Below are 114,191 nucleotides of genomic sequence, written 5' to 3'. Positions count from 1 at the left end.
TGCCCACCACGCCTTCGTGATGTGCATCGCCCTGTCGCCGGATGGGCGCACCTTCGCGTCCGGAGGGATGGATGGCTCCCTGCAGGTCTGGGCCCGGCCCTCCGCGCCCGCCGAGGTGCTGCTCCGAGGACACGAGGCCTGGGTGGAGGCGCTGGCCTTCTCCGAGGAGCAGGAGCTCGTCACCGGGGCGGAGGACGGCATGCGCCGCTGGTGCCTGGGGGACACGAGTGCTCCCGTGGCTCGGACGGAGAGCACGGAGGCGGTCGTGTCGCTCGCGGCGAGCCCCGACCGGCGGTTCATCGCGGCAGGCACATTGAAAGGGAAGGTGCGTCTGCTTGAAGCCGCCACGGGCCAACAGGTGCGCGAGCTGTCCGACGTGAAGGGCTCGGTGCGCGGGCTTGTCTTCAGCCCGGACGGGAAGGTCCTGGCCGCGGGTGGCGACCGGGACGTCTACCTGTGGTCGGTGCCAGACGGCGTGCCGCTCGGGCAGCTGGCGGGGCACACGGGGAAGGTCTGGGCCCTGGCCATCAACGCGGCGGGGACCCGGCTGGCCTCCGGAGGCTCGGACAAGCTCGTGCGGCTCTGGGACCTGGGGCGGCGCCAGCCCCTGCGCCAACTGGACGTCGGCGACCGCGTCCGGGCGTTGGCCTTCACGCCCGGCGACAACCATCTGGTGACGGCGGGCATGAACCAACCCATCCGACTCTGGGATGCCGAGGACGGTCGCCTGCTGAGGAGCATGGACGAGGGCTCCGTGGGCGTGCTGTCGCTGGGTGTGTCACCCGATGGCGGGTTCCTGGCCTCGGGGGGAATGGACATGCGGGTGAAGGTCTGGAGCCTGCCTGGCGGGGACCTGATTGGGCGGGTCCGGGGCCAGCAGGGTTTCCTTTCGGCGGTGGCCTTCTCACCCGACATGTCCGTCCTGGCTTCGGCGGCGTCCGACCGGACCATCCGTCTTCTCCACTTCGACAGCCTGGTGCACCCGCCGCCCTCGGGAGGAAATCTGGAGGAGACCCTGCGCGCCCATGGACTCGTCTGGGACGAGGCGCGGCTCGTCGTCCAGCACCGCTGAGGAGGAGCCACCGGAGCCAGCGGCTGGCGGCGAGCGTCATGGAAGTTGTCGAGTGAGAGGCTCCAGCCCGTTGGGAGGGGCTCCACCGCGCCGACCCGACGTGGGGACGGAGGCTCCGGGATGGACCGGAGCTGTCGGTCTGGATGGCTTTGTCGCCCGAGAGTAGCGGCCCATATGGATTTTCCGCTATTTCCAGTTTGAACCGATCGCGCCATCATTTCCCATGAAACCGCGTGACGGTCATTTCCCGAGGCACGGGTCACGCTCGCGACGTCGCTCCGTTGAAGAGAGGAGATCATCCGTGATGACAGGCAAGGTGATGCTGCGTCTGCTCCTGGTGTTCGCAACGTTCGTCATCGCGCGCCCAGGAACCGCATCGGCGCAGAGATACGAGGATCACACCGTCCTTCTCCTGGACCGAAGCGCGTCCATGGCGCTCCCGACGACCAGCGGTCTCACGCGCTTCCAGTTGGCGGTTCGGCGGGCCCAAGACATCGTCGCGATGGGCGGCAGCACCCCGCAGCATTACGCGGTGGTGTCCTTCAATGGCACCTCATACATCGTGCACCTGGGCTTCACGACGAACACCGCACTCATCCAATTCACCCTGAACAGCCTCAAGGTGGGCATGGAGTCGGCACCGGTGGCACATGCCATCTGCGGATCGGTGGACGAGCTCCTGGCCTACCGTCCCCAGGTGCTGGCATGGAAGCGGATCGCCTTCTTCTCGGCCTCCGACGGGGACACTGGCACTCCCCCGTCCTCACAGTGCTACGGCCCGCCGAACACGACCCCCTCGCCGACGCCCGGCTCCTGGCAGTTCAAGGTCCGCAACAAGCTGGTGTCGGGCGATCCTGACAACGAGGGCGATCCCCGCTCCCCTCTTGTCCAGTTCTCCAATGTCTTGTTGGGCGGTCCTTTTGGATGAGGAGGATCACGCTCGCCGCCTTCGCGCAATACCCCTTGGGAGTGAGGGACAGGTTTTCAGTCCGCGCCTAAAGATGGGCGGATGTCCAACCTCATGACTTTCGATACCCAAGAGCTCATGCTTCGGGACAGGGTGATTTCGACCCTCAATGGCTCGCTGGACCTCACCCAGGTCCTTGAAGCCGCTCGAGCGCCCCTCCTTGAGTTCGCACAGGCTGACTCCGTGGCTTTGTGCCTCATGCGCACCACGCCTTCACTCGACTTCCGATGGCATGTCCCGGGCCACCGACTGCGTGTCCTCGATGAGTATCTCGGCTTGGCTGGCCATGACTTCGTCCGGGCCCCCATCTTCGCCCAGCCGGGTGTGGTCCTCCGCGATCCGGAGATGCTCTCCCGCGAGGAGTATGAACAGAACCTCCTCTACCAGCGCAGCCGGGAGCTGGATCTAGGCCTGGAGCACGTCATGGCCGTCCTCCTCCCCATCCGCCCCGACTTCCTCTGTGCCGTCGCACTCTACCGGACCCAGCGGCGCCCCTTCTCCGCGCAGTGCGCCGCCGCCCTCTCCAGCCTCAACCCGCACCTGGTGAATACGCTGCGCAACTGCAATGACGTCCAGGCGTTCACCACTGGCGGCCACCTCCTCGAAGAGCACTACCGCAACCCCGACACCGCGTTCCTCGTCGTGGAGCTTCCCCACCGGGAGGTCATGCGCTCTCGGCACGCCGCTGTCCTCCTGGAGCGGTGGTTCGCCCCCTCTGAACTCCACTCCTCCGGACTCCCCCTCCCACTCAAGGAGCAGTTGGACGCCCTGGTTCGCATGAACCCGGATTCGCGGGTCGAAAAGGACGTCTGGGTGTCCCTCCGTGACGATGGCTACCGCCGGGTTCGATTCATCGAGCTGCCCGCCTCCGAGGGCCCCCGGCGATGGGCCCTCCTGCTGAACGAGATTCCCACCTCCATCCCGCTTCCCACGGAGATGAGGCGCAAGCTCACCCGCCGCCAGATCACCGTCGCGATGTATCTGCTCCGCAACTGGCCCATTCAGCAGATCGCCGATGAACTCCGAATCTCGATCCTGACCGTAGACACCCACTGGAAAAACATCCGCGACAGGCTGTGCATCGACAGCCGCGCGGACCTCCTCTATCAGGCCGCGCGCCTCAACAAGCCCGTCTGAGGAACAGGAGTTCCCCCGTGTTCCCACAGGGGAGCACCCTGCTTGCGTGCAGCCCCCTACCTCGCGAGGGTGACACCGCCCTCACGGAAGATGCCCGGGTAGATGCTCCGGGTGGCCCGGGCCGAGAGGAGGATCGCCGCCTGATCCTCCCGGTCCGTCAGCCGCCCCAGGATCTCCACCATCTCCGCCACATGGTCTCCGTCCAGCGCCCCATGGCTGCGCAGGAACGTCACCGACTTGTGGATGTTGGGAATGGAAGACACCGCCTGCAGCCGCTCGGCCCACACCCCGGCTCGCGTCTGCGACAGGTACTCCAGCACGAACGCGGTCCCCAGCACCGCCGTCGGCACGCCCGAGCGCGACGTGAAGAAGTTCCACCCCGTATAGGCATCCACCGCCGGGCTCCGCGCCGTTGCCTCCACCTGCCCCTCCGAGCACCCCAGGTTCTTCAAGTCCGACAGCAACCACCGCTCGTGCCCCCGCTCCTCCTCCGACTTCTGGATCAACAACTCCGCCAGCTCCGGGTTCCGGCCCAACCGCTTGAGCCGATGCCCCGCCTCCCCGAGGAGCGGCGTGCTCCAGCGGGCATAGTGATACGTCTGGGTGAGGTAATGGATGTAGCCCACATCATCGAGAGTGCCGTCGAGGAGGCGGCTGGCGTCAGGCTGCGCATCCACCGCCGCCACCAGCCTTCGCGCCTCCTCATCCAGCGCCGCCACCCACTGAGTCCCCGCCTGATAATCCGTCTGTGATTGCACGTACGTCTCCCGTCCGGGGCCGTGGGGCTCCCGACTGCTGCGTGTTGAAGATGGAAGGAAAGGAAGAGCCGCCCCGGGCCTAGCCGGCGGGGCTCACGCCGCGGTCCAGCGCGTGGAAGAGCGCCAGGGTGTCAGCCGGAATCTCATCGAGCGCGATGATGAGCGGCAGCGTGAACCACTGAAAGTACGCGTCGTAGAGCGGCTCCGCGATGAAGCGCGCGCCCAGCTTCCTGGCGAAGAGCAGCGGCGCCTTGGGCAGCCGCAGCCCGTCCAACATCCCCTGCTCCGCCCTCGCCCACTCCTCCGGCGTGTAGAAGGGGCTGCGAGGATGCGCCGGGGCCAGCCACGGGTCGGGGACCTCCACCCGCCAGCGCGGACTCAGCCATCCCCGGTGAGCCGCGACCTGCCACGACAGCAGCGCGTCCTCGCGCGAGTCCGTCTCCAGGTTCGCGGACCCAATCCAGTGCGTCACCCCGCGCCGCCGGCTCTCCGCGTACATGCCGGCCTGCAACCACGTGATGGCCTCCGAGCGCCGCCACCGCTCCAGCACGCAGAAGCGAGAGGGCTCCGCGAACACCCGCTCCGGCCCGGGCAACCCCGAGAGGTCCACCCGCTGCTCCAGCTCAAGGCCCATCCTCCCGCCCAGGCTCGCCGCCAGCTCGGGGTTGGGCAACGACAACCGCAAGGTCGCCACGGGCTCGGTGCCCGCATAGACGAGCAGGTGCAGCGTGGTGTCGAGCGTGTCGAAGCACGTCACCTCCCGCCTCGACGGCGCCCCCCGCCCCGACAGCAATCCCAACTCTCCGCCGAAGACAGCCCAGCGGATGCGGGCCGCGTCATCCATCTCCCGCTGGGTGGTGGCGACACGCCAGCGCCAGTGCCTGCACGTCATGGGTCCTCTCCCGGTAGCGAAACGAGGCGGTGTCTCACCGCCCTCACACGTTCTTTCGCCGCTGGTGACCCGAGTTCGAGCCCGGCCCCACAGGAAGGGCGGTGTCAACGTTCGCGGACCCACATGCCCAGAAATACCGCGTTGACCGCTTTATCAAGAATAGCTAATTTTACTGCCTGTGCGAGGGCTTCCGACCCGGTGCCCGCACGTCCCCGAGAGGCCGAATGAAACTGAAACTGACCCAGGCGGTGAGCGTCATCTCCCTGCTGGCCGCGGCATGCGGCCCGATGCCAGAGGCCCAGGAGTCCGACAGCGAGCAGTTCGGTCACTCGGCGCAGCTGCTCCGCCGCGACCGGGCCATCCCTGGCGAGTACATCGTCGTCCTGCGTGACTCCACGCCGGAGGTCCGGCAGCAGGGGGCGGCGAACATCGCCCAGGACATGGTGTCCCTCGCCGGTGGCAAGGTGCTGCGGACCTACGAGCACTCCATCCACGGTTTCCTGGCGAACATGAGCGAGGCCGAGGCCCGCCGGCTCCTGTCCGACCCTCGCGTGGCGTATGTGCAGGAGAACGGCCTCATCCACGTGTCGGCGACGCAGACCAACGCGACCTGGGGCATTGACCGCATCGACCAGCGGGACCTGCCGCGCGACAGCTCCTACACCTACAACGTCGACGGCACCGGCGTGCATGCGTACATCATCGACACCGGCATCCGGCTGACCCACACCGAGTTCACCGGCCGCACCGGCAACGGCTACGACTTCATCGACAACGACAGCGACCCCACGGACTGCCACGGCCATGGCACGCATGTGTCTGGCACGGTGGGCGGCACGACCTGGGGCGTGGCGAAGAAGGTCACCCTCCACGGCGTGCGGGTGCTCGACTGCACGGGCTATGGAAACGACGCGCAGGTCATCGGCGGTATCGACTGGGTGGCGGCCAACCACATCAAGCCCGCGGTCGCCAACATGAGCCTGGGCGATGTCGGCATCCAGGCCATCGACGATGCGACGGAGCGGTTGATCGCCGCGGGCGTCACCACGGTGGTCGCCGCCGGCAACGACAGCGCCAACGCGTGCAACTACTCGCCGGCCCGTGCGCCCAACGCCATCACCGTGGGCTCCACCACCAGCACCGACGCCCGCTCGTCGTTCTCCAACTACGGGACGTGCGTGGACATCTTCGCGCCGGGCTCGAGCATCACCTCGGCCTCGAACTCCGGCAACAGCTCCAGCACCTCGATGAGCGGCACGTCCATGGCCTCGCCGCACGTGGCCGGCGCCGCGGCGCTCTACCTGAGCGCCAACCCCACCGCGACGCCCGCGCAGGTGCGCGACGCGCTGGTGAACAACGCCACGCCGAACAAGGTCACCAGCCCGGGGACCGGCTCGCCCAACAAGCTGCTCTACACGCTCTTCATCACCGGCGGCGGCGGCGGTGACACCACCCCGCCCACGACGTCCATCACCTCTCCCGCGGGCGGCGCCACGCTGAGCGGCACCGCGAGCCTGAGCGCCAGCGCCACCGACAACGTGGGCGTGTCGCGCGTGGAGTTCTACGCGGGCACCGCGCTGCTGGGCACGGCGACGGCCTCGCCGTACAGCATCTCCTGGAACACGACGACGGTGGCCAACGGCACCTACTCGCTGACCACCAAGGCGTATGACGCGGCGAACAACGTCGGCACGTCGGCCACGGTGTCGGTGACGGTGAACAACGGCACGGGCTCCTGCTCCATCAACGAGCAGCTCCTGCTCAACCCGGGCTTCGAGAGCGGCAACACGGGCTGGACCACCTCGTCGGGCGTCATCGACGGCACCACGTCGGGCAGCGCGCCGCGCACGGGCACCTACAAGGCCTGGATGAACGGCTACGGCAGCACGAGCACGGAGTTCGCCTACCAGGACGTCACCATCCCTTCCACGGCGTGCAGCGCCACGCTCAGCTTCTGGGCGCGCATCACCACGGCGGAGACGACGACCACGACGGCCTACGACAAGCTGGCCGTCCAGATCCGCAACAGCGCGGGTACGGTGCTCGCCACGCTGGCCACGTACAGCAACCTGGACAAGGGCACGACCTACGTGCAGCGGACGTTCGACCTGGCCGCGTACAAGGGCCAGACCATCCGCCTCTACTTCAACGGCACGGAGGACTCGTCCCTGCAGACGAGCTTCTTCCTCGACGACACCGCGTTGAACATCGTCCGGTAGCCCTCACGGACGAGGACAGCCGGGACCTCCGCGCGCGAAGGCCCAGCAACCCCACCGGGTTGCTGGGCCTGTTTTTTCGGCCGGAGCCGGGCCACGCCTTGTCGCTCAGCCGCCCTTGGGCATGTTCAACGCCATCGCCACCAGCGAGAGGGTCAGGTCCTCGGGGTGGTAGGGCTTGAAGGGGTTGAGCGTCGTCCCGGTCGAATCGAGGTGATCCAGCCCTTGCAGGGTCACCGACTTGGAGCCAGGGATGAACGCGTCCTGCGGCAGCACCAGGCCGTCTGACTTCACGCCGTAGCGCTGCTGCATGTACTCCTCGGCGGCGAACAGCGGCGAGGTGGGGTTGGCGGTGGTGGAGGCCATGCACACCGCGGGGATGCCCGCGGGCATCGGGTGCTCCGCCAGGAACTTCTTGCGCGAGTCGTACGTCAGGTCCTCGCCGGCCTGGATGCTGCCCCCCAGCGCCTCGATGGCGCCGCCCACCCCGTAGCGCACCAGCGGGTTGTCCAGCAGGTCCTGCGCCATGGGGGAGCCGCCGTACGGCGACTGGATGGTGACCAGGGCGCGCACGTGGTCCTTGAGCTCCGGGTACATCGCCAGGGCCGCCGCGGAGTCCAGGCCGCCCTTGCTGTGGCCCATCAGCACCACCTGCTTGCCGTTCTTGGCGGCCTCGAGCACCGCCTGACGGACGATGGCCGCGTTGTGCTCCACGCCCATGTCCGTGTCCACGGGCACCCGGCCCACCTGCAGCCCCTGGGCCTTGAGCGCGTCCAGGTTCTTGTCGAAGTACAGCTCCTTGGGCGCCGCCTCCGACAACAGGCCGCCCACCGCCAGGAACACGCAGTCCTTGGCCTCGGGAGGCAGCACGTTCTGGCCCGCGCGCACCGCCTGGTTCAGCTTCTGGAACTCCGGCGTGGCGTCCCTGGCCGGCGGATACGCCTTCTGGATCCAGCCGATCTTGTCCGCCTCCCCCCTCCCCGGCCAGGGGATGGGCAGGCGCAGGCTGTTCACCTGCGAAAGCTCAGGGCCCCGCTGCGCCCCCGCCGGAGCGTCCGCCGTGAAGCCGTCGCTCACCACCAGGGCCTTGGGGCCCTGCGCTGCATTGGGCCGGAGGGAGGCCTCTGGAGCGACCCGCGTCTGGGGCGGCGAGGTGAGGCTGGAAGGACGCGTGATCTGGGCCATGGGCGGACCTCGGATGGGGGAAACGAGAGGAGCAGCGAGGGAGGTGCCTACATTGTCGCAGGAGGGCGTTGTTTGTTGCGTGCTCCGCTCCAAGGGCGTGAGAAGCCGAGAACCCCAGGTGGATGCCGCATTGCGACATCCCCGAAACCGCCTCCCGCCCCCCGGGCGCGGGTGTTTCAAATCACCAATCCAGGCCCGGCTCGGACGCCGGACGCGCCCGGGGCATGTCGGCTGTGGGGAACATCACGGTGGACGTCTGGGATTGCCTCAACAGTGACAATCCAGAGCGCCTGTCCCAGAGGACAACTACCGCCCAATCACATCCAAATTAAATCTTCCACCATGAACAGCATGCAGTGGCGGGATCTGCGAGAGATGTTGGGCGAGCACGAAGCGCCTGGGGGGCATTCCCTCGAACAGTTGTCGAGAGAGGACATCCCCCTCGTGACCGGGCTCTTGCGCGGCTGGTATCCGGACATCCAGGTCGGCACGGAGAGCCGGCACCTGGAGCCCTCGTTCTACGAGCGGGAGTTCTTCCTGCGCGGCGAGTCTCCGGACCGGCCGCTGTGCGCGGTGCTGTGCCGCACCCGGGAGCAGCACGACATCATCGGGCTGCTCACGCTCGAGAAGAACGCGCGGGGGCTGCAGATCTCCGCGCCCATGGGCGTGGTGGAGCCGTCCCGTCGAGGGATGGGGATCGGCCAGTTCGGGGTCAGCCTCCTGGAAGTGGTGGGCCGGAGCATCGGCGCGGAGGTGGCGCTCTACTACTCCACGCTGAAGGTCGCCCAGGCCCAGCTCAACGCCGAACGCCGTGGCTTCAAGCTGGTAGGCATTGTTCCAGCCTTCGACATGGATGCCATTGCTCCCGGGACCGTCAAGCGCGTCTACGAGGCGATCTACGCCAAGGTGCTGGTCAGCCCGGAGCGCATCCACGTTCCGGATTGGGACGCGCTCGTCCCGTCGACCCGCGCGCTCTTCACGCACCTGTTTGGCACGCACCCCGCGCATCCCCACGAGCTCCCGATGAGGAACCAACTCCATGGTTGAGCTGCGCACCTTCGAGGGCGACGCCGAAGAGGCCTCCCACTTCATCAACGGCGTCTGGCAGGACCGCTACGGCAAGAAGCTGCCCCTGGCCGTGTGGGACGCGCGCTTCTTCGACTGGCTGCTCTTCCGCGAGGGCCAGGCCCCCCGCGACTATCTGGTGGCGGCGTACGACGGCGGCCGGCTGGTGGGCACGTTGTTCGCCGAGCCCGCGAGGCTCCGCGTTGGCACGCGGGAGGTGGATGGCACCTACGGGAGCTGGGCCAGCGTGGCCCCGTCGCACCGCGGACAGGGCATTGGTGGAAAGCTGGCGGAGGAGCTGTTCCGGCGCCACCGCGATCGGGGCGCGATGCTGACCCTGGGCTGCGTGGCGGCGGGGACGGACGGGCCGGGCTTCTGGAAGCAGACCGAGCACGCGCGCATCCTCGGCGGGATGGGGCTCTGGGTGCACGTCTTCGACGCCCAGGCGCTGGCCCGCTGGTCGATGAATGCCTCGGAACGCGCCCTGTTCACCATGGCCCGGCCGTTCCTCCGACACCGCTTCCGGCAGGCGAGCGGACAGGACATCCGACCCTACCGGCCCTCGGACCTGCCCCGGTGCATGGCGTTGCTCCAGCGGATGATGGCGCCCGTGACCCTGGGCTACACGTACACGGCGCAGCGGCTGGCGCACCAGCTCCAGTACCGGGACGTGCCGCACACGTTCGTGCTGGAGCAGGCGGGCGAGGTCCAGGGCTTCGTCAACAGCTACCCGATGCGGATGACGGGCCGAGAGACCATGACCGCGGAGGTCGTGGACCTGATGGCCTTCGCGGACTCCGTGTCCCATGACGACCGGCGGCGGCTGCTGCAGGTGGCGATGCAGGACATGGAGCGCCGGGGTGCGAGCTGCGCCGCGATGCTGCGGAGCCCCTGCATCCCGGCTTCGCTGATGTGGCGCTCGGGCTGGGTGCCTTTCCCGGGAGGCGCGAAGGTGACGTGCCTGCTGCCCTCGCCCCAACTGGAGCTGCCAGCGTCCCCCTGTGTGTTCACGCACCTGCGCTGAGCCGGAAAGGGGCTGGTTTGGGGAGGAGCTCACGCATCCCGTGAGGCCCAGCGGATAGATTCGAGTCCGTGAGCCCCTTCCCGACCACCCTCCCCCCAGCCGAAGCCATTCCCTTGCGCGGAGGTCCCGCGCTGCGGTGGGGCGTGCTGGCACCCGGGAGGATCGCGGGGGGCTTCGTCTGGGCCCTGCATCAGCACACGGACCAGCGCGTCCACGCGGTCGCCTCGCGTGCTCCCGAGCGCGCCCAGCGCTTCGCCGCGACCCATGGCATTCCTCGCGTCCACGAGTCCTACGAGCAGCTCGTCGCCGATCCTCACGTCGACATCGTCTACGTGGCGTCTCCCCACAGCGAGCACAAGCGACAGGCCTTGCTCGCCATCGGCGCCGGCAAGCACGTCCTCGTGGAGAAGCCCCTCGCGCTCGATGCCGCCGAGGCCCGGGACATCGCGCGGGCGGCTCGCGCCGCAGGCGTCTTCGCCATGGAGGCCCTGTGGTCGCGCTTCCTCCCCCAGACCCTTCTCATTGAACGACTGCTGCGCGATGGCGTGCTCGGAGACATCCGGCTCGTCATGGCGGACTTCGGTGGCCGCTTTGACTTCGATCCTGAAGGCCGCGTCTTCAACCCCTCGCTCGGCGGCGGCGCGCTGCTCGACATCGGCATCTATCCCATCTGGCTCGCGCACTTCGTGCTCGGCCCGCCCCCGCGGGTGCACGCCACGGGCTCGCTCGCCCCGACGGGTGTGGACGGGCAGGCGGCGCTCGTCCTCACCTACCCCACGGGTGCCCAGGCGCTGCTGCACACCACCCTGTTCGCCGAAACGCCCCAAGAGGCCGTCATCGCGGGCACGCATGCGCGCCTCCAGCTCGATTCGCGCTTCTTCGCTCCCAGCGGCTTCACGGTGAGGGCCGCGAGGTCGGACCAGCGGCTGCGCTGGACCGATCCCTCCGGAATCCACGGCAGCGAGGGCCTTGCCTACCAGGCCGCCGCGGTCGCACGACATATCGCCGAGGGCCTCACGGAGTCGCCGCTGCATCCGCTCGAGCACAGCATCGCCTTGCTCGAAACCATCGACGCGGCGCGCGGACAGCTTGGCGCCGCCGGCCTCTGAATGGCGCCGCGGTCGGACTGCTGGACGCGCGCCTTCTCTCGGAAGCCCTCGCCGACGACTTGCTCCGGCTCCTCATCCATCAAATCTCAAGACCCATTGTCTGCCATTACCGTGCTCGCCTTCGCCTCCCGCGCGATGAGCGCCAACGCGCTGCCAGCGGCTCCATCCCATCCAGGAGGAAGCGCGTGTTCGCAACGAGCGGCCGTTCATCAGACGGCCAGCGCTCAGGTGTCGGACGCGGGAGGACTGTCGAGGCGTCAGCGGATCGCGGGGGGTGAAACACCGCGACGATGGGTTCCGGGCGTCATCCCGACATGGCGCTTGAAGGCCTTGCCGAAGGAGCTCTCCGTCTCGTAGCCCACGTCGCGGGCGACCTCGGCCAGCGACTTGCCGGGGTCGCGCATCAGGACCATGGCCTGATGCATGCGCCAGCGAGCGATATACGCGAGCGGCGCTTCCCCCACGAGCGCCCGGAAACGTTCCGCGAAGAGGGTGCGCGACATGCTGGCGAGCTTCGCGAGGCCCGCCAGCGTCCAGGGAGCCTGTGGCTTCTCATGGATGCGCTGCAACACCTTGCCAATGCGCGGGTCCACCAGGGCCCTCAGCCACCCGTTCGCGTGGGAGGCTGAATCCATGTGCGCCCGGAGCGCCTGCACGAAGAGCACGTCCGCGAGCCTGCTGACGATGGTGTCATAGCCGGGCTGTCTGGCTTCGACTTCGGAGGCCACGAACCGCAGCGTCGGCTCCAGCCAGGGCAACGCCGGGATGCCGTCGCCCTTCACGTGCAGGAGCGTGGGGAGGTGCCGCAAGAGCGGGCTCAGGGCCTCCCCCTCGAACGCGAACGAGCCCACGAGGAGTGTCGCGGCCACGCCTCCGCCCCCGTAATGGAGCAGGCCCCCGCAGCGCATGGGCCCGCGCGTCGCATAGACCTCCTCCACGGGCAGTGCCCGGGTTCCCTTCGCATCCCGCAAGGTGAAGCGCACCCCAGCGGGGATGAACACGAAGTCACCGCCCACGAGCGTCAGGGATTCCTCGTCCGTGGACAGCAGGCAGTTGCCGCGCATCACGGCGTAGAAGAGGGGATTGGGTGAGCCGTCGATGCGCATGCCCCAAGGCGCCGTCAGCTCGTAGCGTCCATGCACCTTGCTGCGCAGCTGGATGCCGCCCAGGACTTCCGTGAGGACGTCGAACCCGGCTGAGTCACCGGACGTTTGGACCATGGAAACGGACTTCTGGCGCATGTTCGTCCTCCAGAGCGGGACTATAGGTCCATCCCGTGAGCGGCAGGGCGAGCGCGTCCACGCGTTCGACGGTCCGCCCCAGAGGAGTCAGTCCCATGAAAGCCATCCTGTTGCGTGCCTTTGGCGCGCCCGAGCAGCTTCGCCTCGAGGACGTGCCGACCCCGGTGCCCGGTGACGGCGAGGTGCGGATCCGCGTGCATGCCGCCGGGCTCAACTTCACTGACCTCGCGCAGCGGGAGGGACGCCTGCCCGGCGTGCCGCCATTGCCATTCATTCCTGGCCTGGAGGCCGCGGGGGTGGTGGATGCGACCGGCGCCTCCGTCCACGGCGTCGCTCCAGGCGCGAGGGTCGTCGCGCTCCTGCCGGGACAGGGAGCCTTCGCGGAGTACGCGCTCGCTCCTGCTTCGGCGCTGATTCCCATCCCGGACGCGGTCTCCTTCGAACAGGCGGTGGGGCTCCCCGCGCACGGGCCCACGGCGCTCCTGGGGCTTCGCGTGGGGGCTCGGCTCCAGGGAGGCGACACGGTGTTCATTCCGTCCGCTGGAGGAGGCGTTGGGACGCTGCTCGTGCAGCTGGCGAAGAAGCTGGGCGCGTCGCGCGTCATCGGAGGCGCGAGCCATGAGGCCCGACGCGCCCTGGCGCACCGGTTGGGCGCGGATGCCACCGTGGATACCTCACGCGCGGACTGGCCCGAACGCGTCCGCGAGGCCACGGGTGGGCGCGGCGCCGATGTCGTCTTCGTCTCGGGTGGCGGCGAGACCGGCGCCCGGAGCCTTCAGGCGCTCGCGCCGCGAGGACGACTGGTCCTGTTCGGCGCGGAGAGCATGTTCGACACGCAGCTCGGCCGGGAGCAGATGGCGGGCCTCATCGCTCGGAACCAGTCGGTCTCGGGCTTCGCGACCTTCACCCTGCCCCAAGAGGAACTGCGGGCGGCGCTCCTGGAAGTCCTCGCGCTCGTCCAGCGCGGCGAGCTCTCGGTCGTCATGGGTGCGCCGCGTCCCCTTGAAGCCGTGGCTCAGGCACACCGGGACATGGCCGCACGGAAGACGGAAGGGAAGGTCGTCTTCCGCGTTGCTTGAGGTTCACCCTCGCAGATAGCCCCCCAGCACGCCGGAGCCGCCGCAGAGCGCGAAGGACAGGACCAGGAGTATCACCAGGACGACCTGCGGCCGCTCGAACCCCACGTCCTCGCGCAGGTGCTGTCTGGGATTTTCGGGCAGGTAGGCGATGTCGAGGGGGCTGCCTGGGGCCCGTTTGGAGGCCGCCTCTTCCGCGGACTCGGTGAACTGGTCTTCGACCTCAGGCCCCTCCACCGGGCGGAAGGAGTAGTAGACGGTGCTCGTCGACCGGGTCTTGGAGTTCTGGACACGGAGCACCTTGCCGCGCGTGTGCAGACCTCGCTGCCGCACCTGAAGGGTGAGGGTGCGAAACGTAAGGAAGTGCCGCAGAAGCAGAAGCGGCGCTCCCACGAAGAGTGCCAGGAGGATGACCAGAAGCGGGAATGGCATGGCGGTGCGCAGGATCGCGCGCTGGAGCGCGCGGTGGCAACCGGCGCCAGAACGGCCCGGCCCGTGAGAAGGGACGTATCCTTTCGGTGCCCTCGGCCGTTCTCCCTGCATGACGCCTCCTCCAGACCCACTCCCGTCGACGCTGCGCGGTTCATGGCAGCGCTTCCTCGATGTCTATGAGCCGCACCGCTCCGAGCTCTACCGCTATAGCCGGTACCTCACCCGCAGCCCGTGGGACGCCGAGGACCTGACCCAGGACACCCTCGCGCGCGCCTTCGTCACGCTCGGACAGCTGGGCGCCGCGCCGCCCAACCCCCGCGCGTGGTTGCTGCGCGTCGCCACGAACCTGTGGATCGACCGGACGCGCCGGGCACGACCGGAAGATGTCCCCATGGAGGCGCCCCCGGTTCAGGCCGACCCGCGCCCGACCCGCGAGGCGGCTGGGACGCTGCTCGTGAGGCTCCCTCCGCAGGAGCGCGCGGCGGTGGTGCTCAAGGACGTCTTCGAACTCTCGATCGAGGACATCGCGGAGACGTTGTCCACGACGGCGGGCGCGGTGAAGGCGGCGCTGCACCGCGGGCGCGGCAAGCTCGCGGACTCCGACGCGGCGTTGACGCGCGCCCCTGCCCCAGGCGCCCTCGACGCCTTCTGCGCCGCCTTCAACGCGGGCGATCTCGACGCGCTCACGGCGCTCCTGCTCGACAGCGCCATCGTCGAGGTGGTGGGGGCGACGACGCAGTACGGCCCGGAAGCGGCGCGGCGCACCGTGCTGTACGGCATGCTCTTCGGCGTCGAGCGAATGGTGGACGCCGAGCGGCGCGGCGGCATCGAGCCGCGCTTCATCCAGGGCGTGCGCGCCGTCGCGCCGCGAGTGGAGGCCCGCGAGCACCGCGGCAACTGGGTCCTGCTGCACTGGTACTCGCACGACGACGGAGAGGCGGTGCGCGCGCTCACCCTCTTGCGCGGCGAGGAGGGTCGCGTCGCGCACCTCGCCAACTATTTCTTCAGCCCGGACCTCCTCGCGGAGGTGTGCGCGGAGCTCGGCGTGCCGTTCCGCGCCAACGGCCACCGCTTCTGGATCGAGGGATGCTGATGCGCACGCTCTACTTCCACCCGCTCTCGTCGTTCTGTCAGAAGGTCCTCATCGCGCTCTACGAGCTCGAACTGCCGTTCGAACGGCGCTTCGTGGACCTCGGGGCTCCCGCCGACCGCGAAGCGCTCGCGCGACGCTGGCCGTACTGCCGCTTCCCGGTGCTCGAGGACGACGGCCACGTCGTGGCGGAGTCGAGCATCATCGTCGAGCACCTGGGCCCTGGACTCATCCCCTCCGGCCGGGAGGCGGCCCTGGAGTGCAGGCTCCTCGACCGGGTGTTCGACCTGCACGTGAACGAGCAGGTGGGCAAGGTCGTCGCCGACCGGCTGCGGCCCGCCGACGCGCGCGACCCGATCGGCGTCGGACGCGCGCGCAACACACTGCGCACCTCGTACGACGTCCTCGAAGCGCGTCTGCCAGGACGAACCTGGGCGGCCGGCGACACGTTCACGCTCGCTGACTGCGCCGCGGCGCCCGCGCTCTTCTACGCGGCTCGCGTCGAGCCGTTCCAACACCCGCACCTCACCGCGTACTTCGAACGCATCCTCGCAAGACCGACGGTCGCGCGCGTCTTCGAGGAGGCGCGGCCATACCTGCACCTCTTCCCCGTGAAGTAGGCGCCCCCCGGACCAGAGGTCAGGCGGCGCCCTTTCGGCCCGCACGCGGGTTCCCTTCAGCACAGGGAGCCCGCGTGCTCGAGCAGTGGCGCCGAGACGAGCCTCCCGCCCAACGCTCAGGGCGCCGGGCGAACTGGCGGGGCGGGCGTCACCACCATCCCGTCCAACACGCCATACGCGTAGGCCACCGCGAAGGCGTAGGCCCCCACCAGGTACGTCACGTTGAGCGTCCGCGCCGTCCCCGCGTCGCTCGCGCTGTAGCGGCCGTCCGGCCCGCGCAGCGAGAGCGCGGTCCCCAGCGAGACTCCCGCGGCCGCGAGTCCCAACCCCTGCGTCACCGCCAGCACCGTGCCCATCCCCGAGCGCTTGTGTTTGAAGTGCCCCACGCCAAAGGGCGCCAGATACCAGGCACGGGTCAGCGCTGGCGCGGTAGGCAGCTCGTCCTTGCGCAGGAGCGGGTCGACAATGGGGGTTGGCGGTGGCAACAGCCGGGGACGCCGCTCGGCGCGCAGCTCCGCGATGCGGGCCTGGTGCTGAGTACGCGCGCGCTCGACGAACGCGAGGAAGTCCGGCGGATACAACAGCGGGTCCAGCACCGAGTCGCCGTGAACGGCCAGCCCTCGCACCACCTCGTCCTCCGCGCGAGCCAGCTCTTCCTGCGCGTGGTAGGTGGCCGCGAGCAGCAGGTGCGCTTCCGCCTCCAGCACATCTCCGTCGAGCCGCAGCGGATAGAGCAGGGACTCCAGCTCGGCGCGGGCGTGGGACAGCTCTCCGGACTGGTAGGCACCGCGCGCGCCGTCGAGCGGGGACGCCGCGAGCACCACCATCATCAAGGCCGCGCACATCACGGCGTCACCTCCAGCGCCACTTCGAGACGACGACCAGCCACCACGTCCACCTCTCGCTGCAAGGGAGGCGCACCCGCGCGGCGTGCCGTCACCGTGTGACGCCCATGCTCGACCCGCACCGGAGCAGCGAGAGGCGCGAGGCCCACCTCTCGGCCGTCCACGAAGAGCCGCGCGCCCGCCGGAGCGAGGATGAGCACCTCCGCCTTGCGCAGCGACAACACCACGTCGCGCGTCACGGTCTCCCCCGGAGCGAGCGTCACCTCCTGGTCGACCTCGTCACACAGCGGATTGACGAAGCGCAGTCGGTAGGTCCCCGCGGGCAGCGAGAGTTCACGCACGCGGGGCGTGTATCCCTGGCTCTCACCGTTCACGAAGACCTCTGCCCATGGGCGTGCCGTCACCTTCACCACGGCGGGCCGCTCGGGGACGGGGGTTCCCACTTCCGGAGCCGGGGGCGGTGCCGAGGGACTTGTCGGCAGGGAGGGCACGGCTGGCTTCGCCGACTCCACTCCGTCCGGACGCCCTCTTGAAACGGAGGGCCGAGCGGGCTTCTCCACCACGGCACCGTCCTTCGTGCGGCTGCCGGAGGAGCCGACAACGGGCGCCGTTTCCAGGGACGACTTCCGCGGCGCGACCTCCGCGGCGGGGCCCTGACCAGCCCCCCGAGGAGACTCCACCGGCTCCCCCGCGAGGTCTTCGTTCGAACGCGCGGTGACGCTCGCCACTTCCACTCCAGATGTCACGGCGCCACCCGCTGTCCCCTCGCTCCTTCGAGTGAGCGTCCATCCACCCCACCCCACCACCGCGCAGAGCACGAGCCCCGCGCCCACGGCGCCAGCCCTCCCCCCAGCGCGCCTCGGCCGCTCGCGCAACAACGCCGCCACCTCGGCGGACGTCGGCTCCAGCGCCAGCGCGGCGTTGAGGACCTTCGCGGCCCGGGCACCCTCTCCGCGCGCCAGCAGTCCGCGCCCCTCCTCCAGCAACCGCTCGAAGCGAGCCCGGCGCCATCGAATGGCACCTGCCACCGGGTTCGCCAGGAACTCCCGAGCCACGTCGGCGGGCGGCCCCACCTCTCGCTGGAGCAGTTCCTCCAACGCCAATGCCAACACGGCCCCGTCGTGCGGTCGGTCCCGTGCATCCTTCGCCAGGCACCGCGCGACCAGGGCCGCCAGCGGCTCGGGCGTGCCCGGCACCACCTCCGTCAGCGACGGCGCATCCTTCGTCATCACCGATGCGGCCAGGTGCGCCGCGCCCTTGCCCGCGTGCGGCGTGCTGCCCGAGCACAGCTCGAACAGGATGACCCCCACCGCGTACACATCCGACGCGGGCGAGTACGCGCCCGTGTCGATGCGCTCGGGCGCCATGTACGGCAACGAGCCCGTCACCGCTCCCGTGCTCGTGAGGCGTTCCTGATCCTCCAGCGCGGCGAGGCCAAAGTCCGCCAGCTTCAGCGGGCCTCCTTCCGCCACCAGCACGTTGTCAGGCTTCACGTCGCGGTGGACGATGCCGCGCGCGTGCGCCGCCGCCAGCGCCCGGGCGAGCTCCCAGCCCAGCACCATCACCGCCTCGGGCGGCACCGGCGCGAGCCTCGCCGCCAGCGCGCGCAGGTCCTCGCCCCGCACCCACTCGCAGACGAGAAACGGGCCTTGGTCCCCATCCTCGCCGTAGTCGTGGACCCCCAGGACGTTGGGGTGATGGAGCGACGCGGCCAGCTCGGCCTCCCGGCGGAAGCGCTCCGCGCGGCCCGCGCCGCCCCCCGGGTGCATCCGCTTCACCGCCACCGGGCGCGACAGCCGCAGGTCCGTGGCCAGGAAGACCGTGGCCATTCCCCCACGCCCCAACTCCCGCTCGAGTCGGTAGCGGCCCGCAAGCACCTCACCCGTCATCACCCGGGCATTCTCCGGGAGCGCGCTCCCGCGAGCAACCCGAACAGATTACAGCGACAGCCGACAGGCCTTCGTGTCCCCCACCTGCTCGCAGGCGCCCGTCGCCCCTCCGGGGCAGTCCCGGTCCAGCCGGCAGGGTTGCCGACACCGCAATGCCGTCCCCGACGACAGACACACGCTACAGGGCGCGCAGTCCAAGGAGTTCTCGCAGACCTCTCCCACCGACGACGGAGTCCCCGAACACTCCCGCACGCACAGTCCGTCCGGAGCACATTGGTAACCCGGCTCGCAGAGGCCCGCACCCGCGGGATTGCACTTCTCCTCGCACCGCAGTCGCTCCCTGGGACACGTGGCGATGCCGGGACAGTCGAAGGAGTCCCTGCACGCCCCTCCCAGTCGAGGCCCCACCACACAGTGCGTATTCGTGCACCGCCGCTCATCGCGACACGTGAAGTCCAACGAGCACTTCAGCGTGCACGCTCCGCCTTCACAGGCCGCCGCGGGATCCGCGCACTCGCACGCCCGCGAGCACGTCCCCCCCAGCTCCACCGTGCTCGAACATCCCGCGTCCGGCGGCGAGCACCCCGCCCCCGTGCAACCTCCATCCGGCTTCACGCAGCCGGCGTCGGGACAACCGCCATCCGGGACCTCGCACCCCGCCCCCGTGCAACCTCCGTCCGTCGGCGGCGTGACCGGCACGCAGGCGTTCAGGGTGCCAGACGGATCCGGCACGACCCCGCAGCCATATCCCGGCCGGACACAGTCCTCGCCGCAGGTCCGCAGGCACTGCCCCAGCTCCGTCGCGCACACGCTGCCTCGCGGACAGGACCGCTTCGCGGAGCACGCCAGCAGGCAATACCCGCCCGGAAACCCCATGCCGCAGGTGAGCCCCGGACCGCAGTCAGCATCCGCGCCACAGGCCTCCCCCAGCCGGTCCGCGTCCACGGGCTCGCACTCCCCTCCCACACAGACCTGCCCCTGGGAACAGCCCTGGGACTCGTCGCAGCGGACGCGGATGTCGAGCGGACAGCCCGTCGCGGCGAACAGCACCAGCGCGGGCACCAACGAGAGCAGGAGGAAGCGGCGCATCACCAAGGCCCGGGCGACTCTACGCGGAGGGACGCGCGAAGAGCAGCCCCCCAACACGAGGGGCCTCATGTTCCCCGACGGGGGAACACGAGGCCCCCCTCACCCGCTACATGCAGGCGCCCATGACGCCGGGCGCGGAGAAGCACTGGCCGCTCTTGCACTGAGCGTTCTCCGTGCAGGGGAAGCCGAAGTCACCCGGGCTGCAGAACCCGAGGACCGAGCCGGTGAAGGGCTTCACGCAGCTCCACGCCGAGGGGCAGTTCGAGCCGTCGCGGCAGAGCCCCTGCATGCAGAAGCGGCCCTTGTTGGCCAGGATTCCGTCGTTGCACACCGCGCCGCCCAGGCCCGTCGGGCACACGCCGTCCTCGGGGCACGGCGGGAAGCTGGCGCAGTACGGCTGCTTCGAGCCCTGGTCATCTGGATCCAGGCACACCGAGTAGGTGTCGCAGCCGTCCTTGAAGTCGGAGGTGTTCGGGTTGCACGAGGGCGGGTTGGGCGGGGGCGTCAGGCTGCACAGGCCCTCGATGCACTGCTGGTTGCTCTGGCACTGGCTGTTGGAGGTGCAGGTCGCCACCTTCTTGTTCTTGCAATACGAGGCGAGCGTGCCGGTGTCCTCGGCGTCGCAGTACTGGTCCGCCGCGCAGTTGGCGTTCGTCTGGCAGCCCAGGGCACACAGGCCGTTGAAGCAGAACTGCCCGGAGGGACACGCCTTGCTCGAGCCGCACAGCTCCGCGCTCTGCTCGCTGGGCTTCCCGTCGGGCCCCTCGCTGTCATCGTCCTTCGTGCTGCCACAGCCCACCACCGCCAACGCCAGGAACAGGCTCATCACCACATGCTTCATGTTCGTCTCCAGGATGTTCGTTCGTGCCGCGGCGACCCTCCGCCAGCGGGTGATGGGCACCCCCATCGCAACGGGCGTGCCGCGGCCTCGCGAGGTATCGGATCGCCACGATTCCAGGGGGTTGCATGACGCCTCGGGCCCGCCGAGAGCCCGCCGCCAGGGGAAACGTGCCAGGACTGGCACGCGGACAGCCCCTCCCGAGGAGGCGGCCTGTCAGTCCTCCTCGCCCAGGTAGCGAAACAGCGAGCGCAGCCCGATGCCCAGCGCCGCCGCGGCGTCCTTCTTGCTGCCGCCGCAGCGGGCGATCGCCTCGCGCACGTAGCGCTGGACGAACGCCTCCCGCGCGTCCTCCAACGGAATCATGGGCGCTGCGTCGCCGCCCAGCTCCAGGTCCTCGGGTCTGAGCAGCTCGTCCTTCGCCAGCACCGCCGCGCGCCGCACGCGCGACGTCAGCTCCCGCACGTTGCCGGGGAAGGGGTGCCCACGCAGCGCCTCCGTGGCCTTCTGCGTGAAGCCTCGCGCCTTGCGCGCCTCCTGCGTCAACACGTGGTGGGCGATGAGCAGCACGTCGTCCCCCCGCTCTCGCAGCGGCGGCACGTCCACGCGCACCTCCTCCAGCCGGAAGCGCAGGTCCGCGCGGAAGGTGCCCCGCCGCACCGCCTCCGACAGGGCCACGTGGGTCGCGGACACCACGCGCACGTCCACCTTGCGCGGCTGGTGTTCGCCCAGCCGGGTCACTTCGCGCTCCTGCACGACGCGCAGCAAGCGCGTCTGGAGCGACAGCGGCATGTCGCCAATCTCATCCAGGAAGAGGGTGCCCCCGTCCGCCGCTTCCACCAGCCCCGCCCGCGCCGCGCCCGCGCCGGTGAACGCGCCACGCGCGTGGCCGAACAGCTCACGCTCGATGAGGCTCTCCGGCAGCGCCGCGCAGTTGATGGCCACCAGCCGTCCGCGCCGACCGCTGCGCCGGTGGAGCGCCCTGGCCACCAGCTCCTTGCCTGTTCCCGTCTCGCCTTCGATGAGGACGTTGAGCGGCGTGGGCCCCAGTCGCTCCACCTGCTGGTACAGGGCACGCATCGACGGGGACTCTCCGATGAGCCCCTCGAACGTCGCAGCCTCGATGCGGCGGGTGAGGCCCTCCACCTGCGCGCGCAGCTCCGTCAGCTCGCGCCGGGTCGACAGGAGCAGCGCTGTCAGCGCGGAGAGCGCCATGGCCTCCTCCAGATCCGCGGCGGAGAAGGCCGCCGCGCCCAACCTCCTCCCCAGGTACACCACGGACAGCGGCACCGGCTCCACGCGCAGCGGCACCACCAGCGCGGAGCCCAGCCGCAGGGCCTCCATGCTGGGCGCCCTGGCCAGCGCCGCGTCCGCCTCCACGTCGGCCACCCGCACCGGAGCGCCCGACGTCAGCACCCGGTCCACGAGGCTGTCCGCCACCGCCGCGTCGGGCATCGCCCCCGTGGAGCACAGCACGCGCCGAGGTCCCTCCCGCGAGTCCGCGGCGACGAGGAAGCCCACGTCCGCGCCCACCACGTCGGCGAGCCCCCGCATCGCCACCTCCAGCAGTTCCAGCGGGGGACGCTGCACCAGCAGCCGCGAGGACAGCTCCGCCAGCACCGCCACCAGCCGGCCCTCCTGTCGCCGGGGGGCCACCTCCGTCGCCTCCCCCGCGACGGCCTCCACCGCTTCGACGAGCTCCAGTTCCACCGTGCCCACGCGGAAGCGGTCGCCGGGAACCAGCGGCGCCAGGTCCACGCGCCGCCCTCGAACCTTGAGGTCACAGCCCTTCCCCGCAGGGGACACGCTCCAGCCTCGCGCATCGCGGAACAAAAGCGCGTGGCTCGGCTTCACGCCGGGCGCGACAATCACGGCGTCGCAGGTGGCGTCGGAGCCCACGGAGACGACGGGCTTGTCCAAGGGGAGACGACGGCCGTCGGGGAGGACCAGAAGCTGGGGCATGGCGGAGCGCGGGCGCCGCTGTCGCATATCAGGAACGCGGGAGGCGGGCACGTGCCTCCACGTCGGCCCCGGGGCCTCGGGCAGCGGCACGAACCCTGCGTCGTCGCACCACGGTCCGACGAACCGGAATCGCTGACGCGTCAGGGCTGACATTGACACGTCAGAACACGTCTCTGACGTGTCAGTTTCAAGCGACAGCGATTGATAAGAATCCCTTGCACATCGACTTGCCTAATTTTCATGCGTGCGATTGAGGTCCGTCTGTGTACGGTGATTCATCCCCTACAGGAGCTCCATGAACCGTTACCCTCGCAGAGAGTCCGCGGGCCACTGGCCTGCCCTTCCACGTCCCCTTGTGTTCTGCGCGGCGCTCGCCCTCCTGTCGTCCTGCACGACGAAGGGAGGGGTCGGCACGCCCGCGTCTGGCACCACCGTCTTTGTCGGCAAGGTCGTCACCATGGATGACCTTGGGACGATCGCGGAGGCGGTCTCCGTGGACAGCCGTGGCCACATCGTGAAGGTGGGCACCGAAAAGGAAGTGATGAAGGACCTTGGCCCAGGGGTGGGCGTCGTCCGTCTGGCGTCAGGGCAGGTGCTGATGCCGGGGTTCATCGACCCCCACCTGCACCTGTTGCCGACGCTGGCCCAGAGCCTGCTGGGGTCACACAACCTGGCGCCCTGCCTGCCCCCGCCCTACAAGGAGGCCTCCGCCCCGGGCTGCGAGAGCCACGCGGATCTGCTCAGCGCGCTCAAGTCGATGCGGATCGCCGCCGAGACCCAGGTCAACAGCAAGGAGTTCATCCTTGGGATGAACCTGGATCCGTCGCGGCAGCAGTTCGTCGCCGGAAACTGCGGCGTGAGCGGGAATGTGTCCTTCATGGCGCAGCCGAAGCTCTATCTCGATAACTGTGTGAGCAAGGACCGTCCGGTGCTCATCCTGGATCAGTCCGGCCACCTGGCCTACGTGAACCAGAAGGCCTTCGATGTCGTCTGCAAGGGGGCGAAGAACTGCACGACCCCGGCGTCGGTCACGGACAACGGCGGAAGGTGGCGGTCGGACGCGAACGGATTCACCGGGTTGATCGAAGAGTCCGCCGGGTACGCGCCGTTCATGGCGGCGATGGAGAAGAGCCTGCCGCTGGGGCTGGTGCAGACGAATCCAATCCAACTCGTCGAAGCCTACGAGAAGGACATCCAGAAGACCGTCCAGGAGCTGCGCAAGGCAGGGCTCACGACCCTCGCGGATGGAGGCCTGTCGAGCGCGTCCCAGATCCAGGCCGTGAAGTTTCTCGCGGAGCGGCGCGACTTCCCGATGCGGATCACGGGCCTCGTGACCTACGACGCCGCGACCCAGGGCGTCGTGGCCGCCCCCGGTGTGTCTCCCGCCGGAATGCCCGCGCAGGGGATCCAGCCGACGGGCCCCGCCTGCGATCCGAGCCAGGATCCCCAGTGCCAGCTGCCCCGGTGGCTGGGCGTTGGCGGCATCAAGCTCTGGGTGGACGGTTCGACGCAGGGCTGCACCGCTTGGCTCGAGTCTCCCTACCAGTACCTGAGCTCCGGGCACTGCCCGGACAAGAAGGAGGGCGAGGCCGACTTCCAGAGCGTGCAGGCCATCGTCGACAGCTTGAGCCCGCTCTGGAAGCAGGGGTCCTGGCGGTTCCAGCTGCACGCCAACGGCAACCTGGCGAACCAGTGGGCCGTGGATGCGTTCTCGAAGCTCCAGCTCCAGAACGTCAATCCGCACCGGGCGCTGCTCATCCACAACACGTTGGGGCAGGAGCAGGTCACCCAGAACATCAGCGACCTGCGCAAGGGCACCTATGTGTCGGGCGGGAAGAAGGTGCCGGCGCTGGATGTGCGCGTGACGCACCTCATCGGCCATGTGGCGTATTGGGGAGACGCCTTCAATCAGATGTTGGGCAAGGAGAGCGCGCGCAACATCGACCCGGTCCTCTTCGACCGCCGCCATGGCGTCCCCTTCTCGTTCCACAGCGACTCCATGGTGACACCGGCTCGCCCTCTCTGGTTCGTGGAGCAGGCCGTCACGCGGCGCACGTGGGCCTATCCTGATTTCAAGACGACCACGGTGCTCGGGCCCGAGCACGCGGCGACCGTCGAGGAGGCGCTGCGCGCGATCACCGTGGAGCCCGCCCGTCAGCACGAGCTCGACGCGTGGCTGGGCAGCATCGAGCCAGGCAAGGTGGCGGACTTCGTCGTGCTGGGGGCCAATCCCCTGGATTACGACCCGGCCAAGGGTGGAGACCCCACGAAGATCAGCCAGATTCCGGTGATTCAGACCTACCTGAATGGTCAGCCCACCGGGAACGCCAACGACTGACCGGGGCCGTTGTCACTCCATCGTGCGGCAGCGCTCGCAGCCCTCGCGCTGCCGCACCCTTCCTGCCTCCTTCGGACCGGTAGGCGTCCGCCAGTGGTCACGTCGCGGGCCTCCTCCCTCGCATCGTCCTTCTGAGAACCCGGAACACAGACCATCCTGAACAGAGCGATTCCCAGACCAACGGGACAATGGCTGTCATGGCCAGGCAAGCACACTTTGCGATACCAGGCAGGCACAGCATCCAGTGTCTGCCCGCCCGAGCGCCCGCAGGTGCGCCGGGCTTCCTGTCATTCGCGGTGCTGAACCAGGGTGGACCATGACGAACCTCGGCAGATGGCTGGTCGGTGTGACGTGTTCGCTGTTCCTCGGTGCTTGCGGACCGCTCCCCGAAGGCGAAGGGGAGCAGGCCGCCAATCCCTCTGACGTCACCGACGACGCGGAGATTGGGACGGTGCATCAGGAGACGCTCGGGGGCGACCTGGGCAGCAACATGGGCCAGCCGGTGGTCATCTACCCCACCACCTGCACGGCGACGAACCAATGGCACACCACCTGCGGCTCCGGTTCGTCCCGGGACATCGCCTACGTGTGGAAGGTCCCTGAGACAGGCACCTATTCGTTCTCCACGCGGAACTCGAACTACGACACCGTCATGGAGATCCGGAACTACAAGGCCACGTCCGAGGTCCTGAAGTGCAATGACGACACCGGAAGCCTCTACACGTCCGCCATCAGCCTCAGTGGCCTGATCAAGGGCACCCAGTTGCTGATCATCATCGAAGGCTACGAAGGCGACTGCGGAAACACCCACCTGAACATCGTCAAACGGTAGCGGTCTCCTCGGGAAGGGAGGATCCGCTCGGGGGCCGGGGGACGTCCGCACCCGCGGAGGGGGGGGCGGGCTTCCTCGGGTCGCGGGAGGACCGGGGTCGAAGGCGAGCTGCTCCAGGCGGTCGCGCCGCGCATGCTGATACGCTCGGAGGCGCCCTCCCTTGGAGCCCTGAGTTGATGAAGCGTGCCCTTCTCGCCGTGCTGGCCCTCCTGCTCCTCCTCGTGGGCATCCTCGTCGTCCGGACGCTCCACTTCGGCTCGCGGCAGGCCCCCGCCGAACCCGCCGAGCCCTTCTCGGTGGATGTCCCCGCGGCCGCGGGCCGCCTCGCCCAGGCGCTGCGTCACCGCACCGTCGCCGCCTCGGACGGGACGAGCGGAGAGGACGCCGCGTTCCAGGCGCTCCATGCCCAGCTTGTCGCTCAGTTCCCCCTCGTGCATGCGCAGCTGGGGCATGAGGCCGTGGGCGCGCATTCGCACCTGTATACGTGGGAGGGGTCGGAGCCCGGCCTGAAGCCAGTGCTCTTGATGGGCCACCTGGACGTGGTGCCCGCGGAGGCGGAGGCCACCTGGAGCCACCCGCCCTTTGGAGGTGAGGTGGCGGACGGCTACGTCCACGGCCGCGGGGCGCTCGACGACAAGGGGAGCGTGCTCGCCATCCTGGAGGCCGTGGAAGGCTTGCTCGCCCAGGGCCACCGCCCACGCCGCACGGTGCTGCTCGCCTTCGGCGCGGACGAAGAAGTGGGTGGGCGCGACGGCGCCGCGCAAGTGGCCAGGCTGCTGCTCGAGCGGGGCACGCGTCTCGAGTCCGTGCTGGACGAAGGGGGCCCCATCGGAGTGGGGCTCGTGCCCGGCGTGGCGGCGCCGGTGGCGCTGGTGGGTGTGGCGGAGAAGGGCTCGGCGCGCCTCGAGTTGAGGGTGCGGAGCGCGGGTGGTCACGCGTCCATGCCGCCCCCGCAGACGGCCGCGGGGATCCTCGCCCGCGCCCTGGTGCGCATCGAGGAGCACCCCTTCGAGGCCGGGCTGCGCGGCGCGACCCGGGGGTTGTTCGAGTACGTGGCGCCGGAGATGGAGTTCGGCATGCGCCTGCTCTTCGCCAACACCTGGCTCTTCGCCCCCCTCATCGAGCGGAAGATGGCCGCGACGCCCTCCACGAACGCCAGCATCCGCACCACCACCGCGGCCACCATGCTCGAAGGCAGCCCCAAGCCCAACGTGCTGCCGTCGCAGGCGCGCGCGGTGCTCAACGTCCGCCCCCTGCCCGGCGACAGCCTGGAGGCGGTGCGAGACCGCGTGCGGGAGGCGGTGGACGATGCGCGGGTGGAGCTGTCCATCGAGGGCGACGAAGCCTCCCCGGTGTCACGCCTGGACACGGAAGGCTGGCGGCAGTTGCAGCGAAGCATCCGCCAGGTGTTCCCGGAGGCGCTGGTCGCGCCCTTCCTCACCGTGGCGGCCACCGACGCCCGGCACTTCTACCCCTTGAGTGACAGCGTGTACCGCTTCATGCCCGTGCGCATGACCCGCGACGACCTCGCACGCATGCATGGCCGCGACGAGCGGCTCTCCGTCGAGGGGTACGCGGCCGCCATCCGCTTCTACGCGCAGTACCTGCGCAACACCACGCGCTAGCAGGGGCGGCCTCATCCGCGCGGGCCCTGCCCTCTTGTGGGAGGGCAGGGCCTGGAGCGCCTTCCATGACGGCCCGGAGGCCGTCCTCCCGCGGTCGCGACCTACGGGGTGTAGACGACGGTGAGCGTGGCGTTCGCGCCGTCCTTCACGAACAGGTAGGCCGTCGCCGCTGGGTCCTGGGCGAAGCGCAGACGCAGCTGCGTCCGCCCGACCTTGTTGACCGCGGAGGCCCCCGTGCCCGTGAAGTCCGTGGAGCGGGCGGTGCCGGACGTGAACTTCGCCACGCTCGCCACGGCGCTCGCGGTCGCGGGGGCGGCCCAGTCGGCCGTCTCCGTCGGGGCGGCGTTGAAGGTGCCCGTGGCCACGTCGATGACGAGCGTGTTGCCCGCGGGGCTCGCCCAGGGGTCGCCGGAGCCGGATGAGTAGGCGATGGTGAGGAACGCCCGGGTGATGCTGGCGGTGTCCGGCAGGCTGGCCGTGTCGAACGACAGCAGGGAGCGGTTCTGCTTGCCGTCCGTCCCGCGGCCGAGCGCGAGCCCCGTGAGGGTGCCAATCGCCGCCGCGCTGCCATCCGCGTTCGCCTTCACGTAGCCATCCTCCTCGGGGATGCTGGTGAAGCTCACCATCGTCGGCGTCGTCTCGCTGTTGTTCACCGTCACGGAGGTGTCCGCGTCCAGCGCCGAGTTCCCCGCCGCATCGAAGGCCCGGGCGCTCAGCGCATGCGAACCGTTGGCGACCGTCGTGGTGTTCCAGGCGAACTCATAGGGTGCCGTGGTGTCCGTGCCCACGAGGCCGCCGTCCACGTAGAACTCCACCCGCGTGACGCCGACCGCGTCGGAGGCGCTCGCGGTCACGGTCACGGTGCCGCTCACCGTGGCGCCGGTCGCCGGCGCCGTCACGTTCACCGTGGGTGGGACGGTGTCATCCGGCGGGGTGCTGGCGTCGGTGAGCCCGAAGAAGCGCGCCTGGTAGTACACGCCGCAGAGGTTCACGTCCGTCTGATACGCGCCCGTCGCGCCGCAGACCGTGCTGCTTCCAGGAAAGCTGTGCTGCGGATCCACTGGAACAGCGTGGCCCATGCCGGTGATTTCGTAGGTCTCCACGAGCGCCGTGCCCGCGCTGTCGCGGTACACCTTGTGAGGAAAGCCCGCCACCGTCTCCGTCGTATCCGGCGTCTGGTCAATGCCGAGCACCTGGGTCCACTGCTCCATGGACTCGGTGAGGTTGGATGACTTCACCGTGAAGTCATTGGTGCCGTGCCAGATGGAGACGCGCGGGCGAGGGCCCGCGTAGCCGGGGTACGCATTGCGCACGAGGTCCGCCCAGGCCGCGGGCGTCTTGTTGACGCCCGGGCTCATGCAGCTGAAGCCCTCCGTCATGGAGCTCGCGCACCGATAGGGCCCGCCCGAATTGATGGCGCCCGCCGCGAAGACGTCCGGGTAGGTGGCCAGCATGGCGGGCACCATGTAGCCACCGGCGGAGAAGCCGGTGATGAACACCCTCGCCGGGTCGATGGAATAGGCGGCCTTCATGGCGTCCACCATCTGCTTGATGGACAGCGCCTCCCCACTGCCGCGCGTGGTGTCCCCCGGCTCGAACCAGTTGAAGCAGCTGGTGGCGTTGTTGCTGCTCGGCTGCTGCGCGTAGACGACGTAGAACTTGTAGACGTTCGACGCGGCGGTCCAGCCCCCGGGCTCCGCGGCCGCGGCGGACTGCGTGCAGCCATGCAACACCACCACGAGCGGTGCATTGGCCGGCATGCTGGCAGGCACCTGCCGGAACATCTGCAGGTTGCCTGGGTTGGACCCAAAGCCTGTCACCTGCGTCAGCTCCTGCGCCACCTGCTCGACCCGGGAGCCCGGAGTGTCCGGGGCTTCAGCGCCGAGCGGACCGCAACCGATGGCGGCCGCGACGGCGAGCGCCGTGAAGCCAACCCAGGGGACGTGCGCGAACCACCGAAGACGACGGATGCCTCGAACGTGCATGGTGCCTCCCGGGCCGCCAGGGGGGAGGTTGGCGGCCGAGGGTCGAGACCTGACTGTCTTCAGGTGGCGCGGTGCAAGGCGCGTCGCGTCGCAACCGCATGAAACCTGAACCACCCTTCATCTAGGGCGCGGCGGACCCGGAGGCCGGCACGCTCCCAAGAAACGCCTCCAGCGCGGCGTTGAAGGGCGCCGGACAGTCGAGCTGCACGGTGTGGCCACACCCCTTCAGCTCCACGAGCTTCGAGCCCGCGATGCGCGAGTGGCCGTACTCGAAGATGTCCCGGGGGAAGCCGCCGTGCATGAACGGGTTGGGAATCAAGCGGTCCGCCTCCCCGAAGATGATGACCGTGGGCGCCGTGATGCGGTGGAGGTTGTCGCGCACGAAGTCATCGTTCGCGAGCCCCCTCACCGAGCGCACGTTGGCATAGGCATACGCGTCGAACTCGGGCGACTTCGCCAGCCGCACGCGCTCCTCGATGAGCCACTCCAGCTCCGGCCGCCAGTTCTGGAAGTTGGCCTGCCGCACGCTGCCCCAGATGCCGTATTCGGGCGCGGACTTGATGAACTCCGTGCTCATCACCCGCGAGAACCACGCCTTCTCCTTCGGGGAGAACTGCTCGAAGCCCGCGGGCGACACCAGCACCAGGGCCTCGGGCTCGTCCGGGTAGCGGATGGCGTACGACAGCGCCGTCTGCCCGCCCATGGAGTGGCCCACCAGGATGGGGTGCTCGACGCCCAGGCCCTGCGTCAGCTCGCGCACCGCGTCCGCCATGGCCTCCATGGTGTACGGGAAGGAGCCGGGCTTGTCGGACTTGCCGTACCCCGGCAGGTCCACCGCGACGACGTGGTAGCCAGCGCGGCTGAGCGTGTCGAGCTGCGAGCGCCAGAACTTCAGGTAGCTGCCCAGCCCGTGGATGAGCACCACCGTGCGCGCACCCGGCGCGGCGGGCAGCTCCACGTAGGCCATCTCCGGCACGCGCGTCATGCCGTAGGTGGCGGCCGTGTTCGGCAGGGCCATGCGCTTCACCGGCCAGGGCGTCGTCGCCCCGGGCGAGGCGTAGTCCAGGTCCTGGAACGCCAGCGGCGGCGCGCTGGCGTACGAGCGGACACAGCCAGAGGAGGAGGCGAGCCCCGCCGCGAGCAGCAGGGCCTTGAGGGCGCGGAAGGTGCTCATGGTCAGAACGCGTACCAGGTGAAGGTGGTGAAGGCGGCGAAGGGGTTGGTCTTCACCGTCGTGGAGCCGTCGTAGAAGTCGCCGCGGAACAGGTAACCGGCGTGCACGCCCACCGTCATGAGGTAGCGGATCGTGTAGCGCACCTCCGCGTTCACCTCGGCGCCAATGAAGCGCCCCCGCCGCACGGCCGCGTCCCAGCGCGGCGGCGTCACGCCCGAGTTGGCCAGGCCGGTGGCCAGCTTGAGGTTGAGCTTGTTGGGGATGACGTCCCACGCCGCGCTCGCGATGCCGGTGCGCAGGCCGTAGCCCTGGTTGGAGATGTCCGTCACCGCGCCCGTGTAGTTGTTCACGGTGCTGGTGAAGGGGAACAGCAGCAACATCTTGTGGTTGAACCACACCGAGCCGGGCAGGCCGTACTGGTTGAGCGTGAAGGCGCCCGTGTAGCGCCCGTCATCCAGGTTGCTGTCGCCGGTGGTGAACATGCCCTCCAGCGTCACCAGGTCCGCCGGGCCCCGGCCCCACTGGTAGAGCACCTCCAGGTTCGCGGACAGGCCGGAGATGTCCACCTTCTTGTTGAACGTGGTGTCCGCGCGGTCGCTCGTGTAGCTGCCGCCGTTGTACATGACGAAGCCGGAGGCGGCGAGGCGCCCGGTGCGGAAGTCGATGTTGTGGTTGAAGTTCGCGCCCAGCCAGAAGACGTTGCCGGTGGGCCGCTCGATGTTGAAGCGGGGGGTGCCCACGAACGGGCTGAGGCCCGTGGACGACGGCCCGCTCTTCACGATGCCTTCGAAGGCATAAGCGTCCCCCTTGGTGTCATCGCGCAGGTACCACGCGGACAGGCCGATGTTCGTCCCGGGCCGCACGGGGTAGGCGTAGTCGGCGGTGAGCAGGTAGATGAACTTCAGGCGGGGATCGTCCCGCGTCGCCTTGTCCGACTGGGCGCTGCCCAGCGGCAGGAGGCTCAGCTTGGACAGGCCCTTGTAGTTGCTGAAGATCGACAGGCCGGTGGCGTCGCTGCCCAGGAACGCCAGCTTGTAGCCCGTGCGGATGATGTCGTTGAGCGGCGTGCGCGTCGGGTCGAAGATGGAGTCGTAGACCGGCTGCGTACCGATGAGCAGCGTGAGCTGGGCGGGCTTGCGCGTGGGGTAGATCGCGACGTTGACGTTCTTCGTCTGGATGTTGACCTGATCCGCGTTGAAGCCGCCGCCCTCGTTCTGCTGCGAGGCATTGGCGGCGCGGCCCCAGAGGTAGTCCACCTCGAACTGGGCGCGGAAGGACGCCAGCCCGTCCACGAAGGAGGGGCTGTACTCCAGGACGGGGATCCAGCGCTGCTCGACGTAGAACGCCGAGCGCCCCCGCTCCACCCGGACGGCGCTGCCGGACAGCGAGCCGATGGGGCCCAGCGCCACGCCCTTGAGGCCGGCGGGATCCCCCACGCTGTTGGTCAGCGACAGCCGGGTGAAGAAGTAGTTGATGAGGATGAACTCGCGAGGCTTCGCGTCCTCCTCCCGGTCCTTCTCGTCGAACCAGTCGCCGTAATAGAGCCCGGGGACCGTGGCGGTCTGCCCCGCCGCTGGCAGCGCCAGCCCGAGCGCGAGCATCGCGGCGCCCCAGCGCATCACCCTGCGTGCCTCACCCAACCACCCTCCCGACATACACACCTCGACCCTGCTGGATTGCCGGAAGAGCCGAGGGGGCATGCCCCACCCGGCTCGATGGAAGCGCGGCGGGGGCGGCCAAGTCGCCCACCGCCGCCGTGCGACTAGCCGTTGATGACGTAGACCTGCACCGCGTTGCCGGTGAAGGGCTGACCGGAAGCACTGACCGTCTTGGCTCCCACCGCACCGTCGGCGCAGTGCCACCCCGTGGCCTTGGCCTCGAAGTACAGCTCCATGGAGAGCTTCTTCGTGTCCGAGGAGAACTTCGCGCGGCCCTCCTGCTTGAAGCTGCCGTAGTCCACGAGGACCTCGAAGCAGCTGCCGTCCGCCGCGATGTTGGAGAGGGTGACGGCCTTGGAGTCGAACACCAGCGCGTTCTGCGCGACGGTGTGGTCGCAGGTGCTGCCGGGCTGGCCGACCCCGGCGGAGTCACGGATGGTGCCGGGGATGCTGCTGACGTGGAAGTTGTTGCCCCCCACACCGATGGTGACCTTCTGGAAGCACTGGCTGGCCGAGCCCCAGTTGATGTCCTCGTCCAGCGACAGCGGGTGGCTGGGGATGTTGTCCCCCTCCATCACCAGGGTCTTGCCCTCCAGGAACGCCAGGATGTTCGACTGGGTGTCCAGCTTGGGCGTGTTGTCCACCGGCGGATCCGTCGTGTCATCCCCACACCCGGAGAGCCCCAACGTGCACAGCATCATCGCGGACGACAGCATCTTCTTCATGTGAGTGTTCCTCTTCCCATCCGGCGACAGCGCCGGGACGACGACACGACAACGCCTGGGACCCCGCCAGCGGCGGCTCGGGGCACGGAAACGGGAACATGAGCAGCCGGGCGGCAGGCATCCTGTCCGCCTTCGCTCTTCCCCACCCGCGGGGCTCGCGGAGCGAACGGGATCCGCGCCGGGGAAGATGAAGGCCGATTCATGTTTCAGCTACCGGTAGCACCCGCCAGACAACCTTGTCAAAAGACAGACGATGGCCTCGCGCGTCAAAGCGCAGCACCAACGCAGGGCGTCAGACTTCACGGAGGCGACGCGGAGGGGCCGAGCCGAACGAACCTGAGCGCGGGTTCCCGGGCGCGTATCAGGCCAGCACGGGAAACACCGGATCAGGAGCGACGGGGCCGCGCTCCCGGTGACGGCTGCGCGTGGCGCTGCGTGACCGCGCGTGCGGGGCCGTGCGCCAGTCATCCACCGGTTCGTGCCCCCCAGCCCCAGGTCCGCCGTAGCAGCAGTGGCGCGCCCTTGTCGGTGCGCTCGCCGCCCCCACCCGGCGCGGGGTCTCGTGAAACACATCCACGTGCAGCGGGATGCACACGTGCGCAGCGCGCGTGTACGGCACATTGCGCACCAGCTCCGCCGCCGCTCTCGACTGGGGCGGCGGCGGGTGCTGGCACATGGCTTGCTCAGTGCGTACGCGGTTCTTGAACGGCAGCTGGCGAGCGCTGGCTCCACTCACTTTCGAAAGGGATGCGCATGACCGAGGGGCTCGGGCAGGTCCTCCTGGTGATCATCCTCTTGGGGCCCGGGCTCTTCCTGTGGGGAGTCCTCGTCGCCGCGAGGAAGCCGCGCGATGGGGGCTCCAAGTGGATCGGGGGCGTGATGATGTTCCTGAGCGCCTCGTTCATGGGGTTCTTGTACTGGGCGTACAACCTGCTCTTCAGCTCAAGCTATGCGAAGGGACGGGTGCTGCGGCTGAGGGGGCGGGCTCGCGTGGCCCGTCGCGCCCTGGGGGAAGGCTGGGTGGACGGCGTGGTTCCGGAGGTCGCGGGGCTCACGCCCTGGCAGCGGACGGTGCTGGGCGAGGCGTGGAGGTACTCCGCGAGCCTGGAGCACGCGTCGGTTCCGGCCTTCGCGAAGCTGTCGCTCAAGCTCACCGCGCTGGGCGCCCCCTCGGAGCTGATCGAGGCGTGTCACCTGGCGGCCCTGGACGAGGTCCGCCACGCCAGGAGGTGCTTCGCGCTGGCCCGGGCCTACGCGGGGCTGCCCTGGACCGCGGGGGCGATTCCAGAGCTGGGCCAGCAGCGCCCCCAGCCACCGAGCCCCGAGGCCGGTGACGACTGGGCCCGGCTGGTGCGCGGCTCGTTGCTGGATGGGTGCCTGGGGGAAGGGGTGGCCTCCAGGGTCGCGAGTGAAGGGGCGAGCCGGGCCAGCGACCCTGTCGTGCGCGAGACCCTGTCGGTCATCGCCGAGGACGAGGCACGGCACGCGGAGCTGGCCTGGGACGTCATCGCCTTCGCCCTGGAACGGGGCGGGGGCAAGGCGAAGCAGGCCCTGCGTCAGTCCTTGGAAGCGCTGGAGGCGCAGCGGACGCCCGCGCTCCCACGCATCCCAGGAGTCGACGAGGACTTCCTCGCGCGAAACGGCGTGCTGCCCCAGGCGGAGCTGGGGCAGCTGATGGAGGAGTGCATCCAGCGGACGCGGACCCGGGCAGCGGCGTTGGTGGGAACGTCCGTCCGCCTGGCGAGCTGAAGCGTCCCGGGCTCACTTCCCCGTGGGCACTCCGAGCTTCTCGAGGACCTTCACGGCATTGGTATTCCCCGCGTTGAGCGCGAGCGACTTCTTGTAGTTCGCGATGGCCGCTTCCTTCAGGCCAGCCTGGAGCTGAGCCTCCCCCAGGCTGTCGTAGACGTTCGCGTCCGTCGGGAAGAGCTTCACGTTCGCTTCGAACACCCGCACCGCGTCCGCGCCCTGTCCGCCCCTCATCAACTGATAGCCGAGTTGGTTCAGCTGCCCCGACTCCAGGCCCGTCAGGCCCTCACCGTGCTTCGCGGTGTACCAGGCAAGCGCGGCGTCGACGCCCTTGACCCGCGTGAGCATGTCCACATGGGCGACCGGCGACTCGGGCGTGGGCTTGAACGTGGCCCAGGCATATTCAGAGGCCACGCTGGCGATGATGCGGTCGAAGAGCAGGAACCCGTTGTCGGAGTTGGCCATGACGACCACTCCGGCCCCCGTGTCACTGAAGGACGTCAGCGAGGCCTGGAAGCCCTCGTCCGCGCCTCCGTGACCGAAGCCGTCGGCGCCGGGGATGAGCTGGAAGCCCAGCCCGAACCGCTCCGACTGCTGCGAGAGCATCTGCTTCGCCATCGACTGGGACAGCACGCGCGTGGACTTCCCTGCCTTCGCCTTGGCCACCTCGATGGCGACCCGCGCCAGGTCGGACGGCGTGGTCCACAGTCCGGCTGCGGCCATCTCCGGGTACACGTGCCAGCGGCCCGCGACGCTCTTCCCGTTGGAGTACGTCCCGCTCGCCGTCCGGGCGGCACGGTCCGGAGCCGGGGGCTGCTCGAAGGAGCTCTGCGTCATGCCGAGCGGCTTCAGCACCGCCTCGCTCATGATCTGGGGGAACGGCTTCTGGAGCTGATCCACCATCATCAACTGGACGATGGACGTGCCGCCGCCGCTGTAACGCGTCTGCGTGCCGGGGACGATGTCGACGCGCACCGGGGAGGTGTTCGCGGGTGCCACGCCATCCAACACCTGCACCAGCGTGGGCATGGGCGCGTCCACCGCGTACCCGGGGAAGCCGTGCACCGTCGTCCCCCCGCTGTGACTGAGCAGCTTGCGAAGGGTGACCTTCTGCTCCTTCGTGAAGTCGTTCTCCGGGAGCTTCCACGAGCGCAACTTGTCGTTGATGTTCTCGTCGAGCGACCACTTGCCTGCCTCGACGAAGTGCAGCGCCGCCATGGCCGTCACCGGCTTGCTGATGGAGCCCGCCTGGAAGAGCGTCTCCAGGGTGACGGGCTCCGAGCCGCCAGCGTCCTTCACGCCATAGGTCTTGGCCCAGACGATGGCGTTCTTGTCGAAGACGGCGATGCTCAGCCCGGGGATCTGGTACAGCGCCATCCACTGTTGGATCGTCAGGCGCTGGGGTTTCTCGCCTTCGATGACCACGGGGGCCAATCCCGCCTCGACTCGCGCCACACGGGCCGTCTGGGCGGGGCTGGACACCCACTGCGTGGCGGGCTTCTTCGCCCCCTCCGCGGCGAGGGCAGTCCCTTCCGAGCCGAACAGGACGGCCGCGAGGGCGATGTGGGACACAGGACGACGCATGCTTTCACCGGAGGAAGGAGGTGGAACCTCCGGTGTACTGCATTGGCTCCGGATCGATTGCCAGCCCGAGCTCCACTTTTCGCGACCTTGGCCCCGGGCGGACCTGCCGGTGGGGAGGGGGACCGGTCAGCGCACCTCGAATTCGTAGATGCGCGTCGCCGGGTCGGTGGTCTGGGTCGGGGTGGCCACGTTGAGCTTGATGTAGCGCGCGGAGGTGGCGCTGATCGAATGGGTCGAGCTGTCGGCGGTGTTGTTCGTCACCGTCACCGGCGTGCTCCAGGTCGTGCCGTTGCTGGAGGTCTGGATGGTGAATGCCCGGGTGTTCCAGGTGCTCGATTCGCCCCCCGCGCCGGCATGCTTGACGACGAAGCTGCTGACGGTCTGCGCCGACCCGAGATCCACCTGCAGCCAGGAAGGAGAGGTCAACGAGCAGAACTTGTCGGTGGTGCCACCGGAGACGCTCCCGTTGACCGCCTTTGCCGGTGTCTCGCTGCTGTTGCAGGCGCTGGAGCCGGTCGCCGGCTTGTTGAGCGCCAGGTTGATATTGCCGACGCCAACCGAGACGACCTGGGTCTTGGTGTTGTTGGCGCCGCCGTTGTCGGTCACGGTCAGGCTGACGCTGTAGTCGCCGGCGCTGGCATAGACATGGCTGGGGTTGGTCGCGGTCGAGCCACCGCCGTCTCCGAAGGTCCAGCTTCGGGAGGCGATGCTTCCGTCGCTGTCGCTGGAGGCGTCGCTGAAGATCGCGGTCAGTCCGCTCACGGTGACGCCGAAGTTGGCCACCGGCGGGGTATTGCCGCTGACCGCGGTGTTGATCGCCGCCGCGTACTGCGCGGCCGTGCCCTGCGCCCCGCACTTCTGGATGTCGTCATACAGCCAGATGAAGCCGCCGCCGATGCCGGCGGTGCTCTTCCAGTTGCTCATCTTGCTCTGCACGGTGGCCGGGCTGTCGCCGCTGCCGCAGCCGGTGCCATGGCGCGACCAGAGGCCCGGGGCGACGGTCATGCCCATCGCGGTGTTCCAGGTCGCCGGATTGTTTCCGGCGCCGCCGTCGTACACCTGAAGGTAGATGCCATCGACCGCGCTGCCGAGGTTGTCCTTGAGAGACCGCCAGAAGCCCTGGTTGGTGTAGGGCGCGAAGGTGATCTTGAAGCCCAGGCCGCTCAGCATCTGCCCGAACTGGGTGGTCGGCGCGAGGTCGTAGGCGCTCTCGTCGTCGAAGTTGACCGCGGCGGCGCCCGTGGCGGTCTTCAGCGCCTGGAAGTTGCGGTACAGGATGCTGGTGCTGCCGGTGCCACAGACGAGCGTGCTGCCGCAGCCAGCGGCGGTGCCGTTGACCAGCCTGGCCATGCGCTCGAAATCCGGGACGCTCCAGGCGCCAATCGACACTTCGATGCGATTGACCGAGGTCGGCGCGGTCTTGAGCGTGGCCAGCCGCGCCGGCCAGGCCGAGTCACCGATATAGGCGCCGTTCTTGACCACCGGGATGTCGTTGTAGACGAGGTCGCCGTTGTCCTCGATGTGGAAGCTCCAGAGGATCACGGTGGTGAAGCCCGAGCCGCGCAGGTCGTCCATCACCGCGGTGCCGCCGGAATAGAACGGGCCGCCGCCGTAGATCGCCGAAGCGGCTTGGGCCGTCGGCGCGAAAGCGGCCAGGGCGAGAGCAACGAGCGCCGGCCAGACGTGGCGGGCGGGAAGGAGGCAGGACGAGAGTTCGTTCGACTTCGGCATGGTGCGATCCCCTATCGCCAGCCTCGGCGATGGGCAGACATTGCGGACAACGAAACCAGCATGTCAATATTACCAAGTCAAAATTGAATAGAACGCAATTCTAACGAACACGTCACGTTTTGGAGTCCTGCCCGGCCCGCCAATCCCACACATGTCGTCCATTTCAATCCGGGTCGGCATGGGCTGAGTCGTGGCGGCGCGGGTGCGGCTGTGGAGACGCCGCGCAGCGACCTGGCGTAGAACGGGGCATGACCAACGCCTCCGATAGCGTCCTGCTCGCCGCCGCCACGGTGGAGGGCGGCGAAGGACTCACCCAGCACGTCCGCACCGGACGCCACCAGTTCATCGCGGATGAGCCCGTGGCACGCGGTGGCGCGGACCTTGGCCCCGCGCCGTATCAGCTCCTGATGGGCTCGCTCGGCTCCTGCACGGCCATCACGCTCAAGATGTACGCGGAGAAGAAGAAGTGGGACCTGGGCAGGCTCGTCGTGCGCCTCAAGCTGATGCGCGAGCCCGCGGGTGAGCGCGTCGAGCGGGTCCTCGACTGCGCGGACACGGTGACACCGGAGCAGCGGGCGCGGCTGCTCGAAATCGCCGCGAAGACGCCCGTCACGCTGACGCTGTCCCGCGCGCTGCATATCGACACGCGCTTCGCGTCCACGGAGCCGCCGGACTCCACCGGCCCCACCCAGGGGTAGCCCCATTGAACCTGGCACCCCCAGCACAAGCATGAGGCAGGGGATGCCAGGGCTCCCGATAGCTGGCACGTGAAGTGCTTTTCAGGGTACGAGAGGCTTTGTCCTTTACCTCCCGGACTCCCACGTGAATGCACTTCCCCTGCCGAAAGAGCGCCATCTCAGGCCCCTCTCCTTTTTCTCCTTGCGCAGAGGCATCACGGGACTGGCGCTCATCGCCGTCTACCTCATCTCCTATCAATATTTCGCCCGAGGGGGCGCGAATCCCAGGGTGAGCATGTCCCCGCAGGTCGTGATCCCGCTCCTGGTCGCGGTGTTCCTGACGCTGTTCGCCTTCTTTTTCTGGCGGATCCGCAGATGGGGGGCCGCCTATCATCAGGGGGTTTCCTTCTTCGGAGCAGGTGACGAACGAGAAGCGGCGCACCGCTTCGAGGAAGCCGCACGCCGCAGCACGCAGGGGACGCAGCGAGCCGTGTCGGTCGCCTTGCTCGGCCAGTGCATGCTGGCGCTGGGGGATGCTCCGCGAGCGCTCGAGCTCTTCGGTTCGGCGGAGCGCTCCCGCCAGGTGCGCAGGTCCGTGCCGGCGTTGTACCGGTGGATGCCCAACTTGATCGCCATGGCCTACTTCGTCCAAGGAGACGGCGGCGCCGCGCGCGCATGGCTGGAGGAGGGGCGCAAGCGGGCCAACGGCCTCCCTCCCACGTATGCGTTGCTCCCGGAAGTCGGGCTCCTCTGCCGCGAGGGCCGCCACGCAGCCGCGGTGGCGGAGTTGGAGTCTCGCACGGCGGAAGCGGACATGCTGGTGGGGCGGGATGCCCGCCGACTCAAGCTCCTCCGGGCCTTCGCCCTGGACTCCCTGGATCCGGCCACCCATGCGGCCGCCATTGATGTCGCGCTGAGCACGACACAGCCCACGCGCCCCGACGATTTCGACATGCTCTCGGCCCATTGGCCGGAGCTGCGGGCCTTCATGGAGCGCAAGGGTATCCCCGGCACGCGCGCCGCGTAGGTTTCGCGTCGAAGCAGCCCACGGGAGGCCAGGGGCGCCGCTACTTCCGGCGATAGACGTCCGGGTCGTGGCGCTCCATGAAGCGCTCGGGGCTCTTCAGCGGGGTGAAGCCATGCCGCGCGTACAGGCTGTGCGCATCCCGCGTCGCCAGGAGGAAGCGCCGCAGTCCCTGGAGGTCGGGGTGCGCCATGACGGCCTCCATCAACCGCTTGCCCAAGCCCTGGCCCTGGTGTGACTCCAGGATGAACACGTCGCAGAGGTAGGCGAACGTCGCGCGGTCCGTGACGACGCGCGCGAAGCCCACCTGGATACCGTCCGCACCATACAAGCCGAAGACAAGAGAGTTTCGCAGGGCCTGCTCGACCATCGACCGGGAGATGCCCGGGCTCCAATAGGAGCGCGTCAGGTATCCGTGAACGACGTCCAGGTCGATCCGGGCCGCGTCGTCCGAAACGAAGAAACCGCCCTCACCCTGGACCTCCATGGCGTGAGGAAGCGGTGCTGCATCACCACGGGTGCTCATCCGGTCCTGTTCTCCCCGCGGAGGCCAGACCTGGAAGAGGACGGCTCGCCGCGCCGCCGACGGTATCGAAGAAAGAGGGGTCGGTGCTGTCCGTCGAGGTCAGCGGCCTTGCGACCGTGCCGGCCTTCGGGCGCTCGGGTTGGACAGCGCCCCGTTCGTTTGACACCCTCCTGGGCACATGCCCCCCACCCCCTCGACTCCACCCGCCTCCCCCTGGTGGGTCGAGCGCGCCGAGACCCTTCTCCTGGCGCCCTGGGATTCACGAACGTTGGGCCTGGGCGCACGGTGGGAGCTCTTCGAGCGGTTCTCCTTCGTGCAGGAGAACGTGGAGCCCGAGCTGCTCCTTCTCGACGTCCGAGCGCGTCCGGAGCTCCAGGTGCTCTGGGCGGCGCTGATGGCACGCGCGCACGCGGTCACCGAGGCGCTGGATGCGGCAGGCGCGGACGTCGCGCAGCAGCTCCGCTCGGGAGGCCTCTCTCCGGCGCGCTTCAGGGAACAGTGGGAGGGGCTTGGCTTCACCGAGGCCACGGGCCGCGCGAGCACGGCGGCGGATGACTGGCTTGAGGGCCTGCTGCGCATTTCACGTATCACCACGGGCCAGGACCGCCCCCCCTTCGGGCAAGTGAACATGGCCTCGCGGGCCCAGCGCATCTCCGACTTCCTGTCCACCACGAGCCCTGGGCAGCGCGACACCGTCTACGACCTCGGCTGCGGCAACGGGAAGTTCGCCATCACCGTGGCCGCGAGCACCTTCGCCCAGGTCAAGGGCGTGGAGTACGGACAGACGTACGTCGAGTCCGCGCGCCGCAATGGCGAGCGCTTCGGGCTGCCGAACCTGGAGTTCATCCACGCGGATGTCCGTGACGTGGACCTGTCGGATGGCACCGCGTTCTATCTGTACTTCCCCTTCTGGGGAGAGGTGGCGCACGCGGTCGCACGGATGCTGGGGGAGGTCGCGCGGGCTCGGGACATCACCGTGTACGCCTCGGGCCCGCGCCACGACTACGGCGAGCACTTCCTCGAGCAGGTGTCACAAGGAGCCCTGTGTCTGGCGCCGCAGCGCCAGGATTTCGCCGACGTGATGGTCCTGCGCAGCGCAGCCTTCGCCTGAGCAGCCGCACCCGTTCGCGCGGGGAGGCCCCGCCATCGGGAGCCCCCTGCCCTACCGTGCGCGCGACGGTGGGGCTCGGACGTGCTAGCCCAGGCCCATGCACCGCCCACGCCGCCCCACCGCCGCCCAGAAGGGGCCGTCGTCCACCGCCACGCCCTTCGAGTTTCCCCCCGACGCCGCGTTCACCTGGCACTCGGAGAGTGATGAGCCCGCTCCCACGCGCCTGTCGGCCGTGGATGATGGGCTCAGCGCCGACACCGCGCTCAAGCGCGTCCGGCGGGGCGAGTTCCTGCGCTACACCGGAGACTTCCACAACGCGAAGCAGCTCCTCGGCGCGCTGGGTCGGCGCCTCGAGCGGCCGTCGCAAGCCCGCTCGCCGCTGGAGGCGTTCCGGGCCGAGCGCCGCGCGCGGCAGCTGGAACATGCGACGCTGTCGCGAGTCGTCGTCGCGCTCGACAAGAGCTACCGCCTGGGCCTCGCGAGAGCACCGGAGGTCTCCGAAGCGTGTCGACAGGTGTGGGGCGAGCCCACCGCGGACTTCACCGTCGTGCCGCTCAAGCAGTTGCTTGGCATGCTCGGGGCCACGGAGTGGCGGCGCAAGGGCCTGGCCGTCCCGGGGCTGAAGGGCCAGCTCCATCCGCACTACGGCGTCTACCTGCCCACGCGCACCGACTACGTGGAGCTGCTGGCCGCCGTGGCGGACGTGAAGGACAAGCGCGTGTTCGACGTGGGCACCGGCACCGGAGTGCTCTCCTTTCTCCTCCTGCAGCGAGGCGCGGCGTCCGCGCAGGCCACGGATTGCGACTCCCGCGCGGTGGCGTGCGCCCGGGAGAACGCGGAGCGACTCGGCCTCTCGCAGCGCTTCCAGGTCACGGAGTCGGACCTGTTTCCGGACGGAAAGGCGGACCTCGTCGTCTGCAACCCACCGTGGATTCCGGAGCCGCCCAAGAACCGGGTGGACCGAGCGGTGTTCGACGAGGACAGCCAGTTCCTGCGGCGCTTCCTCGAAGGACTCCCCGCCGCGCTCACCCCGGGGGGAGAGGGGCTGCTGATCCTGTCGGACCTCGCTGTGTTGCTGGGCTTGCGTCCGCCCGGGTGGCTGGAGGAGCAGTTCGCGCGCTGCGGCCTGACGGTGTCCTGGCGAAAGTCCACCCCGGCGCGGCACTCCAAGGCCAAGGACACGACGGACCCACTGCACGCCGCGCGCTCCCGGGAGATCACCACCCTCTACGGCCTCGTGCCCGCCGCCAGGTAGCACCGGGAGGCTCGAGCACGGCGACCGCCGCGGGCGACGGGATGCGGCGCCTCGCTCCGGGGTCAGGTGCCGGCACGCCGGAGCAGCACGGCGCGAGCATCGACGTTGAGGACCTGCGTGCCTCCCGCGAGCGTGGCCAGCGGGACGTCCCAATGGCAGTGACCGCAGATGACGAGGAGCCTGCTCCAGGGCTCCACGGCCTCCCGGATGACGGCGTTGCCGCGCAGGTTCGTCCCAGGCACGTCCGGGCCCTCGTGGAGGAGGAGCACCTCGGGCTCCTGGAGGAGGACGCTTTCGATTCGCTCCAGTTGGGCGGACTGCTCGCGCCGGTTCAGCTTGTCGGGCCGGCCGATGATGTAGCTCACCCCGCCCAATGACAGCCCATCCGGCGCGACGACCTCGCCATCCAACAGGGTGCGCCCCGGTTGGTGGAAGAAGCGCGCTTGCTCCTGGCCACGCCCGAAGGTGTCGTGGTTCCCCGCGACGCCGACGACCCAGCGAAAGGACGCGGAGAAGGCGCTCCAGACGCTCCGCACATCTCCCGAAGCCCCCCGCACCTCCGCGCCGGGGCTGGAGAAGAGGTCGCCCGCGAGGAGGATGCCAGTGCGGCTCGCGAGAGGGATGTCACCCGCCTCGCCCATCATCGCCAGCTCATCCGCCAGGACCTCGCCCAGCAGCGCCGCGGCCCCGTCGCGCAGGGCATGGGGTGCCATGCCCTGGAGGTCCGACAGCGCGATGACCGCGTCCACGTCCGGGGGAAGGCTGTCCACCCAACCGCACAGCAGCGGCAGTCTTTCAGCGCGCGTCCCCCCTCGCGGCGCGGCGTTCAGGTACCACCATTCATGAAGGGGCTTCTCATCAACGGTCAGGATTCGCATGCCCCGTCGACGAGGTCCGCTCCCGAGGCTGACAGCGCGTGGCGGGCCCTCTTCCCTGGGGAAACCGCGCTCGCCGCCGCGTCAGTCTTGTTCAACGGCATGCTAGTGTCGCAGGCACCTGCTTGGCCGGAGCCGGGTTCTGAGGTCGCGAGCAATGTCGACGTTTCGAGGAACGGTTCTGGCCCTCGTCCTGGGATTGAGCGTGGGAGTGGCCGCTTCGTGCCAGTCTCCAACCGGGTGCGAGGGATGCATCAACAAGCAGGGCGTCTGCCTCCGAGGCACCCTGGATTCAGCCTGCGGCTCGTTTGGCGCGGCATGCGTCGCCTGTGGGTCGGGCGCCCTGTGTCAGCAAGGCGTCTGCGCCCCGGAGCTGCCTGACGCGGGGCAGAACGACGCGGGGCAGAACGACGCGGGGCAGGACGACGCGGGCCTCGGGGTTGACGCTGGACCGGCGGACGGCGGCATGGCGGATGGAGGAGGCGATGGGGATGGTGGCTCGACGCCCAGCTTCCAGCTCATGCCGAGCACGACCACGGCGACCCTGCGGGATGTGGCCGTCGTGTCCCCCACGGAGGCGTACGTCGTGGGACTCCGCGGCACCGTGCTGCGTTGGGACGGCAGCCAGTGGAGCGCCGCCGGTTCGCCGACGTCCCTGGATCTCTACGCGTTGACGCTCGCCGAGGGTGGAGGCTGGGCGGTGGGTGAAGGCGGGACCCTCCTGTCCCTGGCGAGTGGCACGTGGTCTGGGTACAGCCCCCCGCTGACGGCGGCCCCGCTCACGGGCATCGCCGCGGCGTCATCGCGGAGCGCCATGGCAGCCGGCAAGGAGGGGGATCAGCACTACACGTTCGTCTGGGACGGCGCGCAGTGGACGAAGCTCGCCACGGGCACCCCCCACCCCTACACCCAGATGCCAGACATCTTCATGGTCGCGGACGGCACGGCCTTCGCCGCCAAGGACAGCTCGATCATGCGGTGGACGGGCACCGACTGGGAGTCGCTGACGACGCCCACCACGACGAGCCTCCAGGCTGTCTGGGCCGCTTCCGCCAACGAGGCCTTCGCCGTCGGCTCGTCGGGAGTGGTGATGCGGTGGAGGTCCACCGCCGGCCTCGTCATGGATCAGCTCTCGCCCTACCCCTTCCTCCACGGCGTCTGGGGGAGCGGCTCGAGCGACGTCTGGGCCGTCGGCTCGGGCGGGACGATCCTGCACTGGAACGGCGATGACTGGACGCAGGTGGACTCGCCTACGACGAAGGACCTGTACGGTGTTTCGGGCTCGGGCCCCGACGACGTCTGGATCGTCGGAGCCGGGGGCACCATCCTCCACGGTCCTTGAGGAGAACGCGCGGGGGGCCGGCGCCGTCGGCCCTCCTCGCGGCAAGCCCTGCTCGCCGCCGCGTCAGGCCTTGGCGCCCTTCGCCACGGCGTCGTGCTCGTCACGGCCGTGCACGGAGGACACGGGGCTGGTCGCCTCCACGGCGGAGAAGGTCTCCAGGACCTTGTACGTGTGACTGGAGCCGCGCGGCACGAGCCAGGAGTCACCGGGGTTCAGCAGGATGACCTGCCCCTCCAGGTGCAGCTCCGCGCGGCCCTTGAGCACGTAGCCCACGGTCTCGTAGTCGCGGGTGCTGGCGGGCTTGGCCTCGGCGGGCGGCTCGTCCTCCCACAGCCGCATGGCCACGCGGACGCCGGACGCGAGGTACTTCTGGCCCATCTCCCCCTTGGGGGAATGGCGGCTTTCGACCTTCTTCACGCTGGTGTCGCCCATGGTCGCTTCTCCTCGGGGGGCGGCGTGCGACGCCGCGCTCCACCTGGGAAGAAGGTAGGGAAGGCCCCGGGCGCTGGCGGACCGCGCGTCGCGGATCGCCTGCCTGCCCTGCGTCCAGAAAGACGAAAGCCCAGTCTCCGCAAGGGAAGACTGGGCTTCGGTGACTCACCGCTCGCGGAGAGTCGGGATTCGTTCAACTCAGGCGGCGCGGACGTTCTGCGCCTGCAGGCCCTTGGGGCCCTTGGTGACTTCGAACTCCACCTTCTGGCCCTCGGCCAGGGTGCGGAAGCCATCCATGTTGATGGCAGTGTGATGGCAGAAAACGTCTTCGCCATTGTCCTGCGCGATGAAACCGAAGCCCTTCGCGTCGTTGAACCACTTCACGGTACCAGTTGCCATTGTGAGTCTCTTCTCTTTCTCTGCTCTGAACCGGTGACCGGCTCTCGCCTGCCACCGGTGCCGAAACGAACACCGCCCCGGCACGCCGGGCACTCTACCCACTTCCTGCGGGAACTCCACTCCTGAGAGTGGAATCCAGCAGGCAGCCGTCCGTCATCCGACACAGCGGACTCCGTCGAGGCCCGGCGATTGAACACCCCGGGCCCCGCCGCGATTCCGGACGAGCGCGTCCCGGCCTTCATACTTCTTCACCCCAGCCGGGCGTGGGCTTCACACCCGGCTTCTACCTTGAGCTCCGTCAGAAACGACACGGGCCCGCCTGGTCGGTGCCCGGCCTGCTTTCAGGAGCCACACATGTTCGGATTCGTTTTCGGTACCGCCTGCCTCGCCGGTCTCTTCGCCACCCTGCACCGGGGGCGGTACGGCCACTACCACCACCACGCGGGCCATGGGGGCCGCTGGAGCGCGCGCCCCCGGCTCCGCTGGCTCTTCGAGCGGCTGGAGACGTCGCCCGGCCAGGAGAAGGTCATCGTGAAGGCGGTGGAGGACGTGCGCGAGGCCTTCGCCAAGGTGAAGGACCAGTGGGGCCCCAGCCGCACGGCGCTCGCGGGGTCGATGCGCGGGGAGCACTTCGACGGCGCCATGCTGCGGGAGCTGTTCAGCCGCCACGACGTGGCGCTGGAGACGCTGCGCAACGCGGTGCAGGACGGGCTGTCCCGGATGCACGAGGCGCTGGAGCCCAACCAGCGCCGCGAGCTCGCGGACATCATCGAGCACGGCTGGGGCTACGGCTGGCGCGGGGGCCGGGGCTGGCACGGGCGAGGCTGCGGTGGACGCGGCCGTTGGGGAGGCCGTCCCCACAACGATGACGGCCCGGCGTCCTTCGTCTGAGCCCCCTGCCCTTCGTCTGGAGACCGCCACATGAGACACCGTCTGCTCGTCGTCCTGCTCGCCGCGGGTGCCATCGGAGGCTACGCCTCCGGCTTCGCGAACCTCGCCCGCCACCACCGCTCGGCCTGCCACCGGGGCGACTGGGGAGGCCCCGCCTACCGCAACGGGATGCCTCCGTACTGGGACTGGCACGCGCAACCGCCTCCAGGCGCCGCGGGCCCCGCCGACGCGCCGGGAGCGCGTTAGGATTCCGCCCCGCCCATGCCCACCCGCGTCCTGCTCATCGATGACGACACCCGGATGTTCGAGCTGCTCGCGGAGTACCTCGGGCAGAACGGCATCACCGTCAGCCACGCGCCCGACGGCGGCCGGGGGCTGGCGGCGCTGGAGGCGAACGCCTTCGACGCCGTGCTCCTGGACGTGATGATGCCGGGCATGGACGGCCTGGAGGTGTGCAAGCGCATCCGGGCCAAGAGCCGCATCCCGGTGCTGATGCTCACCGCGAAGGGCGACGAGACGGACCGGGTGGTGGGCCTGGAGCTGGGCGCGGACGACTACCTGCCCAAGCCCTTTGGCCCGCGCGAGCTGCTCGCCCGCCTGCGCGCGGTGTTGCGGCGAGCGCAGCCGTCGGCCGTGGCGGACCGGCTCGAGTCGAGCGGGGTCTCCATCGACGTGTCCGGGCGCGAGGTGCGGGTGGAGGGACGCGCGGTGGATTTGACGGGGCTGGAGTTCGACCTGCTGCTCGCGCTGGTGCGGCGGGCGGGCCGGGTGATTCCCCGCGACGCGCTCCTGGGCGAGGCGGGGCGAAATGACACCGTGGTGAGCGAGCGCACAGTGGACGTGCACATCTCCCACCTGCGCCAGAAGCTGGGGGACGTGGGCACGCGCCTCATCAAGACGGTGCGCGGCGTGGGGTACGTCTTTGCGAAGGAAGGCACCTGATGGGCTGGGGCCACCGGCATCCCCACGGGGGGCCCTGGGGACGGAGGCCCCCTCCGGGTTTCCGCCACCATCACCCTGAACATCCCCACCACCGGCGCAAGTTCCACCTGGGCCGGCTCGGGTCCTTCGTGCAGGCGCGGCTGCGGCGGCGGCTGTTCGTCATGTTCGGGCTCACCATCCTGGTGACGGTGTTCGTGGTGTCGTGGGTGATGAACCTGACGGGCGGCAACTCCTGGAGGCAGGAGACGGAGCGCGTGCGCTCGTTCGTGGGCCACCGCTTCGCGGAGGTGTGGGACGCGCCCGCGGCACGCGACTCCCTGGTGCGGAGCATCTCCGACGACCTGGACGTGGAGGTCGAGCTGAAGGACCTGTCCGGCGCGGTGGTGGCCCAAGGAGGCGCCCCGTGCCCGAAGCCGGACGCCTCCATCCCCGTGATGCGGGAGGACGCGCAGCTGGGGACGCTGCAGGTGTGCTACCTGCGCACCCGCACGCGAAGCCCCTGGCAGGCTGTCTTGCCGCTGGGCATCGCGGTGCTGGTGCTGTGGACGGCGGCGGGCGGCATCTCGTACCGGATGGCGCGCCCGGTGGACACGCTGGTGCGAGCCACGCAGGAGCTGGGCGAGGGCCGGTTGGGCACGCGGGCGAGCCTCCACCACCACGCCACCGGTGAGTTCGCGGTGCTCGCCGAGTCGTTCAACGACATGGCGGCGCGCATCGAGAAGCAGATGGCGGATCAACGCGAGCTGCTGGCCGCGGTGTCGCATGAGCTGCGCACCCCCCTGGCGCGGCTGCGGGTGCTGACGGAGCTCTTGCGCGACGGAGGAGGCAACCCGCGCACGTTGGATCAGGTGGACCGCGAGGTGGTGGAGCTGGACGCGCTGGTGGGCGAGCTGCTGGCGAGCTCGCGCCTGGACTTCGGACAGCTCACGCCCAAGGCGCTGGAGGCGGGCGTGCTCGCGGCCCAGGCGCTGGAGCGCACCGGCCTGTCCGCCACGCTGTTGCAGCCGGAGACGGATGACGTGACGTTGCTGGCGGACGCGACGCTGCTGGGCCGCGCGCTGGTGAACCTGCTCGACAACGCCCGCAAGCACGGCGCGGGGGTGGAAGCGCTCCGGTTGCAGGAGCACGGCACGGAGCACCTGGCCTTCAGCGTGGAGGACCGGGGCCCGGGGCTCCTGCCTGGCGAGGAGACGCGCATCTTCCAGCCGTTCTACCGCAAGGACCGGGGCGGCGAGGCGCGCGAGGCGGGTTCGCTGGGGTTGGGGCTCGCGCTGGTGCAGCGCATCGCCCGGGCCCACGGCGGCGAGGTCTTCGCGGAGAACCGGCCCGACGGAGGCGCGCGGGTGGGCTTCACCGTCCGCAAAGCGGGCCCACCGACCCTCCCCGTGACCCCGCAGGCCTAGCGGCCTCGAACCGCCGGGGGAGCAGGCGCCGCCCTACCGAAGCGCGCCGCCGAGAATGTCGCGACCGCCGCGAAGGCGCAGCGCCCGCGAACCGCCGGGCGACTCCACGCACGACGCGGCCTGGAAGGGGGCCGGGTGAACCGTCCCCCCGGTCCAGGCGGACGCGCTACTGCTTCGCCTGGGCGTCGGTCACGGCGAAGGTGAAGGACGCCTCCGTGGGAGCGCCCTCCTTCACGGTGACCTCCGCCGTCTTCGTGCCCAGCGTCTCGTGCCACGCCTCCAGCGTGTACGTGCCCGCGGGCAGGCCCGTCAGGGTGAACGTGCCGTCAGCGCCGGTGGTGGTGAAGTACGGGTTGGGGTTGCTCACCACGTAGGCCGTCATCCACGGGTGCACGTCGCACTTCAGCCGCAGCACCTCCGCGTCCGAAGGCAGGGGCTTCTGCACGGGCGCACCCGAGGGCGGCTGGGCCACGTTGAACACCGGCCGGGTGCCCACCACGCCGCGCACGTTGTGCAGCGTGCCGTCGCTGTTCTTGAACACCACCTGCTGGCCCGCCACCGCGCCCTGCACGCGCGGCACATAGGCGCACTTGGACTGGTCCACCTCCACCGGCGTGGACGGCGCCGCGGGCGCGCCAGCCACCGGGCCCTTCACGCGCACCAGCACGTTCTGGAGCTTGCCGTCCTTCACCAGCACGGACTGCTCCTTCTCCGGCCGGCCGTCGCACGCGGGATCCGCGCTGGGCGCCAGCTCCGCCATCGCCGGAGGCGTGCCGGTGAACGACACCGTGCCCTTCACCACGCCATTGCCCGCGGGCGCCGGAGCCGCCGCCTCGCCCGCGCCCGCAGTGGGGGTGGGGGGGACGGCTTCCTGCGTGGGCGCCGACGGACGCGTGGCGGGCGCCGAGGGGGGGGCTTCGTCCTTCTTGCACGCGGGCAGGGCCATGAGCCCCGCCACACCGACCATCGACAAGCCAAGCGTACGCAGCTTCATGAGGCGGCCTCCTCTGGAAGTCTTCCGTGTTGCGATGCCCGCCGTCGTAGTGGAAGGCACCGGTCAAGTCCAACGCCCCGCGGGGGGCTACTCGCGGCGGCTCACGCTGAATGCGGCCAGCCCCACGAACACCGCCGCGAACGCCAGCAGCGCGGGCACCTCCCACCCCACCGCGACCCCACCCTCCGAGCCCACCGCCAGCGACGCCTGCGCCCCGTACAGCGCGCGGCGCACGCCCTCCACCGAGAAGCGCATCGGGTTCAGGCGCATCACCCACGACAGCACCGGCCCCGCGCCCTTCACCGGGAACATCGCGCCGGACAGCACCCACATGGGCAGCATCACCAGGCTCATCACCGCGTGGTAGCCCGCGCTGGAGCGCACCCACCACGCCAGCGCCATCCCCATGCCGGTGAGCGCCAGCGCCGACAACACCATCACCGCGGCGAGCAGCGGATAGTCCACCGCCTTCACGTCCACGCCCGCGAGCGGCGCGAAGAGCAGGAACAGCGACGCCTGCATCAGCGCGATGGTGGACGACCCCAGCGCCTTGCCCAGCACCACCGCCAGCCGCGACCCCGGCCCCGCCAGCACCGCCTGGAGGAAGCCCTCCTTGCGGTCCTCGATGACGGTGATGGTCGCGAAGATGGCGCTGAAGAGCACCACCATGGTGACGACGCCCGGGAAGAAGAACTGCTGGTAGCCCAGCCCCTGCGCGCCCTCCACGCGGAACGAACCCGCGAAGCCTGAACCAATCACGAACCAGAACAGGATGGGCTGCGCCAGCGCGCCAATCACCCGGCTGGGCTGGCGGAAGAAGCGGACCACGTCGCGCGAGAGCAGCACCCGCACGGTGGCCCACTGCAGCGCGAGCGCGCCCGGCTCCCGCCGGGGCACCGGGGCGCTGGGCGCCTCGACGGACGACGGAACAGGCACGGGGATGTCGGCGCTCATCGGCGTTTCCTCGGCGCGGGCGTGGGTGCGGGAGCATCCGCTCCCAGGGCCTTCCCGGTGAGCTGGAGGAACACGTCCGCCAGCGTGGGCCGGCGCAGCGACACGGAGGCGAACCGCCCCGGAGGGAAGGCCTCCACCAGCCGCGGCACCAGCGCATGTCCCTGCGAAGCCTCCACCTGCACCCGCCCCTCCACCACCTTCGCCTCCAGCCCCAGCCGCTCCGTCACCTGGGCGGCCAGCGCCTCCGGCTCCGGCCCCTCCAGCGTGAGGATGTCCCCGCCCATGCGCGAGGCCAGCGCGCGGGGCGTGTCACACGCCACCAGCTTCCCGGCGTCCAGCACCGCCAGCCGGTCGCACCCCTCCGCCTCGTCCGCCCGGTGCGTGGTGAGCAGCACGGTGACCCCCTGCGCGTCGCGCAGCCGCTTGAGGTGCGTCCAGAACGTGCGGAAGGCGGCCTCGTCCAGGCCCTGCGTGGGTTCGTCCATCAGCACCACGCGCGGCTGGTGCACCAGTGCCCGCGCCAGCTCCAGGCGCCGGCGCATGCCGCCCGACCAGGTGCCGACCTTCTCGTCGCCCCGGTCCGACAAGCCGATGAGCGACAGCATCGTCTCCCCGCGCGCCTTCGCCTCCGCGCCGGTGAGCCCGTACAGCCGCGCACCCAGCAGCAGGTTCTCCCGCGCGGTCAGCAGGTCGTCCAGGCTGCCGCGCTGGAAGATGACGCCCATCTGGCGCCGGAGCGCGGGATCGCTCAGCGAGAGCACCCGGCCGGCGAAGTGCACCTGCCCCGCGTCTGGCGCGAGCAGGCCCGCGAGCAGCTGGAACGTGGTGGACTTGCCGGCGCCGTTGGGCCCCAGGAGGCCCAGGATTTCGCCCGGCTGCACGGACAGCGACAGCCCGTCCACGGCGGTGCGCCCACCGAAGCGGCGCGTGAGCCCCTCGATGCGGAGCAGCGGTGGCGGCGGGTTGGGAACGGAGGTGTCAGGCATGCAGGGCGTCCGGGCGCAGGGACGCCGCGCGAGGGGGCACTAGCCGCGGGGAACGCGGTCCAGCGCCAGCGCGGCGAACAGGCCGGTGAGGTACACGAGCGAAAAGAAGAACGTCCGGCGCGCCCAGGGCTTCCCCAGGTGCTTGAAGAAGCCCCACGCTCCCAGGCCGAGGAAGCTCAGCCCGAGCACCACCGCCGCCGCCAGGTACCACGCGCCGACGATGTGCAGCTGGAAGGGCAGGAGCGTCATGGGCACCAGCGCCACCAGGTAGAGCACCACCTGCGCGCGGCTGGATTCATCCCCGCGCTCCAGCGGCACCGACTTGAGGCCCGCCGCCGCGTATTCGTCCTTGCGGAACAGCGCGATGGCGAGGAAGTGCGGCATCTGCCAGAGGAACATGATGGCGAACAGCGCGAAGCCGCCCGCGTCCACCGAGTTCGTCACCGCGGTCCAGCCCATCAGGGGCGGCAGCGCGCCCGGCACGGCGCCCACCAGCATGGCCGCGGACGTGCGCGCCTTGAGCGGCGTGTAGGCCAGCACGTAGGAGAGCAGCGCGACGAGCCCCAGCACGCCGGTGAGCAGGTTGGCCCCCAGCACCAGCGCCGGCAGCGACACCGCCGCCAGCGACAGGCCGAACCACAGCGCCGTCGCGGGGTCCATGCGCCCGGCGGGCAGCGGCCGGTTGCGCGTGCGCGACATGAACTGGTCGCTGTGGCGCTCCATGTAGCAGTTGAACGCGTTGGCCGCGCCCACGGTGCCCGCCGTCGCCAGCAGCGTCACCAGCGCCCGCACCGGGCCCAACGGCCCCGGCGCCAGGAACATGCCTCCCGCCGCGGTGATGAGCACCAGCGAGGACAGCCCCGGCTTCGTGAGGGAGATCAGGTCGGACGCGGTGGACGACAGGGACAAAGCACGCGTGCTCAAGCGGACTCCAGCAGGTGGCCCCGGACCGAGGTCGCTTCCGGACAGGGGGGCGTGGGGTGGACCCTCCCATACCGTCACCCGGCAGGGGTGGCAAGGCGCGGACGCCCCGCCACATCAGCCTGCCTTGTCGCCCCCCTTCAAAAACGAAGCGCCGCGAGCCCTGAAAAAGGGGCTTCGCGGCGCGGGAGGAAGCCAGCGGAAGGACGGGGCCTAGTTGCCCGCGAGCCGCTGCGCGTCGGCGAGGTACTCGCCCTTGGGCTCGCGCTTCACGTACTCCTGCGCCAGCGTGCGGACCTTGGCCGACTGCTTGGGGTCCTTGGAGAGCAGCGACGCGTAGAAGTAGTAGACCGGCGTGTAGTTCTCGTCGGAGGTGAGCGCGCGCTGGTAGGTCTCATCCGCCTTCGCCGCGTCACCCTTGCCCTGATAGACGCGGCCCAGCTCCGTGAGCGCCATGGCGGACCGGTCCGGCTGGCCGACGAACTCCTGGTTGGCCTTCTCCAACTGCTCCTTCGCCTTGTCCCAATCCGAACGCTCCCGGTAGATGGCGCCCATGGCGAGGCGGGCCTCGGGGTTCTTCGCCTTCGGGTCCTTCACCGCGCGCTGGTACTGCGCCAGCGCGTCGTCCAGCTTGCCCTGGCGGCGGTAGGCGTTGCCCAGCATCACCACCAGCTTGGGGCTCTCCCCCATCGTCTTGAGCGCGGTCACGAGCGCCTCGGAGGCCTCCTTCTCGCCGCCCGGCTTGCCCATGAGCGCCTTGGCCAGCTCCACATGGAACTGCGCGCGGCTGCCGTCCACGCGGATGGCCTTGCGGATCTCCTCCGCGGCCGCGTCGAAGTTGCCTTCGGCCAGCAGGCGCCGGCCCTTGATGAGGTTCAGCTCCGGGTTCTGCTTGTCGAGCGTGAAGCCGGTGTCTTCCGCCTTGGCCACCTCGGCCTTCGCCTTGGCTGGATCCACCGGCACGCCCGTCGATTCGGACAGCTTCTGCTGCATGTCCGGCTTCAGGGCGGGCATGGCCAGCGCCACGCGCGCGATGAGCAGCGAGCGCGCCAGCTGGGCGGCGGCGAGCTGGCGGGGGCTGGGCGGCGGCTCGGCCTCCAGCAGCTTCTTGATGTCGCGGCTGGCCACCGCGTAGATCGGCTCGTCCTGCTCCAGCATCAGCAGCGAGCGGCCCAGCAGCGACTCCGGGTGGTCCTTCTCGTAGCGGAGCGCGAAGTCGTAGTCCTTCCAGGCGGTGTTGTCCTGGCCCAGCCGGCGGTACACCGCGCCCAGGCCCGCGTAGACGCGCGGGTCGTCCGGCGCCAGCGCCTGCGCGCGCTCCAGGCTGTCCCTCGCGCGCTCCAGGTCGCCCGCGTTCATCTGGATGAGGCCCAGCGTGAGGTACAGGAGCGAGGACGCCTTGCCCTTGTCGTTGAGGTCCTTGACCTGCGCCTCCAGCGACGCCAGCGCGCCCTTGCCGTCACCGCTGTAGGTCTTGATCAGCGCCTGCGCCGCGATGAGGTGGCTGGACAGCTCCTTGCCCTTCTGGGCCGCCGCCAGGTGCTCCTCGGCCTTGCGCCGGGCGTCGTCACCGCCGCCGTGCTCACCCCAACGGATGGCGTACGCGTACGCCAGGTAACCGTGGGCCGCCGTGGAGTCCGGGTCCACCTCCAGCGCCAGGTCCGCCGCCTCGCACGCCTTCTTGTAGCTGGCGAACGAGTCGTGCTTGAGCTGATCAGTGGCGACATCCAGGTTCTTCTTGAGTTCGCGGCCGCGCTTCTTCGCCTGCGCCGAGTACCAGCCGTAGCCACCCGCGAACAGCGGGATGAGGACGAGCAGGACCAGCGACAGCACCTTGCTGCCCTTGCCCTTGGGCGCGCTCTTGCGGCGCGACGCCGGCTCGTCGTCGTCCTCGTCCACCTCTTCCACCACCACCTGCGGGCGGCGCGGACCGGTGGGGCGAGCGCCCGCGTCCGCGGTCCTCGCGGGACCCGCCGTGCGGGCCGCCTGCTGCGTGGGGGCGTTGATGCGGCCCACGGCGGCGGGCGCGGCCACGGGAGGGCTCGCCACGGGCACGCTCGCCGCGGCGGGGGCCTCGGGAGCGGCCGGGGGCGGCGGGGCCACCGGCGCGAGCACCGGGGTGGGCGCCGCCGGGCGGGGAATCTCCACCTTGTACTGCTGGAGGAGCGTGACGGTCTCCGGGTCACCCGGGTCCGCCTGGTAGGCCTTGAGCAGGTTGCCGCGGCCGACGTCCGCTTCGCCGCCCTTGATCTGCAGGACGCCCGCCATGCGCAGGGCTGCCTTGTCCTCGGGCTGGACCTGGAGCGCGCCCATGACCTCCTCGAGCGCCTTCTTGTCCTTGTTCTGCGCGGCGTAGACGCGCGCGAGCAGGAGGCGGGGATCGGCCGCGGTCGGGTGTGCCTTCACGCCCTTCTTGCAGACGACCATCGCCTCCATGAAGCGACCCAGGTCGAGGTACGCCTCCGCCAGGGGCTTGTACGCATCCGACGAGGGATCGGAAGCGAACGAATGCTCAAGCTTCGCGAGCTCGGTGGGGCTCAACGTCTTCGAAGGGGAGGTGGACATGAACCAGAAGGGGGCCCGGAATGGCCGGGAAGGATGCGGTACCGAAGAACGGTTTTTATGGCATCCGCTGCGCGGCACGTCAATCGCAGGGTTGTTGGCGAAAACGAGCTGCTTGACAGCGCGGTGGGGCTCCGGTACTAGCCCCATCACTTCGCCGGTCCCAACACCGGCGCGGCGGCAGCAGGCAGTCCCTTATGGGGGTGTAGCTCAGTTGGGAGAGCGTCGCGTTCGCAATGCGAAGGTCGTCGGTTCGATCCCGTCCACCTCCACCATGAAGAACCGAAGGGCCTCACGGGAAACCGTGAGGCCCTTTGCATTTCGGGCCATTGGTGAATTGCAAAGGCTTCCGGCTTTGTTATCCGGGGCCGATGACCGACCCGTCCGCCTCCCTGTCGTTCTTCGCCCGCTTCTGGCTCGCCTGGCTGTGCTTCTGGCGCTGCCTCGTGTCCCGCGAATTCGCGCAGGCCGTGCTGCCGGCCAGCCGCGCCTACGATTCGGGGCAGCTCAAGGAGCTCCCGTCCGGGGACACGGCCGCCCCAGCGCTTCCGAGGGCGCCCGCCATCCCGCCCCCGGTGGCGGCGGCGCCCCTTTCGCCCGAGCGCGAGCACGCGAGCGCGCTGGCCCTGCTCTCCATGCTCCAGCGCGAGGGTCGCTTCGTGGACTTCGTGCAGGAGAACGTGGCGGCCTTCCCGGACGCGGACGTGGGCGCGGCGGCCCGCATCGTCCACGAGGGCTGCCGCAAGGTGGTCCACCAGTACCTGACGCTCCAGCCGGTGCTCCCGCAGGGCGAGGGCGACGCGGTGACGGTGCCGGACGGGTTCGACGCGCAGCGCATCCGGCTGACGGGCAACGTCGCCGGCCAGCCCCCCTACGGGGGCACGCTCCGGCACCACGGCTGGGTGACCACGGAGGTGAAGTTCCCGTCCGTCAGCCCGGCCATGGAGCCGCGCGTGCTGGCGCCGGCGGAAGTCGAGCTCGCCTGAAGCTCGCTTGAGCCCCAGGCGGCGCTGCCCTGAAGTCCCCTTCCCTTCGAGGAACCACAAGGCCCCCTTCGGGGGTTCCTGACCGATATGGCGCGATACTCCATCGGCATCGACCTGGGCACCACGCACTCCGCGGTGTCCTACTTCAACCTCGAGGACGGCAAGCCCCGAGGCCCCTCGCAGTCCATGCTGCCCGTGCCGCAGGTGACGGCGCCCGGAACGGTGGAAGCGCGTCCGCTGCTGCCTTCCTTCCTGTACCTCCCCAGCGCGCAGGAGTTCCCCGAAGGCAGCCTGGGCCTGCCGTGGAACCCGGAGTCGAGCGTCATCGTCGGTGACTTCGCCCGCTCGCACGGCGCCAAGGTGCCCACGCGGCTCGTGTCCTCCGCGAAGAGCTGGCTGTCGCACCCCGGCGTGGACCGCCGCTCCGCGCTCTTGCCCTGGCAGGCGCCCCCGGAGGTGCAGCGCGTGTCTCCGCTGGACGCGTCCGCTCGCTACCTGCGCCACCTGAAGGAGGCGTGGGACCACACCTTCGCCCGCGCGCAGGAGGAGTCCGGCAACGCGCTGTCCCGGCAGGAGGTCATCGTCACCGTCCCCGCGTCCTTCGACGCGGCGGCGCGCGAGCTGACGCTGGAGGCGGCGAAGGCGGCGGGCATCGAGCACCCCACCCTGCTGGAGGAACCGCAGGCCGCGCTCTACGCGTGGCTGGAGGCGATGGGGGAGAACTTCCGGCGGCTCGTGAAGCCCGGCGAGGTCATCCTGGTGGTGGACGTGGGCGGCGGCACGTCCGACTTCTCCGTCATCACCGTGAAGGACCGCGAGGGCGACCTGGAGCTGCTGCGCGTGGCGGTGGGCGACCACATCCTCCTGGGCGGCGACAACATGGACCTCGCGCTGGCGCACACGCTCAACCAGCGGATGGCGGCGGAGGGGCGCAAGCTGGACGCGTGGCAGTTCAACGGCCTCACCCACGGGTGCCGGCAGGCGAAGGAGACGCTGTACGCGGACGCCTCCCTGGACCGGGTGCCCATCGCCATTCCGGGCCGGGGCTCGTCGCTGATTGGTGGCACGCTGCGCACGGAGCTGACGCGCGAGGAGCTGGACCGCGTCCTCACGGACGGCTTCTTCCCCGTGACCGAGGTGGGCGACCTGCCCCGCACCGCGCGGCGCACGGGCCTGGCGCAGATGGCGCTGCCATACGCGCAGGACGCTGGGGTGACGCGCCACCTGGCGTCGTTCCTCACCCGGCAGGCGCAGGCCCTGGCCGCCAGCGAGGACTCCCCGGTGGACGTGACGGGCAAGGGCTTCCTGCACCCCACCGCGGTGCTCTTCAACGGCGGCGTCTTCAAGGCGGGGCCCCTCAAGGGCCGCGTGATGGAGGTCCTCAACCAGTGGCTGGCCGCGGAAGGCGCGCCGCCGGCCCAGGAGCTGGAGGGCGCGGACCTGGACCTCGCGGTGGCGCGGGGCGCGGCGTACTACGGCTGGGTGCGCCAGGGCCACGGGCTGCGGATCCGCGGCGGGACGGCGCGCGCCTACTACGTGGGCGTGGAGACGGCGATGCCCGCGGTGCCGGGCATGGAGCCGCCGGTGAAGGCGCTCTGCGTGGCCCCCTTCGGCATGGAGGAAGGGACGCAGGCGGACGTGCCCCCGCAGGAGTTCGGGCTCGTCACCGGCGAGCCCACGAGCTTCCGCTTCTTCGCGTCGTCCCTGCGGCGCGACGACAAGGTGGGCGTGCTCCTGGACGACGTGGAGTCGGAACTGGCGTCGGGGGAGCTGGAGGAGGTGGCGCCCATTGAAACGACGCTGCCCGGACAGCCCACGCCGTACGGGGACCTGACGCCGGTGAACCTCCAGGCGGTGGTGACGGAGGTGGGCACGCTGGAGCTGCGGTGCCTGGAGAAGAACGGCTCCGGGCGCTGGAAGCTGGAGCTCAACGTGCGCATGAGGGAGTAGAAGGGGCCCCGCACACCGGAGGCGTATGCGAATCGTTGGCATCGACCTGGGCACCACCCATTGCGCGGTGGCATCCGTGGATCCAGGCAAGGGCGCGGGGGCGCCCGTCGAGGACTTCCCCCTGCCCCAGCTGGTCCGCCAGGGCGAGGTGGCCCCGCGCGCGCTCCTGCCGTCCACCGTCTACATCCCCGAGGGCCACGAGCTGGCGCCGGAGGTGCTGCGCCTGCCCTGGGGCGATGACGGCGGCCCCTGGGTGGTGGGCGAACTGGCCCGCTGGCAGGGCGCGCGCGTGCCCGGACGGCTCGTGGCCAGCGCCAAGAGCTGGCTGTGCCACCCGGGCGTGGATCGCTCCGCTCCCATCCTCCCGTGGGGCGCGCCCGCCGACGTCCAGAAGCTGTCCCCGGTGGACGCGTCCGCCCTGCTCCTCACGCACATGGCCCGCGCGTGGGACTTCGCCCACCCGGATGAGCCGCTGTCCAGGCAGGAGGTGGTCATCACCGTCCCGGCCTCCTTCGACGAGGCGGCGCGCGCCCTCACCGTGAGCGCGGCGCGCAAGGCGGGGCTGGAGAAGTTCACGCTGCTGGAGGAGCCGCAGGCGGCGTTCTACGACTACACCGCGCGCCACCGCTCGGGCCTGGAGCAGACGCTGTCCCAGGTGCGGCTGGTGCTGGTGGTGGACGTGGGCGGCGGCACCACCGACTTCACGCTGGTGCACGCGGGCGTGTCGCCGGAGGGCCCCATGCTGCGGCGGCTCGCGGTGGGCGACCACCTGATGCTGGGCGGCGACAACATGGACGCGGCGCTCGCCCGGCGCATGGAGGAGAAGCTCTCCCAGGGAGGCCGGCGCCTGTCCGCGACGCAGTGGACGCAGGCCATCCAGGCCGCGCGCACCGCGAAGGAAGCGCTGCTGGGGCGCGAGCCGCCGGAGAAGTACGGCCTGTCCCTCATCGGCGAGGGCAGCCGGCTGCTGGGCGGCACGCTCTCCACGGAGCTGGGCCGCGACGAGGCACAGGCGCTGGTGCTGGACGGCTTCTTCCCCGTGTCTCCCGCGGAGGACAGGCCCCGGCGCACGGCGCGCATGGCGCTCCAGGAGCTGGGCCTGCCGTACGTGCAGGACCCCGCCGTCACCCGACACCTGGCGGCCTTCCTCGCGCAGCACGCGGCGGCGGGCTTCGCGGCGCTGGGGGAGACGCCGTCGCACGAAGGCGCCCTGCCCCGCCCGGACGCCATCCTGCTCAACGGCGGCGTGTTCAACTCGCCCCAGATTTCAGCGCGGTTGGTGGACGCGCTGTCCGCCTGGTGGCCGCGCGCACCGCGGATCCCGCTGCTCAAGCACGAGTCGCTGGAGCTGGCCGTGGCCCGGGGCGCCGCCTACTACGGCCTGGTGCGGCGCGGGCACGGCCTGCGGATTGGCGGCGGCGCGGCGCGCGCGTACTACGTGGGCCTGCAGCGCGGTCCAGAGAGCGCGGAGCAGCCCACGCTGTGTCTCATCCCGCGCGGCTTCGAGGAGGGCCAGAAGGTGGACCTGGGTGAGCGCCCCTTCACGCTTGCCTTGGGCCGTCCGGTGCAGTTCGCGCTCTACTCCACGACGAGCGACCGCATCGACAAACCGGGGGACCTGGTGCCCCTGGCGGAGGACCTGAAGCCGCTGCCGCCCATCCACACGCTGCTCAAGGGCGCGTCGGGCAAGGTCTCCGAGGTGCCGGTGCACCTGCAGGCCGCGCTCACGGAGATCGGCACGCTGGAGCTGTTCTGCGTGTCGGACGTCGCGGACGAGCGCTGGCGCCTGGAGTTCGAGCTGCGCGGCACCGGCGGCTCGCACGAGCTGACCGTCACCGAGTCCATGCCCGCGCGCTTCGCCGAGGCGAAGGACAACGTGGAGCGCGTCTACGGCAACAAGCCGCTGCCGCTGGGGCCCAAGGACGTGAAGCAGCTGTCGCGCACGCTGGAGAAGGTGCTGGGCCCGCGCGAGACGTGGCGCGTGCCGGTGATCCGCGAGCTGTGGAGCACGCTGTACGCGGGGGCCAGCAAGCGCCGCCGCTCGGATGATCACGAGCGCGTCTTCTACAGCCTCACTGGCTTCTGCCTGCGCCCCGGCTTCGGCTACCCGTTGGACGGCTGGCGCGCGGAGCAGACGTTCAGCCTCTTCGACGCGCTGGTGCAGCACCACACGGACAAGGCCGTGTGGACGGAGTTCTGGGTGATGTGGCGCCGCATCGCGGGCGGCCTCACCGAGGCCCACCAGCAGAAGCTGTACGCCTACCTCCAGCCGCACCTGTCCCGGCGCGTGCCCCCCGACGCGCCCCCGCAGGCAGGCAAGCTCAAGGGCATCCAGCCCGAGGGCCTGGACGAGATGGTCCGCACCGTCGCCTCGCTGGAGCACCTGTCGCCGGGCGACAAGGCGGAGGTGGGCCGGTGGATCGCCGCGCGGCTGAAGCCGGATCCCCGCGCCGGCGGCCCCTGGGCCTGGGCCCTGGGCCGGCTGGGAGCCCGCGTGCCCCTGTATGGCAGCGGCCACAAGGTCGTGGACGTGGAGACGGCGGAGGCCTGGCTGGAGCTGCTGCTGTCGCTCGACCTGCGCAAGGTGGACGGAGCGCCGTTCGCCGCCGCCCAGCTCGCGCGCCTCACCGGGGACCGCACGCGGGACCTGGAGCCAGAGCTGCGCGAGCGCACGGCCCAGGCCCTGGTCGCGTCGAAGGCCTCGGACACCTGGGTGCGGATGGTCCGCGAGGTGGTGGCCCTGGAGGCCGCGGACGAGGCCCGGGCGCTCGGAGACACGCTGCCGGCGGGCCTGCGGCTGTCGTAAGCCGAAGCGCGGCCTCCCGACCTCACACGGCGGGTCAACCCATGACATGTGCTTGGGACGCCGTGCGTCGGCGGCCCGGTGCATCGACGCAGCGGCGGCCTTGCTTCGGGGGCTCCGCGGTCCGTGCGGCTCAGCGCCGAGCGGCGGGACGAAGCTGCGGGTGGAGCTCCATCCCGCGAGGATCAGCACCGAGCAGAGGGACCGAGCTCCGGGCGGATCTCCATCCCGCGCGGATCACCGCCAAGCGGCGGGACCGAGTTACGGGTGAATCTCCATCTCGCGCGGATCACCGCCAAGCGGCGGGACCGAGTTACGGGTGAATCTCCATCCCGCGCGGATCACCGCCGAGCGGCGGGACGGAACTCCGGGCGGATCTCCATCCCGCGCGAATCAGCGCCGAGCGGCGGGACGGAACTCCGGGCGGATCCCTCCCGTGCGGGGCGTGAGCAAACTGCGCACTCCCCAGCAGGGCGGATCCGCCGTCGGGTGGATCAGACCTGGGCGGTGACTGACACGTCGCCCGCGGCCTCGCCCGCTGGAGCGCGATCGACGAGCGTGGGTTCCACCGGGGCGGCGTCGAGGGACATGGCCTCCACGACCTCCAGCACGGGCTCCACGACCGAGACGGCGGGCACCTGGACGGTGGCGGCCTGCGTCTCGTCCTTCTTCGGCTTCTTCGTGCCCGCGCCCGAGCGACAGCCCCGGCACCAGGGCTGGTTGCGGATGGCGCCATCCGCCATCTTCCGCAGCCCGAACTGCGCCAGCGGCTTGAGCGTCTTGCACTTCAGGCACATCAGCGAGATCAGCACCTCGTGGCCGTCGGCGTCGTAGACGGAGGACTTGCGCCGCTTGCGCGGTTGCCCCGGCTCACGTGCCTTGTCCTTCTCGGGCGCCGCCGGGACCATCATCGGGGTTACTTTGTAGAGCATCTCTCTGTCCCTCCCACGCACGGGCTCCGGCTTGCGCTCGCGGGCTCAGGGCCACACCGGCAAGGGATCTCGCGTGCCTTAGAGTAGGGAGGTTTCCCGCCGTTGGAAACTGATCCCAGGCCGAAAATTCGGCCTGGACTCGATGTGTCGATCTTTCGCTGGGTTGCGGCCAGATCCAGCCGCAGCGGATCAGCGCGGAGAGAAAATTTCCAACGGCGGGCACACCCTTTTTTCAGGGCTTCGCGTCCGCGCAGGGCTTCCCGCCCCGCACCAGGTGCACGCGCCCGAGCGCCGGAGGCTTCAGGGCATTGCCGTTCGCGCGCCCATAGGCCGTCAGCACCTCGCGCAGGTCCTCTCCCTGCAACAGGTGGATACGGGCCGGTGGCAGCGTGGTCGTCAGCGGTCCCACCCCGTCGCCTCCGCGCAAGAGGAAGTCCGGCACGGCGACCCGGTAGGTTCCCCGCGCCTTCAGCGGCCGGCCGCCCGGCAGCGTCACGCCCTGGAGGCGCTCCGGCCCCGGACACACGCTCAGCGTCACCTCCAGCCCGGACACCGCGAAGACGCCCTTGCGACCGCCGTAGGCCAGCGTGAGGAAGCGGCGCAGCTCGTCCGCGGACAGCTCCAACACCGCGAGCGTGTTGTCGAAGGGCAGCACCTCGTAGAGCTTCCCGAAGGTGAGCGGCCCCTGGGGCAGGTCGGTCCGGATGCCGCCGGCGTTCATCACCGCCGCGTCGGAGCGGGCCGCCTGCCGCATCGCGTCCGCGATGAGGTTGCCCAGCGCGCTCTCGCCCTCGTACACCTGGGGCATGCGGGCCTGGACCTCCACGCCCACGGTGCGGCGCTGCTCCTCCTCCACGCGCGCCTCCGCGGGGGCCACCAGCGCCTCCACCCGGGCATCCGGCGTCACCGGCTTGCCCAGGAAGGTGGCCGGCACCAGGCGCACGTCTTTCGCCTCGCGCAGGCGCTGCGCATCACAGGTGCCGAGCGTGGCGTCCACGGCCCCACACACGGGGATGGCGGCCTGGATGCGCGTGCGGTCGGGCAGCACGCGGTGGCTCACCGGATCCACGAAGAGCTCCACCACCCCGAACGAGCGCGCCATGCCCGTCGTCTCGATGACCGGCACGTCGCCGAAGAAGTGCCCCATGGTCTGGTGCGTGTGGCCCGCCACCACCGCGTCCACCGCGCCCTTCGGCAGCGCGTCCAGCACCGCGTAGATTTCACCGTCGTCCCGCACGCAGCTGGAGGTGTCGCGCGGGTGCGCCAGGTCCGTGCACTTGCCGCCCGCGTGGGCGATGGCGACGACGACCTCCGCGCCCTGCTCGCGCAGCGAGCGCGTGGCCTCCAGGGCGGAGTCCGCCAGCGACTCGAACTTCAGGCCCGCGACGTTCGCGGGGTTGGTCGTCTGCGGCGTCTGCGACGTGGACAGGCCCAGCAGCCCCACCTTCACGCCCTTCACGGTGACGACCGTGGTGCCGTCATTGCCCAGCCACGCCGGATGGCGGCCATCGCCCTCGCGCACGTTGGTGGACAAGAAGGGGAACCTCGCCTGGGCCATGCGGGCCTTCAGCGCGCCCAGCGGATCCTCGTCCGGACGGGTGGCCACCGGCCCCGGTCCCACGGGCCCGTAGTCGAACTCGTGGTTGCCGATGGCGACCGCCGAGTAGCCCAGCAGGTTGTAGACGTCCACGACGATGGCGCCCTCGACCAGGTTGGATGCCAGCGTCCCCTGGAACAGGTCGCCCGCGTCCACCAGCAGCACCCCGCCCGGGTTGTCCTCGCGCAGCCGCTCCACGTAGGACGCGAAGAGCGCCGCGCCGCCCTCCTCCACCTTCTGCCCGTCCGGCAGCGTGGCGCGGTGGGGCATCACCCAGCCGTGGAAGTCGTTGGTGCCCACCAGCGTGAGCCGCACGGGGGCCGTGGCGGCTGGCGTGGGGGGCGTGGCGGGAGCAGCGGGAGCGGGCGTCGGGCCGCCCTTGCAGGCGGCGGCGAGCACCGCGAGCGCCAGGGCGGTGGAGCGGAAGGAGCGCATGGGGCGCGCACTTCATCCCGGCCCCACCTCCCTTTCAACCCGCTTCGCGCCTCAGCCGCGGCGGCGCCGGCCTCGCAGCGCCATCCCCAGCAGGCCCAGCATCGCGACGGAGGACACCGGCGCGCTCGTGCAGCCGCAGCCGCCGTGGTCGGAAACCGCCCCGCCGCCGCCAATCGGGTTGTCGTCCCCCGGCAGGACGACGACGCCGCCACCGCCATCACGCGTGCCACCATCCGTGCCGCCATCTCCAGCGCCACCATCCGACTGCTGCGCGATGGCCAGGGGCGGAGTGAACGCCCGGGCCACGTTGCCCCAGGAGGTGAGCTTCAGGTTGTCGCCCTGCGTGCTGCTGCTCATGCCGTCGATCGCGGCGAAGAGGCCCTCCGGGAAGGCCGTCCCCAGCGAACCCGAATACGCCACCAGGCCGCGCGACTGCTCCACCGCGTCGGTGCCCCCGTCCTGCGGCACCACCTGGAAGGCCCCCACCCGGCCGAGCGTGCGCCGGTCGAAGACGACGAAGGTGTTCGCGTTCGGATCCGACGCCACGATGTAGCCGTCCGTCGAAGACGTCTCGTACAGCGCGAGCCGACCCACCGAAGTCAGGCCGCCATCCGTGATCGCCACCACCTGCGTTCCCGCGATGCCGGCGTCCGCGTTCGCGCCATAGCGGTAGAGGCCCTGCCCCTGCTGCGCCACGTAGACGGCGCCCTGGGCGCGGTCCACCACGAGCCCCATCACCAGGCCGGCCGGGATGTCCCGCAGGGGGGTCGCCGTGACGCCCCCGTCGGTGGGCGTGAGCGCGAACTGCCGCAGTCCTCCCGACGCGAGCCCCCCGAAGGCCTGGAACGACCCGTCCGCGCCGCGAGTGATGCGCACCGTGCCATAGCTCACCCCCACGTCCAGCGGCGCCGTCGTGGGTGACAGGCGGGTGAGCCCCGCATCCGGCGTGGCATCCATCACGTAGGGAACGAGCCCCGTCAGCGTGGGGTTCGCGCTCAGCACCAGCGACTGCGACGTGCCGGCCACGCCGGGGAACCCGGACACCACGTCCACGCTCGCCGACGTGCCCTCGGTGACGGATTGCAGCTCGCCTCCGTCCAGTGCGTAGGTGAACAGGCCGTTGTTCACGTCCGCCGTGATGAGTCGGCTCGCGCCAGGATTGACCGGGTTCACCCACAGGGCCACGTCGTACACGGTGCCGCCACTGGAGCGGGCCCCCGGCTGCGTCTGCCCGGTGTAGGGCACCTGCACAGGAGTCGTCTGGGCCCCAGCGGCCGCGCTCACGAAGAGGGCGGTCAGCGCGGGGAGAGAAGGGTTGCGCATGGGTGGCTCCTGGGCAGGTCGCTCCCTACCTAGGCATGGGCGCACGTCACATCAAGTTCTCTGGAACCGGTGAACGGTTGGCAGACGGCGAAAGCCTCGGGTACAACGAACACCGTCTCCCAGCGAACAGACAAGGGCCATGGCCAAGCGCGCACTCATTACGGGCATCACAGGGCAAGACGGCAGCTATCTCGCGGAGCTGCTCCTGAAGAAGGGCTACGAGGTGCACGGCATGGTGCGCCGCTCTTCCGAGGAGAAGTTCGAGCGCATCGCGCACCTCCAGGGGAAGGTGCAGCTGCACCAGGGCGACCTGCTGGATCAGTTCTCGCTGGCGGCCCTGTTGAACCTCACCCAGCCGGACGAGGTCTACAACCTGGCGGCGCAGTCCTTCGTGCCCACCAGCTGGAACCAGCCGGTGCTCACCGGTGAGTTCACGGCGCTGGGCGTGACGAAGATGCTGGAGGCCATCCGGCACACCCGTCCGCAGGTGCGCTTCTACCAGGCGTCCTCCAGCGAGATGTTCGGCAAGGTGCTGGAAGTGCCCCAGACGGAGGACACGCCCTTCTACCCGCGCAGCCCGTACGGCGTGGCGAAGGCGTACGGCCACCACATCACGGTGAACTACCGCGAGTCCTTCAAGCTCTTCGCGGTGAGCGGCATCCTCTTCAACCACGAGTCGCCCCGCCGCGGCCTGGAGTTCGTCACGCGCAAGGTCACGTACAACGTGGCGCGCATCAAGCTGGGCCTCCAGGAGACGCTGCCCATGGGCAACCTGGACGCCAAGCGCGACTGGGGCTTCGCGGGCGACTACGTGGACGCCATGTGGCGCATGCTCCAGCAGGACACGCCGGAGGACTTCGTCGTCGCCACCAACGAGACGCACACCGTGCGGGAGCTGGTGGAGATCGCCTTCGGCCGCGTGGGCCTGGACTGGCAGAAGCACGTGAAGATCGACCCCGCGTTCGTGCGCCCCGCGGAGGTGGACCTGCTCATCGGCGACTACAAGAAGGCGAAGGAGAAGCTGGGCTGGGAGCCCACGGTGCGCTTCAAGCAGCTGGTGGAGATGATGGTCGACGCCGACCTGGAACGCGTCAAGGCAGGGCAGCGGTAAGATGCGCGTCCTCGTCACGGGAGCGGACGGATTCGTCGGTCGGCATGCCTGCGCGGCCCTTCGGGCAGCCGGCGACGAAGTGGTGGAGGTGCATGGACCCCGGGGCGAGGGCATCAGCAGCACCGCCCTGCATTTCGACATCGCCGACGAGGCGAAGGTCAAGGCGGCGGTCGCCGAGGTGAAGCCGGAGGCGGTGCTGCACCTGGCCGGCTTCAGCTCCGTGGCCAAGAGTCACCAGAACCCCGCGCGCGTCTTCGCGGTGAACACCATGGGCGTGGTGCACCTGCTCACCGCGCTGCGCGAGAGCGCCCCGAAGGCCCGCGTGCTGGTGGTGGGCTCCGGCGAGGTCTACGGCCCCGTCGCCGAAGGCACCCGCGCCCTGGAGACCCACCCGCACGTGCCGCTGAGCCCCTACGCCGCGTCGAAGTCCGCGGCGGAGCTGGCCGGGGAGCAGTTCTTCCGCAGCTACGGCATGGAGATCATCCTCGCGCGGCCCTTCAACCACCTGGGCGCGGGCCAGGACCCCACCTTCGTGGTGCCGTCGTTCGCGGCCCAGATTCGCGCCATCGCGCTGGGCACGGTGGATCCGCTGCTGCGCACCGGCAACCTGGACGCCATCCGCGACTTCTCGCACGTGAAGGACGTGGTGGACGCGTACCGGCTGCTGCTCCAGCGCGGCGAGGCGGGGCAGGCCTACAACGTCTGCAGCGGCGACGGCCGCACCATCCGGAGCTTGCTGGAGGAGATGCTCCAGCTGTCCGGCGTGCAGGCGCGCATCGAGCTGGATCCCGCGCGGCTGCGCCCCTCGGACATCCCCAGCCTCGTGGGCTCGCCGGACAAGCTGCGCGCGCTGGGCTGGGCCCCGAAGCTCACCGTCGCGGACGCGCTGCGCGACGTGCTGGGCCCCCGGGTGACGTCGCACTGAGCGCCCCCCGGCCGCGCCTCACGCGGGGCGCGCCAGGGACGCCCACGCCTCCAGGCGCCGGTCCAACGCGGTGAGGGCCCACAGGTCCGCCGCGTTGCCCGGCGTCACGGAGGCCAGGTCCCGCTGGACGAACTCGCGGGCCTTCACCTCGCCCCACTCGGACAGGATGCGCAGGGCCATCAGCGACGGCTTGCGCGCCACCAACCGCAGCAGCACGTCCGCCACGCGCGGGCTGCGCTCCGCGTCCGCCAGCCGCTGCACCGCTTCGTGACGGGCCTCCGGCGTGGAGTCCTCCGCCTCCAGGGGCGCGGCCAGCTCCTCGAAGCGCGCCGCGTCCAGCAACGCCACGGGGCCCCTGCTCTCCCAGTGCTCCACCGTCACCGTGGTGCGCCCCTTCGCCACGCACTCGCGGCGGATGCCGTCCCCCCGGAGCACGTCCAGCACGCGCTCTGGCGCGGGCGTTCCCCCCTCCACCGTGCGCAGCGCGCGCTGCGCCAGCATGGGGGACTGGCCCAGCAGGTGCGTGCGCAGCACCGTGGCCTCCACCGCGCTGGGGCTGGCCCCGGCCGGCACCCGGTCCCACTTGAGGAACACCTCCGCCATGCCCCGCTCGCGCACGTACCAGCGGTACTCCAGCCACACCGCCCCACCCCGCCCCGCGAAGCGCGCATCCGAAGGCTCATGGAGGCGGGGCGCGCCCTCCCGCGTGCCGGAGAAACAACGGTCCAACAGCTTCTGGGCGTCTTGAAGTCGCATGGTCGGCGGGCGGCCATTGTAGGAGGCCCCGTCAGGTTCCTCCATCGCCGCACGTTCGTGTTATCAACACACTAAGACACAAGGAGGCACGGGATGGGGACGCGGTCTCGGCGGTTCACGTTCTTCTGGCGCGAAGACTCACCGTTCTCGCAGTGGCACCCCACCCTGTTCGAGGTGGAGGGCGTCCGCTACACGTGCGCGGAGCAGTACATGATGGCGGGCAAGGCGCGCCTGTTCGGGGACACGCGCGTGCTGGAGCAGGTGCTGCGCGCCGCCACGCCGAAGCAACACAAGGCGCTGGGCCGCAAGGTGAGCCCGTTCGACGCGGGGCTCTGGGAGCGCGAGCGCGAGCGCATCGTCTACGAGGGCAACCACGCGAAGTTCACCCAGCACCGCGACCTGCTGGACGCGCTGCTCGCCACGGCGGGGACGGAGCTGGTGGAGGCCAGTCCGCTGGACCGCATCTGGGGCGTGGGCCTGGGCGTGGAGGATCCACGCATCCAGGACCCCACCCGCTGGCGGGGGTTGAACCTGCTGGGCCAGGTGCTCACCCGGCTGCGCGAGGACCTGCTCGCGCGGGGGCACGGGCCCGTCAGAACTTGAAGTTCGCGGACTGGTCCGGCACGCCGTTGAAGTCCAGGTGGAGCGTGGCGTGGTCGCCATGGCCCTTCTCGCTCCACTCCTGTCGCAACGTGGACAGGTCGAACGCCAGGACCTTGTAGACCAGCGCCTTGCACCGGTCGTTGTTCGCGTCATGCAGCAGGGTCAGCTCCGCGCGCGGCTCGCCCGCCGCTGTCTGGGTGAAGCGCCCGTCCCACGCGAGGCCGTAGCGGTGCTCCTTGCAGCCGCCGCCGTGGCGGACGTGGAGCGTCAGGACGTGGCCCTTCACGCTCTGGGACTCGACGACGAGCCGGTCGCGGGGCGCGGGCGTCTCCGTGATTTCCAGCGGCAGCACGACGTCCGCCTCCTGGCGCTCCGCCTCCCCGGCGGGCGAGGAGGCCTGCTGCTCCGGGGGCGTCACGGGGGTGGGCGGTGCCTCCTGCTCCGCGCTCGCGGCCGGCTCCTGCGCTTCATCCTTGCGCGCCGCGTTCGAGCCCGCGCACCCGAGCAGCAGCCCGCAGATGATTCCACTCCAGACGAGCAGTCGCATGTTCCTCCAGGGGCCCTCGCGGGCCGGTTGGCGTCACGCTCCGTCCACCGGAAGGCTACCGGTGGTGCAGCGCCGCATCGTACGCGGCCCGCGTCAACTCCGCGGTGCGGGCCCAGGTGAACCTCGCGGCCTGGCGCAGGCCCGCTTCGCTCAGCGCCCGGCGCTCGCCCGGCGACCGCAGCAGCCGGTCGATGACCGCCGCCAGCCCCTCCGCGTCGTCCGGGTCCACCGCGGGCGCGGCCTCACCGCACACCTCCGGCAGCGAGCCCGCGGTGGAGACCACCGTGGGCGTGCCCAGGCGCATCGCCTCCAGGGGCGGCAGGCCGAAGCCCTCGTAGCGTGAGGGGAAGACGAACAGCGCCGCGCGGCGCATCAGCGCGTAGAAGATGGCGGGGGTCTGGTAGCCCAGGGTCCGCACGTCCAGCCCCTCCGAGCGCAGCCGCGCGATGCGCGTCTCCACCGTGCCGGAGCCGTACCAGCTCTGCCCCGCGAGCACGAGCGTGAAGGGCCGGCCGCGCGCGCGCAGCCGCTCCTGCGCGTCCAGCACCAGGGACACGTTCTTGCGCACGTCGAGCGAGCCCGCGTACAGCACGTAGTCCTTGGGCAGGCTCAACGCGGTGAGGAAGTCCTCGCCCGCGGCGTCCAGCGCGCCCGCGTTCACGTGGTCCACGCCATTGGGCACCACCACGGCGCGCGGCTCCACCTGGGGGAAGCGGCGCAGCAGGTCCTGGCGCGTGCGTTCGCTGACGCACAACAGGCGGTCCGCGAGCATCAGGCTGCGCGCGAGCCACAGACGGAACTGCCAGCGGAACGCGGTGGACACCGTGTCCGGCATGTCCAGGGGCACCAGGTCGTGCACGGTGAGCACGTACGCGGTGCCGGGCGTCCTGCGCAGGGGCAGGTTGAAGTTGCCGAGCGCGTGGTAGACGGCCGGCGGCGAGTCCTTCAGCCGCTTCGGCAGCGTGGCCAGCGTCCACGCCGTCCGCTTCTGGACGCCCCGCGGGTGTTCGCCGGAGCTGCGCGCGCCCATCCGGTCCAGGCGGACGCCCTGGGCCTCAAGGGCCTCCGCGAGGCAGCGGGTATACAGGCCGATGCCGGTGGTGGGCTCGTCCCAGAGGGTGGCGTCGAGGGCGATGGGTCCAGGGGTCGACACGGGCCGCCTCATACCATGCCCCTGTGGTACACACGGCCCCGCATGGCGGTCCACCAGTTGATCCCGAGCTTCGGCCCCGGTGATGCCTCCGGTCAGGCCGCGCTGCACCTGCAACTCCTGCTGCGCCGCATGGGGCACGCGGGGGACATCTACGCCGAGGAGGTCGGCGGAGGACTGGAGGGCCTTGCCCGCCACGTCTTCACGCTGCGTCCCAAGCCAGACGACCTGGTCCTGTACCACCACGGCATCGCGTCCCCGCTGAGCGGGCGGCTGATGCACCTGGAGTGCAAGAAGGGCGTGGTGTTCCACAACATCAGCCCCGCGCGCTTCTACCGGGGCACGCCGCTGGAGCACGCGCTGGTGGCGGGCCGCGCGCAGGTCGCGGCGATGGCGCCCTTCCTGGACGTGTCCATCGGGGACTCGGACTTCAACTGCGCGGAGCTGCGCGTCGCGGGCCACCGCAACGTGCACACCGTGCAGCTCTTCATCGAACCGGAGCGCTTCGCCGCGTCGGGCGCGGATCCGAAGAAGCTCGCGGAGCTGTCCGGGCCCGGCCCCACCCTGGTGTCGGTGAGCCGGGTGATGCCGCACAAGCGCTTCGAGGACCTGCTCGCGCTGCACCGGGAGCTCCTGCGGATCCGCCCCCAGGCGCGGCTGCTGCTCGTGGGCGGCTACGAGCCGGGCAGCCGCTACTTCAAGCTCCTCCAGCGCGAGATGAAGGACCTGCGCGGGGTGCACTTCCTGGGGCGCCTGTCGCACCCGGAGCTGGTGGCCGTGTACCGCTCCGCGTCCGTGTTCGTCTCCATGAGCGAACACGAGGGCTTCAGCGTCCCCATCATCGAGGCCATGGCGTCGCAGGTGCCGGTGCTCGCGTACGCGGCGGCGGCGGTGCCGGAGACGATGGGCGGCGCGGGCATCGGGTTCGACCAGAAGCGCTACGCGTTCCTCGCGGAGCTGGCGGTGGACCTGACCGAGGACCGGGAGCTGCGCCGCTCCGTGCTCGAAGGACAGGCGCGGCGGCTCCAGCACTTCTCCCCCACCGCCGCGCAGGTGTCGCTGGCGCGCGCGCTCCAGGGCGTGGTGGCCCCGCCGCCCCGTCCTCGCAAGGCCCCGGCGAAGCGGCCGCGCGTGGCGCTGGTGGTGCAGCGCTACGGAGAGGTGACGGGCGGTGCGGAGAGCCACGCCGCGCAGGTGGCCGAACACCTGGCGCCCCACTGGGACGTCACGGTGCTGACGACCTGCGCGAAGAACCACCTGACGTGGGAGAACGCCTTCCCTCCCGGCGAGGACCGGGTGGGCCGGGCGAAGGTGCTGCGCTTCCCGGTGACGCGCACGCGCAACATCCACGCCTTCAACGGCCTGTCACGGCAGGTGTTCGACCGGGCCAACGAACGGCTGCGCGAGGAGCAGTGGGTGGCCGAGCAAGGTCCGCTGAGCCCCGGGCTCATCGAGCATCTGGCCTCCACGCAAGACGCGTACGACGGGTATCTCTTCTTCACGTACCTCTACGCGCCCACGGTGTGGGGACTGCCGCTGGTGGCGGACCGCGCGATGCTGGTGCCCACCGCGCATGACGAGCCGCCCATCCGCTTCGGCGTCTACGGGGACGTGTTCAACCGCCCCCGCGTGTTGATGTGCAACACGCCGGAGGAGATCACCATGATGGAGCGCTTCCACCCGGAGCACGCGCGGGCGCGGGTGGTGGGCGTGGGCGTGGAGGCGCTGCCAGCGGTGCCGGACCGCTTCCGGGCGAAGTACGGCGTGCACGGCCGCTACCTGCTCTACGTGGGCCGGCTGGAGCCGGGCAAGGGCGTGCCGGACCTGCTGACGTTCCACCGCAAGCTGCGCGCGGGCTACCAGGATGCTCCGGAGCTGGTGCTCGCGGGCGAAGCACACATGGACGTGAGCGGCGAGGGCGTGCGGCACGTGGGGCGCATCTCCGAACAGGACAAGCACGACGCGCTGGCCGGAGCGCTGGCGGTGGTGGTGCCGTCGAAGTTCGAGAGCCTGTCGCTCCTGACGCTGGAGGCGTTCGCGCAGGGGACGCCGGTGTTGGTGAACGGGCACTCGGACGTGCTGGTGGGACAGGTGGAGCGCAGCGGCGCGGGCCGGGTGTACCGGGGGCTGGCGTCGTTCATCGAAGGGCTGCGCGAGGTGGGCGAGGCCCGGGACGCGATGGGCCAGCGGGCCCGCATCTACGCGCAGCGGCACACGTGGCCCCAGGTGGTCGCGGCGTACCGGGAAGAAATGGCGCGCATCGTCGAGGAGACACACCGATGAAGCTGCTCGGACGGGACATTCCCACGGGGGCCCTGGTGGCCCGCATCGAGGAGCGGCTGCGCGTGCGCGGCCTGCCCACGTCGGAGGCGGCGCAGGTGCCGGACGACGGCGTGGAGCCGCGCGTGGATCCGCTGTCGTTCAACATGCACGCGCTGGAGGACAATGCGGACACGACGCGCGCCCTGCCGCTGCACACGCACCGAGGGGGGGCGGGCCGGGTGGTGCTGCTGGCCAAGTGGGCCTTCCGCAAGTCGTGCCAGGTGTTGATCAACGAGACCCTGGGCAGGCAGCGTGTGTTCAACGGGCTGGTGCGCGACTCGTACGCCCAGCTCTCCGCGGAGGTCCTGAGGCTGCGCCGAGAGGTCGACATGCTGAGGGCCCAGGCCGCGCGCACACCGCAGGTCGAAGCCCCCCGGCCGCCCAAGCTCGCCCCAGACACCGGCTCCGAGCGTCCGCCGAAGCCGCCGCCGCACGGGGAGCACGCCCGTCCTCCCAAGCCGCCCCCCGATATCGATTACGGACGGCCTCTGAAGCCGCCGCACGGGGAGCACGCCCGTCCTCTCAAGCCGCCCCCCGATATCGATTACGGACGGCCTCTGAAGCCGCCGCACGGGGAGCACGCCCGTCCGCCCAAGCCACCCCCCGCTATCGACTCCGGACGTCCTCCGAAGCCGCCGCACGGGGAGCACGCCCGTCCTCCCGAGGCCGGACCGGGTCGCTCCCGCCCAGGAGACAAGGCCCGAAAGCAGGCCCGCGCCTCCGCTGCCGAGCAGGAGCCACAGGCTGCCTCGCGAAGCCCCGCGCCCCCCACGCCTCCGGGAGCCCTTGCTCCTCGCGGAAGCGCCGCGAACGCCGCCCGTCCGTCAGGGCGAGCCCCGCGTGAGCCCACCGCATCCGCGCCCCGCCCGTCGAAGCCTCCTCGCGCGCCCCTGGAGCAGACGCCTCGCCCGGAGGGGGGCGCCCCCCCAGCCGCTTCGCGCCGCTCCCGTGCGAAGCGGGGCGGCGCGAAGAAGCCCTGACGACGAAGCGCGCCCCCGTCAGGGGAAGCGATAGACCGTCACGTAGCCGTCCTGGTGCACCAACACGCCCCCCAGCTCGTCCTCGATGAACCGGTGACGGATGGGGTGGAAGAGGTGCGTCACGTACCACTTGAAGTGGTGCTCCTTCAGGTAGCGCCGCATCTCCTCGCGCTCCTGCGGAGAGACGGTGCCGAACGCGTTGCGCATCCCTTCCGCCGCGCGAATCAGCCGCGAGTCCACCATCGCTGACTCGCGCACCGGCAGCCGGGACAGCCGCGCGAAGGACACCGGCTTGCCGTGGTAGATCTGCTCCCACTGCCCCTGGACGTTGTCCGTCAGCACCGCCGCGGGCATCGGCGCGTCGCGAATCTCGTCGAACACCTGCGGCAACCGAGGCACCGGGGGGACCGGCATCAGGAGGCCCCGGTACTCCACGTTCGGCACCAGCGCCACCGCGAGCGCCACCGCCATGCCCAGCCGCGCATCCCGCCGGGACGCCCACGCGCCCGCATGCGCCGCCGCGAACGCCACCAGCACCGCCAACGCCAGGAACGTGAGCAGCACGAAGCGCATCGGCATGCCGCCCCGTGAGAACAGCGGCACCACCTGCTTGAACACCACGTACGGCATCGGGATCTGGACCTTGAGGGGCACGTTGAACGCCGTCAGCGGCTCCGACAGCGCCAGCCAGATCGACACCGCCATCAGCAGCAACACGTCCCGCCGCCACACCCGCTCACGCCAGGCCGGCATCAGCGCCACGGCCACGAAGAGGGCGATGAGCAGCACCACCGGCGACACCCGGTCCTCCATGCCGATGTTGAGCACCGTGCCCATCGACAGCACGGCGAACCCCAGCCCCAGCCCCAACCACCGGCGCCCGTCCGGGACTCCGCGCCACAGCGCGAAGACGGCCAGCAGCGGCGTCACCCACCCCACGAAGGTCCCGGACTCCTCCGCGTTGCCAGACATCTTCGCGCGCAGGAGATCCTGGGCGAAGGCGCGGGCCTTCTCGGGCACCTCCGTCATCCACGCCGAGCGCGTATCCGGAATGAAGAACGCATACAGGTCCGTGAAGTAGTCGGAGTCGCCGTGGTGGATCTGCAGCGGGGCGGGAAAGGCATGGAGCAGCAGCGGCACCATGGGCGGCACGCACGCGAGCCCCGCGGCCACCCCCGCCACCACCGCGCGCCGCACGACCGGATCCTTCCACATGTCCACGGAGAACAGCGGCCCCCGCTTCCACCGCTCCGCCACCACCCACAGCAGCGAGAAGAGCGCGATGTAGACGAGGTAGTAGTAGTCACACAGCAGCACGTACAGCGCGCACAGCGCCAGCCCCACCAGCCACTTGCGCTTGCCCTCGTCCAGCCAGCGGAAGAAGCAGAGCAGGTACAGCGGCAGCCCCTCCAGCGCGGAGAGGTTCAGGTGCGCGATGGCGTGGTCCAGGTGGTATCGCGAGAAGTTGAACACGCACGCGCCCGCCAGCGCCGCCGCCGCCGAAAGCCACGGCCCGTGGCCCGCGCGCTCCAGCAGGTAGCGCAGCAGCAGCCACGACGTGTACCCCGTCAGCACGAACGAGCCGAACAGCACGACGTTGTACGCCGTCTCCACCGGCATCCACGGCAGCAGCACGACGCCCCAGAGCGTCTTCGCGGGCGCGAGCGTGTGCCAGTACAGCTCCGCCCCCAGCGGCCAGTGCAGCAGCGGCGCGAAGAACGGATTCTGCGGCTGCACCCAGAGCGCCTGGCGCATCCACCACAGGTGCCACATGTTCATGTAGACGTCTTCGCGCCCGCCCAGGACGAAGCCCTTCAGGTGCGACAGCAAGGGCCAGGTGTGGAACACCGACAGCGCGAAGAACGCGAGCAGCACCAGCGGGTGGAGCACCCGCCGCATCAAGGGGGACATAGGGCGCGGAGGGGACTCAGAGGGGCCGTTCGGCGGCCATCAGCATGTTGTCGCCCAGGTTGAACGGGATGGACCAACTGGACGGCACGCCCCGCCGCATCAACTCCAGCACCGGCGCCGCGGGCGTGAAGCTCGCGCCCACCTTCCGCAGCAGGTAGTCCGCGGAGATGATGTGCGTGTACGTCCGGACGTCCGAGACGTGAAAGCCCACCTCCTCCAGCAGCATCGCCAGGGTGCGGCGGCCGAAATAGAACAGGTGCATGTCCATCAGCCACGGCCACTGCCCGCCCAGCACGCGCGCCAACAGGCTGCCCGCGTCGATGGTGGACAGGTAGATGCGGCCACCGGGGCGCACCAGCTTCAGCGCCGCCTTCAGCTCCTCGCGCGGATCCGCGAAGTGCTCCACCACGTCCCACAGCGTCACCACGTCGTACTGGAGCCCCCTCGCCGCCAGCTCCTTCAGGGGCACCCCATGCACGGTGAAGCCCAGGCTCCGCGCGTTGCCGGCCGCCCAGCGCGACAGCTCCAGCCCCTCCGGGCGGAAGCCCGCCTCGCGCGCCACATCCAGGAAGTAGCCACAGTAGGCGCCCACATCCAGCAGCGTGCGCCCCTGGGCGGGCCCCAGCTCGCGCAGCACGCGGCGGAAGGTGTGGTAGCGGTTGTCCTTCTCCGCGACGTAGAGCGGATCCTCCACGTCCTGGTACGCTTGGAGCAGCGCGTCCGGGGCCTGGATGGGCCACTGGAACATCATCCCGCAGTCCTCGCAGCCCCAGATGGGCGGGTGGCTCCGGTGGCCAAAGGACGTGCAGTTGTAGGCCGCCGCCCCCTCGGGTTGGGCGCCGCCCCGCGCCCGGTGCCGCAGCCGCAGGCGCCCTCCCTTGCACAGATAGCAGGCGTCCGGCACGGGGGTGAGGTGGGGTTCGGCGGCGCGCCGGGCTGCGTTGTCCATCATGGCGGCGCACCGTAGCCCCAAGGGCCCACCGCCTCAACACGTCGGAAGGGACAAGCCCGGCCAATGGCGTCCATCGCGCCATGGCCCTGCCGGACCGTCTGCCCCCTTGCTTTCCGGGCGGCACGCCGCGAAATAGGCCCCCCTTTGGAATCGTTGCTCCAGGTTCACTTCCCCTGAAGTCCTGTCACATGCGCGCACTGAACGACCCCGCCTCCGCCCCTCCCCCCACCCTGCACCTGGGCCTGCCGGGATTCTCCTTCGAAGACCTGTACCGCCCCAGCGGCCTGCGCCGGCTGGCGGAGCGCTTCGACGCGCAGCTCCAGAGCGACGCCCCCGACCTGTTCCAGGCCTTCGACGCCTATCGCAAGTCCGGCGGCACCGCGCCGTCCGGACCGGCGGAGTCCGACCTGCTCATCCAGGTGGCCCGCCACGTCTCGCGCTTCGTCGCCACCCTGTTCGGCGTCGGCACGGAGTCCGAGCGGCTGGCCCGCCACCTGCGCGGCGAGCTGCCCCTCTTCGACTTCAAGCGTGAGTTCATCACGCGCCGCGTCTTCAAGAAGGGCGCGCAGGACCGTCCCGCGCTGGCCGAGTTCCCGTCGCTGGACGGGCGCATGCGCCTGCTGATGCAGCTGGGCTTCCCGGACGCGCTCACCCACGGCGACCTGGAGCGGGGGCTGGCGGAGTCCATCCTGACGCTGCTCGACATCGAGCGGCTCTACTCCGGCAACCTGCCCCCCGCGCACCAGGACCGCGCCCCCGCCCTGCGCGAGCGCTGGGCCGCCCTGCGCGCCGCGCTGACCGCGGCCCCCGAAGGCGCGGACGCGTTCGGCTCCAGCCTGGTGACGAAGGGCGACGACGCGGCCGAGCTCCAGGCCGTGCGCGCGCTCATCTCCCTGGCGGACCGGTGGACGTACGCCCGGGCCCTGCACCCGGAGACCAAGGCGCTCTTCCACACCTGGCCCACGCTGCGGCTGCCCAAGCCCCTGGTGTTCGACCAGCTGGTGCAGCTGCAGCGCCCGGACGCGCAGCTGGAGGAGAAGACGGAGGGCCTGGAGCACCACCTGCGCCACCGCGACGGCTTCAAGCTGACCGACCGCCGGGGCACGCCTCGCGACGTGATGAACGAGGTGGACTACTGCGTCATCTGCCACGAGCGGCAGAAGGACTCCTGCAGCAAGGGCTTCCCCGCGAAAGACCCGGTGGCGGAGGGGCACTCGTTCAAGAAGAACCCCCTGGGCATCCCGCTCACCGGCTGCCCGCTGGACGAGCGCATCTCGGAGGCGCACGCGCTCAAGCGCGAAGGGGACTCCGTGGCGGCGCTGGCCATGGTGACGCTGGACAACCCCATGTGCCCGGGCACCGGCCACCGCATCTGCAACGACTGCATGAAGGCCTGCATCTTCCAGAAGCAGGAGCCGGTGAACATCCCGCTGGCGGAGACGGCCACCCTCACCGACGTGCTGGAGCTGCCCTGGGGCTTTGAAATCTACGGCCTGCTCACCCGCTGGAACCCGCTCAACATCCGCCGCCCGTACGCCCTGCCCTACGTGGGCCGCAACGTGATGGTGGTGGGCCTGGGCCCCGCCGGCTACACGCTGTCGCACTACCTGCTCAACGAAGGCTTCGCCGTCACCGGCGTGGACGGCCTCAAGATCGAGCCCTTCCCCGACGAGCTGGTGGGCCGCAACGGCCACGCGCTTTCGCCCATCCGCGACTGGCGCGCGCTCACGCGGGAGCTGGACGAGCGCGTGCTGGAGGGCTTCGGCGGCGTGTCCGAGTACGGAATCACCGTGCGCTGGGACAAGAACTTCCTCACGCTCATCCACCTGACGCTCGCGCGCCGCGAGGGCCTGCGCATCTACGGCGGCATCCGCTTCGGCGGCACGCTGACCCTCGACGACGCCTGGGCCCTGGGCTTCGACCACGTGGCCATCGCCGCGGGCGCGGGCCGCCCCACCATCATCGGGATGAAGAACAACCTCATCCGGGGCATCCGCAAGGCGTCCGACTTCCTGATGGCGCTCCAGCTCACGGGCGCATTCAAGCGCGACTCGCTGGCGAACCTCCAGGTGCAGCTGCCCGCCATCGTCATCGGCGGTGGCCTCACCGGCATCGACACCGCCACGGAGCTGATGGCGTACTACCCGGTGCAGGTGGAGAAGACGCTGGAGCGCCACGAGAAGCTGGCGGCGGACCTGGGCGAGGCGGCCGTCGTCGCGCGCCTGGACGCCGAGGAGCGCGCCACCTATCAGACCTTCCTGGAGCACGGCCGCGCCGTCCGCGAGGAGCGCCAGAAGGCCCAGGCGGAGGGCCGCTCGCCGGACTTCATCCACCTGGTGCGCGCCTGGGGCGGCGTGAGCCTGGTGTACCGCCGCGGCCTCACCGAGTCCCCCGCCTACCGCCTCAACCACGAGGAGGTCTCCAAGGCGCTGGAGGAGGGCATCCGCTTCATTGAACGGATGAGCCCCACGGAGGCGCTGCCGGACGACACCGGCGCGGTGCGCGCCATCCGCTTCGAGCGCATGGTGACGGTGGACGGCAAGCTCAAGGGCAGCGGCCAGTTCTTCGAGCTGCCGGCGAAGACGGTGTGCGTGGCCGCGGGCACGTCCCCCAACGTCACGTACGAGAAGGAGTACCCGGGCACCTTCCAGCTCGACGAGGCGAAGGAGTACTTCCAGGGCCACGCCCTGGTGGAGGGCGACGCGGGCTTCACGCTCCAGCCGGTGGAGGCGCAGGAGGACCCCGAGGCGAAGGTGGGCTTCTTCACGTCCTATCAGCAGGACGGCCGCTTCGTGTCCTTCTACGGCGACAACCACCCGACCTACGCGGGCAACGTGGTGAAGGCCATGGCCAGCGCGAAGGACGGCCACCCGGAGGTGGCGCGCCTGTTCGCGAAGGAGGTGGCCGCCATGGACTTCCTGGACACGGCCGCCCAGGCGTCACGCGAGGCCGGGCGCGCCTCCCACTTCGCGAAGCTGGACGAGGCCTTCCTCGCCACGGTCGTCGCGGTGAACCGGCTGACGCCGACCATCGTGGAGGTGGTGGTGCGCGCGCCCTTCGCCGCGAGCCACTTCTCCCCCGGCCAGTTCTACCGGCTCCAGAACTTCGAGCGGAACGCGCCCGTCGTGGACGGCGTGCGCCTGACCATGGAGGGCCTGGCCCTCACCGGCGCGTGGGTGGATAAGGAGAAGGGCCTCATGGGCACCATCGTGCTGGAGATGGGCTCCTCCTCCCGCCTGTGCGCCGCGCTCAAGCCCGGCGAGCCGGTGGTGCTGATGGGCCCCACGGGCGCGCCCACGGAGATCGGCCACAACGAGACGGTGGTGCTGGTGGGCGGAGGCCTGGGCAACGCGGTGCTCTTCTCCATCGCGCGCTCGCTCAAGGCCGCGGGCTGCCGCGTCGTGTACTTCGCCGGCTACCGGCTGAAGTCGGACTCGTTCAAGCAGGACGAGATTGAGGCCGGCACCGACCAGGTCATCTGGTCCGTGGACTCCGGGGAGCTGTTGGACGTGCGCCGTCCGCAGGACACGGCGTTCCGGGGCAACGTGGTGCAGGCGATGGTGGCCTACGCGGAGGGCAAGCTGGGCGTCGCGCCGGTCATCTCCCTGAGCGAGGTGGACCGCATCATCGCCATCGGCTCGGACCGGATGATGCGCGCGGTGGCCGAGGCGCGGCACGGCGTGCTCCAGCCGTTCCTCAAGCCCGGACACGAGGCCATCGGGTCCATCAACTCGCCCATGCAGTGCATGATGAAGGAGATCTGCGCCCAGTGCCTCCAGCGGCACGTGGACCCGGTCACCGGCAAGGAGACCTGGGTCTTCTCCTGCTACAACCAGGACCAGCGGCTGGACCACGTGGACTTCGTCAACTTGAACCAGCGCCTGCGCGGCAACACGGTGCTGGAGAAGGTGGGCGACACCTTCCTCGCGCAGCTGCTGAAGAAGGCCCCGCAGCTCAAGCGCGTCTAGGTCAGCGCCGCACGCCCGCGAAGGCCTTGAGCATGTCCTGGTAGTTCTTCGTCAGGTCGGCTTCGCGGGTGAGCACCACGTCCACGTTGGCGTCGCCGAAGTCACGGCGCGCCTCCGGGAGCTTCTGGAAGGCCTCCACCTGGCGCCGCATGGACTCCACCTGCGGCGCCAGCTCCTGCTGCTGCTCCACGGGCATGCGCGACTGGAGCGCCTCCAGCTTCTTGAGCTCCTCCTCGTACTGGAGCGTGCGCCCCATCTGTCGCTGGCTGATGACGGCGGTGACGACCTCCGCGATGCGGTTGACCTCCTCCGTGGACAGCCCCGCCGCCTTGCGCGCGTCCGCCTCCGCCTGGGCCTTGCGCTCAATCAGCTTGAGGCCCGAGCGCGCCGCCTCCAGCGCCTGGGGCGTGCCCGCGTCCATCAGCGGCCCCATGTCCTGCAGGCCCCGCATCAGCGACCCGTAGACCTCCAGCATCTTGCGCTGGTAGCCCACGTACGCATCCAGCTTGGCCTTCGTCACGGAGAAGGGTCCGGCCGCGTCGCCGTCTCCCGCCGCCCCACCCTCCAGGCGGGCGACCGTCTCCCCTACCTCGCTGCCCTCCTCCGGGGTGCCCTCCGTCGGTTCCTTGCGACACGAGGAGAGGGCCAGGACGACGGCCAGACACCACCACGGCTTGCGCATGCCACCTCCACTGAACGCCACCGGCATGAGGGCAGTGTATGCTCCAGCAGGCCCCCGCGAGCGGCGGTTCCCGAACGCCTCCCATGGGCAGGCTGTTCCGGGCACTGAACATTCGCCTCATTACCTTTGACCAACCGGGCCACGGTCATGTACGAACCGCGGTCTTGTCGCGACCGGTGGAGGGACTTTGAGGATTTTCCTGGTAAGGCACGGCGATGCGGACGCGGAGATCCCTGACGGTCTCGGCGACGAGGCGCGCGCGCTGACCGCGAAGGCCCGCGCGAACGTCGCCCTGCACTTCGCGGCGCTGTCGGAGCGCATGGGGCCCATCAGCCTCATCCTCACCAGCCCGCTGGTGCGCACGGTGCAAACCGCGCAGATCCTCTCCTACTCCACGAAGCATGAAGGCCTCCTGCGCGTTCACCGCTGCCTGCTGCCGGACATGCCGGTGGGCGCGGTGGAGCCCGTGCTCAAGGAGTACTCCGACGAGAACCTCGTCCTGGTCGGCCACCAGCCCTCCATGGGCGCGCTGGCGGCGCACCTCTTGGGGATGCAGTCGTTCCCCAAGCCGGTGAACCCGGGCACGGTCATCGCCATGGAGTGGCCGGACACGCCCACCAGCACGGCGGACCAGGTGCCCGGCGAGAAGGGGGAGAATCCCCCGGCCCAGCACCTGAAGTTCCTGTTCTACGCCGCCCCGGGCCAGCAGGTCCTCGACGTCATCCAGTGACGTCCCCGGGAGCGCGGCCATGATGGATGAAGCCCGCTACAACCCGCTCGTCGCCGCCGCCTTCAAGCGCATCCTGGCGGCGGCGGACGCCTTCGACCCGGACGTGATGGAGGCCGACGCCACCGGCGACATGGTGACGCTCACGGCCCAGTCCCGGGAGAAGTGCATCATCAACACCCAGCGCGCCGTGCGGCAGCTCTGGGTGGCCGGCCAGGGCCAGGGCATCCACTTCGACTACGACGAAGCCACGCGCACCTGGAAGGACGACAAGGGGCGCGGGCTGGAGCTGTTCGCCTTCGTCGCGGGCGTGGTGAAGCACCTCACCGGCCAGGACCTCGTCTACCCGTCCTGAAGCCGCGCCCCGCGCACGGCAAGGAGGCCCGTGGAAGTCCCACGAGCCCCCCGGCTCGGAGCGGGAAGCCGCTCAGACCTTCATCACTTCCTGTTCCTTGGCGGCGAGCAGCGTGTCCACCTGCTTGATGCCGGCGTCCGTCTTGTCCTGGACGTCCTTGGTGAGGCGCTTGAGGTCGTCCTCGGTGATCTTCTTGTCCTTCTGCTGAGTCTTGAGGGCCTCGTTCGCGTCGCGGCGGATGTTGCGGATGGCGACCTTGTGCTCCTCGCCCTTCGCCTTCACCTGCTTCACGATGTCCTTGCGGCGCTCCTCCGTGAGCGGCGGGAAGGGCAGGCGGATCATCTCGCCGTCGTTCATCGGGTTGATGCCCAGGTTGGCTTCACGCAGGGCCTTCTCGATGTCCTTCAGCACGCCCTTGTCCCAGGGCTTGATGGTGATGAGGCGGGGCTCCGGCGCGTTGATGCTGGCCACGCCCGCCAGCGGCGTCGGCGTTCCGTACTGGTCCACCTTGATGCCGTCCAGGATGGCGGTGCTCGCACGGCCGGTGCGCACCTTGGCCAGCTCCCGCTTGAGGTCGTCCAGTGACTTGTCGATACGGCTCTTCAGTTCCGCGGCGGCGTCAGCCATTGCAGTCTCCTCCAGAAAGGGGGGTTGTCGCAGTCCTGCTCGGGGTTCAGGCCCAGACGGTCTCGGAGGCACCCACGACGGTGCCGAACTCGCCCTGGCCCATGACGGCGCGCTGGATGTTCCCGCGCGTTCCCAGGTCGAACACGATGATGGGCAGCTTGTTGTCCATGCACAGCGAGATGGCCGTGGAGTCCATCACGTTGAGGTTCTGCTTGAGGACGTCCATGTACGTGAGCGTCCGGTAGCGCCTCGCGGCCGGGTCCTTCTTCGGGTCCGCGTTGTAGACGCCGTCCACCTTGGTCGCCTTGAGGATGACCTGCGCGTTGATCTCCATCGCGCGCAGCGACGCGGCCGTGTCGGTGGTGAAGTACGGGTTGCCCGTGCCCGCCGCGAAGATGACCACGCGGCCCTTCTCCAGGTGGCGCACCGCGCGCCGGCGGATGTAGGGCTCGGCGATCTGCTCCATCTTGATGGCGGACTGCACGCGCGTCTTCAGGCCCTGCTTCTCCAGCGAGTCCTGCAACGCCATGGAGTTGATGCAGGTGGCCAGCATGCCCATGTAGTCCGCGCTCGCGCGGTCCATGCCTTCGGTGGCGCCGGCCACGCCGCGGAAGATGTTGCCTCCGCCAATGACGACGGCCAGCTCGATGCCCGCCCGCGACAGCTCCGCGATTTCTTCCGCGATGCGCGTGAGGGTGGGCGGGTGGATGCCGTACTTCCCCTCGCCCATCAGGGCTTCGCCCGACAGTTTGAGGAGGATGCGCTTGTAGGGAGAGGTGGATTCGGACATACGCGTCCGCTTCTATCCCCCGCCCCGCGCCCAAGCAACGACGGAAGTCGTGACGCGCGCCGCACCGTCAGGTGCAGGGCGTCCGGGGGGCGCGGAGGGTCCTGGAATACCAAGGGCCGCGCTCCCAGCGCCCTTCCCCGTGAGGAAGGGCTCCAGGCACGCGGCCCCAGGTGACGGCGCGAAGCCGTGCGACGCGCGGGTGGCTTACGCCTGGCCCAGCGTCTTGGCGACCTCGGCGGCCAGGTCGTCCTTCTTCTTCTCGATGCCCTCGCCCACTTCGTAGCGGACGAAGCGGCGCACGGAGATCTTCTCGCCAATCTTGGCGGCGCGCTCGTTGATCATCTCGCCGACCTTCTTCTTGTCGTCCTTCACCCAGAGCTGATCCACCAGGCAGACGCCCTCGTAGTACTTCTCCATCTTGCCCACGAGGATCTTCTCCAGCATCGCCTCCGGCTTGCCCTGCTGCTTGAGCAGCTCGCGCTGGATCTCCTTCTCCTTGTCCATCGCGTCGGAGGGGACCTCCTCACGGCGGACGAACTTGGGGTTGGCCGCGGCGACCTGCATGGCCACGTCCTTCACCAGCTCCTGGAAGTCCGGGTTGCGGGCGACGAAGTCCGTCTCGCAGTTGACCTCCACGATGACACCGATGCGGCCACCGTGGACGTAGGTGCCGACGATGCCCTCGGCGGCGACGCGGCCCGCCTTGCCCTCGGCCTTGGAGATGCCCTTCTTGCGCAGCCACTCCTCGGCCTTGGCGAAGTCGCCGCCGGACTCGGCCAGCGCCTTCTTGCAGTCCATCATGCCGGCGTTGGTCCGCTCGCGGAGGTCCTTCACCATCTGGGCAGTGATTTCAGCCATGTCGTGTCTCTTTCTTCGTCTGCTCCGAGCCCGGCGGCGTGCGCAGGGGGCGGAGGCCTGAGTTCAAAGGGGGGAAACGCTGGAACGAAAAAACGGAGACGGCCGGACAGCGGGCCTTGGAAGGTGCCGCCCGGCCGACTCCGGAAGCTGCTGGGGAACGCGAAGGGACGGGCGGTTACTCCGCCGACGTGCCCTCGCCACCCTCGGGCGCCTGCTCGGTGGCGACGGGGGCGGCGGAGGCGCCCTTCATCTCCACGAGGGGCCCACGGCGCTCGCCGCCGCGGTCACCACCGCCCCGGCGGTCATCGCGGTCGCGGCGGTCATTGCGGCGCGGCCCACGGCGGTCGTCGCGGTCGCGGCGGTCGTCACGGCCCTCGCGCTCCTCCTGCTCGTCGCGCTCGGCGGCGCCGGACGCACGGTAGCGCGCCGCGCCCTCGAGGCACGCGTCCGCGATCTTCGACGTGAAGAGCTTGATGGAGCGGATGGCGTCGTCGTTGCCCGGGATGACGAAGTCGATGCCGTCCGGATCGCAGTTCGTGTCCACCAGGCCAATCACCGGGATGCCCAGGCGGGTGGCCTCGTGGATGGCGATGTGCTCCTTCTTCGGGTCGATGACGAAGACGCAGCGGGGCAGCTTCGCCATGTCCTTCACGCCGCCCAGGTTCTTCTCCAGCTTCTCGCGCTCGCGGTCGAGCTGGGCGACTTCCTTCTTGGGCAGGCGCTCGAAGGTGCCGTCCTCGGCCATCTTCTCCAGCGTCTTGAGGCGGTCGATGCCCTGCTTGATGGTCTTGAAGTTCGTCAGCGTGCCACCCAGCCAGCGGCTGGTGACGTAGAACTGACCGGCGCGGGCGGCCTCCTCGTGGATGACGTCCTGCGCCTGCTTCTTGGTGCCGACGAAGAGCACCGACCCGCCGCGGGCCGTGATGTCCGCCACGAAGCGGAAGGCCGCGCGGGCCATCGCCACGGTCTTCTGCAGGTCGATGATGTAGATGCCGTTGCGGGCGCCGAAGATGTACGGCTTCATCTTCGGGTTCCAGCGCTTGGTCTGGTGGCCGAAGTGAACGCCGGCCTCGAGGAGCTGGCGCATCGTGATGCCGCTGGCGGCGGCCATCGCCTGGGCCTGGGTCTGCGTATCCTGCTGGCTATCCATGGTGCGTGTACCTTCCGGTTGTTCCGCCACGCCCGTCGGACAACTTCCGGCCCTTGCCCTTCCACCCTGGAGGGGCACCGGGGACCGGTGACGTGCGTGTGAGTAGTGGGTGCTTCGACTGCGTCCGGGCGTACGGCCCGACCCCTTCCATAACGGGGCGCGGCGTCCTTAGCAGAACGCTCGAGAGGGGCGCAAGCTTCGGCACACCGCCCGTCCGGCCCGCTGGCGCCGGGCCTGCTCCCCTGCCCTCCAGGAAGACGACCGGCGCGGCCCCGCTCCCCGTTCCAGGGGAGGGCGACCGCGCCGGAGGGTCCACGGGGAGCCCGCGAAGACGCCCTTAGGCGTTGGCCTCGCTGGCGCCGTGGCACTTCTTGTACTTGCGACCGCTGCCGCAGGGGCAGGGGTCGTTGCGCCCGACGGTGCGGGCAGGGGCGGCGGCGGCCTCGCGCTGGGCGACCGGCGTGGCGGTGGACTCCTCGATCTTCCCCTCGGCGTCCGCGCGGCCCTCGACGGCCCGCTTCTGCTGCTGCGCGAGCTGCCGCTGGATGCGGGCCGTCTCCTCCGCCGCGTTGGACGCGGAGCGGGCCTGGACGCGCATCATCTGGCTGACGAACTGCGTCTTGATGGCGCCGAGCATCTGCATGAAGCCCTCGTAGCCCTCCTTCTTGTACTCCTGCTTCGGGTCCTTCTGGCCGTAGCCGCGCAGGCCGATGCCCTGGCGCAGGTGGTCCATGGCCAGCAGGTGGTCCTTCCACAGCTGGTCGATGGTGGCCAGGTACCGGTACTGCAGGAAGCGCATGAAGTCTTCGCTGAACTCCTGCTCGCGGGCGGTGAAGACCTTCTCCGCCGCCGCGTAGATCTGCTCCTGCAGCTCGTCGCGGCTGCCCGTGCCCTCGAAGCTCATCTCGAGGTTGAGCGACTCCTTCACCGCGTTGGACAGCGAGGCGATGTCCCAGGTGTCGGAGCTGCGCGTGGGGGCGTAGGTGTCCGTCATGGACACGACGACGTCCTCCACCGCGTCCAACACCATCTCCCGGAAGTCCGCCCAGGAGATGACGCGCTCGGAGCGCGTCTTCACCCGCGTCTTCACATCCTCCTCGTACTCCACGAGGGGGATGCCCGCGCCCGACGCGAGCACCTGGCGGCGCAGCTTGTAGATGGTGCGCCGCTGCTGGTTCATCACGTCGTCGTACTCGAGCAGGTTCTTGCGGATGTCGAAGTTGTGGCCTTCGACCCGCTTCTGCGCGCTCTCGATGGCGCGGGAGAGCCACACGTGCTCGATGACCTCGCCCTCCTCCATGCCCAGGCGCTCCATCAGCATCTGGATGCGCTCGGACCCGAAGATGCGCATCAGGTCGTCTTCCAGCGACAGGAAGAAGCGGCTGGCGCCCGGGTCACCCTGGCGGCCGGCGCGGCCGCGCAGCTGGTTGTCCACGCGGCGGGACTCGTGGCGCTCGGTGCCGATGATGAAGAGGCCGCCAGCGGCCATGACCTCCTGGCGCTCCTGCTTCGTCAGCTCCTCGTTCTGCGTCTTCGTCTGGGCGAAGCGCGCCTCGTAGTCCGCCAGCGCCTGCTGGTAGCCGGTGAGGTCCAGCGGCTGTCCGTCCACGGCCTCCGGCGGCTCCGGCGGCGCGCCCATGGCGCTCTTGGTCATGGCCTCCGCGTTGCCGCCCAGGAGGATGTCCGTGCCGCGGCCGGCCATGTTGGTGGAGATGGTGACCGCGCCCTTGCGGCCCGCCTGCGCGACGATGTCCGCCTCGCGCTGGTGCGCCTTGGCGTTGAGGACGTTGTGCGGCACGCCCCGCTTCTTGAGGAAGTTGGACACCACTTCGCTCTTGGCGATGGACACCGTGCCCACGAGCACCGGCTGACCGGCCTTGTGCAGCTCTTCAATCTGGCCGGCGACGGCCTCGAACTTCTCGCGCTCCGTCTTGTAGACCACGTCCTGGTCGTCGCGGCGGACCGCGGGACGGTTGGTCGGGATGACGCGCACGTCCAGGTTGTAGATCTTCGCGAACTCCTCGGCCTCCGTGTCCGCGGTGCCCGTCATGCCGGACAGCTTGGAGTACATGCGGAAGTAGTTCTGGAACGAGACCGTGGCGAGCGTCTGGTTCTCGTTCTCGATCTTCACGCCCTCCTTGGCCTCGATGGCCTGGTGGAGGCCGTCCGACCAGCGCCGGCCCTCCATGAGGCGGCCGGTGAACTCGTCGACGATCTGCACCTCGCCGTCCTTCACCACGTAGTCCTTGTCGCGCTTGTAGAGCGTGTGCGCGCGCAGGGCCTGCTCGACGTGGTGGAGGGTCTCGATTTCGCCCGGGTCGTAGAGGTTGCCGACGTTCAGGCGCTTCTGGAGCTTGTCGATGCCGTCGTCGGTGAGGGCCACGGCGCGGTGCTTCTCATCCAGGGTGTAGTCCTGGTCCGGCACGAGGCCCGGGATGACCTGATCCACCCGGTAGTACTTGTCGGTGCTGTCCTCGGTGGGGCCGGAGATGATGAGCGGCGTGCGGGCCTCGTCGATGAGGATGGAGTCCACCTCGTCGACGATGGCGTAGTTGAGCTCGCGCTGGACGTAGTCCTGCAGACGGAACTTCATGTTGTCGCGCAGGTAGTCGAAGCCGAACTCGTTGTTCTGCCCGTACGTGATGTCCGAGCGGTACGCCTCCTGGCGCTGCTTGTCGGACAGCTCGTGGAGCACGCACCCCGTCGTCATGCCCAGGAACTTGTAGACGCGGCCCATCCACTCCGCGTCGCGGCGGGCCAGGTAGTCGTTCACGGTGACGACGTGCACGCCCCGGCCCGACAGCGCGTTGAGGTAGGAGGGCAGCGTCGCGGTGAGCGTCTTGCCTTCACCGGTGCGCATCTCCGCGATGCAGCCCTCGTGCAGGAACATGCCGCCCACGAGCTGCACGTCGTAGTGCCGCTGGCCGATGACGCGGCGCGCCGCCTCACGGGTGAGGGCAAAGGCCTCGAACAGCAGGTCGTCCAGCGGACGGCCGTTCGCGATCTCCTGCTTCATCCGGGCGGTTTCACGCGCGAAATCATCGTCCTGGAGGGCCTTCATGCGGCCTTCCAGTTCGTTGATGCGGGCGACCTTCACGCGGGCTTTCTTGAGCTCGCGCTCATTCTTCGTCCCGATGAGCTTCTTTAGCGTCCATTCAATCATGTTGGCTCTCTCGCCGGAGGATCCACGAAGGAGCGCGGCGAGTGAAGGGAATTCCCAGGAGATGTAAGGGAGAACCAGACCAAAACCACGCGCGCCCCCCGAAACTTCCTCTCGGCTGGCCGCCCGGCGCGCGGTGGCCCAGAGTAAAGCGGAACCGAGTCCACGCAATGTCCCCTAAGCAGATTCACCGTCCCCGCGCCGCGAAGACTTCTTCCGGCCGCTCCTCCCCGGGCCCCCGCCGACCAGGCGCCCCCTCCCGGCCCGGCAAGCCTGCCCGCTCCGGTTCTCCCTCTCATCCCAAGGCCGGCCCGAAGCCCGGCCCCCGTCCAGGAGGCAAGGCCGGGGCCAAGGCGGCCCCCCCACCCCGCCCCGGGGCCTCCGGGCGCTCGGCGCCAGCCCCCATCGCCTCGCCCGCGCCGCGCATCCCACCTCGGGCGCGGGTGCCGTCCATGCCCTCACAGACCCTGGCCGCCCAGCCGGGCCGCTGGCTGTGGACCTGCCGGGAGGGCTTCGAAGCGCACCTGTTCGAGGAGCTGTCCTGGGCCGACGCGGGCCCCCGGCTGCTGGGCCCCGCCCTGGTGGAGTCCGAGCGGCGGCCGGACGTGCCCCCCGCCTTCGGCCGGGCGGCGGAGAAGGTCCTCGCCACCTGGGCGCCCCCGGGTGGGGCCCAGGTTCCCGTGGAGGACATCGTGGCCGCGTTGTCCGGGCTGCCTTCGCGGGTGCCCTGGCTCGTGCGCGCCTTCACCCCGGACAGCGCGCGCGGCAACACCCAGGCGGGCCGTGCGGAAGCGCTGGAGGCGGCGGTGCGCTCGGCGCTGCCGGCCGGGCGCGTGCTGGAGGACGACGCCCGGGCGCGCGAGGCGGGGGCCCTGCTGGTGGGCCTGTGCGTCGCGCCGGACGGGGTGCTGATGGCGGGCGCGGTGAGCGCTCGCGAGGCCCTGTCGCTGGCGCCGGGCGGGCGGCGGCGGATGAAGCGCGCGGGCGAGTCCCCCTCCCGCGCGGCGATGAAGCTGGAGGAGGCGCTGGACGGGCTGGCGCATGAGCCGGGGCGCGGCGACGTCTGCGTGGACCTGGGCGCGGCACCGGGCGGCTGGACCCAGCGGCTGGTGGCGCGCGGCGCGCGGGTGGTGGCGGTGGACCCGGCGAAGCTGATGCCGGAGCTGGCGAAGAACCCCCGCGCCCAGCACGTGCAGGAGAGCGCCTTCGCCTATGCCCCGGAGGAGCCCGCGGACTGGCTCTTCTGCGACATGGCCTGGCGGCCCCTGGAGGTGGCGCAGCTGCTGGCCAAGTGGGGCCGGCGCCGCTGGGCGCGCAACCTGGTGGCCAACATCAAGCTGCCCATGAAGGACAAGAACCCGCTCCTCGTGCGGGTGCGCCAGACGCTCGTGGACGACGGGGGCTGGGAGGGCCTCACCGTCCGCCAGCTGTACCACGACCGGGACGAGGTGACGGTGACGGCGCACCGCATGCGCTGAGAGGACATCCCGCCGCGCGGGAGCCCTCGGAGGCACGGGGGCTTCCCGCGTCGCTGGCGGCGCTGGTCGCGGGGAAAAGCCCCCTGCGCCCAGCGGCGGTCCGCGCTACACACGCGGGGACCATGCCCTATTCGCTCGACGACGCCACCGCCACCGCCCTCGTCGCCCTCCACCCCCGGGCCGCCCGGCCCGGGCATGCGCAGGAGGCGCCCCAGGCGGCCGCCCAGGAACTCATCGCCTCCGAGCAGCGCCGGCGCGGCCAGCCGGACGCCACCGGGGCCATGCACGTGCTGGCGCTGACGCAAGGCACGCTCCTCAAGGAGGAGTTCGACCTGTCCACGCACGCGCACCACGACGGCTGGCGGGTGGGCGCGGTGATGGTGGACGTGAAGGAGATGATCCACTTCAACGCGCGCTTCGGCTTCCCCGCCGGGGACGCACTGCTCAAGGCCACCGTCGCTTCGCTCGCGGCGCAGTACCCGGGAGCGCGCATCGTGCGCTTCCAGCCGGATGGCTTCGCGGTGCTGCTGGTGCCCACCTCCCAGCTCACCGTGCGCGAGGACGGGGCGGACACGACTCGCGCGAAGCTGGCGGAGGCCCTGCGCCCCACGCTGCCCCCGGGAGCCGCGGACACCGACGTGCCGGACTTCACCGTGGCGCTGCTGGAGCTGACGGTGCACCAGCCGTCACACTGGCAGGTGCTGGGGCCGCTCCTCTGGGCGGAGGTGGAGCGGGCCTACATCATGGAGCGCACCGGGCGGACCCACGGGCTGCAGCGCCGCCGCCTGCGCCTGGATGCGTTCCTCCCGGAGCCGGAAGGAACCTGAGGCGTCCTCGGAAGCCTACTCCTCGAGGATGAACTTGCGCGGGTTCTGCGGCACGCCGTTCACGCGCACCTCGTAGTGCAGGTGCGGGCCGGTGGAGCGGCCCGTGTTGCCCACCGCCGCGATGGGCGAGCCGCGCTTGATGCGGTCGCCGGCCTTCACCAGGATCTTGGACAGGTGGCCGTAGCGCGTCTTGATGCCGTAGCCATGGTCGATGACGAGCACGTTGCCGTACCCGCCCTCCAGGCCCGCGAACACCACCGTGCCGTCCGACGGCGCGGTGACTTCCTTGCCGTGCGGCGCCGCGATGTCCAGGCCCGCGTGCGTCACCCGGTCCGCGGTGTACGGGTCCAGGCGCTGGCCGAAATCGCTGGTCACCCAGCCGCGCGCCGGCCACACCGACGGCGTGGAGGCCAGCAGCGACTTCTGGTCCTGGAAGTAGGCCTGCAGGTCCTGGAGGCTCAGCTCCTGACGGGTGGCCTCCGCGGAGAGCCGGTCCAGGCGGCCCAGCAGCACCTTGGGCGTGTCCGTGGTCGTCAGCTGGGTGAACTGCGTGTCCGTCGCGGGCGCGGACGTGCCGGTCTCCGGCTCCGTGGGGCCCATGGCCAGGTTGCGCTGCGGATCCGACAGCAGCGTCACCGCGCGCAGCTTCTGGTCGAAGCGCTCCACGCGGTCCAGCGTGGACCCGATGTGCTCGATGCGCTCACGCACCGACTTCAGCTGGGAGCGCAGCGTGAGGTTCTCCTCACGCAGGATGCGGTTCTCCGACGCGTCCGCGGCCACCTGGAGGTAGTGGATGCTCGCACCGGCGCCCAGGCCCGCCATCAGCATCAGGCCCATGCCCACCTGCACCAACCAGGAGCGCTGGATGGTGTAGCGCTTCACCGGAGCGTCGTGGTCCGGGATGACCATCAGCGTGAAGGACTTTTTGGCCACGGACCACTCCTGGGGAAACCCTTGCCGCTACGTGGGACTTCCGGCGCCAGAAGCTAAGTCGCTCCCCGCGCGCGCAACACCTCCCCCACCGCCCGCCCCTCCCGCACCGTCACCCATTGGCGTTTCTCAATGGGTGGAAAGGTTGGGGCAGCTATCATCCGCCTTTGAAGAGTGTCAAGGTCAACAGACTCGGGGGCACGCCCCATCGCGCCCCGGAGCCGGACCTCACCCGCCCTGCATGCGCACGACGATGACGCTGATGTTGTCGTCGCCGCCGCGCTCGTTGGCCAGGTCGATGAGGTGCTTGGGCACCTCGTCGAGGCTCGCGTGGCGCGCCACGGCGTCGTGGATCTCCCGGTCCTCGAGCATGTTCGCGAGGCCGTCCGAGCAGAGCAGGAACACGTCGCCGGGCTCGGACACGAGCCCCATGACGTCCACCTGCACCTCCTCCTCGAAGCCGACGGAGCGGGTGATGATGTTCTTGTACCGGGAGTGCTTGGCCTCCTCCGGTGTGATCATCCCCGCCTTGATCTGCTCGTTGACCAGGGAGTGGTCCTCGCTGATCTGCTGGATGAGGTCGCCGCGGATGAGGTACGCGCGGCTGTCACCCACGTGGGCGAAGAACGCGTGCTCGTCACGGACCACCAGGGAGATGACCGTCGTGCCCATGCCGGACAGGCGCGCATCATCCTGGGCGGTGAGGTAGATGGCCTGACAGGCCTTCTCCACCGCGCCCCGGAGCGCTTCCGGAATGGGCGAATCCTGGAGGTTGGGAACGCTGACGAAGGGGTTGTCTCGCCCTTCTCGCGCGCGCCTCAGCTCCTTGTCGATGGTCTCGACGGCGATGCGCGACGCGGTACCGCCACCCGCGTGCCCACCCATGCCGTCCGCCACGACGTAGAGCTGGAGCTCATCGTCAATGAGGAAGCTGTCCTCGTTGTGATTGCGCTTGCGCCCGACGTCCGTCAGGCCAGCGGAGATGACTTTATGGCGGGGGGCCGCGGTCTGCCCTGCGGTGCTGGACACGCGCCGGATGCTATGTGAGCCCCAAGGAGGGGGCAAGGACGCGCACGAAAACTCGCAGTGCGTCATACCCCTCCCCCTGGGTCACCCCCACCTTCCGGCCCCGATTCAGGCCGTCCGGCGCAGCCGGCCCCGGGGGCTGGTGCCCTCCGGCCCCGACTCCCGGCGCGCCCGCGGGGAGCGGTGGGCCGAGCGCATCAGGGCCTCCGCCGCGCCCAGCGCCTCGCGCGTGACCTCCACGCCGGACATCATCCGCGCCAGCTCCTGGGTGCGCTCGGGGCCCGCCGCCAGAGGGAGAACCTGGGACACGGTGCGCTCCCCCTTCACGCTCTTGCGGATGAGCAGGTGCGCGTCCGCGTAGGCCGCCACCTGCGGAAGATGCGTGATGCACAGCACCTGCCGGTGGGAGCTGACCTCGCGAATCATCCGACCCACCACGTCCGCGATGGCGCCGCTCACGCCCGCGTCCGCTTCGTCCAGCACGTAACAGCCGCACGCGTCACTGTCCGCCAGTGCACGCTTGAGCGCGAGCAGCAGCCGGCTCGCCTCGCCGCCGGAGGCCACCTTCGCCAGGGGCCGCGCCGGTTCGCCCGGGTTCGCGCTGAAGAAGAACTCCACTTCGTCCAGGCCGTCCGGACGCAGCGCCTCTCCAGGCGTGACGCGCACCTCGAAGGCGGCCTTGCCCATGGCCAGCCCCCCCAGCCCGTCGCGCACCTGCTGGGAGAAGGCCCCGGCGCTCGCCTTGCGCGCGCGGGACAGCGCCTGCGCCGCCTTGCGCGCCCGCTCCTCCACCCGGCGGCGCTCCTGGTTCAGCTCCTCCAGGATTTCGCGCCGGTTCTCCAGCGTGCCCAGCTCCGTCTCCAGCTCGCCGCGCTTCTGGAGGACGCCGTCCAGCGTCACGCCGTGCTTGCGGCACAGCCGCTTGAGCGCGTCCAGCCGCTCCTCCACCTCGCCCAGCCGCCCGGGGTCGGACTCCAGCCCCTCCACGTAGCGGTTGAGCCGGCGCGCCGCCTCCTCCAGTTCGGACAGCGCCGTGCTGAGCGACTGCGCCACCGGCGCGAGCGTCGCGTCGCACTTGACGCCCTCGTGCACGAGCCCCAGCGCGCGCCCGACGATCTCCACCGCGGAGGGCGCCTCGCCCGCCACCAGCAGCTCCGCCTCCGCCCCCTGGCGCTTGAGCTTCTGCGCGCTGCCCAGCCGCCGACGCTCCGCGTCCAGCTTCACGTCCTCGCCGGACTCCGGCTCCAGGCGCGTGATTTCGTCCAGCTGGAAGCGCAGGAACTCCGCGCGCTCGCGCACCTTGGCGTCGTCACCGCCCAGGGCGTCCATGCGCGCGTCCACCTCCCGCAGGTTCGCCCACTCGCGGCCGTACGCGGCCAGCGCTTCGTCCAGGCCCCCGTACTTGTCGAGCAGCACCCGGTGCAGCCCGGAGTCGAAGAGGCTCACGTGCTCGTGCTGGCCGGCGATGTCCACCGCGCCCCGGGTGAGCTTCCCCAGCACGCCCAGCGTCACCAGCGCGCCGTTGACGTAGACCTTTCCGCGCCCGGTGCGCCCGAGCACGCGGCGCACGAGCACCTCTTCTCCCAGGTCCGGCAGGCCCAGTTCCTCCAGGCGCGCGCCGAGCACGGGCGTCCGGGCGAACACGCCCTCCACCGCCGCGTCCTCGCAGCCCGCGCGGATGACGTCCGCGTCCGCCCTGCCCCCGAGCAGCAGGCCCAGCGCGTCCACGAGAATGGACTTGCCGGCCCCTGTCTCACCCGTGAGGACGGTGAGGCCGGCGCCAAACGCCACCTCCACCTCCTCAATCACCGCAACGTTCGAAATCCGAAGACCCAGCAGCACGCGCGCCCTCCGCGGTCCGTACGACGGCCCCAACACCTGAACACCCTAGCAGGTCCTGATGACACTGCACAGGTGTTCGGGTCGTGCGCACGGCGGGAGAGCGGGTGGGAGGGCGGCGCCGTTGGGGCTACACCCCTTCCCACGCTCCTGGGTCGCATCAGATTTCGGTGAACAGCTCCTGGATGTCCTGTTCCGTGAGGTTGCGGCCCATGTCGTCCCCGTCCGTGCCGAGCACGCCGGCGGCCAGGTCGCGCTTGCGGCGCTGGAGGCTGAGGATCTTCTCCTCCACCGTGCCGCGCGTAATCAGCTTGTAGCTGATGACCGCGCGCGTCTGGCCGATGCGGTGCGTGCGGTCCGTGGCCTGGTCCTCCACGGCGGGGTTCCACCACGGGTCGAAGTGGATGACGTAGTCCGCGGCGGTGAGGTTCAAGCCGGTGCCGCCCGCCTTGAGGCTGATGAAGAACAGCGGCGGGCCGTCAGGGCGGTTGTACTCGTCCACCTTGCCCATGCGGTCCTTGGTGCGGCCGTCCAGGTAGAGGTAGCGCAGGCCCTTCTTGTCCGCCTCCTGCTTGAGCAGCTCCAGCATCTCCGTGAACTGGCTGAAGACGAGGGCGCGGTGGCCCTCCGCCACCAGGTCCTCCACCAGCTGCATGAAGCGCTCGAGCTTCGCGCTGGACGGCAGGAGCGTGCCGGGCGGCATCTTGAGCAGGCGCGGATCGCAGCACACCTGCCGCAGGCGCATCAGCGCGGCGAGGATGGACACGCGGCTCCTCTTGAAGCCCACCTTCTCGATGGACTCGTGCACCTTGCGGCGGCTCTCCTCCAGCACCTCGCGGTAGAGCGCGGCCTGGCCGGGCTCCATCTCGCACCACGCGACGCTCTCCGTCTTCGGCGGCAGGTCCTTGGCCACCTCCGTCTTGAGCCGGCGCATGATGAAGGGCTGGATGCGGCGGCGCAGCCGGTCCTTCGCGGTGGCGTCGTTGGCCACCTGGATGGGCTGCTCGTACCGGTCGCTGAAGCCCTCCGCGCTGCCCAGGAAGCCGGGCATCAGGAAGTCGAAGATGCTCCAGAGCTCCGACAGCCGGTTCTCCAGCGGCGTACCGGTGAGCGCGAGCCGCGTCTCGCTGGGCAGCGACTTGCAGGCCTGCGCGGTGGCGCTGTCCGCGTTCTTGATGTTCTGCGCCTCGTCCAGGATGACGTACCGGAAGCCCACCTGGGACAGCTGCTCCAGGTCGCGGCGCACCAGCGCGTAGGACGTCAGCACCAGGTCCATGCCCTTCAGGTCCTCGGCGCGCTCGCGGCGGTCCTGCCCGTGCCACACCATGGCCTTGAGGCCCGGGGTGAAGCGCTCCGCCTCGCGCTCCCAGTTGGCGAGCACGCTCGTGGGCGCGACCACCAGCGACGGCTTGCGCCCCTCGTCGTTGGCCACCTTCTGCATCAGGCTCAGCGACTGGATGGTCTTCCCCAAGCCCATGTCGTCCGCGAGGATGCCGGACAGCCCGTGGCGGCGGAGGAACCAGAGCCAGGACAGGCCCGCCTCCTGGTAGTGGCGCAGCGTGGCCTGGAGCCCCTCCGGCACGGCCACCTTGGGCACGCCCGCGGACTCGCGCAGGGCGAGCATGGCCTGACGGGCCTTGGCCTCCACTTCGGTGAACTCGCTCAGGTCCGCGAGCAGGTCCAGCGCCACCGCCTGGTGCAGGGGCAACCGGGTGCGGGTGCGGCCGGGCATGGCGCCCGCCTCCTCCAGGAGGTCCGCGACGCGCTTGAGCTCCTCGACGTCCGCCTCCGCGAAGGAGCCGTCCTTGAGGGGCACGAACTTGCGCCCCGAGTCCAGCCACATGCGCACGGCGCCCAGGTCCACGGCCTGGTCGTCGGTCACGAACTCCGCGTCCAGGTCGAACCACTGCACGCCGCTCATGCCCACGCGGATGCGCGGCTTGAGCTTCGGACGCAGCCGCACCTTGAGCGCCTGCACGCCGTAGCGCTCCCACTCCGCGGGCAGGCTCGCCAGGCCTCGCGCCCAGAACTCCAAGGCCACGTCACCCGTCGCGTCGAACGCCTGCGCGCCCGGGTCGAAGCGCAGCCCCTGGTCCAGGAGCAGCTTGCCCGCGGAGCGCTCCACCTCGTCTCGGCGGCGGTACAGCTTGCGGGCCTCCTCGCCCACGCCGCTCGCGTAGCCCAGGTGCGTCGCCGTGGGGGACACCGCCACGGTCGTCTGTCCGTAGCGCGCGGCCAGCTGCACCTTCACGCGCTCGGCGGCGCCCTCCAGGGTGAGCACGAAGCGCGGCTCCACCGACTCGTCGACTTCGATGTCGTCCGCCTTCAGCGACATGCGGAAGCGCGGCAGGTGCGCGGCGAAGAACGTCAGCACCCGGTCCAGCTGTCCGGCCGGGAAGGCCATGGACGGCTCCAGCAGCCACTTGCGCAACAGGCGCGGCGGGAAGTCCGGCTCCACCGGGTGGAGGTTCTGCGCCTGGATGACCCAGGTGCGCCGGCCCGCCAGCACGATGACGTCCTTGAGCGGGTAGCCCACGCCGTCCGGGAACAGCAGCTCGATCTGCGCGGTGGCGCCGTCCGGACGCGACTCCAGGTGGATCTGCGGCCGCACCGGCGCGTCCATGTAGACGAGCGGCGTGCCCCGGTAGATGACCCGGCGCTGGCGCAGCAGCTCCAGCACCTCGCACAGGTCCTCGTCGGACAGCACGATGCGCGAGTCGTAGCGGTGCTCATGGCGCGACAGCACCATGAAGATGCGCTCGTCCGCGGGCGCGATGCGGCTGCCCGCCTGGAGCAGCCGCTTCACGTGCACGGGGCCCTTGGTCTGCGCGTCCTGACGGCGCACATCCACGACCCAGTGGCGGCCGTTGGAGCCCCCCGTGCTCGTGTTGGCGGGGGTGAGCCGGTAGAGGAACTCGTAGTCTGGCAGCGACGACAGGCCCAGCCAGCTCTCCACCTTCGCGAGCGCGGGGAGGACGACGCCGTCCACCCCCGGCACTCCGCCGGGGAGCTCCGCCTCGTCGTCCATGGGCGCTTCCTCCACCACGTCAGGCGGCGGTGGCGGAGGGGCGACCTTCTGCGGCGGGGGCGGCGGCCGGAACCGGGCCGCGTAGATGAGTGCCACGGCGACCACGTGCTCGCAATGCGGGCCCATGGTGTTCCACACCGGGCAGGTGCAGGAGGAAACAACCTTCCCCTCTCCTGGGACCAGGGCGACGTCGTAGCGTTCCCCGGACGGTCCCGCGACCTGCGCGCGGATGCGTTCGGGTTCACGTGTCAGGCCGAAGACGCGGCGGCCCTCGGCCACCTCACGGCCTTTCTTGAACGTGGCGGGCTGGACCTCGGCCTTGAGGGCGCGAAGCCAGAGTCCGTCCTGGGGGGAGAGAGGGTCTCGGGTGTCAGCGGTGGTTTGCACGGCTTGCAAGGCCCCAGACTCCTTGGTCGGGGGGAACCGCCTCGCTTAACACAGCGACGGCTTCCCCGCGCGCGGGAAAAAATACGGCGTCGGCCAGCGGATGCGGTCCGCCAGCGCGAAGCTGTGAGATCATCAACGTCCGCCATGTCCTGGTCCCGTCCCAGCCCGCCCGTTCCGCGGCCGTCGCCCCTCCGGCCTCCCACCCGGGGGCCCGACGGGCCGGACGCCCTCCGGGACAGGTGCCCGGGGCACCGGGGCCCCCGCCAGCAGCGTCCGCCGCCCTGACCGCCGTCCCCCTTCCGGAGCCCCCATGTCCCTCGACCCCACGCTCGTCTCCGACCTCCAGGCCGTCCTGCGCGACGTGCCGGACTTCCCCAAGCCCGGCATCGTCTTCAAGGACATCACCCCCATGCTGGCCGACCCCCGCCTCTTCGGCCGCGTGGTCAACGCCATGTCCGCCCCCTTCCGGGGCCAGCACATCACCAAGGTCGTGGGCGTGGAGTCGCGAGGCTTCCTCCTGGGCGCCCCCATCGCGCTGGCCCTGGACGCCGGCTTCGTCCCCGCGCGCAAGCCCGGCAAGCTCCCCCACAAGCGCATCGTGGAGCGCTACTCGCTGGAGTACGGCGCGGACGGCGTGGAGATGCACGAGGACGCCATCCTCCAGAACGAGCGCGTCCTCGTGGTGGATGACGTGCTCGCCACGGGCGGCACCGCCGACGCCACGGGCCGGCTCATCGGACGGCTGGGCGGGCAGATTGTCGGCTACAGCTTCCTCATCACCCTCGACTTCCTCGAGGGCGCGAAGCGGCTGGGCCCGGACAAGGTCACCTCCCTCCTCACCTTCTAGGCCACCCTCCTCCCCAGGCACGCCGTCCCGGCCCCGGCGGCACGCGGGTCCGGTTGACGGCCGCGCCGGGCGTGTTTATAAGTTGGTCACACAACCTAGAAACAAATCGGACCATGCCTCGACCCTCCAACACCGAAGCGCGCCGGGAGCAGATTGTCGCCGGGCTGCTCAAGGCCATGGCCGAGCGCGGCTACGAGGGCGCGTCGGTGGCGGAGATCGCCCGCGCGGCCGGGCTGAGCGCGGGGCTGGTGCACTACCACTTCGAGGACAAGCAGGAGATCCTCCTGACCCTGGTGCGCTCGCTGGCGTCTCGCGCGCGGCAGCGCTTCGCCAGCCGGCTGTCGAAGCTTCCGGCGGACGACGCGCGCGGGCGGGTGGAGGCGTTCGTGGAGGCGTTCCTCGCCACCGGGCCGGACGCGGACGTGGCGGCGGTGGCGGGCTGGGTGACCATCAGCGCGGAGGCCATCCGGCAGCCGGAGGTCCGCGTCGCCTACGAGGAGGTCGTCCGCGCGGACCTGGAGCAGTTGGAGTCACTGGTCGCGGCGGTGGTGGGCAAGCGCCGCGCGCGTCCGCTGGCCGCGGGCCTCTTCGCCGCCATCCAGGGCTACTTCGTGCTCTCCGCGAGCGCGCCCGGGCTCGTGCCTCCGGGGTCCGCGGCGGGCACCGTGAAGCGCATGGCGGCGGGGCTCCTGGACGCGGCCAGCGCGAAGGACGACGAATGAGGCCCCCTTCCCCCCCGCCGCGCGGGGCCGGTCTGTCTTCTTCCCCCGGACCTTCAAGGGCCGGGAGGACTCGTGAGGTGTCGTGATGACCATCGCGATCTACGCAGGCAGCTTCGACCCCGTCACGGCGGGACACCTGTCGGTGGTGCGCCAGGCGGCCCGCCTCTTCAGCCACGTGGTGGTGGTGGTGGCCGTCAACCCGAACAAGCGCACGCTGCTCACGGCGGACGAGCGCATCGCGCTCATCCGTGAGGCCGTGGCGCGGCACCCCAACGTCACCGTCACGTTCACCGAAGGGCTCATCGTGGAGCTGGCGCGGGAGATTGGCGCGAGCGTGCTCCTGCGCGGGGTCCGCGGCGCCACGGATGCGCAGTTCGAGACGGAGCTGGCGCAGATGAACCGGGCGCTCGCGCCTGAACTGTCCACCCTCTTCCTCCCCGCGGAGGCGCACCTCGCCGAGGTGTCCAGCAGCGCGCTCAAGGAGCGCATCACGCGCGGCGAGGACGTGTCCGCCTACTGCCCTCCCGCCGTCGTCGCGAAGCTGCGCGAGCGGCTGTCCCCTTCCGTCCGGAGCCACCCATGAGCCTGTCCTTCATTCCCCTCGGCGTCGGTGATGCCTTCTCCGCGCTCCACTACTCGTCGTGCCTCGCGGTGGAGGCGGAGGACCAGGTGCTGCTCATCGACTGTCCGCACCCCATCCGCAAGATGATGCGCGAGGCCTCCGAGTCCTCCGGCGTGCCGCTGGACGTGGAGCGCGTCAGCGCCGTGGCCCTCACGCACCTGCACGCGGACCACGCTTCCGGGCTGGAGAGCCTGGCCTACTTCTCGTTCTTCGTGCTGCAGCGGAAGATGGAGCTGCTCGCGCACCCGAGCATCACCCGGCGCCTCTGGGAGGGCCACCTGGCCGCGGGCATGGAGTGCCTCATCGAGGAGCACGGCGCGGGGCCCAGCGACAAGCACTTCGAGGACTACTTCACGCACACGCCGCTGCACCTGGAGCGCGCGGTGCGCCACGGCCCGTTCGAGATCGAGTGCCGCTTCACCTACCACCACGTGCCCACCACCGCGTTCCGCATCCGCGCCGGAGGCCGGTGCCTGGGCTACAGCGCGGACACCGCGTTCGACGAAGGCCTCATCGCGTGGCTGTCGGAAGCGGACCTCGTCATCCACGAGACGAACTACGGGGTGCACACGCCCTACGAGAAGCTCGCCGCCCTGCCGGAGGCCACGCGCGCGAAGATGCGCCTCATCCACTACCCGGACCTGTTCGACGCGAGCGGCAGCGTCATCGAACCGCTGGCGCAGGGGCGGCGCTACACCGTCTGAGGGAGGACCGCGCGGCTGGCCGGATGCCCTTCATCCTCCGGGAAGAAGGGCTGCGAGCTTGCGCGTTGCGCCATGTCCAGTCCGCTCGCCTTCATGCGCCGAGTGCGCTAGGCCGAGTGGGATTGGCGCTCCCCCGTCCCCCTGCCAGAGAACGACTTGCCGATGATGAAGAAGACCGTGAGCACCTGGGCGGTGCTGCTGCCGCTCGCGCTGGTGCTGGCCACCCGGGCCTCCGGGGCCGACTCGCCGACACCGCCCGCCGACACGGTCCGGCTCACGATCCTCCACCTCAATGACGTCTACCAGTTCCAGCCCACCGCCCAGAACCGGGGCGGGCTGTCGCGCGTGGCCACGCTGCGCCAGCAGGCGCTGAAGGAGTCGCCGCACGTCCTCACGCTGCTGGCGGGCGACACCCTCTCCCCGTCGGTGGAGTCGTCCGCGGAGGTGGCGGGCGAGGCGCTCAAGGGCAAGCAGATGATCGACGCGTGGAACGCGCTCGGCCTGGACTACTCCACGGTGGGCAACCACGAGTTCGACTTCGGGGACGACGTGCTGCGCGCGCGCATCCACCAGTCCCGCTTCCCGTGGCTGGGCGCCAACGTGCTGAGCAAGAAGTCGGGGCAGGTGTTCGACGGGCTCAAGGCGTGGGACCTGCGCGACGTCGGCGGCGTGAAGGTGGGCCTCTTCGGCGTGGTGCTGCCGGAGACGCAGAACTCGTCCAAGCCGGGCAAGGACACGCGCATCACGCCGTTCTGCGAGGCGGCGAAGCGCTCCGTGGACGAGCTGCGGGCCGCGGGCGCGCAGCTCGTGGTGGGGCTCACGCACCTCTCGGTGGAGCAGGACCGCGAGCTGGCCAAGTGCGTGCGCGTGGACCTCATCATCGGCGGGCACGACCACGACCGCGTGGAGGAGACGGTCGCGGGCACGCCCATCTTCAAGCTGGACGAGGACGCCATCGACCTGGGCCGGCTCACGCTGGACCTGGACGCGAAGACGGGCGCGGTGAAGAAGCTGGCGTGGAAGGTGATTCCCATCACCTCCAAGGTCCCCAACGACGCGGCGTTCGATGAGCAGATGAAGCCCTACGCGCCGCTGCTGGCCACGCTGGCGGAGGGGATTGGCCGCTCGCCCGTGGCGCTGGATGCGCGCAGCGCGCAGAACCGGCTGGGGGAGACGAACCTGGGCTCGTTCCTGGCGGATGCGTTCCGCGAGGCCACGGGCGCGGAGGTGGCGCTCGTCAACGGAGGCGCCGTCCGCGCGGACCGGGTGCTGCCCGCCGGGAGGATGACCCGGCGCGAGCTGTACTCGCTCATGCCCTACCGCAACGAGCTGGTCGTGCTGGATGTGAAGGGCGCCACGCTGCGCGCGGCGCTGGAGAATGGCGTCAGCCTGAACAGCGTGGATGGCAAGCCTCCGGGCCGCTTCCCGCAGGTGTCCGGCCTGCGCTTCACCTACGACCTGCGCAAGGCGCCGGGCGAGCGCGTGACGAAGGTGGAGGTGAAGGGACGGCCGTTGGACGACGCGGCGGTGTACCGGCTGGCCACGTTGAGCTTCGTGGCCGCGGGCAACGACGGCTACACGATGCTCAAGGACGTGCCCCTGCTCCCCATGAGCAAGGACATCCCCTCACCGTGGGACGTGCTCAGTCGAGCCTTCAGCACGGGCAAGCCCGCGCCCCGCGCGAAGCCCCAGGGGCGCATCGCGCTGGTGGGGGCGCCTCCGGGCGGAGTCCACGTGACGCCGTCCATGAAGTAGCGGGCCACGCGCCCGCGCCGATGCGCGGGCGGACCGCTTCGAGCCCCCCGTGCCTACCGCCAGGGCGTGGTCCAGCCACGCAGCCGGTACACGACCCTCCCCGCCAGCTCGCGCAGCATGTCCGTGCTCTGGCTGAGGCCTCCGGCCCGCGGCAACCAGCTCATGCTCCCCAGGGGCAGGGACGAGGAGCGGATGTCCACCGCGAGCGTGTCCGCCCGCAGCCCCACCGCCGCGTAGCAGCCGGCCGCGCGCGGCAGGTGCGCGGCGCTCGTCACCAGCAGGAGCGACTTCCAGCCGTGCTCGCGCACCAGCGGCGCCGACTCCAGCGCGTTCTCACGGGTGTTGCGGCTGCGCCCCTCCTTCACGATGCGCTCGGGCGCGATGCCCCAGTGCTCCAACTGCGCGGCCAGCACGTCCGCCTCCACCAGCGCCTCGGGCCTCGTGTCCAGGGTGCCGGCCGAGATCAGCACCTGCTTCGCGCGGCCGTCATGCAGCAGCTCGAACGTCCGCATCATCCGCTCCGGCGCGGCGTTGTACTCCGGCTGGCCTGAGCGCTCGGTGGCCGCCGCATCCAACCCGCCGCCCAGCAGGATGACCGCGTCGTACACGGTGTCCGGCCGCCAGGTGCTCACCGCGGCCGCCTCCGTCGCGCGCGTCAGCACCGCCACCGTGGGCTCGATGGAGAACGCATACAGCACGACCCCCGCCGCCACCTGACAGCCCACCGACAGGCGCTTCCACCGGCGCAGCAGCAGGCCCGCGACGCCCAGGAGCAGCCCCCAGGTGAGCGGCGAGAGCAGCAGATCCAAGAGCTTGGACAGGACGAGGAACATCGCCGCTCGCCGCGCTACCGGGCCGACCGGGAGTTGAGATACCGGCGCGCCTCGTCCGCCCCCGCGCCTCGCGGACGCAGGTCCAGATAGCGCTCGTAGCCCTCCCGGGCCATGGCGTCCCGGTCCGTCCGCGCCCCCACGCGCCCCAGGCCCAGGTGGCACTCCGCGGCCGTCGCCTTCAGCTCCAGGCAGCGCCAGAACTCCTCACCCGCCTGGGATGTCTTGCCGGCCACGAGCAGCTCCTGGCCCAGCGTGTACGCCGCGCCCGCCGCGGGGGACTGCGCCATCCAATCCATCGCGTCGCGGCTCTCCTTCCGGAGGCTCACCGGACTCCGCTTGCGCTCCGGCACGTCCGGCGGCGAGTCCTTCACCCGCGGCTCCACCACCGGCTCGGGCGGAGGCGGCGGGGGCGGCAGCCGCTCCAGCGCCACCTGCACCCGCTCGGGGACCGCCGCCTCCGACACGGAGGTCGTCCACGGCCGATACCCCACGAACCGCAACTCCAACTGATGGGACGCCTGCCCCGGGGCGACGCGGACGGTCATCGGCGTCATCCCGACCTGCGTGCCGTCCCAGTGCACCGCCGCGCCGGGCGGATTCGTCACCACCTGGAGCTTGTGCACCGACGGCGCGGACACCTGCGGCAGCACCGCCTGCCCCACGAAGAACAGCACCGCGACGGCGACGAGCGCCGGCCAGACCCAGCCGGGCACCACTCCGCTGGACTCCTCCGCGGCGGCCCCCACGAGCGCCCCGGGCACATGGTCTTCCGGAAACGCGGTCGCGTGCGCGCGGTGCACCGACGACGCCCGCGACGGCTCCTCCGGCCCCCCGCCCCCTCCCTCCCCCGTCCACACCGCGACCTGACGCAGGAAGGACTCCGGGATGCGCGGCGGCTGCCCCGCGAGCTTCAGCTCCTCCTCGAAGAGCCAGCCCATCAGGTGGCGCAGCGTGGACGCGGGAAACAGCGGCGCCCGGTACGCCAGCCACTCCGCCAGCGCGCGCTGGAAGTCCTCCGCGCTGAGGAAGCGATCCTCGCGCTTCAGCGCCAGCGCCCGCGACACCAGGGCCCCCAGGGACGGGTCCAGGTCTGGCGCGTACGTCTGCGCGGGCGTGAGGTGGCCCTTCGCGATGCGCTCCATCACCTCGCGCGTGTCCCCTTCCACGGGCCTGCGGCCGGTGAGCAGCTCGAAGAGCACCACGCCCGCCGTGTACACATCCGAGCGCGCGTCCACCGCCTCCGCCCGCGTCTGCTCCGGGGACAGGTAGAGGTACTTGCCGCGCACCACGCCGGCCTCCGTCTCCGGCCGCCCGGACAGCTGCGCCTTCGCGATGCCGAAGTCGGTGAGCTTCACCTCTCCCTCGTGGCTCACCAGGACGTTGTCCGGCGACACGTCGCGGTGCACCAGCCCCAGCGCGCGGCCCTGCTCGTCGCGGCGCGTGTGCGCGTGGTGCAGGCCCTTGCAGACCTCGATGAGCAGCTGCACCGCCAGCGGCGCCGGCAGGTGCGACAGGCCCTTCAGCTTCGAGCGCTTGAGCACCTTCGACAGGGGCTGCCCGTCCACCCACTCCATGGCCAGGAAGTACTCCCCTTCCTCCTGCCCGAAGTCGAAGACCTGGACGATGTTGCCGTGCGACAGCCCCATGGAGATGCGCGCTTCGTTGAGGAACATCTGCACGAAGGCGGGGTCCTGCGCGAACGGATCCCTCACGCGCTTGATGACCACGGACCGGGACACCCCCTGCGCCACGGTGAAGCGCGCGCGGTGCACCACGGCCATCCCGCCCGCGCCCAGGCGCTCCTGCAGCTCGTACTTCCCGAAGCGCGTCGTGGGCCCACCCGTCGTCACGAACTGGACGCTACCCCAGCGCTCGCCCCGGAGGGGAGCCCCACCCCGTCCGTCAGCGCTCTCCCCAGTGGAGCTTCTGACGGAGGATGGTGAAGTAGGCCACGCCGGGGTTGCGCACCAGGGCCACGCGGTTGGGCGAGCGCACCACCTCGATGCAGTCGCCGCCCTGCAGCGAGTGCCCCGTCTGTCCATCCAGCGTGAGGTACGTGTCCGCCGTCTCGCTCTTCAGCGTGACGCGAATCGTGCGGTCCGCCGGCACCACGATGGAGCGCTGGGTGAGCGCGTGCGAGCAGATGGGCGACAGGATGGTGCAGTCCACCGAGGGGTGCACGATGGGCCCGCCCGCGGACAGCGAGTACGCCGTGGAGCCGGTGGGCGTGGCCAGGATGACGCCGTCCGCCTTGTAGGTGGTGATGGGCACCCCGTCGATGGACGTCTCGTGGTCCGCGATGCGCGCGAGCGCGCCCTTGTTGATGACCACGTCGTTGAGGACCTCGTCCTCGATGAGGACCTTGCCCCCGCGCAGGAGCCGGCACGACAGCTTCATCCGCGAGTCCACGTGGAAGTTCCCCGCCAGCACGTCGTCCAGCCGGCTGAAGAGCTCCTCCACGGACACTTCCGTCATGAAGCCCAGGCTGCCCAGGTTCACGCCGATGATGGGCACGTCGCGGCCCCCCAACAGCCGCGCCGCGTAGATGAGGGTGCCGTCCCCGCCCAGCACCACCACCAGGTCCGCGCGCGACGCCAGCTCCCGGTCCTCCATGCGCGGCCAGTTCAGCGCGTGCGCCAGGGCGCGGTCCGCCAGGACGGTCAGGTCCGGGTGCCGTTCGTGGATCTCCGCCGCCAGGGCCACGGCCTGCGGGGTGTCTCGCTTCGCGACGATGGCCAGGGTCTTCACGCCCCCCAGGTTCTAGTCCAGCCCGCCAGCCAGCCCTCCAAGGAAAATGACGCACCTGCCCAGCCCCGGACATCACAAGGGGGCGCGACAGGGAGATTTGGACGCTAGGTTTGCGGACCCCATGGACCTCTTCGACCACGCCAGCCAGAAGGAACAGGCCGTCCTGGCGCCGCTCGCCGAGCGCATGCGCCCCACCTCGCTCAGCGAGTACCTGGGCCAGGAGCACCTCACCGGGGAGGGCCGCTTCCTGCGCCGCGCCCTGGAGAGCGACCAGGTGCCCAGCCTCATCCTCTGGGGCCCGCCTGGCACGGGCAAGACGACGCTCGCCCAGCTCGTCGCGCGCTCCACCGGGGCCGCCTTCGAGACCATGTCCGCGGTGCTCGCGGGCGTGAAGGACATCCGCGAGACGGTGGCCCGCGCGCAGGACCGCTGGAAGCTCCACCGCCAGCGCACGCTGCTCTTCATCGACGAAATCCACCGCTTCAACAAGTCGCAGCAGGACGCGCTGCTCCCCCACGTGGAGAAGGGCACCGTCACGCTGATTGGCGCCACCACGGAGAACCCCTCGTTCGAGGTGAACGCCGCGCTCCTCTCCCGCTGCCGCGTCATCACCCTGCGCGGGCTGGAGCAGGAGGAGCTCATCGCGGTGATGCGCCACGCGGTGGCGGACCCGCGCGGCCTGGGCGGCAAGGTGACGGTGGACGACGCGGCGCTGGAGTTCATCGCGGACGCGGCCGGTGGCGACGCGCGCAAGGCCCTCACCGCGCTGGAGGCCGCGGCGGCCTACGGCCGCACGGCGGTGGACCGCAAGGTGGCGGAGGAGGCGCTCCAGCAGAAGATGCTGCTCTACGACAAGGGCGGCGAGGAGCACTACAACGTCGTCAGCGCCTTCATCAAATCCATGCGCGGCAGCGACGTGGACGCGGCGCTGTACTGGATGACGCGGATGCTGGAGGCGGGCGAGGACCCCGTCTTCATCTTCCGCCGCATGGTCATCTTCGCGTCGGAGGACGTGGGCAACGCGGACCCCCGCGCGCTGGGCGTGGCGGTGGACGCGCTGCGGGCCTTCCAGCTGATGGGCCTGCCCGAAGGGACCCTGCCCCTCACGCAGGCCGTGACGTACCTGGCGCTCGCGCCCAAGTCGAACGCCGTCATCGCCGCGTACGCGGCCGTGCGCGAGGCGGTGACGAAGGAGGGCGCGCTGCCGGTGCCCATGCACCTGCGCAACGCGCCCACCCAGCTGATGAAGTCGCTGGGCTACGGCGGCGGGTACAAGTACCCGCACAACTTCGAGGGCAACTACGTCCCGGAGGACTACCTGCCCGAAGCGCTGCGCTCGCGCTGCTTCTACACCCCGACGCAGAACGGCTTCGAGGCGGAGCTGTCCGAGCGCTACGAAGCCATCCAGCAGCAGCTCGCCGCCCGGCGCGGCGAGCGCGAGCCCGGAGAGGACGGCTGAAGTCGCCGCCCCTCCCGGACAGGGCCCATCAAGACACGGCTTCCAGCGCGGGCACGGCCGCCCCGCTGTCCGCGTCCGGGCCCTTGGGCGAGCGCGGCTTCATGCTGCGGCCAGCGACCTCGTACTGCTTGAGCAGGCGGCGGAAGTTGGAGCGGTCCACGCCCGCCGCGCGCGCCGCGCTGGAGACGTTGTGGTTGTTCTTCTCCAAGAGCGCGGACAGGTAGCGGCGCTCGAAGGCGCGCATGGCCAGGCGCTTGGCCTGGGCATACGGCAGGTGCGCCAGGCTGAACACCTCCACCGCCGAGTCGGCCTGGGGCGCGGCCTGGAAGCCGGGCGGCAGGTCCTCCACGTCGATGGCGTCGTTGGCCGTGAGCACGACGGCGCGCTCGATGACGTTCTCCAGCTCGCGCACGTTGCCCGTCCACCGGTTGCAGGTGAGCGCCTCCATGGCGCGCGGGCTGATGCCGGTGACCTTCTTGTCCGCCTTGGAGGCGTAGACCTTGAGGAAGTGGTGCGCGAGCAGCGGCACGTCCTCCGGGCGGTCGCGCAGGGGCGGCAGGTCGATGGTGATGACGTTGAGGCGGTAGAACAGGTCCTCGCGGAACTTGCCCTGCTCCTTGGCGCGCGACAGGTCCACGTGCGTGGCGGCGATGACGCGCACGTCCACCTTCACGGGCTCGTTGGCGCCCACGCGCTTGACCTCGCCCTCCTGGAGGACGCGCAGCAGGCGCACCTGGGTGGCCGGGGGCACGTCGCCAATCTCGTCCAGGAAGATGGTGCCGCCGTCGGCCGCCTCGAAGAGGCCCTTCTTGTTGCCGGTGGCGCCGGTGAAGCTGCCCTTCACGTGGCCGAAGAGCTCGCTCTCCAGCAGCGTCTCCGTGAGCGCCGAACAGTTGACGGCGACGAAGGGCTTGTCCCGGCGCGCGCTGCGGTAGTGGATGGCGCGGGCGACCAGTTCCTTGCCCGTGCCGCTCTCACCCTGGATGAGCACCGTGGCGGTGGAGTGGCTGACGGTCTCCACCAGCTTGAACACGGCGCGCATCTGCGAGGACTGCCCGATGAGGTCCTCGAACTGGCTGCGCGCGGTGAGCGCCTCCTCCAGCGCGCGGGTGCGGTCCTTCAGCGCCTTGCGCTCGGCGGCCTTGGCCACCGTGAGGCTCACCTCGTCGATGTTCTCGAAGGGCTTGGTGAGGTAGTCGTACGCGCCCGCCTTCACCGCCTCCACCGCCGTCTCCACGGTGGCGAAGGCCGTCATCATGATGACCTCCACGTCCGGGCGGTCCGCCTTGATGGCGCGCAGGAGGTCCATGCCGGACAGGTGCGGCATCTTGATGTCCAGCACGACCACGTCGATGGACGGATCCTTCGCCGCCGCGAGCCCCTCCACCGCGTCGTCGATGGCCACGACCGGGTGCCCCTCCCGCTGGAGGATCTGGGTGACGGCCTTGAGGACGACGGAGTCGTCATCCACGACGAGGACCTTGGCGCGCTTGACTTGGTTCACGGCAACCTCTCGAGCTGCAGGGGAATGGGCAGGAAGACGGTGAAGCGGGAGCCCTGGCCGACGTGGGTGTCCACCTGGAAGGTGCCCCCGTGGTCCTGGACGATGCGATAGGCGATGGACAGGCCCAGGCCCGTGCCCTCGCCGGGAGGCTTGGTGGTGAAGGACGGCTCGAAGATGCGCGGCAGGTGGCGCTCCTCGATGCCCGTCCCGGTGTCCGTCACCGCGAAGAAGGTCCGGTCGCCCTCGCGCCCCGTCTCCAGGGACAGGCGCCCCTCGGCCTGGGGCAGCGACTGGAGGCCGTTCTGCAGCAGGTTGAGCACCACCTGCGCGAGCGTGCCGGGGTCGCCGTACACCTTGGGGAGGCCGTCCTTGAGGCCCAGCGTCAGCTCCACCTTGGGCATGGACTTGAGCTGCGCGCGGAAGAGCACCGCCGCGTCCTCCACGCACTTGGACACGTCGAAGAGGCGGCGGTCCTCCACGCGGCTGTGCCGGCTGAACTTCAGCAGGCTCTCCACGATGCGCTTGCAGCGCAGCGCGCTCTCTTCAATCAGCTTCAGCGACTCCAGGTCGCCGTCGCTGCGGCCCGCGTCGCGCGACATGAGCTGCGCGAAGGCCAGGATGCCGCCCAGCGGGTTGTTGATTTCGTGGGCCACGCCGCCCGCCAGCTGCCCCACCGCGGCCATCTTCTCCGTCTCGATGAGCCGGCGCGTCATCGCCTGCTCCTCGGTGACGTCGCGGTAGGTGCACACCGCGCGGTCGTCGCCGGAGAACGGATAGGCGGCCACCACGTAGCTGCGCCCGCCCTGCTGCACCTCGCCCCGCGCGCCCTTGCCGCTCTCCATCGCGGAGGGCAGCGGGCAGCCCGCGCACGGCGTGTCCCGGCCGAAGAGGTACTGGTGGCACGGGACGTCGGAGGGCACCTCTTCGATGGAGCGGCGGGCCACCTGCGCGTACGCGACGTTGGCCCGGCGCACCGCGAAGTCCCGCGCGCGCACCACCGCGAGCGGCGTCTCCATGCAGTCGAAGGACAGCTCCCATTCGCGCTTGGCCGCGGACAGCAGGCGCGTGCGCACCGCGACGCGCTCCTCCAGGTCCGCGTTGAGCTGCTTGAGCTCCGCGTTCTGCTCCTGGGTGACGCGGTAGAGCCGGTCGTTCTCCGTGTGGAGCGCGTACTGCTCGAAGGCGCTCTTCACCGTGAGCACCAGGTGGCTGTCGTTCCAGGGCTTGGAGATGAAGCGGAAGATCTCGGAGCGGTTGATGGCCTCTTCGATGGCCTGCTGATCCGCCTGCCCCGTCAGCATGATGCGCTGGGCCCGGGGCTCCTGGAGCTTCACCTGGGTGAGGAACTCCACCCCGTTCATCCCCGGCATGCGGAAGTCGGAGATGACGACCTCCGGGCGGAACCGCTCCAGCGCGCGCAGGCCCGTCTCCGCGTCCGTCGCCGTCTCGATGTCCCACTCACCACGTCGCAGCACCCGCCGGATGGACTTGAGGATGTTCTCCTCGTCGTCCACGAGCAGCAGCCGCCCTCGGGCGACCGGGTCCTGCGCCTGCGCTTGTGCCACCAGGGTTCCCATGGACTTTCCGGAGTCCGACATTTGCAATGGCCTTGCCAAACCGGAGATTTGGATAAACCCCGGGAATCACGCCCATTTTCCAGGACATGACAAAAAGGGTCAGGGTCATCATAGACCCTCCCCTTTCAAACGGGTCAAATCCGACCCCGGGTTTTTGACCCCTGGGTCAGCCAGCCCGGGAGGGCGGCGCGGAGAACAGGGGCGCGGGGGGGTGCAGACAGACGCGGTCGCGGCCCTCGCGCTTGGCGCGGTAGAGGGCCTCGTCGGCGGTCACCAGGAGCTGCTCGGGGGCGAGGATGGCGCGGTGGGGGAAGCTGGAGACGCCCAGCGAGGCGGTGACGCGCAGGGCCCCCTCCGGGCCGGCGTGCAGCTCCCGGACGCCCTTGAGGATGCGCTCGGCCACGGTGAGGGCGCCGGGCAGGTGGGTGCAGGGCAGCAGGATGGCGAACTCCTCCCCTCCGTAGCGGGCCACCAGGTCCGTCTCCCGCACGCTGTGCTGGAGGGCGGCGGCCACCTCCCGCAGCACCCGGTCCCCGGCGCCGTGGCCGTGGGCGTCGTTGATGTTCTTGAAGTGGTCCAGGTCCACCAGGATGAGCGACAGGCTCTCGTCGTAGCGCTGCGCCCGGCGGAACTCCTCGCGCAGCCGCTCCTGGAAGTAGCGGTGGTTGTGCACCTGGGTGAGCCCGTCCGTCACCGCCAGCCGCCGCAGCTCCTCCACCTGGGAGTGGAGTGACTTCCACTTGGAGTGCGCCTCCAGGCTCCGGTAGAGCCTCAGACGCAGCTCTTCCTCATCCAAGGGGGTCAGAATCACCTCAGCCCCCCGGCGCAGGGCGGTGAAGCGAAGGACCCGCGCTTCCGGGGGTGCCAGGACGACCACCGCGGGCCGGGGCGCGGGTTGGGGAGGGGTGAGGGCCTCCATCAGGTCGTGGGCCGCGGCGGGGTCCCCTTCGCCGGGGCAGAGCAGGACGCCGTCTACCTCCTGGGTCAGCCCCAGCGCCTCCTGGCTGGAGCGCGCCACCCGGAGCGCGAAGTCCTCCGGACCGAGCGCGCGCACCAGTTGTGGCAGCAACATCTGCGAGTCATCCACCACCAGAAGCGAGTAGGGCTGGGCTTTCACCGTGTCCCCGTAAAATGATGATTACGCGGTACTATAAGGGTTTGTCACGAGAAGGGCCATGGGGTTTGCCACCGGGTTGACCCTCTGGTACCGAGCGCCCGTTTCCTTCTGGATGGAACGCGCGCGAGATGACGACCGTGGCCAAGTACCCGAGCATCAGCCTCTTCTTCCCCGCCTGGAACGAAGAGGACTACGTGGAGCGCGCAGTCAGCCGCGCCCTGGAAGTCCTGCCGAAGCTCACCGACGACTTTGAAATCATCGTCGTCAACGACGCCTCCACGGACCGGACGCAGGAGGTCTGTGACGCACTGGCCGCGAAGGTGCCTCAGCTGCGGGTCATCACCCACCCCGTGAACCTGAAGCTGGGCGGGGCGATGCGCACGGGGCTGTCCGCGAGCACGAAGGACCTGGTGCTGTACTCGGACATCGACCTGCCGTGGGACATGCGGGAGCTGGAGCGGGCGCTGCACCTGATGGACTACCTGGAGGCGGACATGATCTGCGCCTTCCGGTTCGACCGCACGAGCGAGGGCCCCAAGCGCATCGTGTACTCGTTCGTCTACAACCTGCTCATCCGGGCGCTGTTCGACATCCAGATCAAGGACGTGAACTTCAGCTTCAAGCTGATGCACCGCCGGGTGCTGGAGTCGATGGAGCTCAAGAGCCAGGGCTCGTTCATCGACGCGGAGCTGGTGGTGAAGGCCATCCGCAAGGGCTTCCGCGTGTTCCAGATGGGCGTGGACTACTTCCCGCGCACGCGCGGCATCTCCACGCTGGCCTCGCCGTCGGTCATCCTGAAGATGGTGAAGGAGCTGGTGAACCTGTACCCGGAGACGCGCTCGCCGTCCGCGCCGCAGCAGCCGGTGCGGCTGCCTCCGTCGGTGCAGCCCCTGCGCTCGGTGTCAGGCAGCGCGGGGCGCGGGTAGGTTTCCATGGGGCCGCGCACGCGCCTCATCGTCAACGCGGATGACCTGGGCCTGCATCCGTCGCTGGACGCGGGCATCCTGAGGGCGCACCGCGACGGCATCGTCACCAGCGCGACGCTGCTGTCCATGGGCCCCTCGGCGGCCGAGGCCGTGGGCCGGGCGAAGGCGGAGGGCCTGCCGGTGGGCGTGCATCTGGCGCTCTCCACGCGCCTGCCCTGCGCCGCGCCGGCGGACTCCGTGCGGACGGTGGCGCCGGGGGGACGGCTCCGGGGCAGCTGGGCGGACTTCGCGAAGGCGTGGCTCACGGGGCGGGTGCGGCGCGAGGAGCTGGAGCGTGAGCTGACCGCGCAGCTGTCCCGCGCGCGGGAGCTGGGCGCGGAGGTGGACCACCTGGACGGGCACCAGCACCTGCACCTGTTGCCGGGCGTGCGGTCCGTGGTGGAGGGGATCGCGGCGCGGGAGGCGTTGCCCCTGCGCTGGCCGGATGCGCTGCCGCGCGCGGAGTGGCTCCGGGCGCCGGGGCCCGCGTTGAAGACCACGGTGCTGGCGGTGCTGGCGCGCACGGCGCCCAGGGCTCGGCCGGGCGTGCGGCGGGTGAGCGCGGGGGGCGTATTCGAGGCGGGCCGGCTGGATGAGCCCGCGCTGCTCGCGGTGCTGGACGCGCTGCCCGCGGGCGACTTCGAGCTGGGGTGTCACCCCGGCGAGGGCGCGCCGCACGTGCCGGAGGATCCGGCGTGGCGCTACGGCTGGGACGCGGAGCTGGCGGCGCTCACCAGTCCCCGGGTGAAGGCGAAGCTCGCGGAGCGGAACATCGCGCTCGCGAGCTACGGCGCGCTCGGCTGAGGCGAAGCCCCGTCACGCCCGCGAACACCCGGGGTTCGGGGGGCCCGCGCGAAGTGGCTAGCGAGCCTCGGCGTCGTAGAGCAGGTGCGGCGTCGTGTAGCCCGCGCCCAGCCCCACCACCTCGCGCACCTCGAAGCCCGCGTCGCGCAGCAGGCGCTCGCCGTCCACGCGCGACTTGAGCACCATGCCGCCGCTGGCCTTCGTGCGGCCCAGGAGC

The 114,191-nt window shown here is 70.3% G+C and carries 94 protein-coding genes and 1 tRNA gene (2 of these 95 cut by a window edge); 45 read left to right on the top strand and 50 right to left on the bottom strand.

Features of this window, described 5'->3' with window-relative positions; translation table 11 throughout:
* The 3 genes from FOF48_RS29380 to FOF48_RS29370 form a co-directional block, all read left to right on the top strand.
* On the top strand, nt 1–1,072 hold the 3' portion of the coding sequence (locus tag FOF48_RS29380; protein ID WP_255442808.1) for a WD40 repeat domain-containing protein. It extends 1,001 nt beyond the left edge of the window; 1,072 of the gene's 2,073 nt are visible here — the last part of the coding sequence; its start codon lies off the left edge, out of view; it ends in the stop codon at nt 1,070–1,072.
* 304 nt (nt 1,073–1,376) lie between these two features.
* Complete coding sequence (locus tag FOF48_RS29375; protein WP_255442832.1) at nt 1,377–2,000, top strand: VWA domain-containing protein; 624 nt, start codon at nt 1,377–1,379, stop codon at nt 1,998–2,000.
* A gap of 93 nt (nt 2,001–2,093) precedes the next feature.
* Entirely contained in the window at nt 2,094–3,176 is a 1,083-nt protein-coding gene (locus FOF48_RS29370; RefSeq protein ID WP_255442807.1) for a LuxR C-terminal-related transcriptional regulator, read from the top strand.
* 56 nt (nt 3,177–3,232) lie between these two features.
* Here the strand turns inward: FOF48_RS29370 and FOF48_RS29365 are convergent, their stop codons facing one another.
* Together FOF48_RS29365 and FOF48_RS29360 are read right to left on the bottom strand one after the other, a co-directional pair.
* On the bottom strand, nt 3,233–3,934 hold the full coding sequence (locus FOF48_RS29365) for an iron-containing redox enzyme family protein (RefSeq protein WP_143906965.1): 702 nt from the start codon (nt 3,932–3,934) through the stop codon (nt 3,233–3,235).
* Nucleotides 3,935–4,013: 79 nt separating this feature from the next.
* Nucleotides 4,014–4,826 carry a GNAT family N-acyltransferase gene (locus FOF48_RS29360; protein ID WP_143906963.1) on the bottom strand — a complete coding sequence of 271 codons (813 nt, stop codon included), beginning with the start codon at nt 4,824–4,826 and terminating at the stop codon, nt 4,014–4,016.
* A gap of 224 nt (nt 4,827–5,050) precedes the next feature.
* Here FOF48_RS29360 and FOF48_RS29355 point away from each other — a divergent pair, with 224 nt between their 5' ends.
* The gene (locus FOF48_RS29355) at nt 5,051–7,045 is read left to right on the top strand and encodes a S8 family serine peptidase (RefSeq protein WP_143906961.1); all 1,995 of its coding nucleotides are present in this window, start codon (nt 5,051–5,053) and stop codon (nt 7,043–7,045) included.
* 105 nt (nt 7,046–7,150) lie between these two features.
* Here the strand turns inward: FOF48_RS29355 and FOF48_RS29350 are convergent, their stop codons facing one another.
* Entirely contained in the window at nt 7,151–8,227 is a 1,077-nt protein-coding gene (locus FOF48_RS29350; protein ID WP_143906959.1) for an alpha/beta fold hydrolase, read from the bottom strand.
* 444 nt (nt 8,228–8,671) lie between these two features.
* Between FOF48_RS29350 and FOF48_RS29345 the strand changes: the two genes are divergently transcribed.
* From FOF48_RS29345 to FOF48_RS29335, 3 genes are all read left to right on the top strand, one after another.
* A complete protein-coding gene (locus FOF48_RS29345; RefSeq protein ID WP_255442806.1) occupies nt 8,672–9,274 on the top strand; it encodes a hypothetical protein in 603 nt (200 codons plus the stop codon).
* Complete coding sequence (locus tag FOF48_RS29340) at nt 9,267–10,316, top strand: GNAT family N-acetyltransferase (protein WP_143906955.1); 1,050 nt, start codon at nt 9,267–9,269, stop codon at nt 10,314–10,316. Before FOF48_RS29345 ends, FOF48_RS29340 begins: the two co-directional genes overlap by 8 nt.
* Nucleotides 10,317–10,384: 68 nt before the next feature.
* On the top strand, nt 10,385–11,425 hold the full coding sequence (locus FOF48_RS29335; RefSeq protein WP_186002112.1) for a Gfo/Idh/MocA family protein: 1,041 nt from the start codon (nt 10,385–10,387) through the stop codon (nt 11,423–11,425).
* A 257-nt stretch (nt 11,426–11,682) separates the two neighbouring features.
* On the opposite strand, the gene FOF48_RS29330 is transcribed toward FOF48_RS29335, so the two are convergent.
* On the bottom strand, nt 11,683–12,645 hold the full coding sequence (locus FOF48_RS29330) for an AraC family transcriptional regulator (RefSeq protein WP_186002111.1): 963 nt from the start codon (nt 12,643–12,645) through the stop codon (nt 11,683–11,685).
* Between the two features lie 116 nt (nt 12,646–12,761).
* Between FOF48_RS29330 and FOF48_RS29325 the strand changes: the two genes are divergently transcribed.
* On the top strand, nt 12,762–13,745 hold the full coding sequence (locus tag FOF48_RS29325) for a zinc-binding dehydrogenase (RefSeq protein ID WP_143906951.1): 984 nt from the start codon (nt 12,762–12,764) through the stop codon (nt 13,743–13,745).
* A 3-nt stretch (nt 13,746–13,748) separates the two neighbouring features.
* Here the strand turns inward: FOF48_RS29325 and FOF48_RS29320 are convergent, their stop codons facing one another.
* Nucleotides 13,749–14,174, bottom strand: coding sequence for a DUF3592 domain-containing protein (locus FOF48_RS29320; RefSeq protein WP_161665716.1), 426 nt, complete (start codon nt 14,172–14,174; stop codon nt 13,749–13,751).
* A gap of 109 nt (nt 14,175–14,283) precedes the next feature.
* Between FOF48_RS29320 and FOF48_RS29315 the strand changes: the two genes are divergently transcribed.
* Nucleotides 14,284–15,267 carry an RNA polymerase sigma factor gene (locus FOF48_RS29315; protein WP_143906947.1) on the top strand — a complete coding sequence of 328 codons (984 nt, stop codon included), beginning with the start codon at nt 14,284–14,286 and terminating at the stop codon, nt 15,265–15,267.
* Complete coding sequence (locus tag FOF48_RS29310) at nt 15,261–15,884, top strand: glutathione S-transferase family protein (protein WP_255442805.1); 624 nt, start codon at nt 15,261–15,263, stop codon at nt 15,882–15,884. Before FOF48_RS29315 ends, FOF48_RS29310 begins: the two co-directional genes overlap by 7 nt.
* Nucleotides 15,885–16,000: 116 nt before the next feature.
* Here FOF48_RS29310 and FOF48_RS29305 read toward each other — a convergent pair whose 3' ends face one another.
* From FOF48_RS29305 to FOF48_RS29285, 5 genes are all read right to left on the bottom strand, one after another.
* Nucleotides 16,001–16,729, bottom strand: coding sequence for a hypothetical protein (locus FOF48_RS29305; protein ID WP_255442831.1), 729 nt, complete (start codon nt 16,727–16,729; stop codon nt 16,001–16,003).
* On the bottom strand, nt 16,729–18,558 hold the full coding sequence (locus FOF48_RS29300) for a serine/threonine-protein kinase (RefSeq protein WP_255442804.1): 1,830 nt from the start codon (nt 18,556–18,558) through the stop codon (nt 16,729–16,731). Before FOF48_RS29300 ends, FOF48_RS29305 begins: the two co-directional genes overlap by 1 nt.
* A 108-nt stretch (nt 18,559–18,666) precedes the next feature.
* The gene (locus FOF48_RS37320) at nt 18,667–19,707 is read right to left on the bottom strand and encodes a hypothetical protein (protein ID WP_255442802.1); all 1,041 of its coding nucleotides are present in this window, start codon (nt 19,705–19,707) and stop codon (nt 18,667–18,669) included.
* A 106-nt stretch (nt 19,708–19,813) separates the two neighbouring features.
* Nucleotides 19,814–20,548, bottom strand: coding sequence for a hypothetical protein (locus tag FOF48_RS29290; protein ID WP_143906941.1), 735 nt, complete (start codon nt 20,546–20,548; stop codon nt 19,814–19,816).
* A gap of 213 nt (nt 20,549–20,761) precedes the next feature.
* The gene (locus FOF48_RS29285; RefSeq protein ID WP_143906939.1) at nt 20,762–22,507 is read right to left on the bottom strand and encodes a sigma 54-interacting transcriptional regulator; all 1,746 of its coding nucleotides are present in this window, start codon (nt 22,505–22,507) and stop codon (nt 20,762–20,764) included.
* A 457-nt stretch (nt 22,508–22,964) separates the two neighbouring features.
* On the opposite strand from FOF48_RS29285, the gene FOF48_RS29280 reads away from it, so the two are divergent.
* The 3 genes from FOF48_RS29280 (at nt 22,965) to FOF48_RS29270 (ending at nt 27,302) form a co-directional block, all read left to right on the top strand.
* Nucleotides 22,965–24,845 (top strand): amidohydrolase, encoded by a 1,881-nt coding sequence (locus FOF48_RS29280; RefSeq protein ID WP_370456610.1) that lies wholly within the window; start codon nt 22,965–22,967, stop codon nt 24,843–24,845.
* A gap of 316 nt (nt 24,846–25,161) precedes the next feature.
* Entirely contained in the window at nt 25,162–25,677 is a 516-nt protein-coding gene (locus tag FOF48_RS29275; protein ID WP_143906935.1) for a hypothetical protein, read from the top strand.
* A gap of 176 nt (nt 25,678–25,853) precedes the next feature.
* Complete coding sequence (locus tag FOF48_RS29270) at nt 25,854–27,302, top strand: M20 family peptidase (RefSeq protein WP_143906933.1); 1,449 nt, start codon at nt 25,854–25,856, stop codon at nt 27,300–27,302.
* A gap of 101 nt (nt 27,303–27,403) precedes the next feature.
* Here the strand turns inward: FOF48_RS29270 and FOF48_RS29265 are convergent, their stop codons facing one another.
* The 4 genes from FOF48_RS29265 to FOF48_RS29250 form a co-directional block, all read right to left on the bottom strand.
* A complete protein-coding gene (locus FOF48_RS29265) occupies nt 27,404–29,287 on the bottom strand; it encodes a PHB depolymerase family esterase (protein ID WP_143906932.1) in 1,884 nt (627 codons plus the stop codon).
* 121 nt (nt 29,288–29,408) lie between these two features.
* Complete coding sequence (locus tag FOF48_RS29260) at nt 29,409–30,461, bottom strand: alpha/beta fold hydrolase (RefSeq protein WP_143906930.1); 1,053 nt, start codon at nt 30,459–30,461, stop codon at nt 29,409–29,411.
* Between the two features lie 2 nt (nt 30,462–30,463).
* Nucleotides 30,464–32,080 carry a hypothetical protein gene (locus FOF48_RS29255; RefSeq protein WP_235685796.1) on the bottom strand — a complete coding sequence of 539 codons (1,617 nt, stop codon included), beginning with the start codon at nt 32,078–32,080 and terminating at the stop codon, nt 30,464–30,466.
* A 143-nt stretch (nt 32,081–32,223) separates the two neighbouring features.
* Nucleotides 32,224–32,844, bottom strand: a complete 621-nt coding sequence (locus tag FOF48_RS29250; RefSeq protein WP_143906926.1) for a hypothetical protein — start codon at nt 32,842–32,844, stop codon at nt 32,224–32,226.
* A gap of 753 nt (nt 32,845–33,597) precedes the next feature.
* On the opposite strand from FOF48_RS29250, the gene FOF48_RS29245 reads away from it, so the two are divergent.
* The gene (locus FOF48_RS29245; RefSeq protein ID WP_143906924.1) at nt 33,598–34,593 is read left to right on the top strand and encodes a ferritin-like domain-containing protein; all 996 of its coding nucleotides are present in this window, start codon (nt 33,598–33,600) and stop codon (nt 34,591–34,593) included.
* 12 nt (nt 34,594–34,605) lie between these two features.
* On the opposite strand, the gene FOF48_RS29240 is transcribed toward FOF48_RS29245, so the two are convergent.
* A complete protein-coding gene (locus tag FOF48_RS29240; protein WP_143906922.1) occupies nt 34,606–36,177 on the bottom strand; it encodes a serine hydrolase in 1,572 nt (523 codons plus the stop codon).
* Between the two features lie 126 nt (nt 36,178–36,303).
* A complete protein-coding gene (locus tag FOF48_RS29235; RefSeq protein WP_143906920.1) occupies nt 36,304–37,908 on the bottom strand; it encodes a PKD domain-containing protein in 1,605 nt (534 codons plus the stop codon).
* 248 nt (nt 37,909–38,156) lie between these two features.
* Here FOF48_RS29235 and FOF48_RS29230 point away from each other — a divergent pair, with 248 nt between their 5' ends.
* Both FOF48_RS29230 and FOF48_RS29225 read left to right on the top strand, forming a co-directional pair.
* The gene (locus FOF48_RS29230) at nt 38,157–38,606 is read left to right on the top strand and encodes an OsmC family protein (protein WP_143906918.1); all 450 of its coding nucleotides are present in this window, start codon (nt 38,157–38,159) and stop codon (nt 38,604–38,606) included.
* A 181-nt stretch (nt 38,607–38,787) separates the two neighbouring features.
* Entirely contained in the window at nt 38,788–39,612 is an 825-nt protein-coding gene (locus FOF48_RS29225) for a tol-pal system YbgF family protein (RefSeq protein ID WP_143906916.1), read from the top strand.
* Nucleotides 39,613–39,652: 40 nt separating this feature from the next.
* Here the strand turns inward: FOF48_RS29225 and FOF48_RS29220 are convergent, their stop codons facing one another.
* A complete protein-coding gene (locus FOF48_RS29220; protein ID WP_304503242.1) occupies nt 39,653–40,135 on the bottom strand; it encodes a GNAT family N-acetyltransferase in 483 nt (160 codons plus the stop codon).
* A 268-nt stretch (nt 40,136–40,403) separates the two neighbouring features.
* On the opposite strand from FOF48_RS29220, the gene FOF48_RS29215 reads away from it, so the two are divergent.
* Nucleotides 40,404–41,246, top strand: coding sequence for a class I SAM-dependent methyltransferase (locus FOF48_RS29215; RefSeq protein WP_161665729.1), 843 nt, complete (start codon nt 40,404–40,406; stop codon nt 41,244–41,246).
* Between the two features lie 97 nt (nt 41,247–41,343).
* The gene (locus FOF48_RS29210; RefSeq protein WP_143906912.1) at nt 41,344–42,501 is read left to right on the top strand and encodes a class I SAM-dependent methyltransferase; all 1,158 of its coding nucleotides are present in this window, start codon (nt 41,344–41,346) and stop codon (nt 42,499–42,501) included.
* Nucleotides 42,502–42,563: 62 nt separating this feature from the next.
* Here FOF48_RS29210 and FOF48_RS29205 read toward each other — a convergent pair whose 3' ends face one another.
* The gene (locus FOF48_RS29205; protein WP_255442801.1) at nt 42,564–43,379 is read right to left on the bottom strand and encodes a metallophosphoesterase; all 816 of its coding nucleotides are present in this window, start codon (nt 43,377–43,379) and stop codon (nt 42,564–42,566) included.
* Between the two features lie 208 nt (nt 43,380–43,587).
* Between FOF48_RS29205 and FOF48_RS29200 the strand changes: the two genes are divergently transcribed.
* Complete coding sequence (locus FOF48_RS29200) at nt 43,588–44,718, top strand: hypothetical protein (protein WP_143906910.1); 1,131 nt, start codon at nt 43,588–43,590, stop codon at nt 44,716–44,718.
* A gap of 63 nt (nt 44,719–44,781) precedes the next feature.
* Here FOF48_RS29200 and FOF48_RS29195 read toward each other — a convergent pair whose 3' ends face one another.
* Together FOF48_RS29195 and FOF48_RS29190 are read right to left on the bottom strand one after the other, a co-directional pair.
* Nucleotides 44,782–45,150, bottom strand: coding sequence for a cupin domain-containing protein (locus tag FOF48_RS29195; protein WP_143906908.1), 369 nt, complete (start codon nt 45,148–45,150; stop codon nt 44,782–44,784).
* Nucleotides 45,151–45,348: 198 nt separating this feature from the next.
* Entirely contained in the window at nt 45,349–45,549 is a 201-nt protein-coding gene (locus tag FOF48_RS29190) for a cold-shock protein (RefSeq protein WP_014395088.1), read from the bottom strand.
* Between the two features lie 354 nt (nt 45,550–45,903).
* Between FOF48_RS29190 and FOF48_RS29185 the strand changes: the two genes are divergently transcribed.
* Genes FOF48_RS29185 through FOF48_RS29170 form a run of 4 tightly spaced genes read left to right on the top strand, consistent with a single transcriptional unit; the run spans nt 45,904 to nt 48,785 of the window.
* Entirely contained in the window at nt 45,904–46,440 is a 537-nt protein-coding gene (locus FOF48_RS29185; RefSeq protein ID WP_143906906.1) for a periplasmic heavy metal sensor, read from the top strand.
* 30 nt (nt 46,441–46,470) lie between these two features.
* Nucleotides 46,471–46,686 carry a hypothetical protein gene (locus FOF48_RS29180; protein ID WP_143906904.1) on the top strand — a complete coding sequence of 72 codons (216 nt, stop codon included), beginning with the start codon at nt 46,471–46,473 and terminating at the stop codon, nt 46,684–46,686.
* A gap of 15 nt (nt 46,687–46,701) precedes the next feature.
* Nucleotides 46,702–47,382 carry a response regulator transcription factor gene (locus FOF48_RS29175; protein WP_143906902.1) on the top strand — a complete coding sequence of 227 codons (681 nt, stop codon included), beginning with the start codon at nt 46,702–46,704 and terminating at the stop codon, nt 47,380–47,382.
* Nucleotides 47,382–48,785: a HAMP domain-containing sensor histidine kinase gene (locus FOF48_RS29170; protein ID WP_143906900.1), complete on the top strand. Its 1,404-nt coding sequence runs from the start codon at nt 47,382–47,384 to the stop codon at nt 48,783–48,785. The genes FOF48_RS29175 and FOF48_RS29170 overlap by 1 nt, the downstream gene beginning before the upstream one ends.
* A gap of 166 nt (nt 48,786–48,951) precedes the next feature.
* Here the strand turns inward: FOF48_RS29170 and FOF48_RS29165 are convergent, their stop codons facing one another.
* The 5 genes from FOF48_RS29165 to FOF48_RS29145 form a co-directional block, all read right to left on the bottom strand.
* Complete coding sequence (locus FOF48_RS29165) at nt 48,952–49,779, bottom strand: carboxypeptidase regulatory-like domain-containing protein (protein ID WP_143906898.1); 828 nt, start codon at nt 49,777–49,779, stop codon at nt 48,952–48,954.
* A gap of 87 nt (nt 49,780–49,866) precedes the next feature.
* Entirely contained in the window at nt 49,867–50,733 is an 867-nt protein-coding gene (locus tag FOF48_RS29160) for an ABC transporter permease (protein WP_143906896.1), read from the bottom strand.
* Complete coding sequence (locus FOF48_RS29155; RefSeq protein WP_143906894.1) at nt 50,730–51,719, bottom strand: ABC transporter ATP-binding protein; 990 nt, start codon at nt 51,717–51,719, stop codon at nt 50,730–50,732. Before FOF48_RS29155 ends, FOF48_RS29160 begins: the two co-directional genes overlap by 4 nt.
* 39 nt (nt 51,720–51,758) lie before the next feature.
* Nucleotides 51,759–52,643 (bottom strand): heme o synthase, encoded by an 885-nt coding sequence (gene cyoE / locus FOF48_RS29150; RefSeq protein ID WP_143906892.1) that lies wholly within the window; start codon nt 52,641–52,643, stop codon nt 51,759–51,761.
* Nucleotides 52,644–52,853: 210 nt separating this feature from the next.
* Nucleotides 52,854–55,205 carry a tetratricopeptide repeat protein gene (locus tag FOF48_RS29145; protein ID WP_143906890.1) on the bottom strand — a complete coding sequence of 784 codons (2,352 nt, stop codon included), beginning with the start codon at nt 55,203–55,205 and terminating at the stop codon, nt 52,854–52,856.
* 196 nt (nt 55,206–55,401) lie between these two features.
* On the opposite strand from FOF48_RS29145, the gene FOF48_RS29140 reads away from it, so the two are divergent.
* The 4 genes from FOF48_RS29140 (at nt 55,402) to FOF48_RS29125 (ending at nt 60,944) form a co-directional block, all read left to right on the top strand.
* A tRNA-Ala gene (locus FOF48_RS29140) sits at nt 55,402–55,477 on the top strand.
* Between the two features lie 96 nt (nt 55,478–55,573).
* Complete coding sequence (locus tag FOF48_RS29135; protein WP_143906888.1) at nt 55,574–56,188, top strand: DUF2760 domain-containing protein; 615 nt, start codon at nt 55,574–55,576, stop codon at nt 56,186–56,188.
* A gap of 87 nt (nt 56,189–56,275) precedes the next feature.
* Nucleotides 56,276–58,138 (top strand): Hsp70 family protein, encoded by a 1,863-nt coding sequence (locus FOF48_RS29130; protein WP_143906886.1) that lies wholly within the window; start codon nt 56,276–56,278, stop codon nt 58,136–58,138.
* 25 nt (nt 58,139–58,163) lie between these two features.
* Nucleotides 58,164–60,944 carry an Hsp70 family protein gene (locus FOF48_RS29125; RefSeq protein WP_143906884.1) on the top strand — a complete coding sequence of 927 codons (2,781 nt, stop codon included), beginning with the start codon at nt 58,164–58,166 and terminating at the stop codon, nt 60,942–60,944.
* Between the two features lie 491 nt (nt 60,945–61,435).
* Here the strand turns inward: FOF48_RS29125 and FOF48_RS29120 are convergent, their stop codons facing one another.
* The 3 genes from FOF48_RS29120 to FOF48_RS29110 all read right to left on the bottom strand — a co-directional run bounded on the left by FOF48_RS29120 (nt 61,436) and on the right by FOF48_RS29110 (nt 65,228).
* Nucleotides 61,436–61,873, bottom strand: a complete 438-nt coding sequence (locus tag FOF48_RS29120) for a hypothetical protein (RefSeq protein ID WP_143906882.1) — start codon at nt 61,871–61,873, stop codon at nt 61,436–61,438.
* 232 nt (nt 61,874–62,105) lie between these two features.
* Complete coding sequence (locus FOF48_RS29115) at nt 62,106–63,905, bottom strand: bifunctional UDP-sugar hydrolase/5'-nucleotidase (protein ID WP_143906880.1); 1,800 nt, start codon at nt 63,903–63,905, stop codon at nt 62,106–62,108.
* Nucleotides 63,906–63,956: 51 nt separating this feature from the next.
* Nucleotides 63,957–65,228, bottom strand: a complete 1,272-nt coding sequence (locus FOF48_RS29110) for a myxosortase-dependent phytase-like phosphatase (protein ID WP_143906878.1) — start codon at nt 65,226–65,228, stop codon at nt 63,957–63,959.
* Between the two features lie 139 nt (nt 65,229–65,367).
* Between FOF48_RS29110 and gmd the strand changes: the two genes are divergently transcribed.
* Together gmd and FOF48_RS29100 are read left to right on the top strand one after the other, a co-directional pair.
* Nucleotides 65,368–66,339 carry a GDP-mannose 4,6-dehydratase gene (gene gmd, locus FOF48_RS29105; RefSeq protein WP_143906876.1) on the top strand — a complete coding sequence of 324 codons (972 nt, stop codon included), beginning with the start codon at nt 65,368–65,370 and terminating at the stop codon, nt 66,337–66,339.
* 1 nt (nt 66,340) lies between these two features.
* Nucleotides 66,341–67,264, top strand: coding sequence for a GDP-mannose 4,6-dehydratase (locus FOF48_RS29100; RefSeq protein ID WP_143906874.1), 924 nt, complete (start codon nt 66,341–66,343; stop codon nt 67,262–67,264).
* Between the two features lie 18 nt (nt 67,265–67,282).
* Here the strand turns inward: FOF48_RS29100 and FOF48_RS29095 are convergent, their stop codons facing one another.
* Nucleotides 67,283–68,020 carry a hypothetical protein gene (locus FOF48_RS29095; RefSeq protein ID WP_255442795.1) on the bottom strand — a complete coding sequence of 246 codons (738 nt, stop codon included), beginning with the start codon at nt 68,018–68,020 and terminating at the stop codon, nt 67,283–67,285.
* A 93-nt stretch (nt 68,021–68,113) separates the two neighbouring features.
* On the opposite strand from FOF48_RS29095, the gene FOF48_RS29090 reads away from it, so the two are divergent.
* The gene (locus FOF48_RS29090) at nt 68,114–68,623 is read left to right on the top strand and encodes an NADAR family protein (RefSeq protein WP_143906870.1); all 510 of its coding nucleotides are present in this window, start codon (nt 68,114–68,116) and stop codon (nt 68,621–68,623) included.
* On the opposite strand, the gene FOF48_RS29085 is transcribed toward FOF48_RS29090, so the two are convergent.
* Both FOF48_RS29085 and FOF48_RS29080 read right to left on the bottom strand, forming a co-directional pair.
* Nucleotides 68,613–69,170 carry a NigD-like C-terminal domain-containing protein gene (locus tag FOF48_RS29085; protein WP_143906868.1) on the bottom strand — a complete coding sequence of 186 codons (558 nt, stop codon included), beginning with the start codon at nt 69,168–69,170 and terminating at the stop codon, nt 68,613–68,615. The two genes, FOF48_RS29090 and FOF48_RS29085, sit on opposite strands and share 11 nt — an antisense overlap.
* A 55-nt stretch (nt 69,171–69,225) precedes the next feature.
* Nucleotides 69,226–70,335, bottom strand: coding sequence for a glycosyltransferase family 1 protein (locus tag FOF48_RS29080; protein WP_143906866.1), 1,110 nt, complete (start codon nt 70,333–70,335; stop codon nt 69,226–69,228).
* A gap of 30 nt (nt 70,336–70,365) precedes the next feature.
* Between FOF48_RS29080 and FOF48_RS29075 the strand changes: the two genes are divergently transcribed.
* On the top strand, nt 70,366–72,603 hold the full coding sequence (locus tag FOF48_RS29075; protein WP_143907079.1) for a glycosyltransferase family 4 protein: 2,238 nt from the start codon (nt 70,366–70,368) through the stop codon (nt 72,601–72,603).
* Entirely contained in the window at nt 72,600–73,622 is a 1,023-nt protein-coding gene (locus FOF48_RS37315) for a hypothetical protein (protein ID WP_255442794.1), read from the top strand. Before FOF48_RS29075 ends, FOF48_RS37315 begins: the two co-directional genes overlap by 4 nt.
* Nucleotides 73,623–73,640: 18 nt before the next feature.
* Here the strand turns inward: FOF48_RS37315 and FOF48_RS29065 are convergent, their stop codons facing one another.
* Together FOF48_RS29065 and FOF48_RS29060 are read right to left on the bottom strand one after the other, a co-directional pair.
* Entirely contained in the window at nt 73,641–75,533 is a 1,893-nt protein-coding gene (locus FOF48_RS29065) for a hypothetical protein (protein ID WP_143906864.1), read from the bottom strand.
* A 16-nt stretch (nt 75,534–75,549) separates the two neighbouring features.
* Nucleotides 75,550–76,485 carry a class I SAM-dependent methyltransferase gene (locus FOF48_RS29060; protein WP_255442793.1) on the bottom strand — a complete coding sequence of 312 codons (936 nt, stop codon included), beginning with the start codon at nt 76,483–76,485 and terminating at the stop codon, nt 75,550–75,552.
* 188 nt (nt 76,486–76,673) lie between these two features.
* Here FOF48_RS29060 and FOF48_RS29055 point away from each other — a divergent pair, with 188 nt between their 5' ends.
* Nucleotides 76,674–80,453: an FAD-dependent oxidoreductase gene (locus tag FOF48_RS29055; protein WP_143906862.1), complete on the top strand. Its 3,780-nt coding sequence runs from the start codon at nt 76,674–76,676 to the stop codon at nt 80,451–80,453.
* A gap of 1 nt (nt 80,454) precedes the next feature.
* Here the strand turns inward: FOF48_RS29055 and FOF48_RS29050 are convergent, their stop codons facing one another.
* Entirely contained in the window at nt 80,455–81,135 is a 681-nt protein-coding gene (locus tag FOF48_RS29050) for a hypothetical protein (RefSeq protein WP_143906860.1), read from the bottom strand.
* 187 nt (nt 81,136–81,322) lie between these two features.
* Here FOF48_RS29050 and FOF48_RS29045 point away from each other — a divergent pair, with 187 nt between their 5' ends.
* Together FOF48_RS29045 and cyaY are read left to right on the top strand one after the other, a co-directional pair.
* The gene (locus FOF48_RS29045) at nt 81,323–81,865 is read left to right on the top strand and encodes a histidine phosphatase family protein (RefSeq protein ID WP_143906858.1); all 543 of its coding nucleotides are present in this window, start codon (nt 81,323–81,325) and stop codon (nt 81,863–81,865) included.
* Between the two features lie 19 nt (nt 81,866–81,884).
* Nucleotides 81,885–82,217: an iron donor protein CyaY gene (cyaY, locus tag FOF48_RS29040; RefSeq protein WP_143906856.1), complete on the top strand. Its 333-nt coding sequence runs from the start codon at nt 81,885–81,887 to the stop codon at nt 82,215–82,217.
* Nucleotides 82,218–82,289: 72 nt separating this feature from the next.
* On the opposite strand, the gene frr is transcribed toward cyaY, so the two are convergent.
* The 5 genes from frr to secA all read right to left on the bottom strand — a co-directional run bounded on the left by frr (nt 82,290) and on the right by secA (nt 88,805).
* On the bottom strand, nt 82,290–82,844 hold the full coding sequence (gene frr, locus FOF48_RS29035; protein WP_143906853.1) for a ribosome recycling factor: 555 nt from the start codon (nt 82,842–82,844) through the stop codon (nt 82,290–82,292).
* A gap of 46 nt (nt 82,845–82,890) precedes the next feature.
* Complete coding sequence (pyrH, locus tag FOF48_RS29030) at nt 82,891–83,634, bottom strand: UMP kinase (RefSeq protein WP_143906851.1); 744 nt, start codon at nt 83,632–83,634, stop codon at nt 82,891–82,893.
* Nucleotides 83,635–83,838: 204 nt separating this feature from the next.
* A complete protein-coding gene (tsf, locus tag FOF48_RS29025) occupies nt 83,839–84,492 on the bottom strand; it encodes a translation elongation factor Ts (RefSeq protein ID WP_143906849.1) in 654 nt (217 codons plus the stop codon).
* 175 nt (nt 84,493–84,667) lie between these two features.
* Nucleotides 84,668–85,642: a 30S ribosomal protein S2 gene (rpsB, locus tag FOF48_RS29020; RefSeq protein ID WP_143906847.1), complete on the bottom strand. Its 975-nt coding sequence runs from the start codon at nt 85,640–85,642 to the stop codon at nt 84,668–84,670.
* A gap of 337 nt (nt 85,643–85,979) precedes the next feature.
* Nucleotides 85,980–88,805: a preprotein translocase subunit SecA gene (gene secA, locus FOF48_RS29015; protein WP_143906845.1), complete on the bottom strand. Its 2,826-nt coding sequence runs from the start codon at nt 88,803–88,805 to the stop codon at nt 85,980–85,982.
* Nucleotides 88,806–89,254: 449 nt separating this feature from the next.
* On the opposite strand from secA, the gene FOF48_RS29010 reads away from it, so the two are divergent.
* A complete protein-coding gene (locus tag FOF48_RS29010; RefSeq protein WP_143906843.1) occupies nt 89,255–90,280 on the top strand; it encodes an SAM-dependent methyltransferase in 1,026 nt (341 codons plus the stop codon).
* A 122-nt stretch (nt 90,281–90,402) separates the two neighbouring features.
* Nucleotides 90,403–91,107: a diguanylate cyclase domain-containing protein gene (locus FOF48_RS29005; RefSeq protein WP_143906841.1), complete on the top strand. Its 705-nt coding sequence runs from the start codon at nt 90,403–90,405 to the stop codon at nt 91,105–91,107.
* Nucleotides 91,108–91,122: 15 nt separating this feature from the next.
* Here FOF48_RS29005 and FOF48_RS29000 read toward each other — a convergent pair whose 3' ends face one another.
* The 4 genes from FOF48_RS29000 to FOF48_RS28985 all read right to left on the bottom strand — a co-directional run bounded on the left by FOF48_RS29000 (nt 91,123) and on the right by FOF48_RS28985 (nt 98,317).
* Nucleotides 91,123–92,040 carry a M23 family metallopeptidase gene (locus FOF48_RS29000; RefSeq protein ID WP_143906839.1) on the bottom strand — a complete coding sequence of 306 codons (918 nt, stop codon included), beginning with the start codon at nt 92,038–92,040 and terminating at the stop codon, nt 91,123–91,125.
* Between the two features lie 225 nt (nt 92,041–92,265).
* Nucleotides 92,266–93,066, bottom strand: a complete 801-nt coding sequence (locus FOF48_RS28995) for a Stp1/IreP family PP2C-type Ser/Thr phosphatase (RefSeq protein WP_120526812.1) — start codon at nt 93,064–93,066, stop codon at nt 92,266–92,268.
* Between the two features lie 105 nt (nt 93,067–93,171).
* The gene (recN, locus tag FOF48_RS28990) at nt 93,172–94,905 is read right to left on the bottom strand and encodes a DNA repair protein RecN (RefSeq protein ID WP_143906837.1); all 1,734 of its coding nucleotides are present in this window, start codon (nt 94,903–94,905) and stop codon (nt 93,172–93,174) included.
* A 157-nt stretch (nt 94,906–95,062) separates the two neighbouring features.
* Complete coding sequence (locus FOF48_RS28985; protein WP_143907074.1) at nt 95,063–98,317, bottom strand: DEAD/DEAH box helicase; 3,255 nt, start codon at nt 98,315–98,317, stop codon at nt 95,063–95,065.
* Between the two features lie 310 nt (nt 98,318–98,627).
* On the opposite strand from FOF48_RS28985, the gene FOF48_RS28980 reads away from it, so the two are divergent.
* From FOF48_RS28980 to FOF48_RS28960, 5 genes are all read left to right on the top strand, one after another.
* Nucleotides 98,628–99,164, top strand: coding sequence for an adenine phosphoribosyltransferase (locus tag FOF48_RS28980; RefSeq protein ID WP_143906835.1), 537 nt, complete (start codon nt 98,628–98,630; stop codon nt 99,162–99,164).
* Nucleotides 99,165–99,277: 113 nt separating this feature from the next.
* Nucleotides 99,278–99,886, top strand: a complete 609-nt coding sequence (locus FOF48_RS28975) for a TetR/AcrR family transcriptional regulator (RefSeq protein ID WP_143906833.1) — start codon at nt 99,278–99,280, stop codon at nt 99,884–99,886.
* Nucleotides 99,887–99,971: 85 nt separating this feature from the next.
* Nucleotides 99,972–100,469 (top strand): pantetheine-phosphate adenylyltransferase, encoded by a 498-nt coding sequence (coaD, locus tag FOF48_RS28970; RefSeq protein WP_143906831.1) that lies wholly within the window; start codon nt 99,972–99,974, stop codon nt 100,467–100,469.
* Entirely contained in the window at nt 100,466–101,212 is a 747-nt protein-coding gene (locus FOF48_RS28965) for an MBL fold metallo-hydrolase (RefSeq protein WP_143906829.1), read from the top strand. Before coaD ends, FOF48_RS28965 begins: the two co-directional genes overlap by 4 nt.
* 162 nt (nt 101,213–101,374) lie before the next feature.
* Nucleotides 101,375–102,967 carry a bifunctional UDP-sugar hydrolase/5'-nucleotidase gene (locus FOF48_RS28960; RefSeq protein ID WP_143906827.1) on the top strand — a complete coding sequence of 531 codons (1,593 nt, stop codon included), beginning with the start codon at nt 101,375–101,377 and terminating at the stop codon, nt 102,965–102,967.
* 53 nt (nt 102,968–103,020) lie between these two features.
* Here the strand turns inward: FOF48_RS28960 and FOF48_RS28955 are convergent, their stop codons facing one another.
* The 3 genes from FOF48_RS28955 to FOF48_RS28945 are packed head-to-tail and all read right to left on the bottom strand — an operon-like array spanning nt 103,021 to nt 106,548.
* Nucleotides 103,021–103,800 carry a YdcF family protein gene (locus FOF48_RS28955; protein ID WP_143906825.1) on the bottom strand — a complete coding sequence of 260 codons (780 nt, stop codon included), beginning with the start codon at nt 103,798–103,800 and terminating at the stop codon, nt 103,021–103,023.
* Between the two features lie 14 nt (nt 103,801–103,814).
* Entirely contained in the window at nt 103,815–105,650 is a 1,836-nt protein-coding gene (locus FOF48_RS28950) for a serine/threonine-protein kinase (RefSeq protein WP_143906823.1), read from the bottom strand.
* A gap of 52 nt (nt 105,651–105,702) precedes the next feature.
* A complete protein-coding gene (locus tag FOF48_RS28945) occupies nt 105,703–106,548 on the bottom strand; it encodes an NAD(+)/NADH kinase (protein WP_143906821.1) in 846 nt (281 codons plus the stop codon).
* 121 nt (nt 106,549–106,669) lie between these two features.
* On the opposite strand from FOF48_RS28945, the gene FOF48_RS28940 reads away from it, so the two are divergent.
* A complete protein-coding gene (locus FOF48_RS28940) occupies nt 106,670–108,007 on the top strand; it encodes a replication-associated recombination protein A (protein ID WP_143906819.1) in 1,338 nt (445 codons plus the stop codon).
* A 28-nt stretch (nt 108,008–108,035) separates the two neighbouring features.
* On the opposite strand, the gene FOF48_RS28935 is transcribed toward FOF48_RS28940, so the two are convergent.
* The 3 genes from FOF48_RS28935 to FOF48_RS28925 all read right to left on the bottom strand — a co-directional run bounded on the left by FOF48_RS28935 (nt 108,036) and on the right by FOF48_RS28925 (nt 112,205).
* Nucleotides 108,036–109,511 (bottom strand): sigma-54 dependent transcriptional regulator, encoded by a 1,476-nt coding sequence (locus tag FOF48_RS28935; RefSeq protein ID WP_143906817.1) that lies wholly within the window; start codon nt 109,509–109,511, stop codon nt 108,036–108,038.
* Nucleotides 109,508–111,088 (bottom strand): ATP-binding protein, encoded by a 1,581-nt coding sequence (locus tag FOF48_RS28930; protein WP_143906815.1) that lies wholly within the window; start codon nt 111,086–111,088, stop codon nt 109,508–109,510. The genes FOF48_RS28935 and FOF48_RS28930 overlap by 4 nt, the downstream gene beginning before the upstream one ends.
* Nucleotides 111,089–111,254: 166 nt before the next feature.
* Nucleotides 111,255–112,205 carry a diguanylate cyclase gene (locus FOF48_RS28925; protein WP_143906814.1) on the bottom strand — a complete coding sequence of 317 codons (951 nt, stop codon included), beginning with the start codon at nt 112,203–112,205 and terminating at the stop codon, nt 111,255–111,257.
* Nucleotides 112,206–112,342: 137 nt separating this feature from the next.
* On the opposite strand from FOF48_RS28925, the gene FOF48_RS28920 reads away from it, so the two are divergent.
* On the top strand, nt 112,343–113,131 hold the full coding sequence (locus FOF48_RS28920; protein ID WP_143907072.1) for a glycosyltransferase family 2 protein: 789 nt from the start codon (nt 112,343–112,345) through the stop codon (nt 113,129–113,131).
* 6 nt (nt 113,132–113,137) lie between these two features.
* Entirely contained in the window at nt 113,138–113,974 is an 837-nt protein-coding gene (locus FOF48_RS28915; protein ID WP_143906812.1) for a ChbG/HpnK family deacetylase, read from the top strand.
* A gap of 57 nt (nt 113,975–114,031) precedes the next feature.
* On the opposite strand, the gene FOF48_RS28910 is transcribed toward FOF48_RS28915, so the two are convergent.
* Nucleotides 114,032–114,191 carry the 3' portion of a bifunctional 2-polyprenyl-6-hydroxyphenol methylase/3-demethylubiquinol 3-O-methyltransferase UbiG gene (locus FOF48_RS28910; RefSeq protein WP_255442789.1) on the bottom strand. 500 nt of this gene lie beyond the right edge of the window, so only the last 160 of its 660 coding nucleotides appear in the window; its start codon lies beyond the right edge, outside the window; it ends in the stop codon at nt 114,032–114,034.

Origin of the sequence: Corallococcus sp. Z5C101001, assembly GCF_007352635.1 — a bacterium.
Classification (GTDB): domain Bacteria; phylum Myxococcota; class Myxococcia; order Myxococcales; family Myxococcaceae; genus Corallococcus; species Corallococcus silvisoli.
This window is presented reverse-complemented; position numbering and strand designations above follow the sequence as displayed.

Bases quoted from the DNA above. Each gene is read 5' to 3' on its own strand.
- FOF48_RS29375 (WP_255442832.1), top strand. From the start codon at position 1,377: ATGACAGGCAAGGTGATGCTGCGTCTGCTCCTGGTGTTCGCAACGTTC.
- FOF48_RS29370 (WP_255442807.1), top strand. From the start codon at position 2,094: ATGACTTTCGATACCCAAGAGCTCATGCTTCGGGACAGGGTGATTTCG.
- FOF48_RS29360 (WP_143906963.1), bottom strand. From the start codon at position 4,826: ATGACGTGCAGGCACTGGCGCTGGCGTGTCGCCACCACCCAGCGGGAG.
- FOF48_RS29355 (WP_143906961.1), top strand. From the start codon at position 5,051: ATGAAACTGAAACTGACCCAGGCGGTGAGCGTCATCTCCCTGCTGGCC.
- FOF48_RS29350 (WP_143906959.1), bottom strand. From the start codon at position 8,227: ATGGCCCAGATCACGCGTCCTTCCAGCCTCACCTCGCCGCCCCAGACG.
- FOF48_RS29340 (WP_143906955.1), top strand. From the start codon at position 9,267: ATGGTTGAGCTGCGCACCTTCGAGGGCGACGCCGAAGAGGCCTCCCAC.
- FOF48_RS29330 (WP_186002111.1), bottom strand. From the start codon at position 12,645: ATGGTCCAAACGTCCGGTGACTCAGCCGGGTTCGACGTCCTCACGGAA.
- FOF48_RS29325 (WP_143906951.1), top strand. From the start codon at position 12,762: ATGAAAGCCATCCTGTTGCGTGCCTTTGGCGCGCCCGAGCAGCTTCGC.
- FOF48_RS29320 (WP_161665716.1), bottom strand. From the start codon at position 14,174: ATGCCATTCCCGCTTCTGGTCATCCTCCTGGCACTCTTCGTGGGAGCG.
- FOF48_RS29315 (WP_143906947.1), top strand. From the start codon at position 14,284: ATGACGCCTCCTCCAGACCCACTCCCGTCGACGCTGCGCGGTTCATGG.
- FOF48_RS29310 (WP_255442805.1), top strand. From the start codon at position 15,261: ATGCTGATGCGCACGCTCTACTTCCACCCGCTCTCGTCGTTCTGTCAG.
- FOF48_RS29305 (WP_255442831.1), bottom strand. From the start codon at position 16,729: ATGTGCGCGGCCTTGATGATGGTGGTGCTCGCGGCGTCCCCGCTCGAC.
- FOF48_RS29300 (WP_255442804.1), bottom strand. From the start codon at position 18,558: ATGGCCACGGTCTTCCTGGCCACGGACCTGCGGCTGTCGCGCCCGGTG.
- FOF48_RS37320 (WP_255442802.1), bottom strand. From the start codon at position 19,707: ATGCGCCGCTTCCTCCTGCTCTCGTTGGTGCCCGCGCTGGTGCTGTTC.
- FOF48_RS29290 (WP_143906941.1), bottom strand. From the start codon at position 20,548: ATGAAGCATGTGGTGATGAGCCTGTTCCTGGCGTTGGCGGTGGTGGGC.
- FOF48_RS29285 (WP_143906939.1), bottom strand. From the start codon at position 22,507: ATGCCCCAGCTTCTGGTCCTCCCCGACGGCCGTCGTCTCCCCTTGGAC.
- FOF48_RS29280 (WP_370456610.1), top strand. From the start codon at position 22,965: ATGGATGACCTTGGGACGATCGCGGAGGCGGTCTCCGTGGACAGCCGT.
- FOF48_RS29275 (WP_143906935.1), top strand. From the start codon at position 25,162: ATGACGAACCTCGGCAGATGGCTGGTCGGTGTGACGTGTTCGCTGTTC.
- FOF48_RS29270 (WP_143906933.1), top strand. From the start codon at position 25,854: ATGAAGCGTGCCCTTCTCGCCGTGCTGGCCCTCCTGCTCCTCCTCGTG.
- FOF48_RS29265 (WP_143906932.1), bottom strand. From the start codon at position 29,287: ATGCACGTTCGAGGCATCCGTCGTCTTCGGTGGTTCGCGCACGTCCCC.
- FOF48_RS29260 (WP_143906930.1), bottom strand. From the start codon at position 30,461: ATGAGCACCTTCCGCGCCCTCAAGGCCCTGCTGCTCGCGGCGGGGCTC.
- FOF48_RS29255 (WP_235685796.1), bottom strand. From the start codon at position 32,080: ATGCGCTGGGGCGCCGCGATGCTCGCGCTCGGGCTGGCGCTGCCAGCG.
- FOF48_RS29250 (WP_143906926.1), bottom strand. From the start codon at position 32,844: ATGAAGAAGATGCTGTCGTCCGCGATGATGCTGTGCACGTTGGGGCTC.
- FOF48_RS29245 (WP_143906924.1), top strand. From the start codon at position 33,598: ATGACCGAGGGGCTCGGGCAGGTCCTCCTGGTGATCATCCTCTTGGGG.
- FOF48_RS29240 (WP_143906922.1), bottom strand. From the start codon at position 36,177: ATGCGTCGTCCTGTGTCCCACATCGCCCTCGCGGCCGTCCTGTTCGGC.
- FOF48_RS29235 (WP_143906920.1), bottom strand. From the start codon at position 37,908: ATGCCGAAGTCGAACGAACTCTCGTCCTGCCTCCTTCCCGCCCGCCAC.
- FOF48_RS29230 (WP_143906918.1), top strand. From the start codon at position 38,157: ATGACCAACGCCTCCGATAGCGTCCTGCTCGCCGCCGCCACGGTGGAG.
- FOF48_RS29220 (WP_304503242.1), bottom strand. From the start codon at position 40,135: ATGAGCACCCGTGGTGATGCAGCACCGCTTCCTCACGCCATGGAGGTC.
- FOF48_RS29210 (WP_143906912.1), top strand. From the start codon at position 41,344: ATGCACCGCCCACGCCGCCCCACCGCCGCCCAGAAGGGGCCGTCGTCC.
- FOF48_RS29205 (WP_255442801.1), bottom strand. From the start codon at position 43,379: ATGCGAATCCTGACCGTTGATGAGAAGCCCCTTCATGAATGGTGGTAC.
- FOF48_RS29195 (WP_143906908.1), bottom strand. From the start codon at position 45,150: ATGGGCGACACCAGCGTGAAGAAGGTCGAAAGCCGCCATTCCCCCAAG.
- FOF48_RS29190 (WP_014395088.1), bottom strand. From the start codon at position 45,549: ATGGCAACTGGTACCGTGAAGTGGTTCAACGACGCGAAGGGCTTCGGT.
- FOF48_RS29185 (WP_143906906.1), top strand. From the start codon at position 45,904: ATGTTCGGATTCGTTTTCGGTACCGCCTGCCTCGCCGGTCTCTTCGCC.
- FOF48_RS29180 (WP_143906904.1), top strand. From the start codon at position 46,471: ATGAGACACCGTCTGCTCGTCGTCCTGCTCGCCGCGGGTGCCATCGGA.
- FOF48_RS29175 (WP_143906902.1), top strand. From the start codon at position 46,702: ATGCCCACCCGCGTCCTGCTCATCGATGACGACACCCGGATGTTCGAG.
- FOF48_RS29170 (WP_143906900.1), top strand. From the start codon at position 47,382: ATGGGCTGGGGCCACCGGCATCCCCACGGGGGGCCCTGGGGACGGAGG.
- FOF48_RS29165 (WP_143906898.1), bottom strand. From the start codon at position 49,779: ATGAAGCTGCGTACGCTTGGCTTGTCGATGGTCGGTGTGGCGGGGCTC.
- FOF48_RS29160 (WP_143906896.1), bottom strand. From the start codon at position 50,733: ATGAGCGCCGACATCCCCGTGCCTGTTCCGTCGTCCGTCGAGGCGCCC.
- FOF48_RS29155 (WP_143906894.1), bottom strand. From the start codon at position 51,719: ATGCCTGACACCTCCGTTCCCAACCCGCCGCCACCGCTGCTCCGCATC.
- FOF48_RS29145 (WP_143906890.1), bottom strand. From the start codon at position 55,205: ATGTCCACCTCCCCTTCGAAGACGTTGAGCCCCACCGAGCTCGCGAAG.
- FOF48_RS29135 (WP_143906888.1), top strand. From the start codon at position 55,574: ATGACCGACCCGTCCGCCTCCCTGTCGTTCTTCGCCCGCTTCTGGCTC.
- FOF48_RS29130 (WP_143906886.1), top strand. From the start codon at position 56,276: ATGGCGCGATACTCCATCGGCATCGACCTGGGCACCACGCACTCCGCG.
- FOF48_RS29125 (WP_143906884.1), top strand. From the start codon at position 58,164: ATGCGAATCGTTGGCATCGACCTGGGCACCACCCATTGCGCGGTGGCA.
- FOF48_RS29120 (WP_143906882.1), bottom strand. From the start codon at position 61,873: ATGCTCTACAAAGTAACCCCGATGATGGTCCCGGCGGCGCCCGAGAAG.
- FOF48_RS29115 (WP_143906880.1), bottom strand. From the start codon at position 63,905: ATGCGCTCCTTCCGCTCCACCGCCCTGGCGCTCGCGGTGCTCGCCGCC.
- FOF48_RS29110 (WP_143906878.1), bottom strand. From the start codon at position 65,228: ATGCGCAACCCTTCTCTCCCCGCGCTGACCGCCCTCTTCGTGAGCGCG.
- gmd (WP_143906876.1), top strand. From the start codon at position 65,368: ATGGCCAAGCGCGCACTCATTACGGGCATCACAGGGCAAGACGGCAGC.
- FOF48_RS29100 (WP_143906874.1), top strand. From the start codon at position 66,341: ATGCGCGTCCTCGTCACGGGAGCGGACGGATTCGTCGGTCGGCATGCC.
- FOF48_RS29095 (WP_255442795.1), bottom strand. From the start codon at position 68,020: ATGCGACTTCAAGACGCCCAGAAGCTGTTGGACCGTTGTTTCTCCGGC.
- FOF48_RS29090 (WP_143906870.1), top strand. From the start codon at position 68,114: ATGGGGACGCGGTCTCGGCGGTTCACGTTCTTCTGGCGCGAAGACTCA.
- FOF48_RS29085 (WP_143906868.1), bottom strand. From the start codon at position 69,170: ATGCGACTGCTCGTCTGGAGTGGAATCATCTGCGGGCTGCTGCTCGGG.
- FOF48_RS29080 (WP_143906866.1), bottom strand. From the start codon at position 70,335: ATGAGGCGGCCCGTGTCGACCCCTGGACCCATCGCCCTCGACGCCACC.
- FOF48_RS29075 (WP_143907079.1), top strand. From the start codon at position 70,366: ATGGCGGTCCACCAGTTGATCCCGAGCTTCGGCCCCGGTGATGCCTCC.
- FOF48_RS37315 (WP_255442794.1), top strand. From the start codon at position 72,600: ATGAAGCTGCTCGGACGGGACATTCCCACGGGGGCCCTGGTGGCCCGC.
- FOF48_RS29065 (WP_143906864.1), bottom strand. From the start codon at position 75,533: ATGTCCCCCTTGATGCGGCGGGTGCTCCACCCGCTGGTGCTGCTCGCG.
- FOF48_RS29060 (WP_255442793.1), bottom strand. From the start codon at position 76,485: ATGATGGACAACGCAGCCCGGCGCGCCGCCGAACCCCACCTCACCCCC.
- FOF48_RS29055 (WP_143906862.1), top strand. From the start codon at position 76,674: ATGCGCGCACTGAACGACCCCGCCTCCGCCCCTCCCCCCACCCTGCAC.
- FOF48_RS29050 (WP_143906860.1), bottom strand. From the start codon at position 81,135: ATGCGCAAGCCGTGGTGGTGTCTGGCCGTCGTCCTGGCCCTCTCCTCG.
- cyaY (WP_143906856.1), top strand. From the start codon at position 81,885: ATGATGGATGAAGCCCGCTACAACCCGCTCGTCGCCGCCGCCTTCAAG.
- frr (WP_143906853.1), bottom strand. From the start codon at position 82,844: ATGGCTGACGCCGCCGCGGAACTGAAGAGCCGTATCGACAAGTCACTG.
- pyrH (WP_143906851.1), bottom strand. From the start codon at position 83,634: ATGTCCGAATCCACCTCTCCCTACAAGCGCATCCTCCTCAAACTGTCG.
- tsf (WP_143906849.1), bottom strand. From the start codon at position 84,492: ATGGCTGAAATCACTGCCCAGATGGTGAAGGACCTCCGCGAGCGGACC.
- rpsB (WP_143906847.1), bottom strand. From the start codon at position 85,642: ATGGATAGCCAGCAGGATACGCAGACCCAGGCCCAGGCGATGGCCGCC.
- secA (WP_143906845.1), bottom strand. From the start codon at position 88,805: ATGATTGAATGGACGCTAAAGAAGCTCATCGGGACGAAGAATGAGCGC.
- FOF48_RS29010 (WP_143906843.1), top strand. From the start codon at position 89,255: ATGCCCTCACAGACCCTGGCCGCCCAGCCGGGCCGCTGGCTGTGGACC.
- FOF48_RS29005 (WP_143906841.1), top strand. From the start codon at position 90,403: ATGCCCTATTCGCTCGACGACGCCACCGCCACCGCCCTCGTCGCCCTC.
- FOF48_RS28980 (WP_143906835.1), top strand. From the start codon at position 98,628: ATGTCCCTCGACCCCACGCTCGTCTCCGACCTCCAGGCCGTCCTGCGC.
- FOF48_RS28975 (WP_143906833.1), top strand. From the start codon at position 99,278: ATGCCTCGACCCTCCAACACCGAAGCGCGCCGGGAGCAGATTGTCGCC.
- coaD (WP_143906831.1), top strand. From the start codon at position 99,972: ATGACCATCGCGATCTACGCAGGCAGCTTCGACCCCGTCACGGCGGGA.
- FOF48_RS28965 (WP_143906829.1), top strand. From the start codon at position 100,466: ATGAGCCTGTCCTTCATTCCCCTCGGCGTCGGTGATGCCTTCTCCGCG.
- FOF48_RS28960 (WP_143906827.1), top strand. From the start codon at position 101,375: ATGATGAAGAAGACCGTGAGCACCTGGGCGGTGCTGCTGCCGCTCGCG.
- FOF48_RS28955 (WP_143906825.1), bottom strand. From the start codon at position 103,800: ATGTTCCTCGTCCTGTCCAAGCTCTTGGATCTGCTGCTCTCGCCGCTC.
- FOF48_RS28940 (WP_143906819.1), top strand. From the start codon at position 106,670: ATGGACCTCTTCGACCACGCCAGCCAGAAGGAACAGGCCGTCCTGGCG.
- FOF48_RS28930 (WP_143906815.1), bottom strand. From the start codon at position 111,088: ATGGGAACCCTGGTGGCACAAGCGCAGGCGCAGGACCCGGTCGCCCGA.
- FOF48_RS28915 (WP_143906812.1), top strand. From the start codon at position 113,138: ATGGGGCCGCGCACGCGCCTCATCGTCAACGCGGATGACCTGGGCCTG.